This window comes from Streptomyces sp. CNT372 (genome assembly GCF_000377145.1).
Genome location: NZ_KB897776.1, coordinates 173015 through 288357 on the forward strand (window position 1 = coordinate 173015; position 115343 = coordinate 288357).

Consider the following 115343-nt stretch of genomic DNA (forward strand, 5'->3'; position numbering starts at 1 on the left):
GACCCTGCCGAGCGACGACAACGTCGACCCGTACACCTTCTGTGTGGAGCTCAAGGGCAGCCCCTGGTTCCTCCAGAAGGGCAAGATGATCGCCTACTACGGGCACATGGAGTTCAACGGGATCGGCCACGGGCGGCTGGACCGCCTGATGCGGACCTCCTTCCACTCGCCGCTGCACGCGAGCGACTGGGTGGTGGCGGAGGGCAGCGGCAAGATGCTGCTGGCGGACCGCGCCTTCGACGTGAACTCCTTCGACCTGGACGAGGGGAACCTGACCATCCGGTCCGGAAACCTCCTCGCCTACCAGCCCTCCCTGGCCCTGAAGCAGTCGATCGTGCCGGGCTTCCTGACCCTGATCGGGACGGGGAAGTTCGTCGCGGCCTCCAACGGCCCGGTGGTCTTCATGGAGCCGCCGCTCCGGGTGGACCCGCAGGCCCTGGTCGGCTGGGCGGACTGCCCCTCCCCGTGCCACCACTACGACCACGCGTACATGTCCGGCGTGATGGGCGGGATCCGGGCGCTGACCGGGATCGGCGGGGCGTCCGGGGAGGAGCACCAGTTCGAGTTCGTGGGCGCGGGCACGGTTCTGCTGCAGTCGAGCGAAGCGCTGATGGCGGACCGCCCGGTCGGGGCGGTAGGGGGAGAACCGGGCGTTCCGGGTGGCCACGGCGGGCACGGAGGCGCTGGTCAGCACGGGTCCTCACAGCGTCTTCCCGGCCAGCTCGGGGACCTCCAGCGACGCTTCGGACTGTGAGCGGTAGTCTGCGGAGTGTGACGTCGAACGTCTGCGCCCCTCGTGCGCCCCTTGTGCTCCCTCGGCGTGCGGGTGCCGGACGTCACACCCCCCAACTTCGTCCGCTTTTCAACTTCTTAGGATAGTATCTCTACATGGAGACCGAGACGGCCACTCGCTGGCTGACCGAGGACGAGCAGTGCACCTGGCGCACGCATCTGGAAGTCAACAAGCTGCTGATGCACCAGCTCGAGAAGGACCTCCAGCCGTTCGGACTGACCAACAACGACTACGAGATCCTGGTCAACCTGTCCGAGTCGACCGACCGGCGCATGCGGATGAGCGACCTCGCAGCGGCGACCCTCCAGTCCAAGAGCCGCCTCTCGCACCAGATCACCCGCATGGAGAACTCCGGCCTCGTCCGCCGTGAGCACTGCGAGTCGGACCGGCGCGGACTGTACGCGGTCCTCACCGACGAGGGCGTGGCGACGATGCAGAAGGTCGCACCCCACCATGTGGCCTCCGTGCGCAGGCACTTCATCGACCTGCTGGAGCCGGAGGCCCTCGCAGACCTGCGGGCCTCCCTGAAGCCGGTGGCCGAGCACCTGCGCGGATCGCGCGGCAAGCTCTGACGACGGCCGCTCCCCGCGCCCGCGGGGACGGCCCGATCGGCGCGGGCACGATCGCCGCGCGGACGGCACGGGGTGCGGACGGAGCGGGGTGCGCGGCCACCCTCGCGTTCGCGGTGAACCGCTCCCCGCACCGCGCGCGGGGACACGGCCGCAGGGGCCGGGGCCCTCACACCACTGACGGCCCCGGCCCCGGCTCCCGCGAGGCCTCCGCCTCGACCGGCAGGCGCAGTTCGAAGAGCGCGCCGCCCTCCGGCGCGCGGGACACCGTCAGGGTGCCCCCGTGGCGGCGGGCCACGTCCCGCGCGATGGCCAGGCCCAGGCCCGCGCCGCCCTCGTCGCGGCTGCGGGCGTCGTCGAGGCGGACGAAGCGCTCGAAGATGCGCTCCCGTTCCTCCACCGGCACGCCCTCGCCGTCGTCGCCCACGGCCAGCACCACCCAGCCGCGCTCCGCCCGCACCGAGGCCGTGACCGACGCGGCCGCGTGGCGCTGCGCGTTGTCGAGGAGGTTGCCCACCACCCGCCGCAGCTGGGACCGCGACCCGGCGACCTCCGCGCCGGCGGAGACCGTCACCGCGACGGGCACGCGGTCGCCCGGCCGCCCCGTCGTCGCCTCCCGCAGCAGCTCCCCGAGGTCCACCCGGCCGCGCCCGGGCCGCTCCCCCGCGTCGAGACGGGCCAGCAGCAGCAGGTCGGCGGCGAGCTGCTGGAGCCGTACGGTGTCCTCCACCGCGCCCGGCACGTCCAGGAGTCCGGGGTGCGCCGCGCCCACCTCCAGCTGGGTGCGCAGGGACGCGATCGGGCTGCGCAGCTCGTGGGAGGCGTCCGCGACGAACCGCCGCTGGCGCTCCACCGACGCCTCCAGGGCAGCCAGCGTCTCGTTCGTGGTGCGCGCCAGCCGGGCCACCTCGTCGCGGGAGTCCGGCTCCGGGACCCGGCGCGACAGGTCCTCCGAGGCCGTGATCGCCGCCATCTCGCTCCGGATGCCCTCCACGGGCCGCAGCGCCCGGCGGGTGACCAGCCAGGTCACCCCGGCGACCACCACCAGCAGCACCGGCAGCCCGATCAGCATGGCCTTGAGGACCGTGTTCACGGCGTCCTGCTCGGTGGTCAGCGGCGCGCCCGCGTACACCGTGTACGTCTGCTCCCGGCCCGAGGTCACCTCGACGGAGGCGAAGCGGTAGTCGGCCTCCTCGCCGTCCACGGTGGCCGAACCGGAGGTGAAGCGCGGCTCGTCCGTCGACACCTCGCCGCGCGCCGGATCGTCGTCATCGTCGTCATCGTCGTCGCCGGACGGGGAGGGCGCGGGGGCGGGCCGGACCGCGACCTCGGCGCTCGACGTGCCCGAGACCGCCTCCAGCCGCTCGGTGACGGCCACCACCCGGCCGTCCTCGGCGACGACCTGCACCGGGCGCTCCTCGTCGTCCGGCAGGTCCAGCCGGTCGGGGCGGACATCCGCCGCGAGCTGCGAGGCCACGTCCCGGGCGACCACCTCGGCGCGCAGGTCGGTCTGGTCGATCAGGTTGGTGCGCAGCGCCAGCAGTACCGCGGCACCGGCGGCGACCAGAGCCACCGCGACGACCAGGGTCGCCCCCAGCGCGGCCCGCGCGCGGACGGACCTCACGGCGCCGCCACCAGCCGGTACCCGGCCCCGCGCACGGTCTGGATGCGGCCCGCGCCGAGCTTGCGCCGCAGCGCGCTCACGTACACCTCGACGATGTTGGGGTCCCCCTCGTACGCGAAGTCCCAGACGTGCTCCAGGATCTCCGCCTTCGCGACGACCTCCCCGGCCCGGCGCGCGAGCTGCTCCAGGACGGCGAACTCCTTGGCCGTCAGGGTCACTTCGGCGTCCCCGCAGTGCACCCGCCGGGCGGCGGTGTCGACGCGCATGTCGCCGACGCCGACCACGGGCGAGGCCCCGGCCCGGCCCCTGCGGCGCAGCAGCGCCTTCACCCGGGCGACCAGGACGACGTACGAGAAGGGCTTGGTCAGGTAGTCGTCGGCACCGGTGTCCAGGCCCTCGGCCTCGTCGTACTCGCCGTCCTTCGCCGTGAGCATCAGGATCGGCACGTCGTGCCCGGCGGCGCGCAGCGCGGCGCAGACCCGGTACCCGTTCATGCCCGGGAGCATGATGTCGAGCACGACCAGGTCGTACACGCCCTCGCCCGCGCGGTGCAGGCCCTCCAGCCCGTCGTGGACCACGTCCACGGCGTATCCCTCGGCGGTCAGCCCCGCCGCGAGCGAGAGGGCGAGCCGCTTCTCGTCCTCCACGATCAGCAACCTCATGCGCCCAAGGGTCCCAAACGGGGGCTGAAGAACTCTTCAGACTGCTTCAGGCCCGCTTCAGCATGCCTTCGGGAGGGTGGGACCCGTAGCCGGCACCGGACAACGGGCGGCACACGCACGGACGGTCCGACTCGCTCGGACTGCACGACTGCACGACATGGCACGAGACGTGCACGACACGGGAGGAACCCTGATGAAGCGCAACCTGGTGATCGCGACGGTCACGGCGGCACTGCTGGTCGGCGGCGGCGCGTACACGGCCGCGGCCGTCACCGCCGACGACCCGGACGACCGCGCACCGGCGAGCACCGCCCCGGGCGCGGTGACCCCGGCCGACGGCGACCGGGACGACACCCGGGACGACCGTGACGACGAAGGGGACGACCAGGACGACCGGGCCGAGCGCGCCGCGCTGACATCCGCGAAGGTCGACGCCCGCGGCGCCGTGGAGGCCGCCCTCAAGGCCCACCCGGGCGCCACCGTCAGCTCCGTCGACTTCGACGCCGACCGCGAGGACGACCGCGAGGACGACCGCGACGACGACCGCCGCGGCCCGGCCCACTGGGAGGTCGACCTGCTGAACGCCAAGGGCCAGGAGATCGAGGTCACCGTCGACGCCGCCTCCGCCCGCACCACCACCCAGCAGGACCGCGACGACGACTGACAGAGGCCCGCACCCGGCGGGCGTCCCGGCCCCCGCGCGGGCCCCCGTCCGGTACGGGCACGAAGCGGCCCGCGGAGCCCGTGCACGGCTCCGCGGGCCGCCTACGCGTCGGCGTCCACAAACGCGTCCGCGGACCGGCGACCGCCCGCCCGTCAGGACTCCGTCAGCCCCGCGACCAGTTCGTCCGCCGCCCGGTAGGGATCGAGTTCGCCCGCCGTGATCCGGGCCGCCAGCGCGCCCAGGCGGCGGTCACCGCGCAGGTCGCCGATGCGTTCGCGCAGGGCGGTGACGGCGATCGTCTCGACCTCCTTCGCCGCGCGGCGGGTGCGCCGCTCGCCGATGACGCCCCCCTCCTCCATCCAGGCGCGGTGCTTCTCCAGCGCCTCCACGACCTCGTCCACGCCCTCGCCGCGCGCGGCGACCGTCTTGACGATCGGGGGGCGCCAGTCGCCGGGGCCGCGGGCCTCGCCGAGGCCGAGCATGTGGTTGAGCTCGCGGGCGGTGGCGTCGGCGCCGTCCCGGTCGGCCTTGTTGACCACGTACACGTCGCCGATCTCCAGGATGCCCGCCTTGGCGGCCTGGATGCCGTCGCCCATCCCGGGGGCGAGGAGGACCACCGAGGTGTCCGCCTGGGAGGCGATCTCCACCTCGGACTGGCCCACGCCCACGGTCTCCACCAGGACCACGTCGCAGCCGGCCGCGTCGAGGACGCGGACGGCCTGCGGCGCGGCCCAGGCGAGGCCGCCCAGGTGGCCCCGGGTGGCCATGGAGCGGATGTAGACGCCCGGGTCGGAGGCGTGGTCCGACATCCGGACGCGGTCGCCGAGGAGCGCCCCGCCCGAGAAGGGCGAGGACGGGTCGACGGCGAGGACGCCGACCCGCTTCCCGGCCCGCCGGTAGGCGCTGACCAGTGCCGAGGTGGAGGTGGACTTGCCGACGCCGGGCGAACCGGTCAGCCCCACCACGTACGCGTTGCCGGTCAGCGGGGCGAGCGCGGCCATGACCTCGCGCAGCTGCGGGGACGCCCCCTCGACGAGTGAGATCAGCCGGGCCACCGCCCGGGGCCTGCCCTCCCGGGCCTGGGCGACGAGCTGGGGGACGTCCACTGTCACTGCTGTGCTCCTGCTCCTCGGCTCGGCCGTGCTGGTCGGTACTACTTGGCCGGGACGCGGACGATCAGCGCGTCGCCCTGGCCGCCACCGCCGCACAGGGCCGCGGCGCCCGTGCCGCCGCCGCGCCGCTTCAGCTCCAGCGCCAGGTGGAGGACCACCCGGGCGCCGGACATGCCGATCGGGTGGCCGAGCGCGATGGCGCCGCCGTTGACGTTGACCTTCTCCGCGGTGACGCCCAGGTCCTTCATGGACTGGTGGGCGACCGCGGCGAAGGCCTCGTTGATCTCGATGAGGTCGAGGTCGGCGACCTGGAGGCCCTCCTTCTTCAGGGCGTGCGCGATCGCGTTCGCGGGCTGCGACTGGAGGGAGTTGTCCGGGCCGGCCACGTTGCCGTGGGCGCCGATCTCGGCGATCCAGTCCAGGCCCAGTTCCTCGGCCCTGGCCTTGCTCATCACGACCACCGCGGCCGCGCCGTCGGAGATCTGCGAGGACGTGCCGGCGGTGATGGTGCCGTCCTTGGCGAAGGCGGGGCGCAGCTTGCCGAGGGACTCGGCGGTGGTCTCCGCGCGGATGCCCTCGTCCTTGGCGAAGAGGATCGGGTCGCCCTTGCGCTGCGGGATCTCGACGGGGGTGATCTCCGCCTCGAAGAGGCCGTTCTTCTGCGCGGCGGCGGCCCGCTGGTGGGAGAGGGCGGCGATCTCGTCCTGCACGTCGCGCGGGATGCCGAGGCGGGTGTTGTGCTTCTCCGTGGACTCGCCCATGGCGATGTTCTCGAAGGAGTCGGTGAGGCCGTCGTGGGCCATGGCGTCCAGCATCTCGATCGCACCGTACTTGTAGCCCTCGCGGGACTTCGGCAGCAGGTGCGGCGCGTTGGTCATGGACTCCTGGCCGCCGGCGACGACCACGTCGAACTCGCCCGCGCGGATGAGCTGGTCGGCGAGGGCGATGGCGTCGAGGCCGGAGAGGCAGACCTTGTTGATCGTCAGCGCCGGGACGCTCATCGGGATGCCCGCCTTGACGGCCGCCTGGCGGGCCGGGATCTGGCCCGCGCCGGCCTGGAGGACCTGGCCCATGATCACGTACTGGACCTGGTCGCCGCCGATGCCCGCGCGGTCGAGGGCGGCCTTGATGGCGAAGCCGCCGAGGTCCGCGCCGGAGAAGGACTTGAGGGAGCCGAGCAGCCGGCCCATGGGTGTGCGGGCGCCCGCCACGATCACGGAGGTGGTACCGGTCGTTCCAGACATGTGCGCGATCCCCTTTCAGCCGGGGCTGAGGAGTGAACGAGGGTTTACTTCAATGTACTGAGCGGTACTGCCCCCGGTCACCGGCGAGCCGGTGTGATCGCGCGCACGTTGCGTAACCGCGCCGGGAGCGCTGCACTGAGGGAATGCTGACGCGAATCGACCACATCGGGATCGCCTGTTTCGACCTCGACAAAACCGTCGAGTTCTACCGGGCCACGTACGGCTTCGAGGTGTTCCACTCCGAGGTCAACGAGGAGCAGGGCGTGCGGGAGGCCATGCTCAAGATCAACGGGACCTCCGACGGCGGGGCCTCCTACCTCCAGCTCCTGGAGCCCACCCGCGAGGACTCCGCGGTCGGCAAATGGCTGGCCAAGAACGGCGAGGGCGTCCACCACATCGCCTTCGGCACGGCGGACGTGGACGGCGACGCGGAGGCGATCCGGGGCAAGGGCGTACGCGTGCTGTACGACGAGCCGCGCATCGGATCGATGGGCTCGCGCATCACCTTCCTGCACCCCAAGGACTGCCACGGCGTGCTGACCGAACTGGTCACCTCGGCAACGGAGCACTGACCGACCCTTTCCCGGCCCGGTAGAGTGGGCCGTTCCGGGCCGGGGCCGGGTTCGGGGCCGTGCCGCGTCCCCGTCGTCGATCTGTCACCATTCCCCCGGGGGGCCGTTCGCGGGTTGAGCGGTGCTCGTACGGAGACAGTTGCGACCAGGGGACGGATGGGACCGCGTAGTGCGGGGCTACGAACGCCAGGAGAGCCACCGAGCTGACGAAGACCACCTCTCGCGGTTCGAAGCCGAGATGGACCGGCTGAAGACCGAGCGGGAGAAGGCCGTCCAGCATGCCGACGACCTCGGCTACCAGGTCGAGGTGCTGCGCGCCAAGCTGCACGAGGCGCGCCGCAACCTCGCCTCCCGTCCCGCCTACGACAACGGCGACCTCGGCTACCAGGCCGAGCAGTTGCTGCGGAACGCCCAGATCCAGGCGGACCAGCTCCGCTCGGACGCCGAGCGGGAACTGCGCGAGGCCCGCGCCCAGACCCAGCGCATCCTCCAGGAGCACGCCGAGCACCAGGCCCGGCTCCAGGCCGAACTGCACGCCGAGGCGGTGCAGCGCCGCCAGCGCCTGGACCAGGAGCTGGCCGAGCGCCGGCAGACCGTCGAGTCGCACGTCAACGAGAACGTCGCCTGGGCCGAGCAGCTGCGCGCCCGGACCGAGGCGCAGGCCCAGCGGCTGGTGGAGCAGTCCCGCGCCGAGGCCGAACAGGCCCTGTCGGCGGCCCGGGCGGAGGCCGCCCGGATCGCGGAGGAGACCCGCAGGCGGCTCGGCGGCGAGGCGGAGACCGCCCGCGCCGAGGCCGAGGCCATCCTGGTGCGCGCCCGCCGGGACGCCGAGCGGCTGCTGAACGCGGCCTCCAGCCAGGCGCAGGAGGCGACCTCGCACGCGGAGCGGCTGCGCTCCTCGACGACGGCAGAGTCCGACCAGGCCCGCCAGCAGGCGGCCGAGCTGAGCCGCACCGCCGAGGCGCGGATGCAGGAGGCGGAGGAGAAGCTCCGCGAGGCGCGCGCCGAGGCCGAGAAGCTGGTCGCGGAGGCGAAGGAGTCGGCGGCCAGGCAGCTCTCGTCGGCCGAGTCCGTCAACGAGCAGCGCACCCGTACGGCCAAGGCCGAGATCGCGCGGCTGGTCGCGGAGGCCACCAAGGAGTCCGAGACCCTGAAGGCGGACGCCGAGCAGGCGCTCGCCGACGCCCGCGCCGAGGCGGAGAAGCTGGTCGAGGCCGCGACCGAGAAGGCGCGCGCCGCGGCGGCCGAGGACTCCGCCGCCCAGCTCGCCAAGGCCGCCCGCAGCGCCGAGGAGGTGCTGACCAAGGCCGCGGACGACGCCAAGGCGACCACCCGGGCCGCCGCCGAGGAGGCCGAGCGCATCCGGCGCGAGGCGGAGGCGGAGGCGGACCGGCTGCGCGGGGAGGCCGCCGAGCAGGCGGACGAGCTCAAGGGCGCGGCGAAGGACGACACCAAGGAGTACCGGGCCAAGACGGTCGAGCTCCAGGAGGAGGCGCGCCGGCTGCGCGGCGAGGCCGAGCAGCTGCGGGCCGAGGCGGTCGCCGAGGGCGAGCGCATCCGGGGCGAGGCGCGGCGCGAGGCGGTCCAGCAGATCGAGGAGGCGGCGAAGACCGCCGAGGAGCTGCTGACCAAGGCCCGCACGGACGCGGACGAGCTGCGCGCGAAGGCCGCCGGGGACAGCGAGAAGGTCCGCACCGAGGCCATCGAGCGGGCCACGACCCTGCGCAAGCAGGCCGAGGAGACCCTGGAGCGCACCCGCGCGGAGGCGGAGCGGCTGCGCACCGAGGCGGAGGAGCAGGCCGAGTCGGTCAACGCCGCCGCCGAGGCCGCCGCGGCCGAGCTGCGCGCCGAGGCCGAGCGGCAGGCGGCCGCCCGGCAGGCCGAGGCCGCGGAGGAGCTGTCCCGGCTGCACACCGAGGCCGAGACCCGGCTCGCCGGCGCCGAGGAGAGCCTGGCCAAGGCCCGCGGCGAGAGCGAGCGGATCCGCCGGGAGGCCGCGGAGGAGACCGAGCGGCTGCGCGCCGAGGCGGCGGAGCGGCTGCGGGCGCTGACCGAGCAGGCGGAGCAGGAGGCCGACCGGCTGCGCACCGAGGCGGCGGGCGACGCGTCCGCCGCCCGTGCGGAGGCGGAGGCCCTCGCGGTGCGGCTGCACAGCGAGGCGGCCGCCGAGGCGGAGCGGCTGAAGGCGGAGGCGCAGGACACCGCGGACCGGGTCCGGGCGGAGGCCGCCGCGGCCGCCGAGCGGGTCGGCGCGGAGGCGTCCGAGGCGCTGGCCGCCGCCCAGGAGGAGGCCGCGCGGCGCCGCCGGGCGGCCGAGGAGACCCTGGAGTCGGCCCGGGCCGAGGCGGGTGAGGAGCGCGAGCGCGCCCGCGAGCAGAGCGAGGAGCTGCTGGCCTCGGCCCGCAAGCGGGTCGAGGAGGCGCAGGCCGAGGCGCAGCGTCTGGTCGAGGAGGCGGACCGGCGCGCCACCGAGATGGTCACGGCCGCCGAGCAGACCGCGCAGCAGGTGCGGGATTCGGTCAACGGCCTCCAGGAGCAGGCCGAGGAGGAGATCGCCGGGCTGCGCAGCGCGGCCGAGCACGCGGCGGAGCGCACCCGCACCGAGGCGCAGGAGGAGGCGGACCGGGTCCGCGCCGACGCGTACGCGGAGCGGGAGCGGGCCGCGGAGGACGCGGCGCGGCTGCGGGAGCGGGCGCAGGAGGAGACCGAGGCGGCGAAGGCGCTCGCGGAGCGGACCACGGCCGAGGCGTTCACGGAGGCGGAGCGGCTGCGTTCCGACAGCGCGGAGTACGCGCAGCGGATGCGCACCGAGGCGTCCGACGCCCTGGCCTCCGCCGAGCAGGACGCCTCGCGCACCCGTGCCGAGGCCCGTGACGACGCCAACCGGATCCGTTCGGAGGCCGCCGCGCAGGCGGACCTGCTGGTCGGCGAGGCGACGCAGGAGAGCGAGCGGCTGCGGGCCGAGGCGGCCGAGCTGCGGTCGCTGGCGGACGCGGAGGCGACCCGGCTGCTCACCGAGGCCGAGCAGCTCAAGGTCGACGGCGAGGCCGAGGTCGAGGAGCTGCGCGCGGCCGTGCGGGCCGAGCGGGAGCAGGTGCTCGACGAGGCCCGCCAGGCGGCCGACAAGCGGCGGGCGGACGCGGCCGCCCAGGCCGACCGGCTCCTCACGGAGGCGAGCGGCGAGGCGGAGCGGCTGCGGGCGGAGGCCGCCGAGACGGTGGGCTCCGCCCAGCAGGCGGCGGAGCGCATCCGGGCCGAGGCGCAGCAGATCCGGACCGACTCCGAGCAGGAGGCGGAGCGGATCCGCGCCGAGGCGCGCGCGGAGGCCGACCGGGCGCTGGACGAGGCCCGCGAGGCGGCGGCGAAGCGCCGGGCGGACGCGGCCGAGCAGGCGGACCAGCTCGTGGCCAAGGCCCGGGAGGAGGCGCTGCGCGCCGCGACCGAGGCCGAGGAGCAGGCGGACACCATGGTCGGCGCGGCCCGCAAGGAGGCCGAGCGGCTGGTCGCCGAGGCCACCGTGGAGGGCAACTCGCTGGTGGAGAAGGCCCGTACGGACGCCGACGAGCTGCTGGTCGGGGCGCGCCGGGACGCGGCGGCCATACGGGAGCGGGGCGAGGAGCACCGGGCCCGGGTGGAGTCCGAGATCGAGGAGCTGCACGAGCGGGCGCGCCGGGAGACCGCGGAGCAGATGAAGTCCGCCGGGGAGCGGGTGGACCATCTGGTCAAGGCGGCCGAGGAGCAGCGGGCCGAGGCTCAGGCGAAGGCCAAGGAACTGGTCTCGGAGGCCACTTCGGAGGCGAGCAAGGTCAGGATCGCCGCCGTGAAGAAGGCCGAGGGCCTGCTGAAGGAGGCCGGCACCAAGAAGGCCGAACTGGTCCGCGAGGCGGAGCGGGTGAAGGCGGAGGCCGAGGAGGAGGCCGAGCGCATGATCGCCGAGGGCAAGCGGGAGCTGGAGGTGCTGGTGCGCAGGCGCGAGGACATCCAGGCGGAGATCTCGCGGGTCCAGGACGTGCTGGAGGCGCTGGAGTCCTTCGAGGCGCCGGGCGGCGGCAAGAGCGGCGGCGGCTCGGGCGCGGTCAAGGCGGGGGCCTCGGCCGGAGGAACTCGTTCGGGTGGCAAGTCCTCGGACGGCTAGACGACGGCCCGTCCGCACGGGCGCGACCCGTTCGAGTGGCAAGGCTTGCGACCGCCGGCCACTCAAAAGGCTGGACATTCTCCAGACCAAACCGGCATCCGCTCGATGACACGCCGGTTCGGCCCCTAGGATTCCTTCTTGGGGCTGTCCGGCGGGCCTTGGTCGGGTCCACGGCGCCTGGCACGGTGCGTCGCGGTCCTTCCGACCAGGACCCGCCGGACAGCCCCCAACACCTCACCGGTCCCATTCGACAGGAACCCCATGAGCGACACTTCCTCCCCCTTCGGCTTCGAGCTCGTGCGGCGTGGTTACGACCGCGGTCAGGTCGACGACCGCATCACCAAGCTCGTCGCCGACCGTGACAGCGCGCTCTCCCGGATCACCTCCCTGGAGAAGCGCATCGAGGAGCTCCACCTCGAAACGCAGAACGCCCAGGCCCAGGTCAACGACGCGGAGCCGTCGTACGCCGGCCTCGGCGCGCGGGTCGAGAAGATCCTCCGCCTCGCCGAGGAGGAGGCCAAGGACCTGCGCGAGGAGGCCCGTCGCGCGGCCGAGCAGCACCGCGAGCTGGCCGAGTCCGCCGCCCAGCAGGTCCGCAACGACGCCGAGTCGTTCGCCGCGGACCGCAAGGCGAAGGCGGAGGACGAGGGCGTCCGTATCGTCGAGAAGGCCAAGGGCGACGCCCAGACCCTGCGCACCGAGGCGCAGAAGGACGCGCAGTCCAAGCGCGAGGAGGCGGACGCCCTCTTCGAGGAGACCCGCGCCAAGGCAGCCCAGGCCGCCGCCGACTTCGAGACCAACCTGGCCAAGCGGCGTGAGCAGTCCGAGCGGGACCTTGCCTCGCGTCAGGCCAAGGCCGAGAAGCGCCTCGCGGAGATCGAGCACCGCGCCGAGCAGCTGCGCCTGGAGGCCGAGAAGCTGCGCACCGACGCCGAGCGCCGCGCCCGCCAGACGGTCGAGACGGCGCAGCGCCAGGCCGAGGACATCGTCGCGGACGCGAACGCCAAGGCCGACCGCATCCGCAGCGAATCGGAGCGCGAGCTCGCCGCGCTGACGAACCGCCGCGACTCGATCAACGCCCAGCTCACCAACGTCCGCGAGATGCTGGCCACGCTGACCGGTGCCGCCGTCGCCGCGGCTGGCACCCCGGCCGAGGACGAGCCGATCTCCCGCGGCGTCCCGGCGCAGCAGTCCCGCTGACCGCACAGACCGTCCGCACCGGTGCCCGGCGGCCCCTCAGGGGGTGCCGGGCACCGGTGCGTTGCGGGCATCCGCGCCGTGCCGGTGGGACTCGCGGCCGCCCCGGGATCGTTCCCTGTCCGTCGGCACAACCCGGTGGCGCGTGCCCGGGCGGCCCTCTAGCGTGAACGCATGATCGAGCTCGAGGGACTCACCAAGCACTTCGGCAGGAAGGTCGCCGTCGACCGTCTCTCCTTCACGGTGCGCCCGGGGGTGGTGACCGGCTTCCTCGGACCGAACGGCGCCGGCAAGTCGACGACCATGCGGATGATGCTGGATCTGGACAACCCGACCCGCGGCACCGTGCGTATCGACGGCAAGCACTACCGGGAGCTCCAGGAACCCCTGAAGCACATCGGCGCCCTGCTGGACGCGAAGGCGATGCACGGCGGGCGGACCGCGTACAACAACCTCCTCTGCCTCGCCCAGGCGAACCGCATCCCGGCCCGCCGGGTCGACGAGGTGCTGGACGTGGTGGGGCTGTCGGCGGTGGCGCGGAAGAAGTCCAAGGGCTTCTCCCTCGGCATGGGCCAGCGCCTCGGCATCGCCTCCGCCCTCCTCGGGGACCCCGAGATCCTGATGTTCGACGAGCCGGTCAACGGGCTGGACCCGGAGGGCATCCACTGGATCCGCAATCTGATGAAGACCCTCGCCGGCCAGGGGCGGACGATCTTCGTCTCCTCCCATCTGATGAGCGAAATGGCCCTCACCGCGGACCACTTGATCGTGATCGGCCAGGGCAGACTGCTCGCCGACACCTCGATGGCCGACTTCATCCACGAGAACTCCCGCAGCTACGTGCGGCTGCGCTCGCCCCAGCGCGAGCAGCTGCTCGACGCCCTGCACGGCGCCGGGCTGACCGCCGTGGAGGCGGACGGCGGGACCCTGGAGGTGGACGGCGCGACGGCGGAGGACCTGGGCGAGCTGGCCGCCCGGCACGGGCTCGTGCTGCACGAGCTGAGCGCGCAGCGCGCCTCGCTCGAAGAGGCGTTCATGCAGATGACCGCAGGTGCCGTGGAGTACCACGCGCACGCCGACGAGCACCGCAACGACCCCGCCGCCGCGCCCCCGGCCGCCGGCCCCGGCGCCCCTCAGTGGGCCCCGCGCAACGAGGGAGCCTGACCCATGGCATCGGTACCCGCCGTCCTGACGTCCGAGTGGACGAAGATCCGCACGGTCTCGTCGACGACCTGGACGCTGATCAGCGCCTTCGCCGTGACGGTCGCCATGAGCGCGGCCCTGTCCGCGGTGATGAACGCGACCTTCGACGATCTGTCGGAGGCGGAGCGGCTCACCTTCGACCCGACGTTCATCAGCTTCTCGGGGACGATCCTCGGCCAGTTGGCGATGGTGGTCTTCGGCGTCCTCGTCGTCGGCACCGAGTACAGCTCCGGCATGATCCGCACCTCCCTCGCCGCCGTCCCGCAGCGGGCGACCTTCCTCTTCAGCAAGATCACCGTCGCGGGGGTGCTGGCGCTGGTGGTCGGCATGGTCACCAGCTTTCTGACCTTCTTCGTCGGACAGGCCCTGCTCGGCGAGTACGGCACCACGATCGGCGCCGACAACGTGCTGCGGGCGGTCGTCGGCGGCGGCCTGTACATGGGGCTGATCGCCATCTTCTCGATGGGCGTCGCGGCGATGCTGCGCAGTTCGATGCTGTCGCTCGGCATCCTGATGCCGTTCTTCTTCCTGGTCTCGCAGATCCTGATCGCGGTGCCCGGCGCGAAGGACGTCGCCCGGTTCTTCCCGGACCAGGCGGGATCGAAGATCATGCAGGTCGTCCCCAACGCCCTGGACAGCGACGACACCCCGTACGGCCCGTGGGGCGGTCTGGGCATCATGCTGATCTGGGTGGCCGCCGCGCTGATCGGCGGCTACCTGGTGATGCGGAAGCGGGACGCCTGACCGCGAGGCGGACACCGTCCTCGACGCCGACCGCGACGGCCGGCCCGAGGTCGACGCCCCGCCCACCCCTGCCCAAAGCTTTGGCCTGAACCGGCGGTACCCGGATATCCTCCTCACTCATACGGGGGGCGCGTACGGCCCAGCACGGCCAGGGCCCCGACGACCCGACAGTCGATGGGGCTGGAGAATGATCGAGGCAGTCGGCCTGACGAAGCGCTACGGCGCCAAGACGGCCGTGTACAACCTTTCCTTCCAGGTGCGGCCCGGCGCCGTCACCGGGTTCCTCGGACCCAACGGCGCCGGCAAGTCGACCACGATGCGGATGATCCTGGGGCTCGACCGGCCCACGGACGGCCAGGTGACCATCGGCGGTCTGCCCTACCGGCAGCTTCCCAACGCCCCGCGCCAGGTCGGCGCCCTGCTGGACGCGAAGGCCGTCCACGGCGGGCGCAACGCCCGCAACCACCTGCTGTCCCTCGCGCAGCTCTCCGGCATCCCGGCCCGCCGGGTCGACGAGGTGCTCGGCGTCGTCGGTCTCCAGGACGTGGCCAAGCGGCGCTCCGGGGGCTTCTCGCTGGGTATGGGGCAGCGCCTGGGCATCGCCGCGGCCCTCCTCGGCGACCCGCAGGTGCTCCTCTTCGACGAGCCGGTCAACGGTCTCGACCCCGAGGGCATCCTCTGGGTCCGCAACCTGATGAAGCAGCTCGCCGCTGAGGGCCGGACCGTCTTCGTCTCCTCGCACCTGATGAGCGAGATGGCGCTGACCGCCGACCATCTGATCGTGATCGGCCGCGGGCAGCTGATGGCCGACATGAGCGTGCGGGACTTCATCGCCCACAACTCGGCGGGCTTCGCCCGGGTGCGCACCCCGGAGACCGAGCCGCAGCAGCGGGAGAAGCTGTCCGCGGCCCTCTCCGAGGCGGGCGGCCAGGTCATGCCCGAGCAGGACGGCGCCCTGCGCGTCACCGGGCTGGCGCTGCCGCGCATCAGCGATCTGGCGCACGAGGCGGGCGTCCGCCTCTGGGAGCTGTCGCCGCACCAGGCGTCCCTGGAGGAGGCGTACATGCGGCTGACGCAGGGCGCCGTGGACTACCGCTCGACGGAGGACCAGAAGGCGGGTCTGATGCAGCCGCTGCCGGCGGGCCATATGCCGCCGCAGCCGCAGGTCCCCGAGGTGCCGCAGCAGGGCTGGTACGCCCCGCCGCCGCCCGCGCCCGGCGAGAACCCGTACGCGGCCGTCGCCCCCGGCGCGCCCGCCGCGGCGCCCCAGCAGCCGCCCGCTGCCCCGCCGGCCGCTCCCCCGGCCGCAGCGCCCGCCCCCTCCGACGCCCCGACCGACCTGACCGACCTGACCAAGCCCGAGGACTCCCGATGACCACCCCCTACCAGCAGCCGGGTGCCCCGCTGGGCGCGTACACCTCCCCGATCCCGGTCCGCGACGCCCACCTCGGCGACGCCCTGGCCTCCGAGTGGACCAAGATCCGCTCGGTTCGCTCCACGGTGTGGACGCTGGGCGTGATGATCCTGCTGATGTTCGGCATCGGACTGGGCGTCGCGGCGCTCGTCGCGGCGGCCGGCGACTCCGCCGAGTTGGGCGAGGCGTCCGTCCTCGGGATGGGGTTCTTCGGCGTTCTGCCCGGCTCCATCTGCGTGGTGACCCTGGGCGTGCTGACCATCGCCTCCGAGTACGGCACCGGGATGATCCGCACGACCCTGACGGCCTGCCCGAGCCGGGCCCGGGTGCTCGCGGCGAAGGCGATCGTCTTCTTCCTGCTCGTCTTCGTGATCACCACCGTGGTGGCCGCGATCGTCGCCGGTATCCAGTACGGGATGGTCGAGGCGGCCGAGCCGACCGGCGACGAGTGGCTGCGCGCCACCGTGGGCGTGGGCCTGTTCGTCGCGGCGCTGGGCCTGGTGTCGCTGGGTGTGGGCGGCATGCTCCGTCACTCGGCGGGCGCGATCACGACCATGATCGGCGTGATCCTGATGCCGCTGGTCGCCGCGCTGTTCATGTTCAGCGAGACCCTCGCGGACGTCCAGGAGTTCCTGTTCGAGTACGCGATCCCCAGCCAGCTCATCGGCATCTACGGCGAGGCCGCGTCCGGCGGCTCCTCCGGGGCGGTCGGCTGGACCCCGGTCTGGATCATGTTCGGCCTGGCGGCGGTGTCGCTCGGCGGCGCCCTGACCGTCATCAACAGCCGGGACGTCTGACCGGGCCGGCCCGGCCGGTCAGTAGCGCGGCGCGTTGCGGGACCGCTGCACCTTCGTGGTGCGGCGGTCCTTCGCGTTCCAGCACGCCTTGTGCCAGTGGCGGCGGTCGTCCACACCGCCGTGCTCGGGCCAGGCCACGACGTGCGGGACGCCGGAGGCGATCTCCTGGTCGCAGCCCGGGCAGCGGTACGTCTTGCCCGCGGCGCTCGCCCCGGCCACATGGCGCACCGACCAGTCCTCGTCCTGCCAGGTCTCGCGGCGCCCGAACCCGCCGTACCGGTCGGCCGGCTCGGGTGCGCGGCCGGTCGGGTTGTCGCCGCCTCGGGGGCGGTTGCGGCGCGGGGACACGTCTCACCTCACGGTGCTGGCCTGACAGGTCCTTCAAGCGTAAGGGGCCCGGGCAGGGGCACCCGGCGTCCCGGGGCCGGTGGGCCCCGTGCCGGAAGCGGACCCGAGGCGCCCGGTTACCGGACAATCGCAACAATTTCCGTTCCGGCCGTGCCCTTGGCACTTGTCAGGCGTTGTTGCCGGTAGGGGGAGAGCCGCGTCGGCCGCAAGGAGGCAGAAGGCGATGCGTGTGGGCACGTTCGTACTGGGGGCCCAGTTCCCGGGCCAGGGACAGGGGGAGGCACTGCACCGCGCGGTGCGGTCCGCCGAGGTCGCCGAGGAGGCGGGCCTCGATTCGGTGTGGCTGGCGGAGCACCACTTCGTACCGTACGGGGTGTGCCCGTCGGCCGTGACCCTGGCGGCGATGCTGCTCGGGCGGACCCGCCGGATCCGGGTCGGCACGGCGGTCAGTGTGCTGCCGAGCACGCATCCGGTGGCGCTCGGCGAGCAGGCCGCCCTGCTGCACCTCACCTCCGGGGGGCGGTTCACCCTCGGGGTCGGCCGGGGCGGCCCCTGGGTCGATCTGGAGGTCTTCGGCGGCGGACTGGCCGCGTACGAGCGGGAGTTCCCCGAGTCACTGGACCTGCTGCTGCGGTGGCTGCGCGAGCCCCGGGTGGGCGCGGCCGGCGAGCGGTACGCCTTCCGCGAGGTGGAAGTGGTCCCGCGGCCGGACGAGTTGATCGGCGGAGAGCCGGGCGGACCGGAGGTGGTCGTCGCCTGCACGTCCCCGAGGAGTGTGAAACTCGCCGCAGAGCGCGGCCTGCCCATGCTGCTCGGGATGCACTGCGGGGACGAGGACAAGGCGGGCATGGCCGCCCTGTGGCGGCGCCACGCCCTCGACGCGGGGCGTCCGCCCGCGGAGGTCGCGGCGGCGGCCCACGTGTCGGCCGGGGTCCTCCAGATCGCCGACGGGGCGCCCGAGGCCCGGGAGACGCTGGTGAAGGCGATGCCCGGCTGGCTGCGGCAGGGACTGGACGCCCATGTCACCGTCGACGGGCGGCAGCGCGCGATGCGCGATCCCGTGGCGTACACCGAACTCCTCTGCTCCCTGCACCCTGTGGGCCCGCCGCGGGTGGCCGCCGACCGGCTGGCGGCGACCGCGGAGCGGACCGGCATCACCCGGTTCGCGCTGCTGGCCGAGGGCTCGGGCGATCTCGCGGCGACGGAGGAGAACATCCGGCGGGCGGGAGCCGAGCTGCTGCCGCTGCTGGCGTGAGGGCCGCCCCACGGCCGCGGGCCCGCCGGAGCCCGGCGCACCGCCGGGCGGGCGGGCACCACGTCCGGCGGGCAGGGCGCGTCGTGCGGGCGTACGGGCCGTGCGGGGCGCGCAGGTCGTGCGGGGGCGGTACCCGTGCTCCGTTCCTCGCGTCCTTCCCCGACCGGTCCCGTCGATCCGGCCGGGGTCGTCCTTTCAGCGGTGCGGGGTGCCACCGCCCCTGTGCCCGGGGGCAGCGTGTCCTGAGGCGTGCGCGGCTCGCGTGGCTCGGAGCGTCTCGCATGACCCGGGGCGGCAGCGGGTAGATCTCAGCAGTCGCGCAGTTCAGGAGACTGGTTCAGAAGCTGGCCCCTGATGGAGGTGAAGCGGGCGAGCCGCTCGTCCACCGCAGGGTCCAGAGGGAACACCGCGACGCGGTGGCAGTTCTGGAAAGCCAGACGCACACCGAAATGCCGCTGGAGCGCTCCGCGAATCGCATCACTCGCGAGCGCGCGCAGAAGCTGACCACGTGCCTGCTCGTCCGGCGGAGGCGTCTGGTTGTCGGCGAAGTCGCCGCCGTCCACCTTCAGCTGAGCCACCAGAGAACTGATCATCTCCCATGCGAAGGGCAGGGAGGTCCGGACGCAGTCGACGAAGGCAGCTTCGTCGACCTCGCCTCGCTCGGCCTGTTCCAACAGAGCCGGTGAGACGTCGAGCGACATGGGTTCTCCTCTCGCGGCCCCGGGCCAACGGGGCCTTACGGGCAGGGAAGGAGGAACCGGGCGTAACGACGGCGTCGGCAACGCGCAGGACGACGCTGAGTGCACGCACGGCAACCTCCTGCTTCCACCGTAAGTGCGCTGTCTTGAGGGCACCAGGAGATTGGGAGCACAACCGGCCAAATAAGAAGGGGGCTTCCGGGGCGAATCGCGCACGGTGGCGCCCGTCGAGTAGCGTTGCCGACCATGCGTCTCGTCATCGCCCGCTGCTCCGTGGACTACGCGGGCAGGCTCACCGCCCATCTGCCGTCCGCACCCCGATTGATCCTGGTCAAGGCCGACGGGAGTGTCTCCATCCATGCCGACGACAGGGCGTACAAACCCTTGAACTGGATGTCACCTCCCTGCACCTTGAAGGAGGGCGACGACAGCGTCTGGACCGTGGTGAACAAAGCGGGCGAGAAACTGATCATCACGATGGAGGAGATCCTCCACGACTCCTCGCACGAACTCGGCGTGGACCCCGGCCTCATCAAGGACGGCGTGGAAGCGCACCTCCAGGAGCTCCTGGCCGACAGGATCGAGACACTGGGCGAGGGCTTCAGCCTGATCCGGCGCGAATACCCCACCGCCATCGGCCCCGTGGACATCCTGTGCCGTGACGCGGACGGCGCGACCGTGGCCGTCGAGATCAAGCGGCGTGGCGAGATCGACGGCGTGGAGCAGCTCACCCGCTATCTGGACCTGCTCAACCGTGATCCGCTGCTGGCGCCGGTGAAGGGCGTCTTCGCGGCCCAGGAGATCAAGCCCCAGGCGCGCGTCCTCGCGACGGACCGGGGGATCGGGTGCCTGGTCCTGGACTACGACGCGCTGCGCGGCATCGAGGACGACAAGCTCCGCCTGTTCTGACGCGGCCTGTTCCGTCCCGGCCTGTTCCGACACCGCCGTTCCGTCCCGGCCCGCGGACGGGGACGGTCCGCTCCGGTCTCCCGGCTCCCGGAGCGGCGGGCGGGACACCGCTCCCGAGCGCACGGTGTGCCGCGGAGCCCCGTGTTCGGCCCGGCGCCTCGCGCCGCCGGACCGGCCGGCGTCACAGGACGGGCGTGGACGCGCTCTCCGTGCCGGACGCCGGTCCGCTCTCCGGGCCGGCCGGACCGCCGGCCGAGGTCTCGGTGCCGGGCGACTCCTCGGGCGGGGACTCGGACCCGGAGGGGGTCGGGTCCGGGCTCTGGGAGGACGAGGACGACGACGAGGGCGTCGGGCTCTTCGTCGGCTTCGGGGACGACTTCGTCGGCGTGGGCCTGGGCGGCCGGGTGGAGTCCGAGGGGCTACCGGGCCGGGACGAGCTCGTGGACGGCCGCGGGCCGGTGGACGTGACCGGGGACGCGGGGGCGGTGGCGGACGTGCCCGAGGGCCCGGGGGCGGACGGCGTGCCGGAGGGCTTCTTCCCGGCGGGCGTGCCGGACTCCACACCGGCGGCCGGGACCTGGGGATCGTCCCAGTCCTCCTCGAAGGAGTCGTCCTCGGTCTGCTGCCCGTTCCGGACGTTGTCGGTCGGTACGTCCTCCTGCCCGGAGGTCGCGCCGAGAGTGACCACCGTGCCGAGGACGGCGGCGAGCACCACGCCCGCGCCCGCGGCGACCAGGTTGCGCCGGGCCCCGCCGAGGACGGCGGGGCGCCGCACGGCGGCCGTCGGCTCCTTCGCCGCCGGCGACTCCCTGGCGGCCTCCGGCGAGGGCTCGGGCTCCGCGCCGGACCGGGGCAGCCGGGCCGTCACCGCGGCCGCCGAGAGCGACAGCGGCAGGGCGGCCGGGACACCCCGGGGCGGGGAGAGCGGGTCCTCGGTGCGCGGGAGCGCGGGCGTCAGGGTCTCGGGCCTGGGCGTGGGACCGGCGGAACGATCCTCCACGAGGGCCAGGGCACGCCGCCCCGACACCGTCCCGCTCTTGTCGGCGAGCGCGCCGCGCATGCCGATGGACGCCTCCAGCTCGGCCCGGGCCCGGTCGAGGTTGCCGGTGCAGAGCGCGAGAATGCCCAACTCGTGGTGGAAGTAAGCCTCTTCGGCGACCTCCCCGACGATGCGCGCGGCCTCGGAGCCGACCCGCAGGGCCCGCTCCCACGCGCCCCAGTGCAGACCGGCCGCGAAGGCGGGGGCGGCGCCGCGGGCGAGCAGGACGGCGGTACTGGGGTGTCCGGGCTCCGTGCCCGGCACCAGCGAGGTCAGCGAGGCGAGCAGCGCGTCCGCCTCGGCGACGGCGCGCTCGGGCGTGACCGACGGGTGGGCGGACCACCAGGCGTAGTGCTGGGCGGCCGTGTGGACGCAGGCGTCGGCGCCCTCGTCGTAGCCCTTCTCACGGAGCTGGGCCAGGACGCCGGCGGCGAGACGGTAGCGGGGGCCGGCGGGCGAGAGGAGGCCGCAGCTCATCAGCTCGCCGAGGGCGGCGTCGGCGTGGGTGTCGCCTATCAGCGCGGGCAGGTGCGCCTGGTGCGGGACCTCGCCGCCGAGGGCGACGGCGAACCGCAGGGTGCCCCGCGCCGACTCGCTCAGCCGGGAGGCTAGCAGCGGGGCGGGGGCGGCCCCCTCCCCCAGCGTCGGCAGGGGGACGTCACGGCCCCGGGCGGCGTCGAAGGGCGCGAACTCCTCGAAGGCCTCCGGGTCGCCGCGCAATTCGTCGCACTGCCGCAGCAGCGCGGCGGCCTGGACGAAGCGCAGGGGCAGGCCCTCGGACTCGAACCAGAGGTCCCCGGCCCAGTTGGTCTCCTCCTCGGTGAGCGCCCGGCCGACGCCCTTGTGGAGCAGGTCCAGCGCCGTGGCGCGGCCGAGTCCGCCGAGGAAGACCTCCTCCAGGGGCGAGTCCGGGGAGGGCGCGGCGATCTCGGGGGTGGCGGCGAGGAGGAAGGCGCACTCGGGCGCGGCGTCCAGGAACTCGTCGAGGGCGGCGCCGCCGAACTCGAGGTCGTCGAGGACCACGACCGCGCCGATGTCGCGGACGAAGCCGGCGAGGGCGTTGCGGTCGGGGCGCTGCTCGGGTGAGGCGTAGACGGCGGCGTACAGCTCGTGGAGAAGCTCCGCGGGGGTGCGGTGCAGGCCGTTGAGGCGGACGACGCCGTCGGGGGCGAGGCCCGCGCACTCCTCGGCGACGGCGTCCAGCAGCACCGAGCGGCCGGAGCCGGCGGGGCCGGTCAGCCGCACGGAGCGGCCCTGGCCGAGCAGGCGGACCAGGCGCTCGCGCTCCTCCTCCCGGTCGAGGAGCGGCAGCGGCGGGGCTGCGGGGCCCGGCGGGACGGGGGGCTGCGCGGCGCGGGTCCGGTCGGCGCGGTCGGCGGCGGTGCGCCGGGCGGGGCGGGGCGGCTGCTGCCCGGGCGGGCAGGGCTCGATCTCGCTGCCGTCGACGGGGTTGACCGTGAGGAGGAGGTCGCCGGTGACCACCTTGGCGGTGCGGACGGGCGCGGGCGCGGACTGCCCGGCCGGCATGACGGCGTCGCGTGGCGGCCGAGCCGGTCCGGCACCGTCGGCGAAGCTGTCGTTGTCCATGCTGAAAGCCCCCAGATGCGGTTGCCCGGCCTCGCTCCGCCAGGTGCGTCGCCCTGGGGCCGGAGCCATGTGCGGATGCCCTCCCGGCCTTTCCGCACGCTCGCCGCCGCTTCGGTCCGGTGCCCGCCCGGTGGGTCGTTCGAAAGGGTGGGCGATCGAACCCTAGACGCTGCGCGCCAGGAGCGGAACCGCCGGGTCCCCTCCCCGCCGGGGACGTCATGGTCTTGGGCGTTTGCACGCCTCGCACCCTTCGCACCCGCACGCCCGTCTCACCACCGGGACGGCTGCGCGCCCGAGGGGCGCAGCCGTCCCGGCGCCGGCACCGGTCGCGCCCCGGGCGGCGAAGGCCCGGCCGCGGGCCGCGGGCGGGCCCGGTCAGACCCGCGGAAGCGATTCCGCCGCGAGGCCGCCCTCGATCGCGAGGATGCGGTGGAGCCGGGTCGCGACCAGGAGGCGCTGCATCTGCGGCGGGACCCCGCGCAGCACCAGGCGGCGGCCGCACCGGCCGGCGCGTCGGTGGGCGCCCATGATGACGCCGAGCCCCGTCGCGTCCCAGGAGTCCAGATGCGTCAGGTCGAGCACCAGGTCGCCGGCTCCGTCGTCGACGGCCGAGTGCAGGACCGTACGGGCGTCCGCCGCGCTGCGGACGTCGAGGCGGCCCCCGACGACCAGCTCGGCGTGGTCGCCCCTGATGTGCATATGCGCTCCCCGAGAACTCTTGGATGCCCCGTAACCGTCACTTCTCCGTACTCGCAACAACTGACTGCCGCACGTGCGGCACAGTTGCTGTTCGTAAGCGAACCGATACCGAATTCACCCGCAGGGGCGACACCGAATCGGTCGATACGGTCAGTGCTTGTAGAAGCCCTGCCCGCTCTTGCGGCCGATGTCACCGGCGTCCACCATCCGGCGCATCAGCTCCGGCGGGGCGAACTTCTCGTCCTGCGACTCGGTGTAGATGTTGCTCGTGGCATGCAGCAGGATGTCCACGCCCGTGAGGTCGGCCGTCGCCAGCGGCCCCATCGCGTGGCCGAAGCCCAGCTTGCAGGCGATGTCGATGTCCTCGGCGGTGGCGACGCCCGATTCGTACAGCTTCGCGGCCTCGACGACGAGGGCCGAGATCAGCCGGGTGGTCACGAAGCCGGCCACGTCGCGGTTGACCACGATGCAGGTCTTGCCCACGGACTCGGCGAACTCCCGCGCGGTGGCGAGGGTTTCGTCGCTCGTCTTGTAGCCGCGCACCAGCTCGCAGAGCTGCATCATCGGGACCGGCGAGAAGAAGTGGGTGCCCACGACCCGCTCCGGGCGTTCCGTCACGGCCGCGATCTTGGTGATCGGGATGGCGGAGGTGTTCGAGGCGAGCACGGTGTCCTCGCGCACCACCTTGTCGAGGCTGCGGAAGATCTCGTGCTTGACCTCCAGCTTCTCGAACACCGCCTCCACCACGATGTCCGCGTCCGCGACCGCGTCCAGGTCCGTCGTGGTGGTGATGCGGCCCAACGCGGCCTCGGCGTCGGCGCCTTCGAGCTTGCCCTTGGCGACGAAGCGGTCGTACGAGCCCTTGATGCCGTCCAGCCCACGAGTCAGGGCCTCGTCGGTGACATCGCGCAGCACCACGTCCCAGCCGGCCTGGGCCGAGACCTGTGCGATACCGGACCCCATGAGTCCGGCCCCGATGACGGCGAGCTTCCTGGCCACTGCGGCACCCCTTAACACCTGTTTACATGTCGGCTCTCTGCCGGAGGTTAGCGTCCGTGAGGGCCGCTGTGACCGCCAAGAGACGCGCGTCACGTCCCACATGGCGGACATCACACCGGCGGCCCCGGAACCTTTCGTTCCGGGGCCTTCGCGGGGGCCTCCACCGTGACGGCGGGCACACGCGCCGCCCGGCGGGACGCCGCGTAACTAGGCTGGGCCCATGGTCAATCTGACGCGCATCTACACCCGTACCGGCGACCAGGGCACCACCGCCCTCGGCGACATGAGCCGCACCGCCAAGACCGATCTGCGCATCGCCGCGTACGCGGACGCCAACGAGGCGAACGCGGTGATCGGCACGGCGATCGCCCTGGGGCAGCTGGACGAGGAGGTCGTGAAGGTCCTCGTCCGGGTGCAGAACGACCTGTTCGACGTCGGCGCCGACCTCTCCACGCCGGTGGTCCCGGACCCGAAGTACCCGCCGCTGCGGGTGGAGCAGTCCTATGTGGACAAGCTGGAGGCCGACTGCGACCGCTTCCTCGCGGAGCTGGAGAAGCTGCGCAGCTTCATCCTCCCGGGCGGCACCCCGGGCGCGGCCCTGCTCCACCAGGCGTGCACGGTGGTCCGCCGGGCGGAGCGCTCCACCTGGGCGGCGCTGGAGGCGCACGGGGAGACGATGAACGCGCTGACCGCGACCTATCTGAACCGCCTCTCCGACCTGCTGTTCATCCTGGCGCGGACCGCGAACAAGGAGGTCGGCGACGTGCTCTGGGTGCCGGGCGGCGAGCGCTGAGGACCCGGGCGGGGCGCGGGGCCGACGCGGGCCCGGCCCCGTGTCGCCGCTCCCCCTCGTCAGGCTCCCGCGCCGGTCCCCGGTCCCCGACGCTCGACGCCGACCGGCTCGCGCTCCCGCCCGCCCCGCGCCCCGCCCCTCGAACCGCCCGCCGGGCCGTCCCCCGAACCGCCCGCCGGGTCCTTCTTCGGGAAGACGGTGTACGAGAGGGCGATCAGGCCGTGGATGCCGACCGCCCGCCAGGCGAAGCCGATCCAGCTCTGCAGCGAGCCGGTGCGCGACGGGTCGTCGACGTACCACATCGCCGCGAGCAGCAGCCCCGTCGCCACGGCCGCACCGATCACCGAGCCGAGCCAGACCTTCCCCTCGTGCCGGGCCCGGGCCATCCCGTACCGGGGCGGGCGCCGCAGCGGGACGCCGTCGAAGCGGTGGGCGGCGTGGCCGTCGAGCCACTTCACCGTGCGGTGGCCGTGGCCGGCCGTGTAGCCGATGTAGACGGCGGCCAGGCCGTGCTTCCAGCCCGGGTCGGCGCCGTTCTTCAGGTCGATCGCCGTGACGACCAGCAGCAGGATCTCCAGCAGCGGCTCGCACAGCAGGATCGCGGCGCCCGTACGCGGCATCCGGAGCAGGTACCGGACGGCGAGGCCCGCGGCCAGCAGCGCCCAGAAGGCGACCTCGCAGATGACGATCAGCGTGACGATCACGGCAGCTCTCCCTTCCTGCCCGTCCAGCCTCCCGCCCCGGCCCGGCGCTTTCGTCGTCGCGGAAGACGAACCCGGAGTGCATCCTTCGATGTAGTGGCGCCTCGGCCGCGACGAGGACGCCCCGGGCGGCCCGCGTTGTGTTTGATGGGGACGTGACCTTCCCCCGCCCCCACCGCGACGACGTCCTGATCGGTGCCGGCGGGCTGCTCTCCGGCCTGCTGCTGTGGTCCCTGAACCTCTACACCCAGGGGCCCCGGGGCTGGGTGCTGCACCCCGCGTGGCTCACCCTGCTGCCACTGGCGGCGATGTCCGTGCTGGAGGCGCTGCGCCGGACCCTGCCGCGGACGGTCCTGCTGCTGGGGACGGCCGTCGTGGTCGCGGACCAGTTCACCCGGGGCAATCTGGCGACCGTGGTGATGTTCGCGGACCTGGTCTACGCGGCCGCGGTGTACGGCCCCCCGGCCACCGCCCGGCGGCTTCCCGTGATCACCGGGGTGTTCACGATCGCGACCACCATCGGCTTCCTGGCCTGGCTCCGGCACCCCGCGGCGGTGCTGATCGGCGCGGTGACCGCGCTGCTGACCTTCTTCCCCGCGGCCAGCGGTCTGGTCGTCCGCAACCACCGCCAGGCCGCCGACGCCGCCCGGCTGCGCGCGGAGCAGACGGCGCTCCTCGCCGAGATGGACCGCGCCCAGGCGGTGGCGGCCGAGCGGGCGCGAATGGCCCGGGAGCTGCACGACATGGTGGCCAACCACCTGTCGGCCATCGCCATCCACTCCACCGCGGCCCTGTCCCTGGACGACGAGGCGACGACCCGGCAGGCGCTCGGGGTGATCCGGGAGAACAGCGTGGAGGGACTGGCGGAGATGCGCCGGCTCATCGGGCTGCTGCGCGACAGTGAGGGCCCCGGCCCGGAGCCCGCCGCGGCGCCAACCCTCGCGGGCCTGGAGGCCCTGGTGGCGCAGGCCCGGGTGAACGGCGCGCCGAGCGGGCTGGTCTTCGTCCTGGAGGACGCGCACGACCCGTCCCGGAAGCTGCCCGCCCCCGTGGAGCTGGCCGCGTACCGCATCGTGCAGGAGTCCCTGACGAACGCGGTCAAGCACGCGGGTCCGGGCACGGTGCGGGTGCGGGTACAGGGCACGGAGCGCGCTCTCACGGTCACCGTGACCAGCCCTGTCGCGGACAGCCACGGCCCCCGCGCGCCGGGCTCCGGGGCCGGCCTGGTGGGCATGCGGGAACGGGTCACCCTGCTCGACGGGACCTTCGGGGCGGGCCCGGTGCCCGCCCCCGGAGCGGACGCCGGCGCGGCCGCGGAAGCCGAGGACGGCAAGATCTGGAGCGTGCGGGCGGTCCTGCCCGTACGCGGGGACGACGAGGAGCCGACGGCGACATGACGGATTCGGCCGGGAGCGCGTCACGGCGCGTGCGGGTGCTGGTCGCGGAGGACCAGAGCGCGGTGCGGGCCGGGCTGGTGCTGATCCTGCGCAGCGCCCCGGACCTCGATGTGGTGGGCGAGGCGGCGGACGGCGAGGAGGCGGTGCGGCTCGCCCGTGAGCTGCGCCCGGACCTGGTGCTGATGGACGTCCAGATGCCGAAACTGGACGGGGTCTCGGCGACCGCCCGGGTGGTCTCGGAGGGGCTTGCCGACGTCCTGGTGCTGACCACCTTCGATCTCGACGAGTACGTCTTCGGGGCCCTGCGGGCGGGGGCGGCCGGTTTCCTGCTGAAGAACACCGAGGCCCGGGACCTGATCGAGGCGGTGCGCACGGTGGCCCGCGGCGAGGGCCTGATCGCGCCCGCGGTCACCCGCCGCCTGATCGCCGAGTTCGCGGCCCCCCGCGCCGCGCCCCGGGCGCCGGGCGGCGCGGACCCGGCGGTGCTGGAGCCGCTGACCCGGCGGGAGCGCGAGGTGCTCTCCTGTATCGGGCAGGGCCTGTCCAACGCGGAGATCGCGGAGCGGCTGTCGATGGCGGAGGGGACGGTGAAGACGCACGTCAGCCGTCTGCTCGGCAAGCTGGAGCTGCGCAGCCGGGTCCAAGCGGCGGTCCTGGCGCAGGAGTTGGGTATCTGATCCGGACGCCCACGGAACCTCCCCGACTTTGGTCTGGACCTATTGACGATTGGTCCAGACCTTCCTACTCTCACCGAGCACGCTGCGGTGAGCCACGCAGCGGTGTGGACCAACCCCGATCTGTCCGCACACGACTCGAGGAGTTTCCTTGAGCACTCCGGCGACTCGAACTCCCCACAGAGAAGGGAGGAGGCGTTTCGGTTCCCGCATGACGGCGGGCCTGTCCGCGCTGATCCTTCCTTTCGCCGCCATGGTCGGCCTCGCCTCACCGGCCGAGGCCGCCACGTCCGCCACCGCCACCTTCACCAAGACCTCCGACTGGGGGACCGGGTTCGGCGGCAACTGGACGGTGAAGAACACCGGCACGACCAGCATCAGTTCCTGGACCGTCGAGTGGGACTTCCCCGCCGGCACGTCCGTCACCTCCGCCTGGGACGCCACCGTCACCAACTCCGGCAACCGCTGGACCGCCAAGAACGTCGGCTGGAACGGCACCATCGCCCCCGGCGCGTCCGTCTCCTTCGGCTTCAACGGCAAGGGCCCGGGCTCCCCGAGCAACTGCCGGCTGAACGGCGGTTCCTGCGACGGCGGTTCGGTGCCCGGCGACAACCCGCCCAGCGCCCCCGGGGCCCTCACCACCTCGAACGTCACCAACACCTCGGTGCGCCTGAGCTGGGGTGCCGCCACCGACGACAACGGCGTCAAGAACTACGACGTCCTGCGCGACGGCACCAAGGTGGCCACGGTCACCGGCACCACGTACACCGACAACGGGCTGACGGCCGGTACGGACTACTCCTACGCCGTCCAGGCCCGTGACACCGCCGACCAGACCGGCCCGGTCGGCGCCTCCGTCTCGGTGCGCACCACCGGAGGCGGCGGCGAGCCGCCCGTCGGTGACAAGATCAAGATGGGCTACTTCACCAACTGGGGCGTCTACGGGCGCAACTACCACGTGAAGAACATCGACACCTCCGGGTCCGCCGCGAAGATCACGCACATCAACTACGCCTTCGGCAACGTCCAGGGCGGAAAGTGCACGATCGGAGACGCCTACGCCGACTACGACAAGGCGTACACCGCCGACCAGTCCGTCGACGGCAAGGCCGACACCTGGGACCAGCCGCTGCGCGGCAACTTCAACCAGCTCCGCAAGCTGAAGGCCAAGCACCCGCACATCAAGGTCCTGTGGTCCTTCGGCGGCTGGACCTGGTCCGGCGGCTTCCCCGACGCGGTCAAGAACCCCGCCGCGTTCGCCAAGTCCTGCCACGACCTCGTGGAGGACCCGCGCTGGGCCGACGTCTTCGACGGCATCGACCTGGACTGGGAGTACCCGAACGCCTGCGGCCTGAGCTGCGACACCACCAGCAGCCCGAACGCCTTCAGCACCATGATGAAGGCGATGCGCGCCGAGTTCGGCCCGAACGCCCTGGTCACGGCGGCCGTCACGGCCGACGCCTCGGCCGGCGGCAAGATCGACGCCGCCGACTACGGGCCGGCCACGCAGTACCTCGACTGGTACAACGTGATGACGTACGACTTCTTCGGCGCCTGGGCGAAGAACGGGCCGACCGCCCCGCACTCGCCGCTGACCGCCTACGCGGGCATCCCGCAGCAGGGCTTCAACTCGGCCGAGGCCATTGCCAAGTTCAAGGCGAAGGGCGTGCCCGCGAAGAAGCTGCTCCTCGGCATCGGCTTCTACGGCCGCGGCTGGACCGGCGTCACGCAGAAGGAGCCGGGCGGCACCGCCACCGGGCCCGCCACCGGTACGTACGAGCCGGGCATCGAGGACTACAAGGTCCTCAAGAACTCCTGCCCGGCCAACGGCACGATCGCCGGCACGGCCTACGCCCACTGCGGCAACAACTGGTGGAGCTACGACACCCCGGCGACCATCGGCTCCAAGATGGGCTGGGCGAACAACCAGGGGCTCGGCGGAGCCTTCTTCTGGGAGCTCAGCGGCGACACGTCCAACGGTGAGCTGGTGAGCGCGATCAACAGCGGACTCGGATAACCACCCGGTCCACACACGAGAGAAGCCCGGGAGGGGGCCACCCCTCCCGGGCTTCTCGCTGTGCTCCACAGAACTCAGTTACAGGCCGCATTTGCCCTGCCCCGGACTCCGTACCGGGAGAGGGGCGGAACGCAGGCCACATTGCCCCTCCCCCGGACTCCGTCAGGGGGACCCCCACCAGCGGGGCGGAACTCAGGCCACATTGACCCGCTGGCCGGGCGGGGCCGCCTCCAGCCAGGCCAGGAAGCCGGTCAGTGCGTCCTCGCTCATCGCGAGCTCCAGACGCGTGCCCCGGTGCAGACAGCCGAGGACCACGGAGTCCGAGAGGAGGGCCAGCTCCTCCTCGCTGTCCGGCACCCGCCGGGCCAGGACCTCGATCGCCCCGCGCTCCAGGGTGCGGCGGGGGCGCGGGGCGTACGAGAAGACACGGAACCACTCGACGCGGTCCCCGTTGTAGCGGGCCACCCCGTACACCCAGCCCTTGCTGGACGGGTCGCCCTCCTCGGGGACGTTCCAGCGCAGGCTGCAGTCGAAGGTGCCCCCCGACCGCTGGATCAGCCGCCTGCGCAGCCCGAAGACCAACAGCGCGACCACCACCAGCAGGACGACCAGGCCGCTCACGAAAAGAGCGAGGAACATCTCCACCGACCTCCTCGCCTCGTCCCGTACACGAATACCTGCACCCGCATCGCCTCAGCCGCGACTCGCTCCGGAGAAGCTCCGGACCGGGCCGCGGCTGAGGGAAAACCTGTCGGCGGTGCCGCCGAGGGCCGTTCTCCCGGACGTACCGGGAGGTCCGACCCTAGCCGACCGCCACCGCGCGAAGACGGACGTCGGCACGGCGCTCGGCCGCGCCGTCGGCGTCCGACTTGGCACGCTCCAGCGCACGCTCGGCGCGCTGGACGTCGATCTCGTCCGCCAGCTCGGCGATCTCCGCCAGCAGCGACAGCTTGTTGTCGGCGAAGGAGATGAAACCGCCGTGCACGGCCGCGACGACGGTTCCGCCCTCGCTCGTACGGATGGTCACCGGGCCCGACTCCAGCACACCCAGCAGCGGCTGGTGACCGGGCATGACGCCGATGTCGCCGGACGTGGTGCGCGCGACCACCAGGGTGGCCTCACCGGACCAGACACTGCGGTCCGCTGCGACCAGCTCGACGTGCAGCTCAGCAGCCAAGGTTGGCTCCTCGGGTCACCACCCGGCGGATCCGCCGGGTGTTGGGTCATAAGTCTAATAGGGGCCGGAACGCCGGAACGTCCCGGCCCACCCCCGGCCGTGCGGCCGGGGACCCGGGGCGGGGCCCCGGGGTACAGCGATGGCGTGACGAAGGGGGCGGGACGCGCCCGCCCCCTCAGCGAGTCACCGGACTCAGGAGACGCCGAGCTCCTTGGCGTTCTTCTTGAGGTCCTCGAGGCCACCGCACATGAAGAAGGCCTGCTCGGGGAAGTGGTCGTACTCACCGTCGCAGATCGCGTTGAACGCGGCGATCGACTCGTCCAGCGGCACGTCCGAACCGTCCACGCCGGTGAACTGCTTCGCCGCGTGGGTGTTCTGGGACAGGAAGCGCTCGACACGACGGGCACGGTGGACGACCAGCTTGTCCTCCTCGCCCAGCTCGTCGATACCGAGGATCGCGATGATGTCCTGGAGGTCCTTGTACTTCTGCAGGATCCCCTTGACGCGCATGGCCGCCTCGTAGTGGTCCTGCGCGATGTAGCGCGGGTCCAGGATGCGGGACGTCGAGTCCAGCGGGTCCACCGCGGGGTAGATGCCCTTCTCGGAGATCGGACGGGAGAGAACCGTCGTCGCGTCGAGGTGGGCGAAGGTGGTGGCCGGCGCCGGGTCGGTCAGGTCGTCCGCGGGGACGTAGATCGCCTGCATCGAGGTGATCGAGTGACCGCGCGTCGAGGTGATGCGCTCCTGCAGCAGACCCATCTCGTCCGCCAGGTTCGGCTGGTAACCCACCGCGGACGGCATACGGCCGAGCAGGGTGGACACCTCGGAACCGGCCTGGGTGAACCGGAAGATGTTGTCGATGAAGAAGAGCACGTCCTGCTTCTGCACATCGCGGAAGTACTCCGCCATGGTCAGACCGGCGAGGGCGACGCGCAGACGGGTGCCCGGGGGCTCGTCCATCTGACCGAAGACCAGCGCAGTCTTGTCGAGAACGCCGGACTCCTCCATCTCCGCGATGAGGTCGTTGCCCTCACGGGTGCGCTCGCCGACGCCCGCGAAGACGGAGACGCCCTCGTGGAGGTTGGCGACACGCATGATCATTTCCTGGATCAGCACGGTCTTGCCGACACCGGCACCACCGAACAGACCGATCTTTCCACCCTTGACGTACGGGGTGAGAAGGTCGACGACCTTCAGGCCGGTCTCGAACATCTCGGTCTTGGACTCGAGCTGGTCGAAGGCCGGGGCCTTGCGGTGGATCGGCCAGCGCTCACCGACGTTGGCGTTCTCCTCGGGCTGGTTCAGCACCTCACCGAGGGTGTTGAACACCTTGCCCTTGGTGAAGTCGCCGACCGGGACGGTGATGCCCGTGCCCGTGTCGGTCACCGGGGCCTGGCGGACCAGGCCGTCGGTGGGCTGCATCGAGATGGTGCGGACGATGCCGTCACCGAGGTGCTGCGCGACCTCCAGGGTCAGCGTCTTCCTGGCGCCCTCCTCGGCCGGGTCGGCGACCTCGACGTGCAGGGCGTTGTAGATGTCGGGCATCGCGTCGACGGGGAACTCCACGTCGACGACCGGGCCGATGACCCGGGCGACGCGGCCCGTGGCCGTGGCCGTCTCAACAGAGGCAGTCATTTTACTTGTCACTCCCCGCGGTCGCGTCGGCCAGGGCTGCGGAGCCACCGACGATCTCGCTGATTTCCTGGGTGATTTCGGCCTGGCGGGCCGCGTTGGCAAGACGGGAGAGCGAGGTGATCAGCTCGCCCGCGTTGTCGGTCGCCGACTTCATCGCCCGGCGGCGGGCCGCGTGCTCGGAGGCGGCGGCCTGCAGCAGGGCGTTGTAGATACGGCTCTCGACGTAGCGCGGCAGAAGGGCGTCGAGGACGTCCTCCGCCGACGGCTCGAACTCGAACAGCGGCAGGATCTCGCCCTTGCCACCGGTCTCGTCCTGGGCCTCGTCAAGGCTGAGCGGCAGCATCCGGTTGTCGACGGGGGTCTGCGTCATCATCGACACGAACTCCGTGAAGACGATGTGCAGCTCGTCGACACCGCCCTCCGCGGTGTCCTTCTGGACGGCCTCGATGAGCGGCGCGGCCACGTTCTTGGCGTGCGCGTACTCGGGGCTGTCCGTGAACCCGGTCCACGAGTCCGTGACCTTGCGCTCACGGAAGCCGTAGTAGGCGACACCCTTGCGGCCGACGACGTAGGTGTCGACCTCCTTGCCCTCGCCGCGCAGCCGCTCGGTGAGCCGCTCCGCCGCCTTGATGGCGTTGGCCGAGTAGCCGCCGGCCAGACCGCGGTCGCTCGTGACGAGCAGGACCGCGGCACGGGCCGGGGACTCCGCCTCCGTGGTCAGCGGGTGCTTGGTGTTCGATCCGGTCGCCACCGCCGTGACCGCGCGGGTGAGCTCGGTCGCGTACGGCGTGGAGGCCGCCACCTTGCGCTGCGCCTTGACGATGCGCGAGGCGGCGATCATCTCCATCGCCTTGGTGATCTTCTTCGTCGCGGTGACGGACCGGATGCGACGCTTGTAGACCCGGAGCTGGGCTCCCATGAGTCAGGTCCCTTCCGTCGTCACTTCGAGACGTTGACGGCGGCCGGGGCGTCCTCGCCGAGCAGCTTGCCGTCGTGGGTCTCGAACTGCTTCTTGAAGTCGGCGATCGAGTCCGCGACCTTGGTGAGGGTGTCGTCCGACATCTTGCCGCCCTCGCGGATCGACGCCATCAGACCGCTCTCGTCACGGTGCAGGTACTCCAGCAGCTCCTTCTCGAAGCGGCGGATGTCCTGGACGGGGACGTCGTCCATCTTGCCGGTGGTGCCGGCCCAGACGGAGACGACCTGGTCCTCGGTGGACATCGGCTGGTACTGGGGCTGCTTCAGCAGCTCGACCATGCGCTTACCGCGCTCCAGCGAGGCCTTCGAGGCCGCGTCCAGGTCGGAACCGAAGGCGGCGAACGCCTCCAGCTCACGGAACTGGGCGAGGTCGACACGGAGGCGGCCGGAGACCTGCTTCATGGCCTTGTGCTGGGCGGAGCCACCGACACGGGAGACCGAGATACCGACGTTCAGGGCCGGGCGCTGACCGGCGTTGAACAGGTCGGACTCCAGGAAGCACTGGCCGTCGGTGATGGAGATGACGTTGGTCGGGATGAACGCCGACACGTCGTTCGCCTTGGTCTCGACGATCGGCAGACCGGTCATCGAGCCGGCACCCATCTCGTCGGAGAGCTTGGCGCAGCGCTCCAGCAGACGCGAGTGCAGGTAGAAGACGTCACCCGGGTAGGCCTCGCGGCCCGGCGGGCGGCGCAGCAGCAGGGACACGGCGCGGTAGGCGTCGGCCTGCTTCGACAGGTCGTCGAAGATGATCAGGACGTGCTTGCCCTCGTACATCCACTGCTGGCCGATGGCCGAGCCGGTGTAGGGGGCGAGGTACTTGAAGCCGGCCGGGTCGGACGCCGGGGCGGCCACGATCGTCGTGTACTCCAGGGCGCCGGCCTCCTCCAGCGCGCCTCGGACGGACGCGATGGTGGAGCCCTTCTGGCCGATGGCGACGTAGATGCAGCGGACCTGCTTGTTCACGTCGCCCGAGCGCCAGTTGTCGCGCTGGTTGATGATCGTGTCGACGGCCAGCGCGGTCTTGCCGGTCTGGCGGTCGCCGATGATGAGCTGACGCTGACCGCGACCGATCGGCGTCATCGCGTCGACGGCCTTGTAGCCCGTCTCCATGGGCTCGTGCACCGACTTGCGCTGCATGACCGTGGGGGCCTGCAGCTCAAGGGCGCGGCGGCCCGAGGTCTCGATCTCGCCGAGGCCGTCGATCGGGTTGCCGAGCGGGTCGACCACGCGGCCGAGGTAGCCCTCGCCGACCGCGACGGACAGGACCTCGCCGGTGCGGGTGACCGACTGGCCCTCTTCGATGCCGCTGAACTCGCCGAGGACGATGGCACCGATCTCGCGCTCCTCGAGGTTGAGGGCGAGGCCGAGGGTGCCGTCCTCGAACTTCAGCAGCTCGTTCGCCATGGCGGAGGGAAGACCCTCCACCTTCGCGATACCGTCGCCGGCCAGGCTGACCGTGCCGACTTCCTCGCGCGAGGCCGCGTCCGGCTGGTACGACTGGACAAAGGTCTCCAGCGCATCCCGGATCTCCTCCGGCCGGATCGTGAGCTCCGCCATCTGGGTTCCCTGCTCTCCTTGTTGGGCCCGAAGTTTCTTTGGGGGTCTGGGGGCCGACCCCCAGGAATCTTCTGCAATCTCTGCACGGCCCAACCGGGCCGCTGGTGTTGCCGTGGTACTGCCTGTGCTGTTGTGCTGTCGACCGTCTCCGGCGACCGGGGTCAGCCGGCGATCCGGCGCTTGGCCTCGTCGATACGGTCCGCGACCGTGCCGTTGATGACCTCGTCACCGACGCGCACCGAGATGCCGCCGAGGACCTCGGGGTCCACCTCGAGGTTGAGGTGCATCTCACGGCCGTAGAGCCGTGCGAGACCCGCGCCGAGGCGCGTCCTCTGCGCTTCGGTGAGCGGCACCGCGGAGGTCACGACCGCGACCATCCGGTCCCGCCGCGCCGCGGCGAGCTTGGACAGGGCGTCGAGCCCCGCTTCCAGGCTACGTCCCCGCGGGTGCGTGACGAGAGTGGTGATCAGGCGCTCGGTGACCTTCTCGGCCTTGCCGCCGAGGAGCCGGCTGACCAGCTCGCCCTTGGCGGCCGCCGAGGCGGACCGGTCGGTCAGCGCCGAGCGCAGCTCGGTGCTGGTGGCGAGGATCCGGCCGAAGCGGAACAGCTCGTCCTCGACGTTGTCGAGACGGCCGGTCTTCTGCGCGGCGGTGAGCTCGGCGGTGGCCGCCAGCTCCTCCAGCGCGTCGACCAGGTCGCGCGACTGCGACCAGCGTGCGCGGACCATGCCCTTGACCAGGTCGACGGCCTGGCCGCCGATCTGCCCGTCGAGCACGCGCCCGGCCAGCTCGGCCTTGGCCTCGCCGGCCTGCGCCGGGTCGGTGAGGACCCGACGCAGCGACACCTCACGGTCGAGCAGCGCGGTGACGGCGGCCAGCTCGCCGGCGAGCTTCGCCGCGTCGGCCGACGTGGAGTCGGTCAGCGCGTCGAGAGACTCGTGCGCGGCGGCCAGCGCCTCGCGGCTGGCTCCGTTCATCGGGCGGCCTCGGCCTTCGCCTCGACCTCGTCGAGGAACCGGTCGATGGTGCGGCTCTGCCGGGCGTGGTCCTCGAGGGACTCGCCGACGAGCTTGCCGGCCAGGGCGGTGGCGAGCTTGCCCACGTCCTGACGCAGCGCGCTGGCCGCGGCCTTGCGGTCGGCCTCGATCTGGGCGTGGCCGGCCGCGATGATCTCCTCACGCTGCCGCTGGCCTTCCGCCTTCATCTCGGCGATGATCGCGGTGCCCTGCTCGGTCGCCTCCTGGCGCAGCCGCGCGGCCTCGTGCCGGGCCTCGGCGAGCTGGGCCTTGTACTGCTCCAGGACGCTCTCGGCCTCGGTCTTGGCCGCGTCGGCCTTCTCGATTCCGCCTTCGATGGCCTCGCGGCGCTCGTCCAGAACCTTGTTGATGTTCGGGAGGAGCTTCTTGGCGAGGAAGCCGAAGACGATGAGGAAGGCGAGCAGGCCGATGACAAGCTCAGGGATCGGCGGGACGAGGGGGTTCTCCCCCTCGCTCGCCGCGATGAGCAGCTGGCTCATGTGAGTGCCTTTCGTCTGGTCGGCTGGACTCGTGTGTGGATCAGTAGCCGTAGACGAACGGCATGACCAGACCGATCAGCGCGAGCGCCTCACAGAAGGCGAAGCCGAGGATCTGGTTGGCACGGATCAGGCCGGCGGCCTCGGGCTGACGGGCGAGCGCCTGGGTGCCGTTACCGAAGATGATGCCGACGCCGACGCCCGGGCCGATCGCGGCGAGGCCGTAACCGATGGAACCGAGGGAGCCTTCGACAGCAGCAAGGGACGCAGACATGCCAGTTCTTCCTTTTCTTTACGGACCCGGTGGGGGTTGGCCACCGGACGACTGTGGAGGTGGGAGGGCGGTGACTCAGTGGTGCTCGGCGAGAGCGCCCTGAATGTACGTGCAGGTCAGCAGGACGAACACATACGCCTGCAGGGCCTGGATGAACAGCTCGAAGGCCGTCATCACGATGACCATCAGGAACGAGACACCCGCGTAGGCGATGCCGATGCCGTTCAGCATGTACCAGCTGGCGATCGTGAACAGCAGCAGCAGGGTGTGCCCGGCGAACATGTTCGCGAAGAGTCGCACGGCGTGCGTGAACGGCCGGATCAGCAGGTTCGAGAAGAGCTCGATCAGCATGGCCAGCGGGAGGACCGCGCCCAGCGACTTGTCGTAGCCGGTGACGTTCTTCCAGAAGCCGACGAAGCCCTGCCGCTTGAAGGTCAGCGTCACCCATGTCACATAGACGAGCAGGGCCAGGACCAGCGGGTACGAGATGATCGAGGTGACCGGGAACTGGGCGACCGGGATGATCGACCAGAGGTTCATCATCCAGACGAAGAAGAAGAGCGAAACGACGAACGGGACGTACTTCTCGCCTTCCTTCTTGCCGATGGTCTCGTAGACGACACCGCGGCGGATGAAGTCGTAACCGGCCTCGGCGACCATCTGCAGCTTGCCGGGGACGACCTGCGGCCGGCGGAAGGCGGCCCAGAAGAAGCCGATGATGATGATCGAGCCGAGCAGCGCCAGCAGCATCGTCTTGTTGAAGTACACGTTGCTGTCGCCGTCACCCCACAGGGGCTGGAACATGAACGAGTGCAGGCCCGGGGACACATCTGCGAAGCCACACCCGTCGAAGAGGTGACAGTTGGTGTCGAAGGCGAGCACCTGCGTCGGGTCAGCACTCACCGCGGGCTCCTTCAGCGTGGCGCATAGGTACGGCAACCTCGTTGTGTCGGCGCGGCGCGCAGCCGCGATTCGGCACTGGACTGGTGTTACGGATGTGAGGGCGGCTGTCAGGCGTTGAGCCTCGCGTCGGAACAGGCGTCAGCTCGGATGCCCGCGCCCGCAGTGCCGCAGTTGGCACCGGACGATAGCAGGATCCCGAACGGGCACTTATACCGGCCCTACGTATCACGACGACTGCCCCTTGTCCCCGGGCTTGTCGCCCTTGGAGGATTCGGGATCGACGTAGAGGATCTTGGCCTTCATGTGCGAGCGGGTCTGTGCACCGATCCAGACGAGGGTCAGCGCGACCAAGGTGATCGCAAAAGCCTTGGGGTTGAACAGTGTGGTGTTCTTGAACATCGCGACGAAGACGAAGAGCAGCAGCAACTGCGCCGTGTAGAGCATCAGGCCCATGGCCTGGAACAGTTGCGGCAGGGACTTCGCGACGCGCTGGAGGACGTACAGCCCGATACCCATGAAGGCGATCACGACGATCGCCGCGACGATCGATCCCAGCGCACCCTTACCACCGGCAACGATGGCGCTGACCACGGCTGCCACTGCTCCTGCGGCTGCGGTGGGTACGGCAGCCTCAAGAAGAGTGCGTGCGTCGTTGGACGGCATGGCGGCATCTCCGCATACGGGGGTGGGGGCAGTGGTGTCGTCATGGACGAGCGTAGACCGGTGCCGAGTTGGGCCTCGGCGGCCAACAGACCGTCGCACTACGGTCCTTCGGCTCTGTCGCCGGTTCTCGTGAACGGTATCACAAACTATTTGATGAGGTCTTTACCCGCAGGTGTGCCAACTCTCACACATGAGAGGTACCGCGCGCGTGTGTGCGCGCTCACGACCTGGTTTCTCTGCTATACGGCAATCTCGGACAGCAAAGCGGGCCCCGACACCGCAGTGCCGAGGCCCACCGTTCACCGCATGTTCAGCAGCGGATGTTCTTGATGCCCGTGCCCTGGGTCCACAGCGTGCCGCCGTACCGGAAGGACTGCTTCTTGTTCGCCCCGACGGCGAACTCCGGATCCCGGCGGGCAGCCACCGTCACACTGAAGCAGGCCTTGCGGGCGCAGGTGTTCTCCACCTCGACCAGCCTGCTGAAACGCTTGCTGTAGAAGCGGACGACCTTGACGCACTTGGTCGGCGCCGCGGCGGTCTCCTGCGGGCCCTGCGGTGCGGCGATCGCGGACGGGGCCGCGAACACCATTGAGCCGAAAACGACGGCCGCGGCCGCCACTGCACCAGCTGCCTTGCGCATACTTCCCCCTGGTAAAGCGAAATCGGGGGCGACGGACGGTCATTTCACGTCGCCCTGGGTGATCAGACCGTATGACGCGCGCGCTCTTCGTGTCCATCCGATTCCGGTGTGCATGCAAACCTTGGCTCAATGGCTCAAGATCGCCCCGAGTTGACGGCCGGGGCCCACCGCCCCTCACTCGGCAACGCGTCAGCGCCCCACCCGGCGGTCCCCGAAGCGGGAGCGCCCGCCGATCGCCGTCGCGCCGTTGACGCCGCTCACGCCGACGCCGACCGGGATGCGTTCCTCCTCGTCCGCGGGCGCGTCCGGGGCGGAGGCGGGGTGCGGGGTGCCCCCCGCGGCCACCGTCGAGGCGCGGCGGCGACGGCGGTAGCGGGGCGGGACGAAGGACTCCGCCCAGCGCGGCGCCCTCGGGCGGAAGCGCGGCATCAGCAGCAGGACCAGCCCAACCGCGCTGAGGATCACGATCATCGGCACGATCCACGTCGAGTACGCGTGCACCGAGTAGAGCACCGCGCCGAAGGCGATCAGGCCGGACCAGAAGTACATGATCAGGACGGCCCGGCTGTGCGAGTGGCCGATCTCCAGCAGCCGGTGGTGCAGATGCCCGCGGTCGGCCGCGAACGGCGACTGCCCCTTCCAGGTGCGGCGTACGATCGCCAGGACCAGGTCCGCGATCGGGATCGCCACGATCGTCAGCGGAATGATGATCGGCATGTAGACCGGCACCATCGCGTGGACCGCGTCCCGCTCCGAGCCGACGCTGTTCGCGATCCGGTCCGGGTCGACCTGGCCCGTGATGGAGATCGCGCCGGCCGCCAGCACCAGCCCGATGAGCATCGAGCCCGAGTCCCCCATGAAGATCCGCGCGGGATGCATGTTGTGCGGCAGGAAGCCCAGGCACATGCCCACCAGGATCGACGCGAACAGCGACGCCGGGGCCGCAGCCTCGATGCCGTAGCCGACCCACATCCGGTACGCGTAGAGGAAGAACGCCGCCGAGGTGATGCACACCATGCCCGCGGCGAGGCCGTCGAGGCCGTCCACGAAGTTGACCGCGTTGATGGTGATGACCACCAGCGCCACGGTGAGCAGATTGCCCTGCCACGCGGTGAGGGAGACCGTGCCGACGCCCGGGACCGGGATCCACAGGATGGTCAGGCCCTGTGCGACCATCACGCCGGCCGCGATCATCTGCCCGCCGAGCTTGATCAGCGCGTCGATCTCGAACTTGTCGTCCAGGACGCCGATCAGCCAGATCAGCGCCGCTCCGGAGAGCAGCGCCCGGGGCTCGTTCGACAGCTCGAAGACGTCGTCGAGGTTGACGAGATGGTCCGCCACCAGCAGACCCGCGCAGAGGCCGCCGAACATGGCGATGCCGCCGAGCCGCGGGGTCGGTTCCCGGTGCACGTCACGCGCACGGATCGCCGGCATCGCGCCGGCTGCGATGGCGAACTTCCGCACCGGCCCGGTCAGCAGATAGGTCACCGCTGCCGTGACACAGAGCGTCAGCAGGTACTCGCGCACTGAATCTCCATGTGATGGGACGACGCGCCGATCCACACCTTAGGACATAAGACGGGTGTGAACGGCCGACGGTTGCACGGGCGGGCCCTCGCCTACCCGGACTTCACCGGTTCACTCCGGAAGCCACACGCGCCCCCGGGCGCCGCCCGCCCCGTGCGATCCCGCCCGCCCCCGGCGCTCGCGCCCGCCCGCGCTCAGCCGCCCGTCGGGTACGGCGGGAACGCCGCCGTCATCTCCGCCACCTGCTCGCGCACCCGCCCGTCCTCCCGGACCGCGGCCGCGAAGAGGCGGGCGATACGGCCCATCTCCGTCGGGCCCATCCCCTGGGTGGTGACCGCCGCCGTGCCGAGGCGGATGCCGCGGCCCTCCCCGTACGGCAGGGCGCAGGTGTCCACCACGATCCCCGCGGCCGCCAGCCGGCCCCGCGCGGTGCGGCCGTCGACGCCCAGCGGGGCCGGGTCGGCCCCCACGATGTGGGTGTCCGTGCCGCCCGTCAGCACCGCGAGGCCCTCCGCCGCCAGGCCCTCGGCCAGTTCCCGCGCGTTGGCGACCACCCGGTGCGCGTACGCCGCGAACCCGGGCGTCGCCGCCTCCCCGAAGGCCACCGCCTTGGCCGCGATGGTGTGCATCTGGGCGCCGCCCTGGGTGAAGGGGAAGACCGCCCGGTCGATCCGGTCCGCCAGGTCCGCGCCGCACAGGATCATCCCGCCGCGCGGGCCGCGCAGCACCTTGTGGGTGGTCGCGCAGACCACGTCCGCGTACGGGACGGGGCTGGGCGCCGCTCCCCCGGCGACCAGGCCGACGGGGTGGGCCGCGTCCGCGATGAGGTAGGCGCCGACCTCGTCGGCGACCTCCCGGAACGCGGGGTAGTCGGGGTGGCGGGGGTAGGAGATCGAACCGCAGACGATCGCCTTCGGCCGGCACTGGCGGGCCAGCTCCCGCAGGGCCCGGTAGTCGATGAGTCCGGTCTCCGCGTCGACTCCGTAGGCGACGAAGTCGAACCAGCGGCCCGAGAAGTTCGCGGGCGAGCCGTGCGTGAGGTGTCCGCCGTACGGGAGGCCCATCGCGAGGACGGTGTCGCCCGGCCGCAGCAGGGCCGCGTACGCGGCGAGGACCGCGGAGGAACCGGAGTGCGGCTGCACATTGGCGTGCTCGCAGCCGAACAGGGCCTTGGCCCGCTCGATCGCCAGGCGCTCGGCGGCGTCGGCGTACTCGCAGCCGCCGTGGTGGCGGGCGCCGGGGTAGCCCTCGGCGTACTTGTTCGCGAGCGGCGAGCCGAGGGCGGCGAGGACCGCGGGCGAGGTGAAGTTCTCGGCGGCGATCAGCTGGAGGCCCTCCGCCTGCCGCCGGGCCTCGCCGAGGAGGAGGTCGGCGGCCTGCGGGTCCTGGCGGCGCAGCGCCGCGAAGGAGGCGACCTCGAAGGACGGGGCCGGGAGGGACGGGCCGCCTTGGGCGGCCGGTGCGGGACGGACCTCGGGGGAAACGGACATGACGGCTCCGGGCCTCGGAGGGAGCTGCGGCACCTCCAATGTAGGACCGCGGCCCCCGGCGCGCGCTCTGTGCGCACGTGCTTTCCGCGCGGGGCGCGGTCGGGGGTGCTCCGGGCCCGCCCGGGGTCACGCGCCCGTGAGCCGACCGGTCCTCCCCCGGCCGCCCCCGCCGCGCACCCGGCCGCCGTCCAGCACCCGGCCGGTGCCACGACCGACCCCGGCCGCCCCCGCCGCGCACCCGGCCGCCGTCCAGCGCCCGGCCGGTACCACGACCGACCCCGGTCGCCCCGGTCAGCGCCTGCGCCCAGCCGGCGGCCCTTACCCGGACGAGCGCGCACACCGGTGCCCGGACCGGAGCTCCTGTCGGTGCCCGGAGCCGGTGCCCGCGCCCGGTCGGCGCCGCGCCGGAACCGGACACCGGTGCCGGAGCCCGCTTCGGCGTCCGGCCCCGCCGCGTACCCGGCCGTTCTCGATGCCCGGGCCGGCGCGGCCGGCGCCCGAGCGCCCGGCCGGCGCCCCGCCGGGGTTCCGGGCGGGGCGCGCCCCGGCCGGCGCGCGCCCCCCGCGCCGCGTCAGCGTTCCGCCGGCACGCCCGTCAGCGCCGTGACGACCGGGTCCAGCGCCTGGTGGATCTCGTCGCCGATGGAGCGGAAGAAGGTGATCGGCGCCCCGTACGGGTCGAAGACCTCGTCCGCGTCCGGGCTGGGCGCCAGCAGCCAGCCGCGCAGCGCGGCGGCCGCGCGGACCAGGGCGCGGGCGCGTTCCACCACGCCTTCCTCGCGCGGGTCGGGCAGGGTCGCCGGGTCTATGGCCCGCACCAGGCGGGTGAACTCCTTCAGGGTGAAGGTGCGCAGACCGGCCGAGTGCCCCATGGAGATCACCTGCGCCCGGTGGTCCCGGGTCGCGGTCAGGACCAGGTCCGCGCGGATGACGTGCTCGTCCAGCAGCTCCCGGCCCGTGAACCCGGTCGCGTCCGCGCCGAAGTCCGCGAGGACCAGCTCCGCGTTGGCCTCCATGGGCGCGCCCTCGTGGCCCCAGGTGCCGGCGCTCTCCACCACGAGCCCGCCGGCGAGGTGGTCCCCCAGGCGGGCGGTCAGGGCATGGCGGGTCAGCCGCTCGGTGATGGGCGAGCGGCAGACGTTGCCGGTGCTGACGTGGAGGATGCGGAAGCTCGGGGCCGGCCCGCCGGTGTCCGCTATGCCACGCTCCTCGGGGCCGGTCACCGTGCCGGCCCCAGAGGGTGTGCCGTCGTCACGGCGCCACCTCCAGGTCGGGTACGACCTTGCGCAGCTCGTCGGCGGAGAGGGCGCCCTGGCGCAGCAGCACCGGGACCGCGCCGGTGACGTCGACGATCGAGGAGGGCACGATGCCCGGGGTCGGGCCGCCGTCCAGGTAGACGGAGACGGAGTCGCCGAGCATCTCCTGGGCGGCGTCGCAGTCCTCGGGCGAGGGGTGCCCGGTGAGGTTGGCGCTGGAGACGGCCATCGGGCCGGTCTCGGTGAGCAGTTCGATGGCGACCGGGTGCAGCGGCATCCGGATGGCGACCGTGCCCCGGGTGTCGCCGAGGTCCCACTGGAGGGACGGCTGGTGGCGGGTGACGAGGGTCAGCGCCCCGGGCCAGAAGGCGTCGACGAGCTCCCACGCCTGCTCGGAGAAGTCGGTGACCAGACCGTGCAGGGTGTTCGGGGAGCCGATGAGGACGGGCGTGGGCATGTTCCGGCCGCGGCCCTTGGCGGCCAGCAGGTCGGCCACGGCCTCGGAGGTGAAGGCGTCCGCGCCGATGCCGTAGACGGTGTCGGTGGGCAGCACGACGAGCTCGCCGCGGCGGACGGCCGCCGCTGCCTCGCGCAGCCCGGTCGCACGGTCCGTGGTGTCGTTGCAGTCGTATCGCCGAGCCATCTAACGAGCCTCCTCGTGCTGCTGCCTGGTCATGGCATCGCCTTGCGCGTGCCTGGTCACGGCATCGCCTTGCGCGCGGTCGCGAAGCGCGGCCGCTTGTTGAGATCGGGGTGGTCGGCCGCGTCCGCCCAGCCGGACTCCTCGTTGAAGATCCACGGCACCTGTCCGCCCTGGGTGTCCGCGTGCTCGACGACCACCAGGCCGCCGGGCCGCAGCAGGCGGTGCGCGGTGCGCTCGATGCCGCGGATCGTGTCGAGGCCGTCCTCGCCGGAGAAGAGGGCCATCTGCGGGTCGTGGTCACGCGCCTCGGGCGCCACGTACTCCCACTCGGTGAGCGGGATGTACGGCGGGTTGGAGATCACCAGGTCGACCTGGCCGTCCAGCTCCGGGAGGGCGGTGAGCGCGTCGCCCTGGTGGACGGAGACCCGGGAGCCCTCGGCGTTGCGCCGGGTCCACTTCAGGGCGTCGTCGGACAGCTCCACCGCGTGCACCCGGGAGCGGGGCACCTCCTGCGCCATGGCCAGGGCGATGGCCCCCGAGCCGGTGCACAGGTCGACGATCAGCGGCTCGACGACGTCCATCGCGCGGACGGCCTCTATCGCCCAGCCGACGACCGACTCGGTCTCCGGGCGGGGTACGAACACCCCGGGGCCGACCTGGAGTTCCAGGTAGCGGAAGAAGGCGCGGCCGGTGATGTGCTGGAGCGGTTCCCGCGCCTCGCGGCGGGCGATCGCCTCCCAGTAGCGGGCGTCGAAGTCGCCGTCCCCGACCTGGTGCAGCTCTCCCCGCTTCACCCCGTGCACATAGGCGGCGAGTTCCTCCGCGTCGAAACGCGGCGAGGGCACGCCGGCGTCGGCCAGCCGCTGGGTGGCCTGCGCCACCTCGGCAAGCAGCAGACTGCGGGGGCCTGGAGGTCGCCCCCCAGAGGATGACTGCACGCTGGTCCTCCGGTGCGGTGGTGCGGGTGGATGGGGTACGGGAGCGGGCCGGGCAGCGCGGTCCTACTGCGCGGCGGCCAGCTTGGCGGCGGAGTCGGCGTCCACGCACGCCTGGATCACCGCGTCGAGGTCCCCGTCGAGGACCTGGTCCAGGTTGTACGACTTGAAGCCGACCCGGTGGTCCGAGATGCGGTTCTCCGGGAAGTTGTACGTCCGGATCTTCTCGGAGCGGTCGACCGTGCGGACCTGGCTGCGGCGGGCGTCCGCGGCCTCCTTCTCGGCCTCCTCCTGCGCGGCGGCCAGCAGCCGGGAGCGCAGGATGCGCATGGCCTGCTCCTTGTTCTGGAGCTGGCTCTTCTCGTTCTGGCAGGAGGCCACGATGCCGGTCGGCAGGTGGGTGATGCGCACGGCGGAGTCGGTGGTGTTGACGGACTGGCCGCCGGGGCCGGAGGACCGGTAGACGTCCACGCGCAGGTCGTTGGCGTGGATCTCGACGTCGATCTCCTCGGCCTCGGGCGTCACGAGGACACCGGCGGCGGAGGTGTGGATACGGCCCTGGGACTCGGTCGCGGGCACCCGCTGGACGCGGTGCACCCCGCCCTCGTACTTCAGGCGGGCCCAGACGCCCTGGCCGGGCTCGGTGGCGCCCTGGCCGCCCTTGGTCTTCACGGCGACCTGGACGTCCTTGTAGCCGCCCAGCTCGGACTCGGTGGCGTCGATGATCTCGGTCTTCCAGCCCACGCGCTCGGCGTAGCGCAGGTACATGCGCAGCAGGTCACCGGCGAACAGGGCGGACTCGTCGCCGCCCGCGCCCGCCTTGACCTCCAGGATCACGTCCTTGTCGTCGCTGGGGTCGCGGGGTACCAGCAGCAGCCGCAGCTTCTCGGTCAGTTCCTCGCGCTGCTTCTCCAGCACCTTGACCTCGGCGGCGAAGTCCGGGTCGTCGGCGGCGAGTTCACGCGCGGTCTCGATGTCCTCGCCGGCCTGCTTCCAGGAGCGGTACGTGCCGACGACGGGCGTCAGCTCGGCGTAGCGCTTGTTGAGCTTGCGAGCGTTCGCCTGGTCGGCGTGGACCGAAGGGTCGGCGAGCTTCTTCTCCAGATCGGCGTGCTCGCCGATCAGTTCCTCGACCGCTTCGAACATTGTCGGGCTCCTGGTCTGTGTGCGCGTGCTTCGGGCGCGGGCTGCGTGCGCGGGGTGGTGCGGACCGCGGCGTGCGCGGGGTACTGCTCGGAACGGACAAAGCGCCGGTCCCGGCCGCCCCTGACACGGGGCGGCCGGGGACCGGCGCAGTGGCTCGCTACTTCTTGGCGGAGCCGGCAGCCTTGCCGAAGCGGGCCTCGAAGCGGGCCACACGGCCACCGGTGTCGAGGATCTTCTGCTTGCCCGTGTAGAACGGGTGGCACTCGGAGCAGACCTCGGCACGGATGGTGCCGCCGTCGATCGTGCTGCGGGTGGTGAACGCCGCGCCGCAGGTGCAGCTCACCTGGGTCTCGACGTACTCGGGGTGGATGTCGCGCTTCAAGGTGTCTCCCATGGTTCCGGAGGGCGCCGGGTCGCACGCGCGGGATGCGGGTGCGTGAACCGGGGCCGACGTACCAGTCTGCCAGGACCGGCCGTATCTCCCAAAACCGGGGTGGTGGCCCGGATATTCCACGGCGGCGTCTGCTCCGCCGTGTCCCCGTCCGGTCACCCTTCGCGCACGCGCCCGCCCGTCGCCCGCGTCGCACGGGGCGGCGGCCCCCGCCGCGCGGGGCCTCAGCCTTCGCGGACCAGCTCGCCCGCGTCGCCCCGGTCGCCCGCGGAGTCCTTGAACGCGGAGGCAGGGATCGCCCGGTCCTGCTTGAGCGCCCGCCACACCTGCTCGGCGCCGGACTCGACGGGGACGACCCGGTTGGGGTCCCGGGGGTCGTAGCGGACCGGCAGGGTCGCCATGTCGACGTCGTCGGCGCCCAGTTTGCCCAGCCCCCGGGCGAAGCCGACGAGCTCGTTCACCGAGTCCAGTTCGGAGTCCGGGGTGATCGCCTTGGTGGCGGTGTCGGCCAGGTCCATCAGTTCGGTGGGGCTGGTCAGCACGCCGACGTTCTTCACCTGGTCGATGAAGGCCTTGATGAACGCCTGCTGGAGCTGGATGCGGCTCAGGTCGCTGCCGTCGCCGACGCTCTTGCGGGTGCGCACCAGGCCGAGGGACTCCTCGCCGTCGAGCCGGTGGGTGCCGGGCGCGAGGCGCAGGTGGCTGGCGGCGTCGTCGATGGGCTCGGTGGTGGTGATCTCCACGCCGCCGAGTTCGTCGACGAGCTTCTTGAAGCCGGTGAAGTCGACTTCCAGGTAGTGGTCCATGCGGATGCCGGACATCGCCTCGACGGTCTTGACCGCGCACGCCGGGCCGCCGGTCTCGTAGGCGGTGTTGAACATCGCCCGCTGCTGCCCGGCTGCCCTGGTGCCGTCGGCGCGGGTGCAGTCCGGGCGCTCCACGAGGGTGTCGCGCGGAATGGAGACCACGGAGGCCTTGGCGCGGCCCTGGTGGACGTGGACGACCATCGCGGTGTCGGAGCGGGCCGCGCCCTCGTCCTCGCCGTACTCGCCGTTGGCGCCGGCGCGGGAGTCGGAACCCAGGACCAGGATGTCCATGGAGCCGTTGTCGAGGTTCTTGGGGCGCTCGGTGCCGAGGGCCTGGTTGATGTCGACGCCGTCCAGGTTCCCGCTGACCTTGACGTAGGCGTATCCCAGGCCGGCGCCTGTGGTGAGGACCAGAGCGGCGGCGGACCAGGCGACGACGGTCCAGACCCGGCGCGAGGCGGCCGGCCGCTTGCGGCGCTTCCCGCCGCCGCGTATCCGGCCGCCGGAATCCTTGCTGCTGCTCTGCTCGGTCATGCTCTCCTCGGCTCTGCTGCGCTGCTGCTCGTCGGCCCTCCGGCCCTTCGGCTCTCCCGGTTTCCGCCAGGGGAGACGGCGGAGCGCCCATCAGGGTTGCACGTGCCCCTGAAAGCGCCCTGAGAACGCGGTGCGCCCGCCACGCGGTGCGCGGCGGGCGCACCGGGCCGGGCACCACGGTGCTCACCAGGGCTTTCGCCGGGAGACGGAACGCGCCGAGGGGCCCGCGAACGGGCCCCTCGGCTGTGGTGAAGCTCTCCCGGGCACCCCCGGGGGCGGCGGGTCAGTCGTTGCCGTTGCCGGCCGACGGCGTCGTCTTCTGGATCTGGAGCAGGAACTCGCCGTTCGACTTGGTCTGCTTGAGCTTGTCGAGCAGCAGCTCGATCGCCTGCTGCTGGTCGAGCGCGTGCAGCACACGGCGCAGCTTCCAGGTGATCGCCAGCTCGTCGCTGCCGAGCAGGATCTCCTCCTTGCGGGTGCCGGACGCGTCCACGTCCACCGCGGGGAAGATGCGCTTGTCGGCGAGCTTCCGGTCGAGCTTGAGCTCCATGTTGCCGGTGCCCTTGAACTCCTCGAAGATCACCTCGTCCATCCGCGAGCCGGTGTCGACCAGCGCGGTGGCCAGGATGGTCAGCGAGCCGCCGTCCTCGATGTTGCGCGCGGCGCCGAAGAAGCGCTTGGGCGGGTAGAGCGCGGTCGAGTCGACGCCACCGGACAGGATACGCCCGGAGGCCGGGGCCGCGAGGTTGTACGCGCGGCCGAGGCGGGTGATCGAGTCCAGCAGGACGACCACGTCGTGGCCCAGCTCCACGAGGCGCTTGGCGCGCTCGATGGCCAGCTCGGCGACGGTGGTGTGGTCCTCGGCGGGGCGGTCGAAGGTCGAGGAGATGACCTCGCCCTTGACCGACCGCTGCATGTCGGTGACCTCTTCCGGACGCTCGTCGACCAGGACGACCATCAGGTGGCACTCGGGGTTGTTGTGGGTGATCGCGTTGGCGATCGCCTGCATGATCATGGTCTTGCCGGTCTTCGGCGGGGCCACGATCAGACCGCGCTGGCCCTTGCCGATCGGCGACACCAGGTCGATGATCCGCGTGGTCACCACGCCCGGGTCGGTCTCCAGACGGAGCCGGTCCTGCGGGTAGAGCGGGGTCAGCTTGTTGAACTCGGGGCGGCCGCGGCCCGATTCGGGGGCCATGCCGTTCACCGAGTCGAGGCGGACGAGCGCGTTGAACTTCTCGCGGCGCTCCCCCTCCTTCGGCTGGCGCACCGCGCCGGTGACGTGGTCGCCCTTGCGCAGGCCGTTCTTGCGGACCTGGGCGAGGGAGACGTACACGTCGTTCGGGCCGGGCAGGTAGCCGGAGGTCCGGATGAACGCGTAGTTGTCGAGGATGTCGAGGATGCCCGCGACGGGGATCAGGACGTCGTCCTCGGAGACCTGCGGCTCGCCGCTCGCGAAGTCGTCGCGCCCGCGGCGCCCACGGCGGTCGCGGTAGCGCCCGCGCCGGCCACGGCGGCCGCTGCCGTCGTCGTCGAAGTCGTCCTGGGGGCCGCCCTGCTGGCCGCCCTGGCGCTGTTGCTGGCGCTGCCCGCCGCCCTGCTGGTCGTCGCCCTTGCCGCGGCGGTCGCGCTGGCGGTCACGGCGGTCGCCGCGCTGCTCGCCCCGGTCACCGCGGTCGCCGCGCTCACCGCGGCGGCCCTGGCGGCCCTCGCCGTCCTGTCCGCCGGCGGTGTCGCCCTTGGCGTCGGCCTGGGGCTCGGCCTTGGTCTCGGTGCGCACATCGGTCCGCACGTCGGCGCGGGCCTCGCCGCCCTCGGTACGGGTGTCCGGGCTGCCCGCCTGCGCGGTGGCGCGACGGCGGCGGCGCTCGCCGGCCGGCTGCTCGTCGCCCGCGGCGGTCTGGGAGCCGCCGGCCGGCTGGCCGGGGATCTCGATCTGCTGCTGGGTGACGGCCTTCTCGGCCGTGTCGCCCTTGTCGGCCTTCTCCGCGGCGGGCGCGGCGGCCTCGTCACCCGTACGGGCCTTCGAGGTGGCGCGGCGCTTCGGCTTGGCGGGGGCATCGGCGCCCGCGTCGGCGGCCTTGGCGGGGGCGCCGCCGGCCGCCTGGGCCTCCTTGATGACCTCGATCAGCTGGCTCTTGCGCATCCGCGCGGTGCCCTTGATGCCGAGGCCGGACGCGACCTGCTGCAGCTCGGCCAGGACCATGCCCTCGAGGCCGGTGCCGGAGCGGCGGCGCCGTGCGGTGGTGCCGGAGGCAGCACCTGCGGCGGGCGCGTCGGTGTCGACGGTGTTGTCGGCAGTAGCGCCCATCAGATCGGTGGTGTCGCTCACGAAGGGTCCTTCCCTGGAGCGGACGTCGGCCTTCTGGCTCGGCGACCGGTTGTGCTGTCCGGCAGCGGGTCCGGGGTACGGACCGTGTCGGAGCGATGGTCCCGCCGGTGCGGAACCAACGGCGGAGAGGTGTACATGCAAGACGTGCAAGTCCGGCGCGAGATCCCCCCGCTCGACCCGCTGGTGGCTGAGCGGGAGTGTCGTGCCGGTTCCGGAGCGTGCTCGAAACTGCTCAGGCGGGCTGCTCAGGCAGTGTGGGAGGCTCTCGGAAGGAGGGTGGTCCCGAAAGGGGACTCGCAGCACCGCGCCGCTTCGACGACGGTTGCAGACATGAGGTTAACACTACCGGCTCCAACAAACATTCCCCCTCTCACTGACCGGCAATCGTGTGTCACTGCGGGGCCAGCGGCAGAACGCTCGCTCCCGCGGCGTCGAAGGCGAGCCGGTTGGCGGCCCAGCCCTCCCCCGCCAGCGCGGCGACCTTGTCGGCCACCCCGTCCTCGGCCAGGGCCAGCACGGTGGGTCCGGCGCCGGAGATGACCGCCGGGACGCCGTCGGCGCGCAGCCGGGCCACCAGATCGGTGCTCTGCGGCATCGCCGGGGCCCGGTACTCCTGGTGGAGACGGTCCTCGGTGGCGGCGAGCAGCAGCTCGGGACGCCTGGTCAGCGCCTCGACGAGGAGCGCCGCGCGGCCCGCGTTGGCGGCCGCGTCGACGTGCGGGACGGTGCGCGGCAGCAGGCCGCGGGCGGTCTCGGTGAGCACCGGATTGGCCGGGACGAAGACCACGGGGACCACGGCCTGGGTGGGGTCCATCCGGATGGCGCGGGCGCCGCCCGCCTCGGTCCAGGCCAGGGTGAAGCCGCCGAGGAGGCAGGCGGCGACGTTGTCGGGGTGGCCCTCGATCTCGGTGGCGAGCTCCAGCAGGGCCGCGTCGTCCAGCCGGGTGTCCCCGCCTATGGTCACGGCCCGGGCGGCGACGATTCCGGCGCAGATGGCGGCGGAGGAGGAGCCGAGGCCCCGGCCGTGCGGGATGCGGTTGGCGCAGACGACCTCCAGGCCGCGCGGCTGCCCGCCGAGCACGTCGAACGCGGTGCGCAGGGAGCGCACGAGCAGATGGCTCTCGTCGCGCGGGAGGGTGTCGGCACCCTCGCCGGCGATGTCGATGTGCAGCCCGGAGTCCGCGACCCGGACGACGACGTCGTCGTACAGGCCGAGCGACAGTCCGAAGGCGTCGAAGCCCGGACCGAGGTTGGCGCTGGTGGCGGGAACGCGCACCCGGACGGCGGCGGCGCGGAACGCGGGACCGGCCATCGCTCGACGACTCTCCTTGTTTCGGTACGTCTCTGGATCTGAACCGCGCGTTGCTCTGGACCGCGCGGTGCTCCGATACGTGCGGGGTGTACGGGATTTCGGGGGGAACGCCCGGGCCTGGACGGCGACATCACCACGGCACATGCGCGGGGTACATGCGGTGGGACGGGCTCGGCCACAGCCTATCGAAGGAAGGTTCACCTGCGACACAGGGCGCACGGGAGGCGCACGATGCGTGTCGCCCGCCTGCCATGCCCCCGACCGGGCTGCCTTCATGGTTGCCCCGCACCGGGGCGGGGCAACCATGCTCGCGCAACCGTCTTTTGAGCCGGGTCCCGGAGCGTTCGTTCCGGGACCGCGCCGGGGCCCGGCCCGGGACCGTGGCGTGGGCGGAGGTACGGCTCAGGCGAGGCCGAGGCGCTCCGCCGCCGCTGCCGCGTCGACCGGGACGGTGACCGGCTGCGGCGCGCCCGCGACGGCCCAGTCCGGGTCCTTGAGGCCGTTGCCGGTCACGGTGCAGACGATCCGCTGCCCCGGGTCGACCTTGCCCTGCTCGGTGGCCTTCAGCAGACCCGCGACGGACGCGGCCGACGCGGGCTCCACGAAGACGCCCTCCTGGGAGGCCAACAGCCGGTAGGCGCGCAGGATCTCACGGTCCGTCACCTCGTCGATGAAGCCGCCCGACTCCTCACGCGCGGCCAGCGCCTGCGTCCAGGAGGCCGGGTTCCCGATCCGGATCGCGGTGGCGATCGTCGACGGGTCCTTGACGACCTCGCCCCGCACCAGCGGCGCGGAACCGGACGCCTGGAAGCCCCACATCCGGGGCGTCCGCGTGGAGACCCCGTCGGCCGCGAACTCCTTGTAGCCCTTCCAGTAGGCCGTGATGTTGCCCGCGTTGCCGACCGGGAGGACGTGGATGTCCGGGGCGTCGCCGAGGGCGTCCACGATCTCGAAGGAGGCGGTCTTCTGGCCCTCGATGCGGTACGGGTTCACCGAGTTGACCAGGGCGACCGGGTAGTTCTCGGAGAGGCCCCGGGCGAGGTCGAGGCAGTCGTCGAAGTTGCCGTCGACCTGGAGGATGCGCGAACCGTAGACGAGCGCCTGGCCCATCTTGCCCATCGCGATCTTGCCCTGCGGGACGAGGACGGCGCAGACCATCCCGGCGCGCACCGCGTAGGCGGCGGCGGAGGCGGAGGTGTTGCCGGTGGAGGCGCAGATGACGGCCTGGGCGCCCTCCTCCTTGGCCCGGGTGATGGCCATGGTCATACCGCGGTCCTTGAAGGACCCGGTGGGGTTCGCCCCCTCGACCTTGAGATGCACCTCGCAGCCGGTGCGCTCGGAGAGGACCTGGGCCGGGACGAGCGGCGTACCACCCTCACGGAGCGTGACGACGGGCGTCGTGTCCGTGACCGGAAGACGGTCCCGGTACTCCTCGATGATGCCGCGCCACTGGTGGGTTCCGTTGGTGGTCATTGGGTCCCTTACTCCCCTTCAACACGCATGATGCTGGCGACACCGCGCACGGTGTCGAGCTTGCGCAGCGCCTCGACGGTCCCGGAGAGGGCGGCGTCGGGCGCGCGGTGGGTGACGACGACGAGGGAGGCCTCGCCGTCCTTGCCCTGCTGCCTCACCGTGTCGATGGACACGCCGTGCTCGGCGAAGACCGTCGCGACCTGGGCGAGGACACCCGGCTTGTCGGCCACGTCGAGGCTGATGTGGTACCGCGTGACCACCTCGCCCATCGGGCTGACCGGCAGCTGGGTGTAGGCGGACTCGCCGGGCCCCGTTGCCCGGGCGAGCTTGTTGCGGCAGACGGCGACCAGGTCGCCGAGCACCGCGGACGCGGTCGGCGAACCGCCCGCGCCGGGTCCGTAGAACATCAGCCGGCCCGCGGCCTCCGCCTCGACGAAGACCGCGTTGTACGCCTCGCGCACCGAGGCAAGCGGGTGGCTGAGCGGGATCATCGCCGGGTGGACGCGGGCGGTCACCGATCGGCCGTCGGCGGCGCGCTCGCAGATCGCGAGCAGCTTGACCGTGCAGCCCATGCGCTTCGCGGAGGCCATGTCGGCGGCCGTGACCTCGGTCAGGCCCTCACGGTGCACGTCGTCCAGGCGGACACGGGTGTGGAAGGCGATCCCGGCGAGGATGGCGGCCTTGGCGGCGGCGTCGAAGCCCTCCACGTCGGCCGTGGGGTCGGCCTCCGCGTACCCGAGGGCGGTCGCCTCGTCCAGCGCCTCGGTGTAGCCGGCGCCGGTGCGCTCCATCTTGTCGAGAATGAAGTTGGTCGTGCCGTTGACGATGCCGAGGACCCGGTTGACCTTGTCGCCCGCGAGGGACTCGCGCAGCGGGCGGATCAGCGGGATGGCGCCGGCGACGGCGGCCTCGAAGTAGAGGTCGCGGCCGTGGTGCTCGGCCGCCGCGTAGAGGGTGGCCCCGTCCTCGGCGAGCAGCGCCTTGTTGGCGGAGACCACGGAGGCGCCGTGCTCGAAGGCGGTGGTGATCAGGGTGCGGGCGGGCTCGATACCGCCGATGACCTCGACGACGACGTCGATGTCGCCCCGTTTGACCAGGGCGGTCGCGTCGGTGGTGATCAGCTCGGCGGGGATGCCCTCACGGACCTTCTGGGGGCGGCGCACGGCGACCCCGGCGAGCTCCACCGGGGCGCCGATCCGCGCGGCGAGGTCGTCGGCGTGCGTCGTCATGATGCGCGCCACCTCTGAGCCGACCACTCCACAGCCCAGCAGCGCCACCTTCAGCGGACGCGTACGCATCATCCGACCTCGTTTCCTTCACTTCTACGGTTGGACCAGTCTCACCCACCGGACCGGAGTTTCTGTCCTCTGTCCGGCATACGAGACAAGTATCTCAGCTATCCGACATCGAGACGCAGGAGATCCTCCTCCGTCTCCCGCCGGACGATCACCCGCGCCGCGCCGTCGCGCACCGCGACCACCGGCGGACGCAGCGCGTGGTTGTAGTTGCTGGCCATGGAGCGGCAGTACGCACCGGTCGCGGGAACCGCGATCAGGTCGCCCGGCGCGATGTCGGCCGGCAGGAACGCGTCCCGCACCACGATGTCACCGCTCTCGCAGTGCTTGCCCACCACCCGGCTCAGCATGGGCTCGGCCTCGCTGGTGCGCGAGACGAGGGCGACGCTGTACTCGGCGTCGTACAGCGCGGTGCGGATGTTGTCCGACATCCCACCGTCGACGCTGACATAGGTCCGCAGACCCTCCAGCGGCTTGACCGTGCCCACCTCGTAGAGCGTGAACGCGGTCGGGCCGACGATCGCGCGGCCCGGCTCGACGGAGATCCGCGGGGTGCGCAGCCCGGCCGCCTCGCACTCCCGGCTCACGATCTCCCCGAGCGCCTTGGCGATCTCGTGCGGCTCGCGCGGGTCGTCGTCCGAGGTGTACGCGATGCCGAGGCCGCCGCCGAGGTCGATCTCGGGCAGCTCGACGCCGTGCTCGTCGCGGACCTGCGCGAGGAGCTGCACCACCCGGCGGGCGGAGACCTCGAAGCCGGCCATGTCGAAGATCTGCGAGCCGATGTGGGAGTGGACGCCGATGAGTTCCAGGCCGTCCAGGGTGAGTGCCCGGCGCACCGCCTCGGCCGCCTGCCCGCCCGCGAGCGCGATGCCGAACTTCTGGTCCTCGTGCGCGGTCGCGATGAACTCGTGGGTGTGCGCCTCGACCCCCACGGTCACCCGGATCTGCACCCGCTGCCGGCGCCCGAGGCTCTGCGCGACGTGCGCGACGCGGACGATCTCCTGGAAGGAGTCGAGCACGATCCGCCCGACGCCCGCCTCGACCGCGCGCCGGATCTCCTGCTCGGACTTGTTGTTGCCGTGGAAGGCGATGCGCTCGGCCGGCATACCGGCGTCCAGGGCGGTGGCCAGCTCACCGCCGGAGCAGACGTCGAGGTTGAGCCCCTCCTCGGCCAGCCAGCGCACCACGGCCCGGCTGAGGAACGCCTTCCCCGCGTAGAACACGTCCGCGTCCTTGCCGAAGGCGTCCGCCCAGGCGCGGCAGCGGGCCCGGAAGTCGGTCTCGTCGAGGAAGTACGCCGGGGTGCCGAACTCCTCGGCCAGCCGGGTCACTTGGATCCCGCCGACGGTCACGACGCCGTCGGCGTCCCGCGCGACGGTCCGCGACCAGACCTTCTCGTCGAGCGTGTTGAGGTCGGCCGGCGGGGCGGTGTAGTGGCCCTCGGGGAGGACGTCGGCGTGGCGGGGCCCGGCGGGGTGGGCGGATCGGCTCATCGTCTCTTCTCACATCTCACAGGTGTTCGGGTGCGCTGATGCCGAGCAGGGACAGGCCGCCGGCGAGCACCGTCCCGGCGGCCTCGGCGAGGGCGAGCCGGGAACGGTGGGCGGCCGAGGGTTTCTCGTCCCCGAGGGGCAGCACCGTGTGCTGGAAGGCCAGCAGGGCGTCCGCGGTGGCCTCCAGATGCCGCGCGATCCGGTCGGGCGCGTGCAGCCGGGCCGCCGCCTCGACCTGTGCGGGGTGGTCGGCGACGGCGGCGGTGAGGGCGGGGGCGTCCACGTACACCTCGGGCGCGGACTCGAAGCCGAGCGCGGCGGCGGCCCGGGTGAGGGCGCGGGTGCGGGCGTAGGCGTATCTCACCCGGAAGAGCGGATTGCGCTCGTGCTGCACGAGGAGCCCCTGCGTGCGGGGGCGGTCGTGCGCGGCGGCGGCGAGCAGCGCCCAGCGGGTGGCGTCGGTGCCGAGGGTGGTGGGGAGGGGGGCGGGGGTGGTGGGTGGAGGGGTGGGGGTGGGTGCCGGGCGGGCCCCGCGGCGGGGCCGGGCGACAAGGGTGGGCGGGGCGGCGGGGGCGGGGCGGGCTCCGGGGCGGGACCGGTCGACAGGCGTGGGCGGGGCGGCGGGGGCGGGCGCTTCGGCGGGCGTGGGCGCGAGGCCGGGCGGGGCCGCCTCACCGGGACGCCCTCCCGCTCGTCCCTCCCGCTCCCCCGCGGCCCCGAGGGCCACGAGGGCCTCGGCCCAGACCCGGGCCCGGACCTCGTCGGCGTGCGCGAAGGGACCACCGGGGGCGGCGGGCCGCCCGTACGCCTCCCCGTGCTCCCGGACCGTCGCGAGCAGGCGCTGCTGGGCGCAGCCCGCGAGGGTGAAGTTGAGGAAGCCGGGCCCGGTGACCTCGACACTCTCGATCACGCCGGCCCGGCCGGCGGCTTCGGCCGCGATCCGCTCGCGCAGAACCCCGGCGACGCGCACGGCCGGCTGCCCCGCCTCCCGGGCCAGCCGCAGCGCGATGTTGCTGGCCCAGTCGCCACGGCCTCCGGGGCGGGTGCGCTCGACCTTGACGTTCTCGGGCACGTTCACGCGCAGGGCACCGTCCTCGACCGCACGGCACACGGCGTGCCGGACGGTCCGGGAGAGCTCTGCGGGAGTCACGGGACCAGCGTATGGGAGGAGGGGGGTGGGCTCGCGAACCGGTTTCGCCATGTGGGCGGCGGGCCGCCGTGCCCACCGGGGCCGGGCTCAGCCCAGGGTGCGTCCGGCATGGTCGGCGGGCCCGGCGGCGGAGTCGTCGTCGCCCGGCTCGTCGGGGGCGGCCGGCTTCTGCGCCTCGTCCGTCGACGGCGGGGACGCGGCCCGACCCTCCGCCCGCTGCCGCCCCTCCCCCGCCGCGAGCCGGCGCACCACCCTGACGAGCTCGGCCGGCTCGAAGGGCTTGGCGAGGAAGGCGTCGACACCGGCGCCGACGCCGCTCTCCACCTCATGAGGGGTGCACGCACTGATGATCGCCAGCGGCAGGTGGCTCGTACGCGGATCGGACCGCAGCTGCGCGGCGGTCCGCAGCCCGTCGAGGCGGGGCATCACCACGTCGAGCGTGACGACGTCGGGCTGCACGCGGTGCACGGCGTCCAGACACTCGACACCATCGGCCGCGGTCACGACCTCGAAGCCCTCCAGCTCGAGGTTGACCCTGATCAGCTGCCGAATCACCCGGTTGTCATCGACAACGAGCACTCGGCGCGGCACGCCGGACACAACTCGAGAGTAGGTCGACCGACGGCCCCGCGTCCGGGATTTCCCGACTTCCGACCCGTGCGAGCGACACGGGAGTACGCCGGGGGGCGCGCGGGCGCGTTCCCCGTAACCCGAGCCTTGGCCCAAGCCCCCCGCCCCACGCGGCCGTTGACCCCGCCCGCCCCCTCGCCGGGCGGGGTCACACCCCGCACACACCCCTCTCCGGCCCGTGTCCGGGCCACCCGAAATACCTGTTCACGGACACCCTCCGAGAGCTGGTAGGGTTCTACCCGTCGCCACGCACCAGCGCGGCACACGCCCCCGTAGCTCAGGGGATAGAGCAACGGCCTCCGGAGCCGTGTGCGCAGGTTCGAATCCTGCCGGGGGCACCCTGTATGAGGTGCCCAAAGACCCCGTCACCAGCGGAAACGCTGAGAACGGGGTCTTCGCGTATGTGCAGGTGTATGCCGCCCGGAGCGGGCGTATGCCGGGGTCCGTGGACTATTCGTGGACTGGCGACGGGCGACAAACGCCCAGGTCAGCGGTCGTTCCTCACGCCGTGGCCCGAGCCTCCACGAGCGACCGCTGCACGTCGCCCACCAGGTCCCGGAGGCGTCCGGGCTGCACGCCCTCGTGCTCCATCCACTCGTCGAAGCGAGGACGCAGGTGTCGCACCATGCCCGTCCCGTGGCGACGGAGCACCGAGCGATTGATCGAGATCTCCTCCTGCACGTCTCTTCGGAGATCATCGGCCCAGCCCTGCGCCCGGTCTTCCCCGCTCAGAGGAGCCTTGAGAGCGGCCACCGCTTCGTCGGGGACTGCAAGCAAGTCCATAGCATCCCCCGGAGATCACAAGGTGCACTGCACCGGTTCCTGTCAGCCCTTGAACGGCGAAAGCCCCCGGACGACTCCGGGGGTCGAAGGCTAGCGCCGCACGGGATCACTCGTATTCGCGCAACAACTCCTCGATCTTGCGGTTGGCGATCCCCTGCCGGCCGTCGATGCACTTGGCGTAGCGGCTCAGCAGGACCTCCACGCTGTTGCCCGCACGCTCGGCGACCTCCGTCGGGTCCCCCCGGAGTTGAGCCAGGTCGACAGCGCCGAGTGCCGGAGGTCATACGGGCGAGCCGCGAGCGGTGAGGCGACCGCGGCCGGTGGGGGCGCCGGCGCACGGGCCTCCTGCCAGACGCGGTAGTACGTCGTGACGGCGACCGGCGCTGCAAGCTCCGTCCGTCCCAGCGCGCGATGGTGGCGCTGGTGTACCTGCGCGAACACACCACCCTGGCGAAGATCGCCGCCGGGTTCGGGTTCAGCGAGTCCACTGCCCACGCCTACAACAGCACGGTCGTCGACCTGCTCGCCGCACGTGCACCGGGTCTGCTGCGGATGTTCCGCAGGTCCCGCTGCAGCCCCAACCGCATGACGTCATTCGCCAAGGCCAGCCTCACACTGGAGCGGCAACGCTGAAGCGCAGTGCGATCAGTCAGGGCAGACGGTCCGAGGCAGTCCCTCGGGCAGCCCCCGGCGGTCCTCGTCGGTGAACTCGCGTGCCAGCACCTTGCACAGATGGCGCTTCCAGAGAGCGGGGTCGAGGCGCAGCAGATCGGTGTAGCCGGAACGGTCGGTGCGCAGCAGCGTTCTGCCGTCCCGCGAGGCAGCCAGGAAGAACTGGTCCTCGGCGAAGCCGTAGGAGTCCAGCCGGTCGGGCCGTGCGGCCTGCTGGAAGCGTACGGAGTCCCCGTTGGCCACGAACAGCTCGCTGCCGCGCCCGGTGAAACCGAACACGAACCCCTCCGACCAGGACGCCCCGCTGTCCCCCAGCGGCCCCAGCGGGCCGACCAGCCGCTCGGCGCGCCGTCCCGGATGTACGGACCACAGCTCCCACATGGCGCCCTTGGTCTTGGCGATCGCGTACCGGCCACCGGGATCGAGGCGGGCCACGTCGTTGTCCGGGCCGAGGCGGAAGCGCAGCCGTGCGTTCTCCGCCCCGGTGCGCAGATCGACGGCGTACATCGTGGAATCCCCCCGGACCATGATCTGCACGTGTCCGGGCTCGGGACGGGGCCCCACGGCGAACCCCGAGTCGGGCCTGCCGCCGTCGGTGGTCAGGGGCGGGTTCTGCGGGACGAGACCCAGCGCACGCGCGTCGACGGGCTTCGACAGCCGCCGCCCGTCCCGGGTGCTCCAGCGTTCGATCCAGCTGCCGGAGACGGTGATCAGCTCGTCGCTGCGCGGGAAGAACACCCTCAGCGGCTCCGCGATCGGGACGGTGCTCACCGGGGGCGTACGCGTGGTGATCTCCGTGATCCGGCGCAGCGAGGGCAGGGCCCGGACCACGACCCTGTTCCGGGCCACCACATCGGCGACCAGGGTCTCCGCCGGGTCCGTGGCCAGCCCGAGAAAGGCCTCCGAGAGGACCGCACGGTCGTCCACGGGGCGTTCCACCTGGGCTCTGGTCTCTCCGGTCTCCGCGTCGAGGAGCGCCAGCCGGTCCGGCCTTCCCAACAGGCCGGCCTCGGATTTGAGGTGGGCGATCAGGGTGTTTCCGCCCTCGATCAGAGTCGGGTGGGCCACCGCGATCCGCACCGCGGGGCCGTCGTCCGCGCTCAGGGCGTGCCCCCGCAGCGAGGTTGGATCCCAGTAGGTCACCTCGGGGTGCTCGGCGTCCCCGAGGAGGCGGGCGGTGATACCGGCCTGCCGGGCGCCGCCCGCGTCGCGCAGGGCACCGCCGTCCCGGCCTCGGTCGGCCAGCGACCACGAGGACCTGGTGCCCGCGGCGAAGCGCTGCCCCGTCTTGTCGACCGCGATGCCGCCGCAGTTGTAGGCATCGCTCGGGTGGGTGCTCAGCGCCTTTCCGTCGGCCACCCGAACGGTGCGGTAGACCGCGCGGTCCTGATCGCCGTCCTTGCGGCAGTGGACGAGCACACGGCCGTCCGCGGAGAGCGCGAGTGCCGGGAGGCTGAAGGCCCCCTCCGTCTGCGCCGCGTAGGTGTCGACTTCCTTGGCCAGGGTGCGTACGCCGCCCGTGCGGACGTCCACACGCAGGACCGAGCGCCGGCCGGACCCGCTTTCCGGTTTCGAGTGGGCGACCAGGACGTCCTGGTCCGGCCCGAACCACACGGCCTCGACGGCTGCCGTGGTGGGCACCTGCCGCGACGTCTTCGCCTCCAGATCCCACACCCGGAGCCGCTCGTCCACGACCATGGCCACCTGCCCGGCGTCGGGGGAGAAGTCGGCCCGGTGGATCTGGTCGCTGGTCCGTCTCTTGCCCCTCGCCGTCGCCCGGAGCACGGGGTCGTGAACGGCCTGCGCCCGCCCCAGCAGCCGCTCGGCCGTACCGGCCCCGCGCTCCACGTCGTGCCAGACGAAGGCGCCGTCGGTCGACAGGTAGCCGATCCGCCGGCCGTCCCGGCTGACCATGGGGTAGAAGGCCTGAGCCGAGAGGCGGAGCGCCACCTGCAAGGTCCTGCCCCCGTCCCGGCGGACGAACAGCGTGGCCCGGCCGAGTCGGCTGGTCGACAGGATGACGGTGCCGTCGTTGCTCGTCGCCACGGCGTCGATACCGCCCTGGACACCGCTCAGCGCCCAGTCGGCGTCCTTGAACCCGTCGTAGCGGCGCAGCAGGGCGTTGCGGGCCTCCTGGGTCGGCGACAGCTCGTAGGCCGCCATGGCCAGCAGGGCGGCCTGGCCCGGATCCTGCTCGGCGGTCTCCGCCGAGAGGCTGGCCAGCGCGCGCGACCGCGCCTCCGCGTCCCGGAGCTCACTGACCCGCGACTGGTAGACCAGGAAGGTGCCGAGCGCGGCGATCAGGGCCAGCACCACAGTGGCGGCGGCCCACCCCGCCCGCACCCGCCTGCGCCGCGCCCGCTGCCGACCGCGCGCCCGGGCCAGGAAGTCGCGCTCCGCCGGGCTGAGCTCATCCTCACGGCCCCTCAGCCAGTGACGCAGAGCCGCCAGTTGCTGTGCGTCGGGCAGCGGTGCCACGCCCCGCTCCCAGCGTTCGCGGTCATAGCCCAGTTCCGCCCGGCCGGCCAGGAACTCCCTGTCGTCGCGGACCTGCTCCCGCAGCGCGGGCCAGACTCCGATCAAGGTCTCGTGGGCCAGTTCGGCGGTCTCCTGCTCGTCCCTGCCGCCACGCAGGACCAGCAGCCGCCGCTCGGCCAACGCGCCCGCGAGCCGCCAGCCGGTCTCCCCGGCCTCCTCGCGGGGCAGCCTTCGGCGCAGTGGGGTCTCACTCCCGGGCAGCACCCTGACCAGGCCCCGGAGCAGGCGGGACGCCGCCTCCTGCTGATCCTCCCCGACGCACTCCGCCCAGGCCCGTTCGCAGTGCTCCTCCAGCGCGCCCGACACCCCGCGCGCCGCCTCGTACGTCTCCGTGCGCAACCGCCCGCCGAACCGGTCGTCCCACAGCTTCCTGAGGACGAAGCCGAGCAGTGGCAGGCTCTCCGGCCGGTCGCCGGTGTCCCTGAGGATGCGCTCGGCCAGTCCCGGTTCGTAGCCGACCGCCGGGGCCTTCCTCAGCGGTTCGTTGATGACCTGCCGCAACTGCTTCTCGGACATGGGCGCCAGCGGGAACGTCCGGCTCCGCTCGCCGTCGAGCAGCGGGCCGAGCCGCGGGTGACGCAGCACCGCGTCCAGCAGGTCGGACCGGAGTGTGATCAGCAGCCGCGTCCTGGTGTCCTGACCACCGGGTGGGAGGAGCAGTCGGACGATCTCCGCCACCTCGGCGTCCTCGCGGTCCAGCAGCGCCTCGGCCTGGTCCAGCACCACCAGGTACTCGCCGGACGCACCGCGAAGCCGGTCCAGCGTGTACACCAGGCCATGGCGCGCGAGCCACCGCTCCACCTGGTCCGGGCAGCCGTCCCGACCGGCGCCCGCGGCGGCGCAGAGGCCGAGGGCCAGTCCGGCCCGTAAGGAGCCGTCCGCCCCGGCGTTCACCACCACGACGTCGTCCGTCCCCTCCCGCCGCATCCGGGGCACCACACCGGCCAGCGCCAGCGAGGACTTCCCGCAGCCCGAGGGGCCGCAGAGGACGACGGCCGGCTTCTCGCTCCTCAGGGCCGCGACGACACCCTCGATGTCCTGGTCCCGGCCGAAGAAGATCTCCTCATGGCTCTCCTGGAAGGTCTCCAGGCCGAGGAAGGGATCCGTGGTCAGGGCCTCGGAGAGGCCCGGCAGCAGGCGCAGCACCGCCCCCACGCCGATGGCGAAGGCCTGCTGGGAGTCCTCCCGCCGGTTCTGGGCCGCGACGACGATGCCGACCACGGCGCCCTGCTCCTCGTCCCAGACGGCGCTGCCGCTGAAGCCCGGGGTGATGTGTGCGGTGTGCGGATCGGCGCGGGACAGCTGGATCCAGTCGCCCTCCGACCGGCCGCTGAGCCGGCCCCGGTGCCAGAGCACACCCGGTTCACCGACCGGGAACCCCACCGCGCGCACGGGCCGGCCCGAGAGGCGGTCCGGGTCGGCCACGGGTGCCGGGCGGGTGCCGGGCACCGGAGCGCCGAGCCGCAGGACAGCCACATCCCCGCGATGGCCGACTCCCTCGGGGATCCACTGCTCGACCACGGCCGGACGGCTTCCCTCCACACCGGCCAGCGGAAAGTCGACCTGCACCTGTGAACCCGCGGCAACCGCCGCACCGCGCGGTGCCCCCAGGGCGTCCGACACCACATGGGCGCAGCTCAGTATGTGGTCCGCGGTGACAAGGACGCCCGCACCGGCGAACCCCCCGCTCTCGTCGCGGATCCGGACGGCCGCCGCGTTCAGCGCGTCGTCGGCTGCCCGTAGTTTCTCCCCAGGCATCCCGGCCTCCCGGATCATCGGTCAGTCGATCGGATCACGCTACCGGCGGGGCGGTTCCGTCCGGATCCTCACGGTCGCTCTTGTGCCAGGTGAGACTGACGGAGAAGTTGGCCGCCGTCGCGGTGCTCGCGATGACCACGTCCGCCTCGGCCGAGAGCGACACACCGAACTCCAGGGTGATCTCGTCCGGGGCGTTGACCATTCCCCGGAACCTGCCCACGAAGGTCTCCGCCACCGGCCGCACGGTGTCCAGCATCTGGGCGAAGGTCCGCTCCGCCCGTGCCACCGGACGGCCACCCCGACCGACCCTGACAAGGGTCTCGTCCACCTCGCGGATCTGGACCCGGACCGCTTCCTCGGTGCCGTCCCCCAGCGGAACCTCCACCGTATGGACCAGGCGTTCGCCCACCACAACCTCCAGCGTCAGGAAGAGGCTGATCGTAACGGAGCAACATCCGCCCGAGCGAAGGGTGTTGACGTGAGTGTCGCGAACCGCTGTGCGCGAGTGCCGGGCTCCGAAGTCCGCGTCCCGCCGCAGTCCGTCCGGCCGATCACGGCCGTTGGTCACGCCGATGCGCCGGGGATTCCCGTATCCCCGACGGAGTCGCTCAGAGAGCGAGGACCAGTTTCCCGCGCACCCCACCCTCCTGACTCGTCCGGTGGGCCTCGGCGGCCTGGTGGAGCGGGAGGACGGACTGCACCTCGACATGGACGGCCTGGGAGTCGATGAGCGCGCCGATCCGGCGCAGGGCTTCGCCGTCGGGAGTGACGATGACGCGGCGGGCCGTGACGCCGGGACGGCGGTACGCCTCGTCCACCGGTTCCGGCAGGGTGATGAGGGTTCCGCCGGGGCGCAGCAGCTGCCATGAGGCGTGCTGTACGGGACCGCCGACGGTGTCCAGGACGATGTCGAAGGGTTCCCCGGCCGCCAGGTCCGCCGTCGCGCGGTCGACCGGCTCGTGGACGCCGAGCCCCCGCAGGAACGCCAGGTTGGGGGCGGATGCGGTGGCGGTGACGTGTGCCCCCAGGTGCCGGGCGAGCTGTACGGCGAAGTGGCCCACGCCGCCCGCGCCCGCGTGCACCAGCACGCGCAGACCGGAGGCGGCCCCCGCCGCCTCCAGCGCCTGCCATGCGGTCAGCGCGGCAAGGGGCACGGCGGCGGCCTCCGGGTACGAGAGGCGGGCCGGCTTGGGCGCCACGGCAGAAGCGGGCACGACGCACAGCTCCTGGTAAGCGCCTCCGTACGGCAGCGGCAGCATCCCGTACACCGCCTCCCCGACCGCGGGACCGCCCGGTACGGTGCTTCGCACCACGCCCGCGACGTCCCAGCCCATCCCCAACGGGAAGGGGCGGTCGTTGCGCACGGCTCCCTCGCGGTGCTTCCAGTCGACCGGGTTCACTCCGGCGGCCTTCACCTCCACCAGGATCTCTCCGGCCGCCGGAGCCGGTTCCGGACGTTCCGTCAGTTCCAGGACGCTCTCGTCGCCGTACCGGGAAAAGACCACTGCGCGCATCGAAGCCGCTCCTGTCGTGTCGAAGTCCTTGCGCCGTCCGCACCGTTGTGATGCGGGGCGGCCCGGTGCGGCCCGGTATGCCCGCACAGCCGCGGATCCCCGGGATCCGCACCGGGCCACCACTCTCGCCGCACGGTGCCCGCACAGCCATTACTCCGCGAGTACCAGCCGGCGACCGCGGCGGAAACGGACGGGCGCAGGGGGTACTGGCAGGGACAGGCTGTCGGGCGCCGCCCCGGCGCATACTGGCGCGCATGAACTCGGTCAGTGAGCTCGGCGCCTTCCTGAAGTCCCGGCGCGCCCGGGTGTCCCCCGGGGCAGCCGGTCTGCCCGCCACCGGCCGGCGCCGGGTCGCGGGGCTGCGGCGGGAGGAGGTGGCCGACCTCGCGGGCGTCAGCGTCGTGTACTACACGCGGCTCGAACAGGGCCGGGCCCGCCATCCGTCCGACGCCGTGCTCGACGCCCTGGCGCGGGTGCTGGGTCTTGACCCGACGGAGCGTGCGCACCTGCACGACCTCGCGCGGCTGACCGGCCGTCGGGGGGCTCCGCCGGCGGCCGGCTCCCCGCAGCGTTCCTGGGTGCAGGAGGGCTTCAAGGCTCCGCACGACAAGGGCGTGTCCGGCGACCCCGGCGCGTCCGAAGCGGTGCCGGGCGTGCCCGTACGGGAGGACTTCCGTCGTCTCCTCACCGCAGTGGGGGCCGTCCCCGCCTACCTGCTGGGGCCCGCGATGGACGTCCTGGCGGCCAACGACCTGGCCCGTGCTCTGCTGACCGGTCCCGGTGGCGCCCCGGGGCAGTGGAACCTCGCGCGCCATGTCTTCCTGGCCGCCTCTGCCCGTGACCTGTTCCCACGGTGGGACGACGTGTCGCGGCAGACCGTGGGGTTCCTGCGCCTCTCCGCGGGCCGCCGCCCCGAGGACGTGCGGCTGGGCCGGGTGGTCGCGGAGCTGAGCCACCGCAGTCCACGGTTCCGGGAGCTGTGGGCGGCGCAGGAGGTGCGTGAGAAGTCGCACGGCACCAAGAGCTTCCGGCATCCGCTGATCGGCGAACTCGACCTGACGTACGAGACCTTGACGCTGCCCGGCGCGGAGGGCCAGTCCCTGGTGGTCTTCACCGCCCCCGACCCGCGCGCGGACGACGCCCTCCGGCTCCTCGGCGGCTGGACCGCGCGGTCCGCCGACGGCCCGCCGGCCACCCGCCCGTCGACGGTCCCACCGTCGGACGTGCCTCTGGACGTGCCCGTTTACGTGCCTGTGGACGCGTCCTGAAGACGGGCGCGCCCAGGGCGGGGGCCACACGGGAGGTGTGCGCGCGGCCGGAGACCCGTTGGCGAGGGTGGCGGGCGGAGTTCGGAAGACCCGGCGGCGCGCGGTACCGGAGGTCAGGAGTGGTGCCGGAGGAACCGGACGATCGCCTGGTTCACTTCGTCCGGTTCCTGCTCCGCCGGGTAGTGGCCGGACTGTTCGGCGACGAGCGGGGTGACGTCGGTCGCGAGTGCGGCCAGTCCGTCCGCGACGGCTTCGCCCATCGCGTACCGGCCCCCGATCGCCAGGACGGGGGTGGCGATCGGCCGGCCGGAGAATGCCCGGACGTCGTCGACGTCCTGGGACCGGGTGCGGTAGTAGGCGAGCCCGCTCTCCAGGACGCTCGAAGTGCTGTACGCGTCGACGTAGGCGCGAACGGCGGCCGGATCGAGGCCGCTCGGCCCCGCGCTCTGCTCCAGGAAGGTGCCGTAGAAGGCCGCTTCCCTCCCGGGTACGAGTCGCTCCGCGAGGCCGGCTGCCCGGTTGAAGGGGCCGTGCCAGGTCGGGTAGTGGTCACGGCCGGCCTGCGGGATCTCGATGTCGACGCCGGGGAGGATCTCCTCCTCGACCACGAGCGCGGTGACCGAGTCCGGCGCGGCGGCGGCCATGAGGTATCCGACCGTCGCCCCCCAGTCGTGACCGACGACCGCGTACCGGGTGACGCCGTCCCGTGCCAGCCGGGCCCGGACCAGGCCGGCGAGGGCCTTCTTGCGGAAGTCCGTCACCTCGGGGGCGGGAACGGCACCGAGCCCGGGCAGCCTGACGGGGACCGCGGTGATGCCCGCCGCGTCGAGCGCGGGGACGAGGAAGCGCCAGTGCCCGGTTGTGACGGGCCAGCCGTGCAGAAGCACCGCGGTCGGGGTTCCGTTGTCGCTCATCGGCCCGTCGTGCTCGGCCTTCCGGCGCGCCGGGGCATCCCACCCCGGGTCGATCGATGGGGATTCTGAATCACGCACTCAAGAAGTCTAATCCGTGAGTCACGGTGGCGGAACTGATGGGGCTGGTGAATGACGGATCAGTCCGCGGGCCGGCCGCTCCGGCGGGCGGCCCGCGCTCTCGCCCGGTTGCCGCAGCCGACCGAGCACCACGCCTGGTCTCGCCTGCGAGCGAGGAAGAACATGCCGCAACTGGGCGCGTGACAGCACCGTAGCCTCGCCCGTTCCGGTCCGGCGGCCAGTACGAGCGCCTGCCGCGCCACCGCCGCGGTGACCGGGCCGCCGGCCTCCTGCTCCGCGAGCCGGCCGGCGGCGTCGACGTGGAAGGTCACCGGAGCGCGCGCGGCGAGAGCGTTGAGACGGGTGCGCACCGGGTCGGGCAGCGGGGCCTGCCGCGCCGCCGCGTCCAGCGCACGCCGCACCGGATCGCGGAGGTCGGTCAGCTGCCCCACGGGCAGCTGAGCGAGCTCCCGGTCGGCGGCCTGGGCCCGCCAGGGCGCGAGGAGGTCCGGATCGGCCAGCAGATCGACGTCGCCGCCCTCGGCCCCCGCGCCCCGCACGACGGTGTTGGCCAGGTCCAGTACCGGCAGCTCTCCGATCCACGGCATCGCGCGCAGGGTCTTGAGGGTCATGACTCCAACCTACCTTCATCACGGCTTCGGGCAGCCGAATCCGTGATAGCTTCTCGTCACGGAATTCAGGAACCGAATCCGTGACGAACCTACTGTCCTGAGAGGAACGCCCCCGTGAGCGCAACCATCGAGTACGTCCGCTTCGAGACCACCGACGTCGAGAAGCTGACCGCGCAGCGCGACCAGCTGATCTCCCTCCTGCGCGAGCGCTACGCGGCGGACTTCCTCGGAGCCCATCTCGCCCGCTCCGAGGACGGCTCCCTGCTCGACCTCCTGCTCTGGGCCTCACCCGAGGCGGCCCAGCGTGCTGCCCGCGAGATGCCGGGCGATCCCGCCGCAGCCGGGTTCTTCAGCCTGATCGGCGAGGTCCACGAGATGCGGCACGCCGAGGTGCTGCACAGCGTCCAGTAGTAGCCCCGGCCGCACCCGTAGCCGTGGCGCCCTGCTGCCGCCACCACCACGGCCACGGCCGCACCCGTGGAGGACGCCACAGGAACCCCTGGCCGTGCCCCCGCCGAGACCGCGGGGGCACGGCCAGGACCGGACCCGACGAGGGGAACTCGTGCCCACCGCCGACGAACTGATCGACGCACGCACCACGGACGAGCTGGCCTCCGTCCTGGCGGCCGCGGGAGGCGGACCGGCGGCCGCGGTCCGTGACTGCGGGGCCGCCCTGGCGGGTCTGGCCTTCAGCTCACGCGTCAGCGCCGTCAAGGAAGCCGTCCTCGCCGACCTGCCGGACGGCTATCCCGCCTTCGCCGCCGTCATCCGGGCGGCCCTGGACCAGTCCCGCTTCACCGGGTGGATGACCTTCCCCGTCAACGCGGCGGTCGCCGAACGCGCCCTGGCGGACGGGGTCTTCGAACCGGCGCTCGACCTGCTCGCGGAGCTCACTCCGCGGCTCACCGCGGAGATGGCCGTACGGCCCTTCCTCGACGCCGATCTCCCCCGGGCCCTGCGGACGGCCCTGGAATGGACCGGTCATCCGGATCCCCACGTACGCCGCCTCGCGAGCGAAGGCACGCGCCCGCGGCTGCCCTGGGCGCCGCGCCTGGCCGCTCTCGTCGCCGACCCCGGCCCCGCGCTCCCCGTCCTGGACGCCCTCTACCAGGACCCCTCCGAGTACGTCCGGCGGTCGGTCGCCAACCACCTCAACGACATCAGCCGTGATCACCCGGACACGGCCGCCGCCGTCGCGGCCCGCTGGCTCGCCGATCCCGCCCCCACGACACCGTCCCTGGTCCGCCACGGACTGCGTACGCTGGTCAAGGCCGGCCGGCCCGACGCCCTCGCGCTGCTGGGCTTCGATCCGGAGGCACGCGTCCAGGCCACCGGCCCCGACGTGCGGACACCGGAGGTCCGCCTCGGCGAGCACCTGGTGTTCGGTTACGAGGTGACCAACACCGGCCCCCGCGCCGTCCGCGTCGTCGTCGACTACGTCGTCCACCACCGCAAGGCGAACGGCACCCTCGCCCCCAAGGTCTTCAAACTGACCACCCGGGAACTCGCCCCGGAAGAGCGCTGGTCGGGGATCCGCCGCCATCCCCTCCGAGCGCTGAGCACCCGCCGCTACCACCCCGGCGTCCACCGGGTGCACCTCCAGATCAACGGAAGACCGTACGGGGCCGCCGACTTCGTCCTCCTCGTCCCGCGCGATCCGGCCCCCGCCACAGGGCCGGAGGCGGCCACGCGAGGGTGACACGCGAGCCCGGTGTGCCATCCGGCGTGGCGCCGGTCCCGGCTTCCGCCCGGCGGGGTCGGTTCCGGCTTCCGTCCGCGGGCACCGCGCGCAGGACGGGGCGCGGGTACGCGCCGGCCCCGGCACTGCGCCGACCGACGAGGCCGGAGCGGACCGGAGAGTCCCCTTCCGTGAGCATCACGAAGACCTCGGCCCGGCCGCCCCCGTGGTGAGCCGGTCGTCGAGGGCGTCGAGGCGTTCGACGAGGCCGGTGTGGCGGGCGGGGTCGAGGTGGGGGCGCATGCCGGCCAGGGGGGCGATGAGTTCGGCGGCGTCGGCCGCGCCGAGGGCGGCGTGCAGGGCGGCCTGGGCCGAGCGCGCCTCGGGCGCGAGGTGGGTGAGCGAGGTGAGCTGCCCGGCGAGGCGGCGCAGTTCGGCCGCGTGGGCGCGGGCCCAGCCGGCGTTGGCGCGTTCGGCCGCCCTGGCCTGGCGGGTGGCCGTGACGCGCTGCTCACCGGTGGTCCCCGTGGCGCCGGGGCGGCCGCGCAGGTACCGGCGTTCGGCGGCCTGGCGGCTGGCGACGCCCAGGGGGTGGGCGAGGTCGGCCCAGCTGGCACCCGCGGCGCGGGCCGTCTCGATCAGGCCGGTCTCCCATCCGGCCAGTTGCTCGCGCACCTGCCGCAGCAGCATCAGGGAGGCCAGCGCCTGCTCGGGGCCGGGGCCGGCGGCGTCGGGTGCCTCGCTCTGGGCGTCGCGCAGGGCGTCGTCGACGGCGGCGAGAGCCGCGGCGGCGGCGAGAAAGGACGCCGGGCTGTGGGCGTCGGTGCTGGTCGTGGGCGGCTGGTCGGCTGGGGTCACGGCACCTCCCTCGGGTTGTCATCGTCTGGACGACATCGCGTTTGTCATCCATCGGATGACATGTTACAACGGTTCCAGTGAAGCGCATTGGCAGCAACTGCCCGAACCTGCTGGAGGTGTTTTCACATGTTGATGCGCACCGACCCCTTCCGTGAGCTGGACCGTATGGCTCAGCAGCTGATGGGCCCGGGCACCTGGTCGAAGCCGTCGGCCATGCCGATGGACGCCTACCGCGAGGGTGACGAGTACGTGGTGGCCTTCGACGTCCCCGGCGTCGCCCCGGACGCGATCGACATCGACGTCGAGCGGAACATGCTCACCGTGAAGGCCGAGCGCCGGCCGGTCGCCAAGGCCGACGACGTGCAGATGGAACTGTCCGAGCGGCCGCTGGGTGTGTTCTCCCGCCAGATCGTGCTCGCCGACACCCTCGACACCGAGCACATCCGGGCGGACTACGAGGCGGGCGTGCTCACCCTGCGCATCCCGATCGCCGAGCGCGCCAAGCCCCGCAAGATCTCCGTCGGCGTCGGCTCCGGCCGCAAGGAGATCTCCGGCTGACACCGGCCGGCGATGGTGCGGAGGACGGGCGCCCGGTCTCCCCATCTCTTCCCGCCCTCCGCACCCCCGGGGACCGTCCGTGGACCCTTCATGGACCGCCGTGGACCGTTGGAAGACCGTCCGCGGACCGTCCGGAGATGAGCCGTGGACCGTCCGGGATCCGTCCGAGGACGGCCGGGGGCCGTCCGTGGACGGCCGAAGACCGTCTGGAGACGGAGGGGTTGCCGATGACCCTGCGACACGAGGCGTTCCTCGACCGCGTGACCGAGCGCGGCGAGTACGCGACGGCGGAGGAAGCCGAGCGCGCGGCCCGCGTGGTGCTCGCCCTGCTCGGTGCACACCTGGTCGGCGAGGTCCGCGCCCAGCTCGCGGCACGCCTGCCGGAGGGCTTCGCGCTGATCCTGCTCAACCCGCTGCAGAGCGCCGAGCCGCTGTCGCCGGAACGGTTCGTCCGCGCGACAGCCGCCTGGATCGAGGGCGCCACCGAGAAGACCGCGACCTGGGACGTCAGCGCGGTGCTGTCCACCGTCGCCGACACGGCGGGCGAAGACCTGACGGGACAGATCCTGCTCCAGCTTCCCGTGGGCTTCGACCTCCTCTTCGGCCGCCCCCAGACCACCTGACCACCAACGGGCGTGCCGCCGCAGGCACGACCGGGACTCCATGAAAGGCATACACCGCAGTGATCTCCGACGTGCGCTCACCGCTCGCAGACCAGCCGTACGGGGCGGCGTACGGGCAGATGCTGGAGAGGGTCCGCTACGAGGGCGCCTACCCCACCCGCGAGCGGGCCGAGGAAGCCGTCCGTCTGGTCCTCGCGGGGCTCGGGCGTCAGCTGACCGGCGACGAGCGCGTCGAGCTGGCCGCCTGCCTGCCCCCGGAGGCCGCACGCGTCCTCACCTCACAGGTCCCCGACGCCCGGCCGCTGACCGGCTGGGAGTTCGTCAAGGACCTCGCTGCCCGCACCGGCGCACCGCTGGCCACCACCCGCTGGGACACGGGCTCCGTCCTCGCCACCGTCAGCGCCCAGGCCGGCCGCGCCCTGATCACCCGCGTCCTCCGCCGGCTGCCCACCGGCTGGGCGCTGCTGTTCGGCCAGGCCGAACTCAACTCCGCCGCGGCGTAGACGGCGGGATACCGGCTCGGGGCGGGCGGCACGACGGTGCGGCGGTGCGGCAGCAGGGCGGTGCGGCAGCAGGGCGGTGCCGATGTCACTGTTTCGTAAGGTCACGGGCGGCCCCGCCCTACCAGCGGCGTTCTACGCTCGTCGTACCGTTCTCCGCCCGCCCGCCCCGTCCCGGGAGTCACCATGCGCGCCCGTCCCCTCGTTCCTGCCGTCGCCGTCACCGCCGCTCTGCTGGCGGCCGTCGCCGGATGCGGCACCGGAAGCTCCGACGGGGCCGCGGCGGAGACCACACCGCCGGCTGCGTCCCCGGCACCCACGGAGCAGCCCTCCGAGCCGGGGCCGTCCGCCGGCGGTGACGGCGAGACCGAGGCGGACGTGCCCGAGGCGCTGAAGTTCACCGCCACCACCGTCGACGGCGAGGCCTTCGACGGGAAGACGCTCGCCGGCAAGCCGACCGTCCTGTGGTTCTGGGCCCCGTGGTGCCCCAAGTGCAAGGCCCAGGCCGCCGAGACCGCGAAGGTCGCCGCCGCACACGCGGGTGAGGTCAACGTCGTCGGCGTCGCCGGGCTCGACACCAACGCCGCCATGAAGGACTTCGTCACCGACACCAAGACCGGCTCCTTCCCCCACCTGTCGGACGAGAACGGCGAGGTGTGGAAGAAGTTCGAGGTCACCGAGCAGAGCCGGTACGTCGTTCTCGACAAGAGCGGCACCACCGTCTACGAGGGCGTCCTCCCCGGCGGCGAGGGACTGGCCGAGAAGGTCGCCGGGCTCACCGGCTGAACCCCATGACCGACCTCCCCCTCGCTCTCGCGCTCACCGCGGGGATACTCGCCGCCGTCAACCCGTGCGGCTTCGCCCTCCTGCCCGCCTACCTCTCCCTGCTCGTCCTCGGCGACGACGCGCCCAGCCGCACCGTCGCCGTCGGACGTGCCCTGGCCGCGACGGCCGCGATCACCCTCGGCTTCGCCGCTCTCTTCGGGGTGTTCGGCCTGGCGATTCAGCCCGTCGCCGGCCAGGTCCAGCAGCACCTGCCCTGGTTCACCATCGTCTTCGGCATCCTCATCGCCGCAGCCGGCGGATGGCTGCTCGCCGGGCGCCGACTGCCCACCCCGGCACCGAAACTGCGCCGGGCCCCGAAGGTCACCCGCTCCCTGCCCTCGATGGCCCTGTTCGGCATGGCCTACGCGATCGCCTCCCTCGGCTGCACCATCGCCCCCTTCCTCGCCATCGTCGTCTCCGCCTTCCGCACCGGCTCCACCGCCGAGGGCATCGCCCTGTTCACCGCGTACGCCGCGGGCATGGGCCTGATCGTCGGCGCGGCCTCCCTGACCGTCGCCCTCACCCGCACCACCGCCGTCACCCGCATCCGCCGCCTCGGCGCGATCGCCCCGCGCGTCGGCGGCGGCCTGCTCCTCGCCGTGGGCGCCTACGTCGCGTACTACGGCTGGTACGAGATCCGCCTCCAGCGCGATCCCGCCACCACGGACCCCGTCATCGACGCGGCCGGCACGATCCAGCGGGCGATCGCCGACACCCTGGAGTCCGCCGGACCCGCGACGGTCGCGATCCTCTTCGCCGTCCTCCTCGCCGCCGCAGTGCTGGTCCGCGCACGTCGCTCGAAGCGAGGCGCGCCCGGGGACAACCACCGCGCCGGGCGCGGGCCTTCCACGTGAGGTCCGCGCCCGGCGCACGGGACTCCCGTGGGCCCGCCGCACCGCACTCCCCGTGAACCCGCCGCCCGGCACCGACAGTTCATTCACGCTTTCCGCATGCCGTGCGCACAGCGGGTCCCCAACCGTCAGGTGATCCTCTAGTGTTCGGACGACCACATCGGTGGCCCACCGCGAGACCCGCGACGCCACCGGGGGACGACTCGCAGGGGGCGATGCCGACGTGGCCGGGAACGAGATGGGCGTGTTCGGGGTCTCGGCGCAAGAGGAGGAGTTCTACCGGCACTTCCTGCGGAACCCCGCCACCCCGGCCGACGACGTGCATCTGCTGCTGGACGCCGACCCCGCCGACACCCGGAAGTGCCTCGACCGGCTCACCGAACTCGGGCTGCTCCATCCCCCCGGCCCCGACGGACTGGTGACGCCGGCGGACCCCGACAGCGCGCTCGCCCGGCTGGTGGACCGGCGGCTCAACGAGCTCCACGAGGAGCTGCGTCGGGTCACCCGGTCGCGGCACGTCGTCGACGGTCTACGCGCGGAGTTCGCCGCCCGGGCCGAGACCGCGGCCGGGATCGAACAGCTCGAAGGGCTGGCCGACATACGCAACCGGATCGACGACCTCGCCTTCTTCGCGCGGGACGAGATCCTGGCCGTCGAGACATACCCCCGCCTCTCCCCCGAGAACATCGCCCGGTCCCGGCCGCTGGACCTGCGCTGCCTGCGCCGGGGCGTGCGGATCCGGAACGTCGTGGTGCGCGGCGCCCTGGAGGACGGGCCGACCGCGGACTATCTCAGGGAGCTCACCGCACACGGGGCCGAGATCCGGGTGACGAGTGAGACGGCGGAGCGGATGATCGTGTACGACCGCAGCACCGCGCTGGTGCCCCTCGACCCGCGGAACACCGCGCGCGGCGCGCTGCTCGCGCACCGGAGCGGCCTGGTCACCAACATCATCGCGCTCTTCGAGAAGATCTGGGACACGGCCGAGGACCTGGCCGAGATCGACCGGCGGGGCGGGTGCGCGGCGGAGTCGGAGCTGACCGAACGCGAGCGCCGGGTCCTGGTGTTCATGTGCACGGGTGGCAAGGACGAGGCCGGGGCACGGGAGTTGGAGGTCTCGGTGCGCACCTACCGGCGCTATGTCGCCGAGCTGCTGGGGACCCTGGGGGCCAACAGCCGGGCGCAGGCGGCCCTGCTGGCCCGTGAGCGCGGCTGGATCTAGGGAGGGACAGCGAGGGAAGGGAGGAAGAGGGGAGCGGGGGCGGGAGCGGGTGGTCAGGCTTCTTCGGACCAGCCGCAGAGGGCCGTGTCGGCCAGCACCCTGGCTACCGCTCTGCGGACCGCCGCCCGGTCGGTGCGGCCGTCGGGGACGATCCGCAGGCAGACCCGGTCGGTGCTGACCTGAGGGGTGCAGGACCAGTGCGCCGGGAGCAGTCCCAGCAGCCGGATCACCGTCGTCTGGCCGGCCGGGGCGCTTCCGTCGTGGCGGACGGCGACCACGTCGACGTAGGTCATACCGGGCCCTTAGACCGGGCCGGTGCCAGGACGTGGAGCGCGGCGGCGGTCAGGGCCGTGATGCCCGTCGGCAGGGCGGTGCGCACCTCGGGGGCGAACTGCGGGGAGTGGTTGGACGGGACGGGCTCCCCCGCGGCGGCGGCCTCCCGCAGGCGGCGCGCCCCGGTGGCGCCGAGGAGCCAGTACGCCAGGGGGACGCCGTCCCGGCCGAAGTGGGCGATGTCCTCGACGGCGGTCAGGGGCGGGGCGGTCGTCACCCGGCCGGGCCCGAGGGCGGTTTCGTGGGCGCCGCGCACCGCGCCCGTGAGGGCGAAGTCGGGGATCAGGGCGGGCGAGCGGGAGGTCACGGTGAACTCCGGGTCCGCCGGGCAGCCGGAGGCCGCGCATTCGGCCCGCACGATCCGTTCCACGGCGGCGCGCACCCGGTCGAGGGCCGCGTCGTCGAAGGCCCTGAGGGACACGGCGAGTTCGGCCCGGTCCGGGATCACGTTGGCCCGTTCGCCGGCGTGGATCGCGCCGACGGTGAGGACGGTCTGCTCGGCCGGGGCGGTCTCGCGCGCCACCACGGACTGCAGGCGCACGACGGAGGACGCGGCGGTCAGCACCGGGTCGACGGTGAGGTGCGGGGTTCCGCCGTGGCCGCCGCGCCCGTGGATGACGACATCGAGGGTCGCGCCGGCGGGCATCAGGGGCCCGGGGCCGGGGTGGGCGACCGTCCCGGCGGGCAGCGGGGCCGTGTGCTGGGCGAGGACGGCGGCGGGGGAGCCGAACCGTTCGTACAGGCCGTCGGCGAGCATCGCCCGGGCGCCGTCCAGGGTCTCCTCGGCGGGCTGGCCGATGACGAGGACGGTGCCCCGCCAGGCGTCCCGGGCGGCGGCGAGGCGGGCGAGGGCGCCGGCCGCGGCGGCCAGGTGCAGGTCGTGGCCGCAGGCGTGCATCACGCCGGGGAGGGTGCTGGCGTAAGGGAGGCCGGTGCGTTCCGTGACGGGGAGAGCGTCGAGTTCGGCGCGCAGGGCGACGGTGGGGCCGGCACCGTTGCGCAGGACGCCGACGACGCCGTGGCCGCCGCCCACGCCGCGGGCCACCTCGCAGCCGTGGTGCTCCAGCCAGGTGGCGAGGAGGCCCGCGGTGCGGTGTTCGTCGCCGGAGAGCTCGGGGTGGAGATGCAGATCGAGGTAGAGCTCCAGGGCGGGGCGCAGCACCTCGGCGGGGAGGGAGAGGGACGCGGAAGGGTCAGGGGGGTCCGGGGCCGGGACGGACGCAGGGGCGGGAGCGGGGGCGGGGGTGTGCGGCACGGGGTCCTCCGTTTCGGGCGGGCGGACGGCGGTGACGGGGCCTGCGGGGGCCTCTCCGTGAGGGTGCGCCACGCGGCCCCCCAGGGGTGCGTCTGCCCGCTGTCACCGGGTGACAGCGGGATGACAGCGAACGGCGGGCCGATCTGACAGCGGACGCGGCTGGAATGGGGCAGCGCAAGGGAGCACCGCCGGAGGAGCCGGCGGGCCCCGGTGACCGAAGGAGAACACCATGGCCCCGAAGACCGAGCTCGCCACCCTCGCCGACGAGATCCTGGAGCTGGAGTCGGAGACCTTCGAGATCTCGGACTACTCGGACGCGGTGGAGGTCGTCCTCGCGGGCTCGACGTCCTCCTCCTCGACCTCCACCTGCTCCAGCACGACCAGCACCACTTCCTGCAGCGCCTGATCCGGCGCCGGGTCCGGCGCCGGGTCCGGATGCGCGTCCCCGTCGGGATGCGCGTCCGCATTCGGGTCCCGGTCCCGGTCCGGACTCGCGTCCGCATGCGGGTCCCGGTCCCGGTCCGGACTCGCGTCCGCATGCGGGTCCCGGTCCGGATCCGGACCCGGCGGTTGATCGGTTCGGCAGCCCCTCTTCCGGGTGGGATCCCACCGGGAGAGGGGCTGCCGCGCGTCCGCTCACGGGAAGGGGTGCGGGACGGCCCTGACCTCGTCCTCGCGCAGGTCGTCCGTGCGCCGCCCCGCCACCCGCGGCGCCGTGCGCAGCCGGGGCATCAGCAGGGCGCGCTGGCGCGTCCAGCCGAAGTCCAGGGGCAGCAGGCCGGGGACGGTGGTGCTGACGGTGTGGAGCCCCATCCGGCGCTGCTCGGGCGTGGTCTGGTCGACGGCGATCACGTCGAAGCCGGCGCCCACCAGTTCGTCCCGGATCAGCCGCAGGTCGTCCATCAGGTCGCCGGTGCGCGGTCGGCGGGGCGCCCAGTCGGCGAAGGTGTCGGCGAGCGGGCGGACGCCGTCCGGCTCCAGGTACTCGCGGGCGTGCCCGGCCATGGCGGGGAGCCCGTAGAGCTGGGCGTGGTCCTTGAGGTGCAGGACCTTCGTGAAGTCCCTTGCCATCGCCTCCAGTTCGTCCCGCCGGTCGGCGACCTGGTAGGGCAGGTGGGGGATGTAGGTGAGGACCTCGGAGAGGGCGGCCTCGACCGTGCCCTCCGGGTCGAACCCGGCCGCCGCGCTGAACGAGAGGGTGCCGAGGCCGCCGTCGCGCCGCACGGCGAGGGCGGTGACGACGGGGACGGCGAGGTCCATCCGGGTGTCGAAGGCGTGCACGTCGTAGCCGTGCAGCTCGGCCCGGTCGATCATGGAGCGGACGGCCGGGGCACGGCAGCCGGTGAGGTCGATCGCGGTGAGCCGGGCGCGGCCGTACCAGGCGAGCAGGAAGGCGTCCCGTTCGATCAGCTCCAGCAGCCCGAAGAGGATCGCCTCCTCCGGACTGCCGCCGGTGGCACAGCCGTTGGAGCATTCGAAGACGAAGTTGTCGGCGTCGACGCCCGCGCTGTAGTGGACGAGGCGGGCGGGGACGAGGACCGGGCGGTCCTGGCGCAGGGAGTGGCCCCACACCCAGGGGATGGGCCGGTCCGGGTCGAAGGGGCTGACCAGGTGGTCGCGGGCGTAGGTCTCGGGGGCGTAGAAGCCGCAGTCGGCGGGGTCCAGGGCGGGGACGCCGTCGGCGCGGAGGGCGTTGAGGGAGGCGGTGACGGGGGAGGTGCCGCGCCGGCGGTGGGTGCCCGCGTACCGTTCCAGGCCCTCCAGGTGGGCGAGGGTGCGGCTGGTGGCGTAGCTGTTGGCCTGGCCGCTCCAGGTGACGTCGTTGAGGCCGGCGTAGCCCCGGACGAAGTGGGTGCCGGCGACGGGGGCGGTGGTGGTGGACGCGGGGTTGATCCAGGTGTCGGAGCCGAGGGCACCGCAGACCGGGTTGGCGAGGGCGGTGGTCGGCAGCCGGTACGAGCCGAGGGCGCGCAGCCGGTAGCCGTCCGGGTCGGGCTTCGGGGCCGGGCCGAGGCGCATCCGGGCCGATTCGGCGGTGTCCGGGCGTTCGGTGACGCAGGACGGGCAGAGGGGTTCGGGGAGGAGCGGGAAGGTGGCGGTGGCCAGGGTGCCGAGGTCGACGCGGGTGACCTGGGGCAGTTCCCGGTCGGCCGGGGCGGCGGTGGACGGGGCGGGGCGGGTGCCGGGCAGCATCGCCCGGTAGGCGGCCCACACGGCGTCCAGGGCGTACGGGGTGAACACGGGCCAGGCGGTGGCGCCGTGGGGCTCGCCGCCGAGTTCCAGGGCCTCGCGTTCGGAGCGGCTGCGCAGGCGCTGCCAGCGCATGGCGAGGCACTGGCCGCAGGCGCCGCAGGCACGGAGCGCGCCGTCCGCCCGGCCCGCGTCGCCGGCGGCATCGCCGGAACCCCCGGGGTCGCCGGCGTCGCCCGCGTCGCCGCCCCAGGGTCCGAGGAGCACGGCCCGCGAGGTGAGGTGGACGGTGGCGGCGGGGCGGAGGTCCGCGTACGGGTCGGGGTGGCCGAAGCCGAGGGTGTCGGCCGCGCCGAGGGGCACCACCAGGGGCCGGGGCAGGTCGGCGGCCCCGGCACCACCCGCGAGGTGGGCCTCGTGGCGGGCCGTCAGCGCGTGCTGGAGGAGCACCCGGGCGGCCTCCAGCGGGGCGCCCCCGGGCGCGGGGGCGGCGGACGCCTCGCTCGTGGGCGCGGCCTGCGCGGAGACGTCAGGCGTGGACGCGGTCGGCGTGGGCGTCATGACTTGTCGCTCCAGCGGAAGGTCTTCAGCGCGATCGCGCCGAGGACGGCGGCGACGGCGGCGAGGACCCCGCACGCCACGGCGATGTCGGAGCCGGAACCGTTGCCGGTGAGGGCGGCGGAGACCCCGTTGTTCAGGTAGTAGAGCGGCAGCGCCTGCGCCAGGTTCTGCATCCAGCCGGGCATCGCGTCCAGCGGGAAGAAGGACCCGGAGAGGAACGCCATCGGGATCATCAGGCAGTTGGCGACGGCGGCGACGGCCTCGGGGGTCTTCGCGTAGGAGCCGACGATGACGCCGAGGGCGAGGAAGGCGGTGATGCCGAGGACCAGCACGGGCACCGCGAGGGGCCAGCTCCCGGAGAGGGTGAGGCCGAAGGGCGGCAGCAGGGCCACGCCGACGAAGAGGGCCGTCTGGACGAGGCCGATGGCGACGGCGAGGACGTAACGGGAGCCGAGGACGGACGGCAGGCGGACGGGGGTCATCCGGATGAGCCGCAGGATGTCGTCCCGGCGCCACTGCATCAGCACGAAGCCGACGCCGAAGACGGCCGCGTTGGCCACGCCCCAGGACAGGACGCCGGGGGCGATGTAGTTGATGTAGGGCTGCCCGCTCTGCTCCACGTCCTTGCCGGAGAAGATCAGCCCGAAGACGACGAGGAAGAGGAGGGGGAAGGCGAAGGTGAAGAAGAGGGTGGTCTTGTCGCGGGTGTAGGCCCTGCGGCCCGCCCGGGTCAACGCGGCGTATGCGCTCATGGGGTGGTTCTCCGTTGTCCGTTCCGGTCCGGTGCGATGTCCCCCGGCGCGGTCCGGGGTGTGGGCCCGCGAAGAGGCCCGGGCGAGTAAGGGCGAGGTCTGGGGCGGGGGTCAGGAGGTGTCCGGCGGATCAGGGCCGGGCACCTCCTAGGAGGGCTGGGTGCCGCTGCCGGTGAGCCGGAGGTAGACGTCCTCCAGGCTCGCCGTGCGGGTCTGGACGCCCTGGAGGCCGGTGATCTCGCCGAGGGCCGCGAGGACCGGGCCGGCGTCCAGGGTCTCCAGGACGACGGTCCCCGCCTCCTCGGTCACGGCCAGCACCCCGTCGATCGCGCGGGCGGCCTCGGCGCCGATGCGTCCGGCGGGCACGACCAGCCGGGTGGTGGTGCTGCCGGACGCGACCAGGCGGGCGGGAGTGTCCAGGGCCCGGATACGGCCGTCGACCACGATGGCGACCCGGTCGCAGAGGGCTTCGGCCTCGTCGAGGTGGTGGGTGGTGTAGACGATGGTGCGGCCCGCGCCCTTGAGGTCGCGCAGGACCTGCCACAGCGCGCGGCGGGCCTGCGGGTCCAGGGCGGCGGTCGGCTCGTCCAGGAAGATCAGCTCGGGCTCGTGGACCAGGGCGGAGGCGATGGCGAGCCGCTGGCGCTGGCCGCCGGAGAGGTCCTCGACGCGGATCGCGCGCTGTTCGGTCAGGCCGACCGAGGCGAGGGCGCGGTCGACGGCCTCCCGCCCGGCCCCGTACAGCGCGGCGACGGTCTCCAGGTGCTCGCGGGCGGTGAGCCGGACGAAGAAGGCCGAGGTCTGGGTCTGGACGCCGATTCGCGGCAGCAGCCGTACGTTGCGCGGCCAGGGGCTCTGCCCGAGGACGGCGACGGTGCCGGAGTCGGCCCGCCGCTGCCCCTCCATGATCTCGACGAGGGTGGTCTTGCCCGCCCCGTTGGGCCCGAGCAGGCCGAAGAACTCGCCGCGGGGCACGGTCAGCGAGATGCCGTCCACGGCCTGGACGGACCCGTACCGCTTGTGTACGGAGTCCAGGGCGATGGCGGCGCTCTGCCGCGCGTCCGGCGCCGTCGGCTCCGCGGCGGCCGCGTCCGGCGCGGCCGTGAGGTCCCGCGCCGCCGTGAGGTCCGGCGCGGTCGCGTCCGGGGCCATGGGGTCCGGGGCGGTGGGGGGCATGGGGCTCTCCTTGATCATGGGGCTAGACGGCCGTCAGCAGGTGGTGGACGAGGGCCGCGACGGCGGCGGCGAGCACGCCCAGGACGAGCAGCGTGCCCAGTCCGTAGGCGGTGTAGACGGTGCGGGCGCGTCGGGGGTAGCGGGCGGCGGCCGGATCTCGCCGCAGGGCGAGGCGGAGGTAGTCGCGGCTGGAGGCGGCGAGTTCGGTGGCGCCCGCGAGCTGGGCGGCGATCTTGTAGCCGTCGAGCGGCGGGAGGGGGACCAGCATGGCGAGGGCCTGGACGCTGCCGAGGAGGAGCAGTCCGGCAAGGGCGTCGCGGGTGGCGGTGTCCAGCGGCGCCCACCGCCACAGTGCGAAGAACGGCAGCAGGAACAGCAGGTTCATCACCGCACCGGCGAGGGCGGTGGCAATCCGGTGCCAACGGGTGCGCAGATAGAGGTAGTTGTCCACGGTGCAGTACATGATCACCACGGGGAGCCGCCACCGCAGGCCGATCCCGGCGACCCGGCCGCCGAAGTGGCGGGCGACCACGCCGTGCGCGAGTTCGTGCAGGGCGGTGCTCAGCCAGAGCAGGCTGGCCGCCGCCGTCAGCAGCACGGGGTTGCGGAACAGCTCCACCGTCGCGGTCACCAACTCCCCTGCGCTCAGGACGAGTACGACCTCCATGGCGAGGACGGCCGCCAGCAGCGGGACCGTCCACAGCGGGTGGAGCAGGAAGCCGGTGGCGCGGTGCAGCCGGGTCGCGGTGGCGTCGGCGTCCGCGACGAGGCGGAGGGTGCCGCGCAGCAGGGTGCGCGGCGGGGCGGGAGCGGGGGCGGGGGCGGGGGCCGGGGCGGGCGCGGGCGACCCCGCGAGCAGGCCCCGGGTGCCGAGCATCCCGAGGAGCTGCCGCCAGTTCTCCTCGGCCAGGCGGCGCCCGTAGCGGCTCGCGTACTCCTCGCCGATCCCGGCCAGGGTGCGGCTGCCGTCCATCCGGGAGATCAGGAAGGACTCCTTCTCGCCCACTTTGAAGGAGTGCCCCCCGGCCGTGTCCTTGATCAGGCGCACGGTCCCGGGGCCGTGCAGCAGGGCGTCGCTGACCAGGACGCCGTCCCGCAGGGCGGGCCGGTGGGCGGCGAACGCCTCCGCGCGGGCGTGCGGCACGCGGGAGGCGTCCGCGCGGGCCGCCTCAGCACGGGACGCGTCCGCGCGGGCGTCCCGGGCTCGGGGCGCGTCCGGTCCCGCCGTCACGGGGACTCCCGCAGACAGCGGCCGAGGACATGGGAGAGATACGCCTCGTCGCGGATGGTCACATGGAGCCGGTTGTTGGTCATATGCATGTACGGGGAGAGGAGCAGCGGGAGGGCGGCGGCCGGGTCGGTGACCCGCTCGTCCCGTTCGCCGTCCCAGGAGCGGAAGACCAGGTCCCCGTCTGCGGCCAGCTTCCGGGCCCGGTCCCGCAGTTCGGCGCAGTGTCCGGCCCAGCCGGCCAGGAACGCGGGCAGCCTGCCCGGCTCCCCGTCGGCGACGGCGGCCCGGACGGCGGCGAACCGGGCGGCCAGGCCGGGGGCCATGGCGGCGTAGTTGCGGTCGTACTCGTCGCTGCCGATGAAGCCCGTGCCGGGGAAGGCGCGGTGCCAGAACTCGTAGTAGCTGTCCAGGTAGTCGGCGAGTTCGGCGTCGCCGGGCAGGAAGGCCCCGGACATCACCATCATCAGCTGGGCCGAGGTGCCCAGCAGGACCGTGCGCAGATGCAGGTTCTTGGTGCGGAAGGCGTCCACGACCAGCTCGCTGGAGTGGCGGAAGTGCCACTCGGCCAGCTCGATCCCGGCCGGGCCGCCGTACTTGCCGTACTCCGGTTCGTACGGCTCGGCGCTGCGGGAGTTGTTGGGGCGCAGGTTCATCCGGCCCCGGTCGTCGAGGTAGGGGGCGCGTTCGGCGCCGGGGAACTCGATCTCGAAGAGGGTGTTGTAGAAGTCGTTCAGGAACCCGGCGTCCACCTCGTAGAGGGCGGGCCGCTCGCTGAGGAAGCGGTCGATCGCGGCCTCCGTGCGACGGCGCACCTCGGGTCCGGCGGCGGGCGAGGAGGGGCGGACGCGCAGGCGGACGTGCGGGCCCTCCAGCCAGTAGTTGATGAAGAACCAGTTGGCGAGCAGGCCCTCGGCCGCCAGTTCGTCCACCAGGGGGCGGACGCACTGGAGGAGCAGGGGGCGGGGGTTGGCGGCGTAGAAGACATGGGTGGCCTGCCAGGCCCCGGCCCCGGGGGCCGGGGGCTGCGCGGCGTGGGCCGGGGGCGCGCCGGGGGCCGGGGGCTGCTTGCCGGTGGGGGCGGTGGGGGCGGTCATCGGACGCCCTCCTCTCGGGTCTCGACGGCGAGCTCGGCGACGTGCCGGCCGCGGCCGGTGGTGACGTGCAGCTCGTCCTCGTCGGGCAGTGCCTCCCGTAGCACCACCCGGGCCGCGGGGCTTCTGACCAGGGCTTCGAACGCGGCCAGCGACAGCGGGCTGTCGAAGTCGAGGTACTGCGGCTTGGCCCCTGTCGCGCCTCGCGCGCCGCTGTCCGAGACGGTGGCGAACACCCGGTCGGGCAGGCCGTGGGCGCGGCGGAAGCGGTGCCAGCCGAGGAACCAGTCCGCGTCGGACCCGCCCGGCGCCCGGAGCGGCAGGGCTGTCGCGGGCGCGCTCCAGCTACGGCGGCTCAGCACCAGGCTCCCGTGGCGCACCCGGGGGCGGGAGGTCACCCCGTCCGCCGGCTCGCCCTCCGGGACACCGCCCCACACGTTCAGCGGGGCCATCGAGGTGGGCGAGAGGAGGAGCAGGGTGCGGGGCAGCTCGGGCAGGGCGAGCGGGACGAGATAGCCGAGGTACACGGGCACGACCTCGCGGCCGAGCCGGGCCGAGCGCAGCACGAGCCGGTCGGCCTCCTCGTCGTGCTCGACGAACAGATCGTCCAGCCCGATGCGGAACTCCGGCTCCAGGGTTCCCTGTTCACCGGGACAGACGATCTCGTACGGGGTGAGCCGGCCGTGCAGGTTGAGGTTGCTGGTCACCGGTCCGCCGGTGACCTCCGCGAGGACCGCCCCCGGCGGGCAGGCACCCGCCGAGGCGGCGAGCAGATCCTCGGCGAGGCCGTCGAAGCAGTGGGTGAACCGGCTGAACGGGAAGGACAGCCCGCCGTAGGACCGGTTGAGGACGAGGAGCGGGTCCCCGGGGCGGTCGGCGAGCTGGAGGTGGTGGCTCATCGGCGCGAAGCGCGGTGCGATGCCGTCCAGTTCGGCCGCGACCGCGTCCAGGGCGGGGGTGTCCAGGGTGATTTCGGCGGTGCCGGGCGGGGCCGCGTCCCACAGGGCCCGCATCCGGTCCACGAAGGCGAGACGGGCGGTGTCCAGGGCCTTGAGTTCGGGCTGTCCGAGCCAGTTCTCCTCGGGTACGTAGCGGCCTTCCTCGTCGAAGGCGGTGCGCCGGGCCGTGAACGACATGTACTGCTCGAAGAAGTCCTCGTGGAAGTCGTGCACCAGCTTGAGCAGGTCCTCGCAGCGCCCGCCGCGTCCGTGGCGGGCGAGGAAGAAGCCCTTGAGGATCAGCCGCTGGGGCAGGGTGAGGTCGAAGGCGGGCAGGACGCGCTCCACGGCGGCCAGCGGCGCGGCGGCGAGCCGGCCCCAGGTGCCTGCGTCCAGGGGGCCGGTGCGGCCGGCCGCCGCGTCCTCGTACAGCACGGTCTGCGGGACCCTGGCCTGCGCGGTGCCCAACTCCTGCTGGATTGCGCCCAGTTCGGCGCGGAGGGCGCCGAGGATCGCGGGCCGCTCCGCCGGGGCGGCGCGTGCGAAGCGGTCCACCTGGTCGACCGGCCCGTCCAGCCGGGCGGCCAGCGCGTCCGCCCAGGGCCGGGCGACGGAGCGCAGGGACGCCCGGAAGGCGCGCAGCGGGTCCGTGTCGTGGACCTCGGTCCGCAGGCAGGGCACCTGGATCATGCCGACGTCGAGCAGGGCCTCCAGGTAGCGGTCCACCTCCCCGGCGTCCGCGCCGTGCTCGGCCGCGAGCCAGGCGGCCAGCTCGCCGTGGCGCACGGTGCCCCGCTCCTCGAACAGGCCGAGCAGCCGCTCCAGGGCACCGCTGCGCCGCAGGAAGAACAGCCGGTCCTTGACGGCGTCGAAGGTGACGGCGGTGTCCTCGTCGCCCGCCGTGACCCAGCGCCGGACGTAGCGGACCCGGTCGTCGTCGCGGCCCCAGCCCGAGGCGAGGGAGACGGGCAGGTCGGCGCGGCGGGCGGGGTCGGCGAGGACGGCGTCGGCGAGGCGGCCGAGGGCGGCGACGTTGAGCCGGGCGTGGCCGGTCCACTCCTCGGCCACGCGCAGCGCCAGACCGTCGGCGGCCGGACGGTCCGAGGTCGTCGCGCGGCCCGGGGTGGCCGGACGGCCCGGTCCGTCGGCACCCGGCTCGTCGGCGCCCGGCTCGTCGGGGGCCAGGCCGTCGGGGGCCGTGTCGGCGATCGTGCCCAGGGCAACCCCCGTGAACGTGGAGAACGGGCTGGTCTTGCACACCGTCCGGTACAGATACGAGAGCAGCGAACGCTCGATCTTGCGCCGCTTCTTGTCCGGGACGGCCCCGGGCGCGGCCTCCGTCGCACGCACATAGGCGCCCAGCTGGGCGTCCAGCGCCGGCGAGGCGAGGAGCAGCCCCTTGCGCAGCCGCTCCTCCCCGGCCAGCCGGCAGAGCGCGGCCCGGCTGCGGCCGGTCTCCTCCGCGAGCAGGGCGACCCCCTCCTCGCGCCGCCGCTCCAGCCGGCGGTGGTCCTCCAGCCAGGCGGCCAGGGCCCGGCCGGCCGCCTCGTCCAGGTCCGTGACCAGGGCGAGTGCGCCGTCCGCGTCCCCGGGCAGCCGCCCGTTGAACACCTGCCGGCGCAGCGCGAGGAGCCGGCGGCGGACGCCGTCGCCCTCGGTCCGGCCGATCAGCGGGTGCAGCAGATCGCCGACGGCCTCGCCCGCCGCGCGCAGCCGTTCGGCCGCCGTGTCCACCTCGTCGGCCCAGCGGCGGCTCGCGGGGCAGCGCAGCTCCCGGACGCTCTCCACGGGCAGTCCGGCCACCCGGAGCACGAACGGCGCCCTCCCGGCCCCGGCCCCTGCCCCTGCCCCTGCCAATGTCGGTGTCGGTGTCGGTGTCGGTGTCATCGTGGCTCTCCCCCTCCTCCCGGGTCCCATCGGTCAGGCGATCTCGTGGCGGAAGTCGGCGGCGCCGGGCCGTTCATGGCCGATCAGCATGATCAGCAGCGGGGCCTCCCCCGTTTCGTCCAGGCCGAGTTCCTCGATGTAGGAGACGTTGTCGAAGCCCAGCGCCACCCCGCAGCCCAGCTCCAGAGCGGCGGAGGCGGTGTAGACGGCCTGGGACACGGCGCCGACGGTGGCGTTGACCAGGCGGTATCCCCGGTCGCCGACCACGTCCAGCACTGCGCGGGTGCGGACGGTGGGCACCAGGACGGCCCCGGCCTGCTCCAGGTTGTAGTTGGAGAGGAAGTAGTTCTTCTGGAGGAAGGCGCCGGGGCGTTCCTCCTTGAGCAGCCGCAGCCCGCGCGCCTCGGGGTCGTACTCGTAGGAGCCGGGGGCCAGGCCCTCGACGTGGTTGACGAAGGCGTACAGCTTGGCGAGCGGGACGCCGTCCTGCCCGGTGGCGCCCCAGCCGGTGCCGGTGTCGCCGCCGAGCCGTGCCCCGGCCGTCGCGGCGGCCAGACAGGCCGACAACTGGCCTCCGCTGACGGGCCGTTGCGCGTCGAAGCGGCCGAAGCTGCTGCGCCGGCGGCGCAACGCGGTGCGCACATCGGTGTCCAGCGGGCGGGCCGCGGGCAGCGGGACCGCGGGCCGGTCCGCGCGGGCGGGTGGCGCGGCGGCGGGGGCGAGCGCTCCGGGTGCGGGGCGGGCGGCGGCGTCCTCGGCGGTGGCGGTCTGCATCGCGCGCACGGCGTCGAAGGCGAGGACCGTACGGGACCGCTCGACGTCCCGGTGCCGTACGGCGGCCGGGACGGGCCGGGAGCGGTGGGGCGTGCCCTGCCAGCGCAGCGGGACCACGGCGAAGATCCCCTCCTCCTCGGTCCGTACGCCGAGCAGCCGGGCGAGGCGCTCCTCGTCGAACCACATGACGGGCTCGACGGCCAGGCCCCGGGCGCGCGCCCACATCCGCCAGGTCCCGACGACGGTGCCGATGTCCATGCTCACGGCGTGGAAGGAGAAGCTGTTGTACTTGAAGGCGTTCTGCCAGTACTTGACGCCGAGGACCAGGTACTGGCCGGTGTCCGCGCCCGGTGCCCCCGCCCCCAGTGCCTCGCGGACCTCGCCGGTGACGTCCCCGGTCAGCAGGCGCTGCATCGCGTGGTGGCGGGTCGCGTAGTAGTGCACCCCGGGCGGGACGGGGCCGCTCGGCCCGGACACCCAGTAGACGCTCACGGGGTAGAGACCGCCGCCGGAGGCCGTGCCCCGGGACCAGTTGGCGAGCGGGTAGAAGGGCAGGGCGCCGAGGTCGGTGTTGGCCTGTACGCCGAGCCGGCGGCCCGTCAGCCCGTAGGAGTCGCGCAGCATCCCGGAGAGCGCGGCGAGGTCGAAGCGACCGCCGCCGCCCGGCTCACCGGTGTCCGGCCCGGCGCCGAGGCCGCGGTCCAGGGTGGCGTCGGCGGGGTAGCCGGACGAGGGCAGCGGGAGGGCGTCCGTGCCCGGGTAGAACTTGGTCCTGCGGGGGCTGTCGGACCAGTTCGGGACGAAGTCGGCCGGGGGCATCGGGACCCGGCCGCGCTGCATGATGGCGGCGGCGTAGTCATGGGCGTACCCCATGGGAACTCCTCGGTGGCGGTCTCGGGCGGGGCGTCGGGGGCGGGCGTCGGAAACGGAACGGGGCCGGGGCCGGGGCCGGGGCCGGGGTCAGGGGAACGGATGGGGCGCGGGGTTGAAGTCGGCCGGCTCCAGGTCCCGTTCGCGCAGGCCCGCCTCGCGCAGCGCGGTCCGCAGCCGGGGCATACCGAGCGCGCGCTGCCGCGTCCAGCCGAAGTCGATGGGCAGCAGCCCGGGTACCAGGACGCTCACCGTGTGCAGCCCCAGCCGCCGCTGCTCCGGCATGGTCTGGTCGACCACGACCACGTCGAACCCGGCGTCCGCCACGGCCCCGACGCAGGCGCTCAGGTCGTCCCGGAGGTCGTCGGAGACGGGCAGCACGGGATGCCCCGGGCGGGGGGCGGAGGGGCCGGCGGGGGTGTAGCCGTCCGCGGCGGCGGTGTAGCGGTCGGCGAGGGAGTGCTTCGGGGGGCGGGGCTCGCCCGGTTCGCCGATCAGGAAGTGTGCGTGGTCGCCCATCTCCGGGATGCCGTACGCCAGGGGGTGGTCGTGCAGGGCGGCCACCTTGCCGAAGTCGGTCGCCATGGCCCGCAGCCGTGCCTCGTCGCGCTCGGTGCGGCCCTGGAGGTTGACGGCGTCGGTGGCGATCTCGCAGAGGGCGCCCGCGAGGGCCGCCTCCGGGTCGAGCCCGGCGCCCGCGCCGAAGCACATCCGTCCGAGGCCGCCGTCGGGCCGGACGGCGACGCCGGTGACCACGGGCACGGGGAAGGTGATCCGGGTGTCGAAGAACCGGGCCTCGTAGCCGTACATCTCCAGCCGGTCCACCATCTGGCGGGTGGCACGGCGGGTGCTGGTGCGCGGGTCGATCTCGGGCAGGGGCTGCCGCCCGTACCAGGCGAGCAGGAAGGCGTCCCGCTCGACGACCTCCATCAGGCCGAAGTAGGCGGCCTCGGCCAGGCTCCCGCCGGAGGCGCAGCCGTTGGAGGACTCCTGGACGAAGCGGTTCTCCAGGCCGGGCGCGTGGTAGTACGTCAGCACCTCGGGGACGAGGACGGGCGCGCGGTCGCGCAGGGACCAGCCCCACACCCAGGGGATCTCCCGGTCCGGGGTGAACGGCGTGACCCGGGGGTTGGCCCGGTGGAAGTCGGGCGAGTAGAGCCCGCACACGCGCGGGTCGAGGACGCGTTCGCCGCGGGCGGTCAGCCCGTCCAGGCTGTCGACGACCCCGGCCCGCCTGGCGCGGGCGCGCATCCCCGCGTACCGCTCCAGTCCCTCCAGCACGCCGATCCGCACGCTCTGCGCGAAGGTGTCGGCGTGGCCGCCCCAGAAGGTCTCGCGCAGGTACTCGCCGGAGCGCAGGGAGAAGCAGCCGATGGTCGCGGAGGTGGAGAGCGAGGTGACGTCGTGGACGACGGAGGGGCCCAGCGAGCCGCAGACGGGGTTGGCGTAGGGCTCGACGGGCAGCTCGTAGTCGGCCAGGTCCCGGACCCGGAAACTGCCGGGCCGGTGCTTGGGCGCGGGCCGCAGATCGAGGACGGCGGACGCGGCGGTGTCCTCGGCGATCTCGCCGCAGCGGGGGCACTCGGAGTCGGGGACGAGGGGGTAGTGGCGCACCTGGAGGGTGCCCAGGTCCACCAGGTGCACCGCGGGGAAGGCCCCCTCGGCGGGGCCCCGGCCGCTGAGCCGGGCGGCGATCAGCCCGGCGAGGGCGTCCGCGGCGAACGGGGTGACGTACGGGGACTCCCCCGCGGCCCGGGTGCCCGAACCGAGCTCCAGCGCCTCCCGCAACGGGACGGACCGCACGGCCTGCCAGCGGCGCTCCAGGCAGGTGGGGCACGGCTGTTCCGCGCCGCCCGCGGCCCCGGGAAAGGGGCCGACGACGGCCTGCCGGCCGTAGAAGCGGACGGGGACGGCGGATGTACGGGGGCGGGCCCCGGGCCCGGGCGGCTCCCCCGGGGCGGCCGGGCCGAAGGCGTCGCCCACCCCCAGCGGGGCCACGTCCAGGGCCGCGGGGACGCCGTGGGCGGCGAGGGCGGAGCCGATGCGGGCGGACAGGGCGTCGGCCGAGGAGGCCCACGCGCCCGGGGCGGGGGCCGTGTCAGCGACGGACATCGGCGCCGCCCTCGGCGTCGTGGCCGGCGCCCGCCCCGGCGGGGCCGCCCTCCGCATCGCCGTCACCGGCGGCGACCGCGCCCCTGGTGACCAGGACCCGGCTCGTGCTGACCCCGCAGGCAGCCAGGTCCGCAGGGGTCGTCGGGACATGGAGCACGTCCCGGCCCGCCGCCCGCAGCCGGTCCAGCAGCGCGTCGAAGGTGGTCGCCTCCGTGCGCACCGGGCACGCCGTCGCCTCCGTGACGGTGACGGTCCCCGCGGCCAGGTCCGGGACCAGGGGCAGGCCCGGGTCCATCGCGTACGACGGTTCCTCCGCCGCGAGTTGCGCCTGCCCGAGCAGGTCCCGCAGCGCGTCGCAGGCCGCGTCCCGGCGGGTCAGGCCCGCGCCGAGGGCCCAGCGGCCCGCGCCGCCCCTCTCCCGGGCCAGCACCGCGTAGGCGCCGGACCGCTCGCCCTCCCCCAGGTCCAGCAGCTCGGCCGAAGTCTCCAGATTGGCGGCGGACTTGGTGAGGAACACCAGCTCCGGGTCGCCGTCCGGGCCGCCCACCGGCCGGACCCGGGTCGCGCCCCGCAGCGCGCGCAGCAGGGCGTCGTGCGCCAGGGCGGAGAGCAGCCCGCGGCCCGCCGCCTCCTGCGGGTCGGCGCCCGCGCCGCTGCCGGCCCCGGTCGCCAGGTGCAGCCGGTCCCGGTTGAGCGCGCCGAGGGTGCGGACGGCGGCCGCCGGCACGGCCACCTGCTCCTTGGTCAGCAGGGAGGTCGCCGTCGCCCAGGCGGTGACGGCGTCCACCGCCGTTCCCGTGCCGCCGCCGGTGGTCAGCGCGTCGGGCGCCAGGCGGACGGCCGGCGTCGCTCCGTCCCCGCCCCCAAGACCGGCGGGGACGAGGGGGACGACGTGCTCGACGTACGCCTCCGCCGCCGCGTACAGCGCCCGCGTCCGGGCCCCGGCGAGATGGTGCACGTCGAAGGCGGCGATCGTCCGGCGCGGGCCGTCGCCGAAGGCTACCTCCACCCGGGCGACCTTCAGCGGGGTCTGGGTCAGCTCCTCGTCCCGGTACCGGGTGAAGACGCCGGTGTACGGGCGGACGAGGGCCGAGCTGATCCGGTTCAGGCCGTCGACCAGGTCCTCCGCCTCGCGGGCGGTCTCCACGGTCGGCGTCGCGGGCAGCGTGAGCGCGGCGGGCGGCGCCTGCCGGGAGTCGTCGGCGGCGGTCCGCGCGGCACAGCGGCGGCAGCGCGGGTGGGGCCGGACGGGTTCGGCGACGACGTCCAGCGAGGCGAGGTCCTGGAGGAGGACCTGCCCGTCGGTCTCGGCGGGCAGCGCGCCCGTCGCCAGGCGGAAGACCTCGTAGCCGAGCAGGTTCCCGGACATCGCGGCGACCGGCCCGGTGAGCGGGCCGGCTCCGGTCGCGCCGGGTACGGCCCCCGCCGCGACCTCGCTCCACAGTTGGGCGGCGGCCGCCGCGTCGGTGTTCGCGCCGAGCCGCAGCAGGGCGCAGGACCAGCAGCCGGTGGAACCGGCGGTGGCCAGCGGGCCGATGACGGACCGGTCGCCGAAGGTCCACGCGGGGATCAGGGTCCGCCCCTCCGGGACTCCCTCGGTCAGCAGCCGGTGCGTGTGCGCGGCGGCGCCCTCCCCGGTGAGGACCACCACGTCGTACGCGGCGAGCGCGTCCCAGCCGGCGTCGGCGGCGACCCGGTCGACGCGCACGGGGCAGCCGTCCCCGGTCGCCTCGGCGGCCTCCGCGCGCACCTCGTCGGAGTCGGCGGCGACGGCGACCCGGGCACAGCCGTTGCGCACCAGGGCCAGCGCGCACCAGCGGGCGGTCTCGTCGTCGCCGAGGACCGCGACCGCGGTGGCGCGGAAGCGGGCGAACCGCTCGGGCGCGCCCTCGGCGTAGTGGTCGGCATAGGCGATCTGGGCCGCGTATCTGCGGTGGACGGCCGCCTCCTCGCCGGTGGCCGGCACGGCGGTGGCGTCGGCCTCGGGGACGTCCCGGGCGAAGGTGCGGTGGTAGAGGGTGCGCACGAGTTCGGCGGCCATGGCCCGCTGGGCGGGGCCGAGACCCGCGCACAGCTCGGCGAGGGTGTGCTGCCCCGTCAGGTGCGGGACGAGGAGGGCGGCGAAGCGGTAGGCGGTGCGGCCCGTGAGGTGGAAGCCCCCGTCGGCGTTGTGGAAGAGGACCCCGCCGGGGGTCTCGGTGAACAGCACGTCCCGCCGGATCCGGGGCCGGGTCCCGGCGAGCGCCTGAAACGACCGGCCGGCCGCGCGGGCGTGGTCCGGAGCCGCGCCCGCGTCCGGCGCACGGCCCGTGCCGGCACCCGCGCCCTCGCCCCTGCCCGCGCCCGCGTCCGGGCCCCCGCCCGTGCCGGTGCCGTCGCCCGCCGCGGTGGGGGCGTCGTGGGCCGTTGCAGCCGTGTCGGCCATGTCGTCACACCTTCTCTGTCGGTCGGGTACGTTCGGCGATGCGTCGCGCGTATCTGCGCAGCAGGTCGTGCATCCGGTACGGGCCGGGCGGGCCCTCCTCCAGGAAGCCGGAGTCCGCCAGCCGTTCGAGGACCTCCTCGGCGTCCGCGCGGTCCGTGCCCAGCGCCGGGGCGCCGTCCTCGGCGCGGAACCCGGCGGCGGGGAGTGCGCCCGCCCGGACGAAGGCGTCGGCGAGCCGGGGGTCGAGCCGGTCCAGGGCGCTGCCGAACGCCCCGTCCACGGAGAGCCCCGGGGAGTCCGTGAGCGAGAGCCGGCCCAGCGGGTCCTCCGCGAGCCAGTCGGCGCAGTCGGCGAGCCGCAGCTCGGGCCGGGTCAGCAGTCGTGCGGCGGCGATCCGCAGGGCCAGCGGGAAGTGGCCGCACAGCTCCGCGATCCTCTCCGCCGCCTCCGGTTCGCGCGCCACGCGTTCGGTGCCGAGCGAGGCGAGCAGCAGCCGGTACGACTCCTCCGGACCGAGGACCGAGAGCCGGTGCACCCAGCCGCCGTGGGTGGCGATCAGCCCGGCGAGACCCATCCGGCTGGTGACGATCACGGCCCCGCCCGGCCCGACGGGCAGCAGCGGGCGCACCTGGTCCGCGTCCACCACGTCGTCGAGGACCAGCAGCGACCGCTCGCCCGGCGCCCGGTCCCGCAGGGCCGCCGCCACCTCGGCGGCGAGGTCCTCACCGGTCCGCGGCACACCGTCCTTGCCGGACGCGCGCACCAGGAACCGGCCGGCCGGGAAGCTGTCCCGGACCAGATGGGCGGCCTGGTGGGCGAGGGCGGACTTGCCGATGCCGGGTGCCCCGGACACCAGGACGGTCACCGCCTCGTCGCGCACCTCGGTGAGCCGGGCCGTCATCGCGGACAGCTCGTCCGCCCGGCCGGTGAAGGAGGGCACCACCGGCACGGCCGTCACCGGGGAGGGCGGCCGGGGCGCGGCGGGGGCGAGGGCGTCGGCGGGCCGGGCCGAAGGGGTGCGGTCGGTGGCGGCCGGCCCGAGGTCGTCGCCCCGCAGGATCGCCAGTTCCAGGCGGCGCAGCGCCGGGGAGGGGTCCACGCCCAGCTCGTCGAGCAGGTACTCCTTGACCCGCCGGTACTCGGCGAGCGCCTCCGCCTGCCGGCCGGTCCGGTACAGGGCCTCGATCAGCTGCTCGTGGAACCGCTCGTAGCCGGGGTGCGCCCGGGTGACGCTCCACAGTTCGACGAGCGCCTCCCCGCAGCGTCCCAGGGAGAGTTCGAGGTCGCAGACGCGCTCCACCGTGCGCAGCCGCTCCTCGGCGAGGCGGGGGACGGCGTCCCGGTGGAGGACGTCGGAGCGGACGTTGGCGAGCGGCGGGCCCTGCCACAGGGACAGGGCGTCCTTGAGGAGCCGCAGTTCCGCCTCCGGTTCCCGGATGGCTCCGGCCGCCTGCCGGACCTGCTCCCGGAAGCCGATCAGGTCGAGGGTGCGCGGCCCGGCGGTGATCCGGTAGCCGCCGGGCACCGCCTCGATGGGGACCCCGGTGACCGCGTGCTTGGCGAAGAGCCGGCGCAGACGCAGGACACAGGTCTGCAACGCGGCCTTGGCGGTGGCGGGTTGCTCCTCGCCCCAGATGGCCTGTTGGAGGTAGTCGGCGGACACCACCCCGTTCGCGTGGAGCAGCAGCGCGGCCAGCAGGTTGGTGGGCTTGGACGGTTGGAGGACGACGGTGTCGGGACCGTCCGCGATGCTCAGCGGCCCGAGAAGCTGAAACCGCACGATGCGGCCTAGTCCCAGCCGTTGACCAGCTTGCACACCGGCAGATCGCCGGCTGGGGCGGGCAGCCGGGCGGCGACGGCCTCCCAGCGGGCGCAGAGCTCGTCGGCGATCTGCTGCGGGACACCGTGCGGTGCCTGTGGCAGGCGGGGCAGTTGCGGCAGGTGGGAGGAGACGGTGGTGGCGGTCGCGCCGGTACGCGGGGCGGGGGCCGGGTCGGCCGCGGCGGTGCCGGCCGACAGGGCGAGGGCGGCGAGCGACAGCGTCAGCGCGGCGGCGGCGCGGACCCAGCGGGCGGACTGATTGGAACAGGAAGGGCCGTTCATCGTTCCCCCTGGTCGTCTGGGTGGACTTGCTCCACGTCGCTCGACGTGGCTCGTCGTGACTCGTCGTGGCCTGACGTATCTCGACGTGGTTTCGGCCGGGCGGACCGGCCGACTGGCCGGATCGGACCGACCGCTTCGACGATGCCAGGGGACGGCGGGGGACAGGCCGCCCGGCGGTGTCAGCATCCTGAACCGCCGTGTCAGCTTGGTGACACGGCGCCCATGGTCCGGACCTGGGAGGCGGCGGGGCGGGCCGCGGGTCCGCACCTGCGGCGCGGCGCGGCCGTTCCGGGGCCGGACGTGGCGGGACCCGGGAGTCGTATCCAGCTCCCGGGCCCCTGGGGATGCCACCCCGTTGCGCACGCCGGCGGCGTTGAAGAGGACGGATCAGGCGTCAGGCCGTCGTGTTCTGCCTTTGAACTACCGCACCACGCAGAGGTGCAGGCGAGAGTCGAACTCGCATCCGACGGCGTTCGTCCGTCCCCGGTCGATCCGGCGATCGGTGGCGATGCTGAAGCTTGAGCGAGAGTCTGAACGTGATCACGGCTGCCTCTGCCGGTTGGGCCACCCCGGCCCATGTGCCGGGGGAAGGACTCGAACCTTCACTGTCACCGTGGTGGTCAGGCTGAATCTCAGTTTCAGCTTGCGCCCATCGCACGGGCCGGTCCTCAATTCCGGCCCGCGCCTGTTGCGCACCCCCGCGCTCGCACGCGGGGGCATTCGTGGGGCGCCCCCGCAGGGGCGCCGGCGGCCTCGCGGCCTCGTGCCGCGCGGCCTCGTGGCCTCGTGGCCTCAGCCGAAGAGGTAGCCGAACACCGCGTCCCCGACGCGCCGGTCGGTGACCTCGGAGCCGTTGGCCTCCTCGCGGGCGAACTTGACCGCGTGCTGGAGCTTCTCGACCCGGTCCACCAGCTCGTTCACCTTGCGTGCCGCGAGGGCGCCGGAGAACTTCACGGTGGTCCAGTAGCCGATCGGCACGTCCTCGTAGTAGACCTCGACCTGCGCCGGGTGCTTCTCCGTGGCCTCCGCCTTGACGTGGTTGCGCGGGACCTTCTTGGTGCGGATGGTGCGCACCGGGTCCGTCTTCCACCAGTCGGTGGACGGGTCCAGCGTCCAGGTCTCGGCCGCGTCCAGGACCGGGAGCTTCTTCACGAAGGTGTGCAGGTCGGTGAGTTGCTTCTCCAGGAAGAGGAGGTAGCTCACGGGCGCGTCCGCCACGACGGTGCGGCCGTCGACCACGACGTCCGCGCGGGCCTCGCAGTTCGCCCAGTCCTTGGTCGCGGTCACGTCGAACAGCCTCGTCAGCGAGGCGGCCATCTCCCGCAGCACGTCCTCGGCCTTGACCTGGACACGGGTCGACTCGGGCGGCAGCTGCTCGCCCTCCTCGTCCTTCGGCTGGTACGTACGCGAGATCCCGGCCAGCAGCGCGGGCTTCTGCACCTTGTGGTGCGCCGCCGTGACGTCCTGGTACGACTTGCTCTTGACGCCCTTTTCGACGGCGATGATCTGATTGAGCTTCGCCACTTCTCCCCCTTCGAACACCCCCGAACCTAGCCCGGACAGAACCGGTTGTCCCGCGATTTACCGCCCGCCCCGCACGCGGGAGCCGGGCCCGGACTCCGGACCCGGCTCCCGCACCTGCTGCCAGGGGTGTCTAGCTGTTGGGGCGCTTGCCGTGGTTCGCGCGCCTCTTCTTGCGTGCCCTGCGCTTGTTGCCTCGCTTCGACATGAACGTCCTCCCTCGTGGATCAGGGCCCTCCTGGATCGGGGCCCCCGCGGATCGGGGCGTATCGGACACCGCCAGTCTAGGAGCGCGGGCCGGACCGTGCAGGGGGAGCCCCGCCCGGCCCGCACCGCGCAGCGGGAGCCCCCGGACCGCCCGCCCGATGGGCCCTCAGGCCGAACTTCGCCTGCGCGACGCCGTCTTCTTCGCCGTGGACTTGGCCGCGCTCTTCTTCGCGGTGGACTTGGCGGCCGTCTTCTTCGCGGCGGTCTTCTTCGCCGTGGACTTGGCCGCCGTCTTCTTCGCGGCGGTCTTCTTCGCGGTCTTCGCGGTGGACTTCTTGCCGCCCGCCGCCTTCGGCTCGGAGCGCCCCTTGATCGAGTGGACCTCCGCGACGTCCCCGCTCTCCCCGCGGGCCTCCTTCGCCGCCCGGACACTGCCCTCCAGGGCGGCCATCAGGTCGATGACCCTTCCGCCGCCGCGGTCCTCGGGGGACTCCTGCTCGGGGGCCGTCACCCCGCCCTCGACCTTCTTGGCGATCATCTCCTCGACCGCCTCGCGGTAGTCGTCGTGGAGGGAGCCGATGTCCACCTCCCCCAGGGTGTCCATCAGGGCGTCCGCCAGGTCCAGTTCGGCGTCCCGCACGGTGACGTCCGCCTGCGGGGCGACCCCTTCGGGCGCCCGGATCTCGTCAGGCCAGAGCAGTCCGTGCATGGCGATCACGTCGTCGACGACCCGCAGCATGCCCAGGCGCTCGCGGCCGCGCAGGGCGAACTTGGCGATGGCGACCTTGTTGCTCCGCTTCAGGGCCTCGCGCAGCAGGGTGTAGGGCTTCGCGGCGGGGACCCCGTTGGCGGAGAGGTAGTAGGCGGCATCGATCTGGAGGGGGTCGATCTCGTCCGCGGGCACGAAGGCGACGATCTCGATCGTCTTGGCGGTGGGCAGCGGCAGGGCGGCCAGGTCCTCGTCGGTGATCGGGATCATCGAGCCGTCCGCGTCCTCGTAGGCCTTGCCGATCTCGGCGGAGGACACCTCCTTCTCCTCCAGTTCGCACACCTTGCGGTAGCGGATCCGGCCGCCGTCGGCGGCATGGATCTGACGGAAGGAGACCGAGTGGCTCTCGGTCGCGTTCACGAGCTTGATCGGGATGCTGACCAGCCCGAAGGAGATCGCACCGTTCCATATCGATCGCACGCTTCATCCCTTCCATCCCGGAATCGTGGGATTCTCATCGTATGACGCCGATCACAGAGGTGGCGGGGCGACGGCTGGCGCTCACCAACCTGGAGAAGGTCATCCACCCGGCGACGGGCACGACCAAGGGCGAGATCGTGCACTACTACGCCGTCGTCGCGGACGCCCTGCTCCCCCATCTGCGTGACCGGCCGGTTTCCTTCCTGCGCTACCCGGACGGGCCCGACGGCCAGCTCTTCGTCACCAAGAACCCGCCACCCGGCACACCCGACTGGGTGCGCACCGCCCCCGTGCCGCACTCCGACGACCCGGGCGCCGTACAGGTGGTCCTCGACGACCTGGCCTCGCTGGTCTGGGCGGGCAACCTGGTCACCGAGCTGCACACGCCCCAGTGGCGGGCCGGGGAGCCGGGGATCGCCGACCGGATGGTGTTCGACCTGGACCCGGGACCGCCCGCCGGCGTCCCGGAGTGCTGCGAGGTCGCCCTGTGGCTGCGCGAGCGCCTCGCGGCGGACGGGCTGGCGGCGTACGCCAAGACCTCCGGCTCCAAGGGCCTGCATCTGCTGGTCCCGCTGGCGCCCACCCCGTCCAGGGAGGTCTCGGCGTACGCGAAGGCCCTGGCCGTGGAGGGCGAGGCGGCACTGCCGGGACTGATGCTGCACCGGATGGCCCGCGCGCTGCGGCCGGGCAAGGTCTTCGTGGACCACAGCCAGAACGCGGCGGCGAAGACGACGGCGGCCCCGTACACCCTGCGCGCCCGCCGGGAGCCGACCGTGTCGGCGCCGGTGACCTGGGAGGAGGTCGAGGAGCGGCGGGACCTGGTGTTCCGGCTCGGGGACCTGGCGCCCCGGCTGGAGCGGCACGGGGAGCTGATGGCCCCGCTGTGCGATCCCGGGCAGGGCGGGCGGCTGCCGTGAGCCTCCCGGAACCGCCGCTGCGGGTCGCGGCGGCGGAGACGGTGACACAGCTGCCGCGCGGGGCGGGGCTGGCGTACGAGCCGAAGTTCGACGGGCACCGGATGGTGGTGTTCGTGACCGGCGGGCGGGTGCTGCTCCAGGCACGTTCGGGACGGACGGTGACGGCCGCGTTCCCGGATCTCGCCGAGGCGGCGGGGCGGCTGCCGCAGGGGACGGTCCTGGACGGCGAGGTGGTGGTGTGGCGGGACGGGCGCACGGACTTCGCGGCCGTGCAGCGCCGGGCGGCGGCGACCCCGGGCAGGGCCCCGGCACTGGCCCGTGCGCTGCCCGCCTCGTACGCGGCGTTCGACCTCCTCGCCGAGGACGGCGAGGATCTGCGCCCGCTGCCGTACGCGCGGCGGCGGGAGCGGCTGGTGGGGCTGGTGGGGCCGCTGGACCCGCCGATCCAGCCGGTCCCGGTGACCCTGGACGCGGCGGAGGCGGCGGACTGGTTCGAGGCGCTGCCCGCGATCGGCGTCGAGGGGCTGGTGATCAAGCGGACGGACCAGCCGTACCGGGGCGGCGCCCGCGCCTGGCGCAAGCTGCGGCACACCAGCGGCCGGGACGCGGCCGTGGTGGGGTTCAGCGGCCCCGCGGCGCGGCCCGTCTCGCTGGTGCTGGTGCTGCCGGACGACGACACGCCGGTGGTGTCGAGCCCCCTCTCCCCCGCCCTGCGGGCGCAGGCGGCCGTGGCAGTTGCGGGCCGGGAGGCGGCCGGGGGCGGCACGGCCCCGGCGGTGGGGCTGGGCGAGGTGGCCTACCGGAGCCTGCGGCCGGGGCTGGTCGCGGAGGTGGACACGGTGACGACGCGGCACACGGTGGCGACGGTGCGGCGGCTGCGCCTGCCGGAGGAACTGGACCCGCCACCGGATCCCGCGGCTCCCGCGAATCCCCCCCGTTAATCAAGTTTGACTAGCTACTCGCGCGGGCAGTACAGTCCACGACATCGACTGATCAAACTTGATTAGTTAGCCAGGACCCCGGCAACCGTCAGGAGACCGCATGACCCTGCTGCCCGACACCGGCTACACCCCCACCGCCGAGGACCTGGCGTCCGTCGAGGAGTGGTTCGCCGCCTACGACACCGCGAGCGGAGCCCGCGACGTGCAGCGGATGGCCGATATGGCCGTCTTCCCGCTCAACCTGGTCAGCGACGACTCGGCCGGCGAGGCCGCCACCGCCCAGTGGGACCGTGAGCGGTTCGTGGCGACCATGACCGGAGTGATGGGCGACGGGAGCGAGGACATCACCTTCACCTCCACACGGACCCCGGTCTTCCTCTCCCCCGCCATGGCCGTGGTCTTCACGGACTCGGTGATGACGGCGGACGGTACCGAGCAGCGCCTCCGGTACGCGGACATCCTGGTGCGGCGCGGCGGCTCCTGGGCGTTCCAGACGATGATCCAGGGCGGCTGGGGCGACAACCTCCGCTGAGCCCGGGGGCGGCCGGCCCCGGCCGCGGCCCGGACGCGGGAGCGGGCCCGCCCCGGACGCGGCCGACCCCGGGCGCACGCTCCGCCGGGCCCGATCCCGCCGCGCCCCCGCGCACGGGGAGTCCCGCCCTTGCGCGGGGGCGCGGTCGCCTGGCTCGATGCGGATGGCCGGAGTGACGAAGGTCCCGCCCCGTGCGCGGGGGCGCGGGCCCGGCCGCTCGCGCCGGGGGCGCCTTCCCGGCCGCCCGGAGGGGCGCGCCCCCGGCGGCCGCCCCCGATTCCCCCGTGAGCGGGACATGGAACCACCCTGATCCGGCCGTTGTGCGGGCGGCACGCGGTGACACCGGCGGTGCCCGGAAGATCCCGTTACGACACGACCCGTCCGTGCCGCCGTCCGTGCTTCGCGCCCGATCTCCCCGCACTGCCGTCGCCCCGCCCGCCCCAGGAGCGGCAACGGCACCCCGGGACGATGGCCGGGCGCACACCGGGACGGCGGGATACCGGCCGCCCGGTCGGTGTGGTGGGGCACACTCTCCCCAGGCACAAGGACGCCACAAGAGTTCTTGGGATGGGGGCATTTGGTGTTCGCGGGGATCGACGAGGTCGACTGGGCGGCTCTGGAGCATGCCTACGGCCCGGCCGGCGGCGTGCCGGAGTTACTGCGTGGCCTGGCCTCCGCCGATCCGGCGGTGCGGGAGAACGCCCTCGACGGGCTGTACGGCACCGTGCACTGCCAGGGCGAGGTCTACGACTCCACCCTCGCCTGCATCCCGTACCTCATGGAACTCGTGGCCGACCCCCTGGTCGACGACCGCGGGCCGATCATCGAGCTGCTGACCAGCATCGGCGGCATCGATCTGGACGGCGACGACGAACTCGACCCGGAGAGCGAGGAGTTCGAGGGAGCGGCCAACTACGCCATGGCGGCCTCCGCGGTCACGGCGGGCGCCGAGGTCTTCCTGGAGCTGGCCGGCGACCACGACCGGGAGGTGCGGCTCGTGGTGCCCCTCGCCCTGGCGAGCCTGCACGGCGACCCGGTCCGGGTGCTGCGCCTGCTCCGGGACCGGCTGGAGGCGGAGGCCGACGACGAGGTGCGCCTCGCCTGCATAGAGGCCGGCGGGCGGATCGGGCTGCGCCACCGCGACCTCCTCCCCGAGGTCGTCGAATGGCTGTCCGCCGTCACCTCCTCCGGCTGCGGCGCCGGTCTGCGGCTCGGCGCCCTCGCCCAGATCGCGCGCAGTTCCCCGGCGTCCCTGCCGGCCGACGTCGTCCCCTGGGTGACGGGCGTCCTGCGGGAGATGCGGGCGGCGCCGGTGGTCCCGGCCTCGTCCGTCGACACCCTGCCGGGCCTGCCCCCGGCCGGCGGCCGGGACGCCGGCCCCCTCGGCTCCGACCAGGTCGCCCCCTGGACGGCAGGACTGCTGCGGACCCTGCACGCGGGGCTCGGCGACCGGGTGGACGACCGGATCGGCCTGCTGGCCGACCAGTTGTGCAGCCCCGACCCGGGGCAGCGGATCGACGCCGTCCGGATGAGCGACGGCCTGCTGCGGACCTGGCGCGGTTCCTACGACGAGCTGGTGGCGCTGCTCGGCGAGCAGCTCACCGACCGCGACCCCCGGCTCCGGGAGACCGCCGCCGCCGTGCTGGGCAGCCTGTTCCAGCTCGCCGCGCCCGCGACCGACGCCCTGCTGGAGTGCGTCGAGGCCGACCCCCGCGCCTGGGTGCGCACCCAGTGCGGCGGCCCCGCGCGGCTCGCCACACCCGTGATGGCCCTGATGCGGGCGGGCGACGCCCGGGTGGTGCCGGTCCTGGCCCGCATCCTGGGGCGCGGTGACGCGCCGGGCGATCTGGCCCGCTCCCTGGACCGGCTCGGCACGGCCGCCGCGCCGCTCGCCCCGGCCCTGTGCGACCGGCTCGCCCGCGTCGATCTGGACGAGCGGCTGTACGACGAGGCCGGGCCGCTGCTGCGGGGGGTCTCGGTGCTGGGCGCGGCCGAGGCGGTGCCCGCCGTGCTGCGGGTGCTGCGCGGGGCCCCGGCGTACGGGCGGGACCTGGTCGCCGACCGGGTGCTGCGGGCCCTGACCGCCTTCGGCCCGGTGGCGGCCGAGGCGGCGGACGAGCTGCGGGGGCTGCTCGGCGGCCCCGGGCGCGGCACGGGGGCGGGGCTGCCCGCCTCGGTCAGCGCCCGGGCGGCCGGTGCGCTGTGGGCCGTCGGCCGGGACGCGGGCCCCGCCCTCCCGGTGCTGTGCGAGGTGCTGGCCGGGCGGGACGAGGGCGCGCGGCGCACGGCCGCGACGGTCGCGGGCACCCTGGGTCCGGCCGGTGCCGCCACCGCGCCCCTGCTCACCTCGCTGCTGCGCTCGCCGGAGCCGTGGACCCGGGTGGAGTCGGCCGCCGCGCTGTGGCGGGTGACCGGCGACCCGGGCCGGTCCTGGCCGGTGCTGCGCCGGGCCTGGGACGAGCTGCCGCACGCCCGGCCCCGGGTGGCCGCCGCGCTGGCGGAGCTGTCTCCGCGCGGCGCGGAGGGCGCGGACGCCCTGGTCGACCGGGAGCTGCTGTCACCGCGCCGGCACAACGCACTGGACGGGACCGCGGACACGCATGACATCTTTGCCGACGAGAGACTGCTGGCGCTGTGCCGCCAGGCGGTCACGGGCACTCCGTGACCGTGCGGCCCGGACACCGTCCGGGCCCGCCGGCGGCACGGCAGCACGACGGAGGACTCAGAACATGATCATCTTCGGCACCAAGGGCTATCTGTACCAACTGGCCATCCTCACCCTGGTGTGCGGGCACTGCGGCAACCCCTCGGCCCACACCCTGCGCAAGCGCGTCACGAAGTTCACCCTGTTCTTCGTGCCGTTGTTCCCGTTCTCGACCAAGTACGCCACGCAGTGCACGTTCTGCGGGGCCGAGCAGCAGATCACCAAGGAGCAGGCCGAGCAGCTGCAGGCGCAGTCGGCCGGGGGCGGGGCGCCGGGGTCCGGCCAGGGGCAGGCGCCGGCCCAGCCGTACGGACAGCGGGACCCCCACCGGCACTGAGCCGGACCTCACGGGAGCGCGGGCCCAGGAGCCGAGAAAACGTCTCTTCCGTGTGCGGCGGCCTTCGGAGGGACCCGGCCGCCACCCAGGGACGCACTATGTCATAAACGGACAAACGCCCATACGGCTTGCTACGTTGCACGGCATGACCGCACCGCCGGCGGACGCTCCTCCGCCCGAGCAGCGCCCCGCCAAGCGGCGGGGCGTCGAACTGGCGCTCCTCGCGGGCGCCGTCCTCGTCTCCGTGCAGGGGTACGCCGCCGTCGGTCTCGCCCGCCACGGCGCCCTGCCCCCGGACCTGACCGGCTACGCGGCGGGCCTCGGCGCCGTCGCCCTCCTCGCCCACCTCGCGGTCCGCCTGCGCGCCCCCTACGCCGACCCGCTGCTGCTGCCGGTCGCCGTCCTGCTCAACGGCGTCGGACTGGTGCTGATCCACCGACTGGACCAGGAGACGCCCGGTCATCACGCGGCTCCCACCCAACTGGTCTGGTCCGCGCTCGGGGTGGCCCTGTTCATCGCCACCGTCGTCGCCCTGTACGACCACCGGGTCCTCCAGCGGTACGCGCGCGCCTGCGGGACCACCGCGCTGGTGCTGCTGAGCCTGCCGATCCTCTTCCCGGCCGTGAACGGCGCCCGCATCTGGATCCGGATCGGCGAACTGTCCATCCAGCCCGGCGAGTTCGCCAAGGTCCTGCTCGCGGTCTTCTTCGCCGCGCACCTGGCCGCCCACCGCGAGGCGCTCACCACCACCGGGCCGAAGCTGCTCGGGCTGCGGCTCCCGGCGGGCCGGGTGCTCGGACCGGTGATCGCGGTCTGGCTGCTGAGCGTCCTCGTCCTCGTCCTCGAACGCGACCTCGGCACCTCCCTCCTCTTCTTCGGCCTCTTCGTCGTCCTGCTGTACGTGGCCACCGGCCGGATCACCTGGATCGCGGCCGGGCTGCTGCTCGCCGCCGCGGGCGCGTACGCGGTCGGCTCGCTGGAACCGCACGTCCACGGCCGGGTACAGGACTGGCTCGACCCCTTCGCCGGGATCGCCGCCGGTCAAGGCGCGGGCCAGCTCGCCCAGTCCCTCTTCGCCTTCGGCACCGGCGGGCTGCTCGGCACCGGACTCGGCCTCGGCCACTCCGTCCTCATCGGCTTCGCCGCCAAGTCCGACTTCATCCTGGCAACCGTGGGCGAGGAACTGGGGCTCGTCGGTCTCACCGCGCTGCTGCTGCTCTACGCCCTCTTCGTCGGCCGGGGCTTCCGGGCGGCGGTCGGGGTGGGCGACGCCTTCGGGACACTCCTCGCGGTGGGCCTCTCCGCCATCGTCGCCCTCCAGGTGTTCGTCATCGCCGGCGGGGTCACCGGCCTGATCCCGCTGACCGGCATGGCGATGCCCTTCCTCGCGCAGGGCGGCTCCTCGGTGGTGACCAACTGGGTCATCGTCGCCCTGCTGATCCGGCTCAGCCACGCGGCCCGCGCCCCCCGGCCGCTGCCCGTCGAGCATGACACGGCGGCGGCCGAACCGGCGGTCCTGCGGTGATCCGCTGCACCCGGCACGCGGCCGTCCTGTGCGGGCTGATGTTCCTCGCCCTGCTGGTCAACGCCACCCGCGTACAGATCGTGCAGGCACCCGAACTGGAGGCCAACCCGGCCAACCGCCGTGCCGACATCGTCCGCTGGGCCGACCCGCGCGGGGACATCCTGGTGGACGGCGAACCGGTCACCGGCTCCCGCGACACCGGCCGCGCCCTGCGCTGGGAGCGCACCTACGCGGACGGCCCGCTGTACGCGCCGGTGACCGGCTATGCCTCCCAGACCTACGGCACCTCGCTGCTGGAGAGCATCGAGGACGGCGTCCTCGCCGGCACCGAGCCCGCCCTCTCCCCGTTCCCCCTCTGGCACGACCTCAGCCGGGGCCGGCCCGCCGCCGGGCAGGTCGCCACCACGATCCGGGCCGCCGCGCAGCAGGCCGCGTACGAGGGGCTGCGCGGGCGGCGGGGCGCGGTGGCCGCGGTCGAACCGGCGACCGGCCGCATCCTGGCGCTGGTCAGCAGCCCCTCCTACGACCCCGGCGCCTTCGCCGGCCTCGGCGGGGGCTCGGCGGACAACTGGACGCGGCTGAACGGCGCCCCGGCACAGCCCATGCTCAACCGGGCCATCCGGCAGACCTATCCGCCCGGTTCCGCGTTCAAGATCGTGACCGCGGCGGCAGCCCTGGACGCGGGCGTCGTCGACGACGCGGACGCCCCGACGGGGACCCCCGACCCGTACGTCCTGCCCGGCACCAGCACCACCCTGCCGAACGCGGCCGAGGGCTGCGAGAACGCCTCCCTCGCCTACGCGATCCAGTGGTCGTGCAACACGGTCCTGGCCCGGCTCGGCGCCCGGGTCGGCCTGCGGGGCATGGTGGAGGCGGCGACCGGCTTCGGCTTCAACGACGCGGGGCTGCGCATCCCGGCGGCCGTCTCACGGTCCAACTTCGACACCGACATGTCCCCCGACCAGCTCGCGCTCTCCTCGATCGGCCAGTTCAACACCACGGCCACCCCCCTCCAGATGGCGATGGTCTCCTCGGCGGTCGCGGCGGGCGGGAGCCTGCGCCGCCCCTACCTGGTGGAGAAGACGACCCGCGCGGACGGAGACCCGATCGCGCACCACGGGCCCCAGGCGTACCGGCAGGCGATGAACCCGGCGACGGCGCTGGAACTGCGGCGGCTGATGGTGCGCGCGGTCGAGAAGGGCACGGGCCGCCGGGCCGCGATCCCCGGCGCGGTGGTCGGCGGCAAGACCGGCACGGCCCAGCACGGAGTGGGCAACGCGGGCACGCCGTACGCGTGGTTCATCTCCTGGGCGCAGGCGGAGGACGCGGCCCAGCCGGCGGTCGCGGTGGCGGTCGTGGTCGAGGACGCGGCGGCCGACCGCGCGGAGATCAGCGGCGGGGGTAGCGCGGCGCCGATCGCACGCGCGGTGATGGCGGCGGTGCTGGAGGCGGACTGAGCCGCGCGGGGCGGGCGGGCCGGGGCGGGGCGGCGTCGTTGCCGGGCCGGGGCGGGCTCCGGTGGAGGTGCCATGGCGGACCCGGGCCGGGCGGGGCGGCGTCGTTGCCGGGCCGGGGCGGGCTCCGGTGGAGGTGCCGCGGCGGACCCGGGCCGGGCGGGGCGGCGTCGTTGCCGGACGGCCGGGGCGGGCTCCGGTGGAGGTGCCATGGCGGACCCGGGCCGGGCGGGGCGGGTTGTTGCCGGACGGCCGGCGCGGACGGGGCGGCGTCGTTGCCGGGCCGGGGCGGGCGGGCCGGGCCGGGCTGGAACACTGGGCGGGTGGACGTGGCAGAGGCCCTGGAGGCCGTCGACCGGCTGGATCCGGGGCTGAGCGCCTTCGCCGAGGTGTGGCGGGAGCGGGCCCTCGCGGCGGAGCCCTCGGGGCCGTTCGCCGGCGTGCCCCTCGCGGTCAAGGGCGCGGCCGGGCTCCGCGCGTACGCCGCGCGGCGGCTCTCGGCCGCGGGCGCGGTCGCGGTGGGCGCCACCGCGGTACCCGGACCCGGCACGTACTGGCAGACCTGGGGCATCGGCGCGCACGGCCCGACGCGCAACCCCTGGCGGGCGGACCGCACCCCCGGCGGTTCCTCGGCCGGGGCGGGTGTCGCCGTGGCCACCGGGATGGCCCGGGTCGCGACCGGCGGCGACGGCGCGGGGTCGGTGCGTATCCCGGCCGCGTGGTGCGGGGTGTTCGGCCTGAAGACCACCCGTGGACGGCTGCCCTCCCCGGACCGCACCGGGCTGGCCGCGGCGGGCCTGCTGGCCCGCACGGCGGCCGAGGCCCGCCCGTATCTGCTGCACGTCCTGGACGCGGATCCGGAGCCCGCGCCCGCCCTGCCGCTGCGGGCCGCCTACTCGGCCGGTCTGGGGTTCGCGGACACCGACCCGGAGGTGGCCGCCGTCGCCGCGGCGGCCGTGGCCCGGCTGGAGTCGGCGGGCGTCGTCCGCACCGTCGGAGACGGCCCCGTCCTGCGCGACCCCGCCCCCGCCTGGCTCGCCGTCCGGGCCGGCCGCCCGGACGACGCCCACCCCGTGCGCACCGCCAACGACCGGGCCCTCGACGCCCTGTTCGCCGACGCCGACGTGCTGCTGACCCCGACCACCCCCAACCGCCCGCACGGCCACGAGGGCCCCGGCCGGGACACCTACTCCACCGCGCTCACCTGGGCGTTCAACCTCAGCGGCCACCCCGCGGCCACCCTTCCGGCCGGCTTCACGGCCGACGGCTGCCCGGTCGGGCTGCAACTGGTCGCCGCCCGCGGGTCGGACGTCTCACTGGTCGAAATGTCGGTGGCGGCGCAGACCGCCCTGACTACTGTGCGGCCATGACCGCATTCGAGCTCGCCCAGGTGAACGTGGCCCGACTCAAACACCCTTTGGAATCCCCCCAGTTGAAGGACTTCGTCGACAACCTCGACCCCGTGAACGCGGTCGCGGACGCGGCGGACGGATTCGTGTGGCGCATGCAGGACGCGACGGGCAACGCGTCCGCCCTGCGCGCCTTCGAGGGCGACGCGGTGATGGTCAACATGTCCGTGTGGCGCGACCCGGACGCCCTGACCGCGTTCATGTACCAGGGCACTCACCGCGAACTCCTGGCCCGGCGGAACGAGTTCTTCGAGCGGATCAAGGAGGTCATGACCGCCCTGTGGTGGGTGCCGGCCGGTCACCGTCCGACGGTCGCGGAGGCGGAGCAGCGGCTGCTGCACCTGCGGGCGCACGGGCCGACGGAGTACGCGTTCACGCTGCGCACCTCGTTCCCGCCGCCGGTGGCGCGCGAGGCGGTCTGAGCCGGGGCGGGAGCGGGAGGGCGCGCCCGACCCCGGCAGAGCGGGCCCGAGGGGCGGCCGCCCGTGCTGGACGGTGCGTCAACAACCGGTGCGCGGGGTATTGACGCACCTGCTGACGGGGAGTCTCATAAGCCCAGAACGGTGGTCGCGCCCCGCCGCGGCCACCAAACCCCCTTCCCGAGAAGCCCGTTCGCGAGGTGCTCCGCCCATGACGACCGTCAGCGACCGCGACATCCGTGTGCTCCGCGACGCCCTCGGCCCCCTGCGCGACCGCGAGCAGGTCGCCGCGCGCCTGCTCGAATCCTCCGCGAAGCACTCCTTCGACCCCGACACCGAACTCGACTGGGACGCGCCCGCCGAGGACGGCAAGTGGTTCTGGCCCCCTGAGCTCGTCTCCCTCTACGACACCCCGCTCTGGCGCCGGATGTCCGAGGAGCAGCGGATGGACCTGGCCCGGCACGAGGCGGCGGCGCTCGCCTCGCTGGGCATCTGGTTCGAGATCATCCTGATGCAGCTGCTGGTGCGGCACATCTACGACAAGTCGATCACCAGCAACCACGTCCGGTACGCGCTCACCGAGATCGCGGACGAGTGCCGCCACTCGATGATGTTCGCCCGCATGATCCAGACGGGCGGCGCCCCCGCGTATCCCGTGCCGCGGCTCTACCACAACCTGGCGCGGGTACTGAAGACCGTGTCCACGACCCCGGGTTCCTTCGCGGCGACCCTCCTCGGCGAGGAGATCCTCGACTGGATGCAGCGCCTCACCTTCCCGGACGAGCGGGTGCAGACCCTGGTGCGCGGGGTGACCCGTATCCATGTGGTGGAGGAGGCCCGCCATGTGCGCTACGCCCGGGAGGAGCTGCGCCGGCAGATGGTGACCGCCCCGCGCTGGGAGCAGGAGCTGACCCGGCTGAGCTGCGGCGAGGCGGCCCGGGTGTTCAGCGTCTGCTTCGTGAACCCGCAGGTGTACGACCAGGTGGGCCTCGACCGGCGGGAGGCGGTCGCCCAGGTGAAGGCGAGCGGCCACCGTCGCGAGGTCATGCAGACCGGCGCCCGCCGCCTCACCGACTTCCTGGACGACATCGGTGTGCTGCGCGGCCCGGGACGGCGGCTGTGGAAGAGTTCCGGACTTCTGGCGTGAGATCCGGCCGGGCCGGGTGAGGGCGGCGGTTACGCTGCGGGGCATGACCAGTTCCGCACCGGCCGGCCCCGCGTACCGACGGCTCAGCGTCGAGGAGCGCCGCACGCAGCTCCTCGCGGCCGCGCTCGGCCTGTTCGCGCACCGGCCACCGGAGGAGGTCTCCCTCGACGACGTGGCCGAGGCGGCGGGGGTGTCCCGGCCACTGGTCTACCGCTACTTCCCGGGCGGGAAGCAGCAGTTGTACGAGGCGGCCCTGCGGTCGGCCGCGGACCGGCTGGAGAGCTGCTTCGCCGAACCGCCCGAGGGCCCGCCGACCGACCGGGTGGCGCGGGTGCTCGACCGCTATCTGCGGTTCGTGGACGAGCACGACGCGGGGTTCAGCGCCCTGATGCGCGGCGGGAGCGTCGCGGAGACCTCGCGGACCACGGCGATCGTGGACGAGGTCCGGCGGGCGGCCGCCGAGCAGATCCTGCTGCACCTGGGGGCCTCGCGGCCCGGGCCGCGCCTGGGGATGATGGTCCGCACCTGGATCGCGGCCGTCGAGGCGGCGTCCCTGATCTGGATCGACGAGGACAAGGCCCCGCCGGCCGAGGAGCTGCGGGACTGGCTGGTCGACCATCTGATCGGCCTGCTCACGGTGACCGCGGCCTCCGACGAGGAGACCGCGGCGGCCGTCGCGGGCGTGCTCGCCGAGGAGACGCCGGACGGCCGGATCGCGGGCCTCGCCCACCGTCTGGCCCCGGTCGTGGGCGGCGCGGCCCACCTGCTGTGACGCCGTCGGGGACACTGTCGGGGTGAGAAGCGAGAACACCCCCTTCCAGGGCGGCCCGCTGGACGGGCGCGTCCTGCCGGTCCTGACGGGCATCACGGGCCATCCGCCCAAGTGGTACAAGGTCCCCGTCCCCGGCGACGACGGCACCCCGCCCACCGTCCACGTCTACCGCCGCGAGCCCTCCGGCTACACGCGCCGCCTGGGCCTGCGTCGCGGCTGGATCTATGTGTACGCGCCTCAGGGCGTGGAGCGCCGCGACATCCGGTGGCCGTGGTCGAAGCCGCGGACGACGCCGTAGGCGTCGCGGCCCGGGCACGCGGGCGGGAGCGGGGCGGGCGCGGGCCACGCGGGCGGGGCGTCGCGCCGTCGGCGACGTGAGAGGGCGCATGCCGCCGCGGACGACGCCGTAGGCGTCGCGGCCGGGGCGTCGCGGGTGCGGGCACGCGGGCGGGGCGTCGCGCCGTCGGCGACGTGAAGGGTGCACGCCCTCACGCACCCGCCGGGCGGACGGCCCGGGCACCGTGCCGGCCGGCGGGGGCGGCGCCACCCCCGCCGGCCGCCTCCTCCGACGGCCCCGGCCTGCGGCCGACCCCGGTTCGTCGTCCCCGACACCCCCGTCGTCCCCGACACCCCCGTCGTCCCCGACGTCCCCGACGTCCACCCGTCGGGGTCCGGAGGGGGCCGGAGGCCCCGGGGCGGCGTACCGGCTGACGCCCGGTGGGCTTGCCGTCCACCCCGGCCCGGCCTGCCGCCCGAACGTGCGAAAGGGACCAGGGTTCGGGCGGCTCGGGGCAAGGGGCCGCGCCGGGGGTGCGGGGAAGGTGCCCGGAAAGGTGACCTCCTTGGGCCGGGGTGCGCAGCAGCGGTCGCGGAGCGGGGGCGCGGGCCGCAGCCTCTGGACGGGCCGGGAACGCCCGGTCCACGACGCGGAGGTGATGGTGTGTCAGGCAGCGTGCTCGGCAAGGTGTGCGCGGCGGCGCTGGCCGCCGTGACGGTCGTCGTCCTGGCGCCCCCCGCGGGTGCGGTGGACGCGGCCGGGGAGCCGCCACCGGGCGGGGCGGTCGGGCGGGTGCTGGGCGACCTCGCCGACAACGTGGCCGAGGCGCTCGCGGGGACGGGCCCGGTGACGGACCCTGGCGCACTCGCCGGGGCCCCCGGGACCGCCGCCGGGATCGTCGCCCGGGTGCGGCAGCTGTACCGGGAGGCGGCCGACGCCGAGCGGACGGTCGCGGAGACGACGCGCGCGCTCGCCGCCCGGCGGGCCGGGAACGCGCGCCTCGCACGCGACCTGGCCGAGGCGCGAAAGGCCCTGCGGGAGAGCCGCGCGGCTGCCGGGCGGATCGCCGGGGAGCAGTACCGCAACGGCGGCTCGGAACTCTCCGCCCCGCTGCGGCTCCTGCTCGCCGACGACCCCCGGCGGGCCCTGGAGCAGAGCTATCTCATCGAACGCGCCTCTGCCGCCCGGCGCGCCGCCCTCACCGGCCTGGAGGCGGCCGAGCGCCGGGCCCGGGCCCTGGCCGCCGAATCGCGCACGGCACTCGACGCGGAACTGGCCCTGGTGGCACGTCAGCAGAAGGCGAAGGCGACCGCGGTCGCCCGGCTCCGCTCGGCGGAGGCGCTGCTCGCCGCGCTCCCGCCGGACGAGCTGGCCGGCCTGTCCGGCGAGCCGTCCCCGCCCGCGTCCTCGTCCACCGCTCCGGACCCGGCCGCGTCGGACGTAGCGGACGCGGACGTACCGGACCCGGCCTCGTCGGACCGACCGGACGCGGCCGCTTCGGACGCCGCCCCGGGGCCGGAGGGCTCCGAGCCGGGCGACCCCGCGCCCGGCGCGGGCTACGCCGGGGTGACCGAGGCCAGGTAGGCGCTCGTCTTCTCCGGGTCGTAGAAGAAGTTCTCGAAGTCGGCCGGGTCGTTGAAGCCGTTGGCGAAGCGGTCGGCCACCGGCTGGAGCCGGCCCGCCGCGCCGATCAGGTTCAGGACGTGCTCCGGCGGGACGCCCAGCATCGCGTTCGTCCACTTGGTGACGTGCTGCGCCGTCTCCCAGTAGCGGTCGAAGGCCGCCCGCATCCACGCCTCGTCGAACGGCTTGTCGCCGTGCTCCGTGATCGAGGCCAGGTAGGAGGCGGCGCACTTGGAGGCGGAGTTGGAGCCCTGGCCGGTGATCGGGTCGTTCGCCACGACGACGTCCGCGACGCCGAGGACCAGGCCGCCGCCGGGCAGCCGGCCGACGGGGTTGCGCACGGTCGGGGCGTACCGCCCGGCGAGGGTCCCGCCCGCGTCCGTCAGCTCGACCTTCGTCGCGCGGGCGTACTCCCACGGCGTGAAGCGCTCCATCAGCTCCAGCGTCAGGGCCAGGTGCTCGGACGGGTCCTTGACGCCCCGGAAGACGTCGAGCGGTCCGCCCGGTATGCCCTCCCAGAAGAGGATGTCGGCGCGGCCGGAGGTGGTCAGGGTCGGCATCACGAACAGTTCGCCGACGCCCGGGACCAGGTTGCAGCGCACCGCGTCGTAGTCCGGGTGCTCGGGGCGCGGGCCCATGCCGTGGACGTAGGCGACGGCGAGCGCGCGCTGCGGCTCCGTGTAGGGGGAGCGGGAGGCGTCCCGGCCGAACATGGACACCAGTTCGCCCTTGCCGGCCGAGACCAGCACCAGGTCGTAGGTGCGGGAGAAGTAGTCCAGGTCGGAGACGGCGGCGCCGTGGATGACGAGCTGGCCGCCGCGCTGGGCGAAGGTCTCCATCCAGCCGGCCATCTTGACGCGCTGGTCCACGGACTGCGCGTAGCCGTCCAGCCGGCCCACCCAGTCGATGGCGCGGGAGCTGTCGGGCGCGGCGACCGAGACGCCGAGGCCCTCGATCCTCGGGGCCTGCGGCTCCCAGAAGTTGATGCCGAGGTCGCGCTCGTGCTGGAGCGCGGTGTCGAACATGCACTGCGTGGACATGACCCGACCGGCCCGGATCTCGTCGGCCGTGCGGTTGGACATCAGGGTGACCTCGTAGCCCTGCGACTGCAGGCCGAGGGCGAGCTGGAGACCGGACTGTCCGGCTCCGACGACGAGTATCTTCCGCATGGCGGGACTCCGTTGGGGTTCGGGAGACTGGGGAGACTGCGCAGAGGTGGGCCGCGCGAGGAGAGAGCCGGGACGCCGTTCGGGCGCCTTCCGGTGTCCGGGCGGACGCTGAGGGACGCTACTCGGGCGTGGCGTCCAGGGCGTGGCCGACGAGAGCGAGCAGCGACTCGATGACCGTGACCCGGTTGCGCGCGTCCATGATCACCACAGGGACGTGCGGGGGCACCGTCAGGGCCTCCCTGACGTCCTCGGCCTCGTACGCCGGTGTCCCCTCGAAGTGGTTGACGGCCACGATGTACGGGAGCCCGCAGCTCTCGAAGTAGTCCAGCGCGGGGAAGCAGTCCGGCAGCCGCCGGGTGTCCGCCATGACGACGGCCCCGATCGCGCCGCGCACCAGGTCGTCCCACATGAACCAGAAGCGCTGCTGGCCGGGGGTCCCGAAGACGTACAGCACGAGGTCGTCGTCGAGGGTGATCCGGCCGAAGTCCATGGCCACCGTGGTGGTCAGCTTGTCCGGGGTGGCGCTGAGGTCGTCGGTGTCCTCGCTGGCTCTGGTCATCAGCGCCTCGGTCTGGAGCGGGGTGATCTCCGAGACCGCGCCGACGAAGGTGGTCTTGCCGACGCCGAAGCCGCCCGCCACCACGATCTTCGTCGCGGTGGGGGCCCGGGTGGTGTCCAACTGCCAGGGCTGGACATCCTCCTGGGGCACCGGGGTGTCCCCGGTCGTGTCCGTCCCGGGCCCGTCCGTCCCGGGTACGTCCGTCCCGGGCGCGGATATCGGTCCGCCGTCCGGGGCGGTGGCCGCTCCGGGGGCCGTGGGTGCGCCGGGCGCCTCCTCGGCGGGTCGGGTGAGCAGTGTGTCAGAGGCGGCGGAGTCCACTCAGCACCCTTTCGAGCAGTGCGCGGTCGGGCTGGCCGGTGCCGTGCCCGGTCCCGTACACACGGATCTTTCCCTGGTCGGCCAGGTCGCTGAGCAGCACCCGGACGACACCCAGCGGCATCTTCAGCAGCGCCGAGATCTCGGCGACGGTACGCATACGACGGCACAGCTCGACGATGGCCCGCAGTTCGGGCATGACCCGCGAGGCGAGGCTCCCGCCGGGCAGCTCACGGCGCTCGGGCGGGGCGTCGAGGGCCGCGACGAAGGTCTCCACCAGCAGGACGTGCCCGAAGCGGGTCCGCCCGCCGGTCAGCGAGTACGGCCGCACCCGGGCGGGCCGCCGGTCGCCGCGGACCGGGAGCTTGGGGGACGAGGCGGCAGCGGTCATCGGGTGCTCTCCATCGATTTGCGCAGCTCACTGCGGACTTCGGGGGTGAGTACATGCCCGGCGCGGCCGACGAACAGGGCCATGTGGTACGCGACGACGCTCATGTCGCAGTCGGGCGTGGCGTGCACGCCGAGCAGGGAGCCGTCGCTGATCGACATGACCAGGACGCTGCTCCGCTCCATGGCGATCATGGTCTGCTTGACTCCGCCGCCGTCCATCAGCCCGGCTGCGCCGATGGTCAGGCTGCCGATGCCGGAGACGATGGTGGCGAGGTCGGCGCCCGCGCCGCGGGGGCCCGCGGGGCGTTCGCCCGGTTCGGGGCGGGTCGCACCCGACCCGGTCTCCTCGGGGTCGGAGGAGAGCAGCAGCAGCCCGTCGGACGAGACGACGGCGACCGCCCGGACTCCCGGCACCTCCTCCACCAGATTGCCCAACAACCACTGCAGATTGCGGGCCTCGCTGCTCAGCCCGAACGTGCCGGTCGCAGTCACCTGCGTGCCTCCTCGACTGTGTCCCCCGCTTCTGTCCCGGTCTTCCGCTCCGTGCGGGCGCGCTGGTCGTTCCGGTCCGCCGCGGGGGCGCCCGCGGCGGTCTCCTCGGGTGCCGTGCCCTCGGGGGCGGCGGCGAGTTCGGCCTCGGCGTCGCGACGGCCGTCGCGGGCACCCTGCTGGAAGCCGCCGAGGCGGCGGCGGAGTGCCTCGGCGTCCACCGAGCCGGTCCGCTCGGTGGGCGCGGCGGGTTCCACCAGGCGCGGGGTGCGCTTGGGCAGCCCCTTGTCGGTGACCCGGTCCCAACCGGGCCCGCCGGTGGGGGTGGTGGGGGTGGGACCCGTAGGGTCGGACGACGTGTGGGCCGCGGACATGTGGTCGGCGCCTGTGTCGTCGCCACCCGTGTGGTCGTCGGACGCGGTGGTGCCGAACGACACGTGGTCGGACGACACGTGGTCGGACGACATGTGGTCGAACGACACGTGGTCGGACGACATGTGGTCGAACGACACGTGGTCGAACGACACGTGGGCCGACTCCGTGTGGCCGGCCGACGTGGTGCCCGCGGCCACGTCGGCGTCCTCGGGGCCGGGCTGGCGGGGCAGGCGCATGGTGACCGTCGCCTGGTCGATCCCGTCGGACTCGTCCGTCTCGTCGGGGCGCTCATGGGAGTCGCCCTCGGCGGCGGCGGCGCGCACGGCCCGTTCGGCGGCCTCCACGAACGGGTCGGTCACCAGCAGACGCTCGTCGACGTCGACGTACGCGTCGGCGCCTGCGGCCGCGGCCTCCCCGGTGTCCGCGCGGGTGGCGGCGTCCGCCCGGTCCCGGTCCTCCCGGTCCTCCCGGCCAGCGTCGGCCGCTGTCTCCGCCTCCGGCCCGGACCCGCCCTCGGT

General features: G+C 73.5%; 103 protein-coding genes, 1 tRNA gene and 2 pseudogenes (2 of these 106 running past the window's edge). 41 read left to right on the plus strand and 65 right to left on the minus strand.

Annotated elements, in window-relative coordinates:
• Together C593_RS0100660 and C593_RS0100665 are read left to right on the plus strand one after the other, a co-directional pair.
• Positions 1 to 754: the 3' portion of an AIM24 family protein gene (locus tag C593_RS0100660; protein WP_018845374.1), read on the plus strand. 29 nt of this gene lie to the left of the window's left edge; only the last 754 of its 783 coding nucleotides appear in the window; its start codon lies off the left edge, out of view; it ends in the stop codon at positions 752 to 754.
• A 134-nt stretch (positions 755 to 888) separates the two neighbouring features.
• Positions 889 to 1365 carry a MarR family transcriptional regulator gene (locus C593_RS0100665; protein ID WP_018845375.1) on the plus strand — a complete coding sequence of 159 codons (477 nt, stop codon included), beginning with the start codon at positions 889 to 891 and terminating at the stop codon, positions 1363 to 1365.
• Between the two features lie 166 nt (positions 1366 to 1531).
• Here C593_RS0100665 and C593_RS0100670 read toward each other — a convergent pair whose 3' ends face one another.
• Positions 1532 to 2986, minus strand: a complete 1455-nt coding sequence (locus C593_RS0100670; RefSeq protein WP_018845376.1) for a sensor histidine kinase — start codon at positions 2984 to 2986, stop codon at positions 1532 to 1534.
• Complete coding sequence (locus C593_RS0100675) at positions 2983 to 3648, minus strand: response regulator transcription factor (protein ID WP_026277228.1); 666 nt, start codon at positions 3646 to 3648, stop codon at positions 2983 to 2985. Before C593_RS0100675 ends, C593_RS0100670 begins: the two co-directional genes overlap by 4 nt.
• Positions 3649 to 3841: 193 nt before the next feature.
• Between C593_RS0100675 and C593_RS32845 the strand changes: the two genes are divergently transcribed.
• Entirely contained in the window at positions 3842 to 4312 is a 471-nt protein-coding gene (locus tag C593_RS32845; RefSeq protein WP_018845378.1) for a PepSY domain-containing protein, read from the plus strand.
• A 152-nt stretch (positions 4313 to 4464) separates the two neighbouring features.
• Here C593_RS32845 and meaB read toward each other — a convergent pair whose 3' ends face one another.
• Complete coding sequence (meaB, locus tag C593_RS0100685) at positions 4465 to 5418, minus strand: methylmalonyl Co-A mutase-associated GTPase MeaB (RefSeq protein ID WP_018845379.1); 954 nt, start codon at positions 5416 to 5418, stop codon at positions 4465 to 4467.
• Positions 5419 to 5465: 47 nt separating this feature from the next.
• A complete protein-coding gene (locus tag C593_RS0100690; protein ID WP_078521073.1) occupies positions 5466 to 6668 on the minus strand; it encodes an acetyl-CoA C-acetyltransferase in 1203 nt (400 codons plus the stop codon).
• 143 nt (positions 6669 to 6811) lie between these two features.
• Between C593_RS0100690 and mce the strand changes: the two genes are divergently transcribed.
• From mce to C593_RS0100725, 7 genes are all read left to right on the plus strand, one after another.
• Positions 6812 to 7240, plus strand: a complete 429-nt coding sequence (gene mce / locus C593_RS0100695; RefSeq protein WP_018845381.1) for a methylmalonyl-CoA epimerase — start codon at positions 6812 to 6814, stop codon at positions 7238 to 7240.
• 169 nt (positions 7241 to 7409) lie between these two features.
• A complete protein-coding gene (gene scy / locus C593_RS0100700; protein WP_018845382.1) occupies positions 7410 to 11375 on the plus strand; it encodes a polarized growth protein Scy in 3966 nt (1321 codons plus the stop codon).
• Between the two features lie 261 nt (positions 11376 to 11636).
• Positions 11637 to 12575 (plus strand): cellulose-binding protein, encoded by a 939-nt coding sequence (locus tag C593_RS0100705; protein WP_018845383.1) that lies wholly within the window; start codon positions 11637 to 11639, stop codon positions 12573 to 12575.
• Positions 12576 to 12746: 171 nt separating this feature from the next.
• The gene (locus C593_RS0100710; protein ID WP_018845384.1) at positions 12747 to 13736 is read left to right on the plus strand and encodes an ATP-binding cassette domain-containing protein; all 990 of its coding nucleotides are present in this window, start codon (positions 12747 to 12749) and stop codon (positions 13734 to 13736) included.
• A 3-nt stretch (positions 13737 to 13739) separates the two neighbouring features.
• Positions 13740 to 14519 carry an ABC transporter permease gene (locus C593_RS0100715; RefSeq protein WP_018845385.1) on the plus strand — a complete coding sequence of 260 codons (780 nt, stop codon included), beginning with the start codon at positions 13740 to 13742 and terminating at the stop codon, positions 14517 to 14519.
• Positions 14520 to 14706: 187 nt separating this feature from the next.
• Positions 14707 to 15894: an ATP-binding cassette domain-containing protein gene (locus tag C593_RS0100720; RefSeq protein WP_018845386.1), complete on the plus strand. Its 1188-nt coding sequence runs from the start codon at positions 14707 to 14709 to the stop codon at positions 15892 to 15894.
• The gene (locus C593_RS0100725) at positions 15891 to 16730 is read left to right on the plus strand and encodes an ABC transporter permease (RefSeq protein WP_018845387.1); all 840 of its coding nucleotides are present in this window, start codon (positions 15891 to 15893) and stop codon (positions 16728 to 16730) included. The genes C593_RS0100720 and C593_RS0100725 overlap by 4 nt, the downstream gene beginning before the upstream one ends.
• An 18-nt stretch (positions 16731 to 16748) precedes the next feature.
• On the opposite strand, the gene C593_RS0100730 is transcribed toward C593_RS0100725, so the two are convergent.
• Positions 16749 to 17078, minus strand: a complete 330-nt coding sequence (locus tag C593_RS0100730; protein WP_018845388.1) for a hypothetical protein — start codon at positions 17076 to 17078, stop codon at positions 16749 to 16751.
• Positions 17079 to 17301: 223 nt separating this feature from the next.
• Between C593_RS0100730 and C593_RS0100735 the strand changes: the two genes are divergently transcribed.
• Positions 17302 to 18333 carry an LLM class flavin-dependent oxidoreductase gene (locus C593_RS0100735; protein WP_018845389.1) on the plus strand — a complete coding sequence of 344 codons (1032 nt, stop codon included), beginning with the start codon at positions 17302 to 17304 and terminating at the stop codon, positions 18331 to 18333.
• Positions 18334 to 18641: 308 nt separating this feature from the next.
• Here the strand turns inward: C593_RS0100735 and C593_RS0100740 are convergent, their stop codons facing one another.
• On the minus strand, positions 18642 to 19034 hold the full coding sequence (locus C593_RS0100740) for an SCO5389 family protein (protein WP_018845390.1): 393 nt from the start codon (positions 19032 to 19034) through the stop codon (positions 18642 to 18644).
• 243 nt (positions 19035 to 19277) lie between these two features.
• On the opposite strand from C593_RS0100740, the gene nucS reads away from it, so the two are divergent.
• Positions 19278 to 19940 carry an endonuclease NucS gene (gene nucS / locus C593_RS0100745; RefSeq protein WP_018845391.1) on the plus strand — a complete coding sequence of 221 codons (663 nt, stop codon included), beginning with the start codon at positions 19278 to 19280 and terminating at the stop codon, positions 19938 to 19940.
• Between the two features lie 181 nt (positions 19941 to 20121).
• On the opposite strand, the gene C593_RS0100750 is transcribed toward nucS, so the two are convergent.
• From C593_RS0100750 to C593_RS0100760, 3 genes are all read right to left on the minus strand, one after another.
• Positions 20122 to 22566 (minus strand): hypothetical protein, encoded by a 2445-nt coding sequence (locus tag C593_RS0100750; protein WP_018845392.1) that lies wholly within the window; start codon positions 22564 to 22566, stop codon positions 20122 to 20124.
• 375 nt (positions 22567 to 22941) lie between these two features.
• Positions 22942 to 23265: an STAS domain-containing protein gene (locus C593_RS0100755; protein ID WP_018845393.1), complete on the minus strand. Its 324-nt coding sequence runs from the start codon at positions 23263 to 23265 to the stop codon at positions 22942 to 22944.
• Between the two features lie 150 nt (positions 23266 to 23415).
• Positions 23416 to 24264: a 3-hydroxyacyl-CoA dehydrogenase family protein gene (locus C593_RS0100760; protein WP_018845394.1), complete on the minus strand. Its 849-nt coding sequence runs from the start codon at positions 24262 to 24264 to the stop codon at positions 23416 to 23418.
• Between the two features lie 220 nt (positions 24265 to 24484).
• Here C593_RS0100760 and C593_RS0100765 point away from each other — a divergent pair, with 220 nt between their 5' ends.
• On the plus strand, positions 24485 to 25057 hold the full coding sequence (locus C593_RS0100765; RefSeq protein WP_018845395.1) for a cob(I)yrinic acid a,c-diamide adenosyltransferase: 573 nt from the start codon (positions 24485 to 24487) through the stop codon (positions 25055 to 25057).
• 59 nt (positions 25058 to 25116) lie between these two features.
• Here the strand turns inward: C593_RS0100765 and C593_RS0100770 are convergent, their stop codons facing one another.
• Positions 25117 to 25761, minus strand: coding sequence for a hypothetical protein (locus C593_RS0100770; protein WP_018845396.1), 645 nt, complete (start codon positions 25759 to 25761; stop codon positions 25117 to 25119).
• A 152-nt stretch (positions 25762 to 25913) separates the two neighbouring features.
• On the opposite strand from C593_RS0100770, the gene C593_RS0100775 reads away from it, so the two are divergent.
• The 3 genes from C593_RS0100775 to C593_RS0100785 all read left to right on the plus strand — a co-directional run bounded on the left by C593_RS0100775 (position 25914) and on the right by C593_RS0100785 (position 29846).
• Complete coding sequence (locus tag C593_RS0100775; protein ID WP_018845397.1) at positions 25914 to 27155, plus strand: histidine kinase; 1242 nt, start codon at positions 25914 to 25916, stop codon at positions 27153 to 27155.
• The gene (locus C593_RS0100780; protein WP_026277229.1) at positions 27152 to 27832 is read left to right on the plus strand and encodes a response regulator transcription factor; all 681 of its coding nucleotides are present in this window, start codon (positions 27152 to 27154) and stop codon (positions 27830 to 27832) included. The genes C593_RS0100775 and C593_RS0100780 overlap by 4 nt, the downstream gene beginning before the upstream one ends.
• Before the next feature lie 208 nt (positions 27833 to 28040).
• The gene (locus C593_RS0100785) at positions 28041 to 29846 is read left to right on the plus strand and encodes a glycoside hydrolase family 18 chitinase (RefSeq protein ID WP_018845399.1); all 1806 of its coding nucleotides are present in this window, start codon (positions 28041 to 28043) and stop codon (positions 29844 to 29846) included.
• 192 nt (positions 29847 to 30038) lie between these two features.
• Here the strand turns inward: C593_RS0100785 and C593_RS0100790 are convergent, their stop codons facing one another.
• From C593_RS0100790 to C593_RS28550, 26 genes are all read right to left on the minus strand, one after another.
• Entirely contained in the window at positions 30039 to 30485 is a 447-nt protein-coding gene (locus C593_RS0100790) for a DUF2550 domain-containing protein (protein ID WP_026277230.1), read from the minus strand.
• A gap of 163 nt (positions 30486 to 30648) precedes the next feature.
• Positions 30649 to 31023 carry a F0F1 ATP synthase subunit epsilon gene (locus tag C593_RS0100795; protein ID WP_018845401.1) on the minus strand — a complete coding sequence of 125 codons (375 nt, stop codon included), beginning with the start codon at positions 31021 to 31023 and terminating at the stop codon, positions 30649 to 30651.
• Positions 31024 to 31215: 192 nt separating this feature from the next.
• Positions 31216 to 32658 carry a F0F1 ATP synthase subunit beta gene (gene atpD / locus C593_RS0100800; RefSeq protein ID WP_018845402.1) on the minus strand — a complete coding sequence of 481 codons (1443 nt, stop codon included), beginning with the start codon at positions 32656 to 32658 and terminating at the stop codon, positions 31216 to 31218.
• A 1-nt stretch (position 32659) separates the two neighbouring features.
• Entirely contained in the window at positions 32660 to 33577 is a 918-nt protein-coding gene (locus tag C593_RS0100805; protein WP_018845403.1) for a F0F1 ATP synthase subunit gamma, read from the minus strand.
• A gap of 20 nt (positions 33578 to 33597) precedes the next feature.
• A complete protein-coding gene (atpA, locus tag C593_RS0100810) occupies positions 33598 to 35196 on the minus strand; it encodes a F0F1 ATP synthase subunit alpha (RefSeq protein WP_018845404.1) in 1599 nt (532 codons plus the stop codon).
• A 161-nt stretch (positions 35197 to 35357) separates the two neighbouring features.
• Positions 35358 to 36173 (minus strand): F0F1 ATP synthase subunit delta, encoded by an 816-nt coding sequence (locus C593_RS0100815; RefSeq protein WP_018845405.1) that lies wholly within the window; start codon positions 36171 to 36173, stop codon positions 35358 to 35360.
• A complete protein-coding gene (locus C593_RS0100820) occupies positions 36170 to 36712 on the minus strand; it encodes a F0F1 ATP synthase subunit B (RefSeq protein WP_018845406.1) in 543 nt (180 codons plus the stop codon). The genes C593_RS0100815 and C593_RS0100820 overlap by 4 nt, the downstream gene beginning before the upstream one ends.
• Positions 36713 to 36752: 40 nt before the next feature.
• Entirely contained in the window at positions 36753 to 36983 is a 231-nt protein-coding gene (gene atpE / locus C593_RS0100825) for an ATP synthase F0 subunit C (RefSeq protein WP_018845407.1), read from the minus strand.
• 75 nt (positions 36984 to 37058) lie between these two features.
• Positions 37059 to 37886 (minus strand): F0F1 ATP synthase subunit A, encoded by an 828-nt coding sequence (gene atpB, locus C593_RS0100830; RefSeq protein WP_026277231.1) that lies wholly within the window; start codon positions 37884 to 37886, stop codon positions 37059 to 37061.
• Between the two features lie 225 nt (positions 37887 to 38111).
• A complete protein-coding gene (locus tag C593_RS0100835) occupies positions 38112 to 38549 on the minus strand; it encodes a Cg1360 family ATP-synthase-associated protein (protein WP_026277232.1) in 438 nt (145 codons plus the stop codon).
• A 310-nt stretch (positions 38550 to 38859) separates the two neighbouring features.
• Positions 38860 to 39138, minus strand: a complete 279-nt coding sequence (locus C593_RS0100840; RefSeq protein WP_486591061.1) for a hypothetical protein — start codon at positions 39136 to 39138, stop codon at positions 38860 to 38862.
• A 240-nt stretch (positions 39139 to 39378) separates the two neighbouring features.
• Positions 39379 to 40716, minus strand: a complete 1338-nt coding sequence (locus C593_RS0100845) for an MraY family glycosyltransferase (RefSeq protein WP_018845411.1) — start codon at positions 40714 to 40716, stop codon at positions 39379 to 39381.
• 194 nt (positions 40717 to 40910) lie between these two features.
• A complete protein-coding gene (locus tag C593_RS0100850; RefSeq protein ID WP_018845412.1) occupies positions 40911 to 42206 on the minus strand; it encodes a serine hydroxymethyltransferase in 1296 nt (431 codons plus the stop codon).
• A gap of 572 nt (positions 42207 to 42778) precedes the next feature.
• Positions 42779 to 43429 carry a low molecular weight phosphatase family protein gene (locus C593_RS0100855; RefSeq protein ID WP_018845413.1) on the minus strand — a complete coding sequence of 217 codons (651 nt, stop codon included), beginning with the start codon at positions 43427 to 43429 and terminating at the stop codon, positions 42779 to 42781.
• 28 nt (positions 43430 to 43457) lie between these two features.
• Positions 43458 to 44105 carry an L-threonylcarbamoyladenylate synthase gene (locus C593_RS0100860; protein ID WP_018845414.1) on the minus strand — a complete coding sequence of 216 codons (648 nt, stop codon included), beginning with the start codon at positions 44103 to 44105 and terminating at the stop codon, positions 43458 to 43460.
• A 56-nt stretch (positions 44106 to 44161) separates the two neighbouring features.
• Positions 44162 to 45043 carry a peptide chain release factor N(5)-glutamine methyltransferase gene (prmC, locus tag C593_RS0100865; protein WP_051093566.1) on the minus strand — a complete coding sequence of 294 codons (882 nt, stop codon included), beginning with the start codon at positions 45041 to 45043 and terminating at the stop codon, positions 44162 to 44164.
• Between the two features lie 63 nt (positions 45044 to 45106).
• Positions 45107 to 46186 carry a peptide chain release factor 1 gene (gene prfA, locus C593_RS0100870; protein ID WP_018845416.1) on the minus strand — a complete coding sequence of 360 codons (1080 nt, stop codon included), beginning with the start codon at positions 46184 to 46186 and terminating at the stop codon, positions 45107 to 45109.
• Positions 46187 to 46343: 157 nt separating this feature from the next.
• Positions 46344 to 46568 carry a 50S ribosomal protein L31 gene (gene rpmE, locus C593_RS0100875; RefSeq protein WP_026277234.1) on the minus strand — a complete coding sequence of 75 codons (225 nt, stop codon included), beginning with the start codon at positions 46566 to 46568 and terminating at the stop codon, positions 46344 to 46346.
• A gap of 233 nt (positions 46569 to 46801) precedes the next feature.
• Positions 46802 to 47917, minus strand: coding sequence for an LCP family glycopolymer transferase (locus tag C593_RS0100880; RefSeq protein ID WP_018845418.1), 1116 nt, complete (start codon positions 47915 to 47917; stop codon positions 46802 to 46804).
• Between the two features lie 283 nt (positions 47918 to 48200).
• Positions 48201 to 50249, minus strand: coding sequence for a transcription termination factor Rho (gene rho / locus C593_RS0100885; RefSeq protein ID WP_018845419.1), 2049 nt, complete (start codon positions 50247 to 50249; stop codon positions 48201 to 48203).
• A 391-nt stretch (positions 50250 to 50640) separates the two neighbouring features.
• Positions 50641 to 51561, minus strand: a complete 921-nt coding sequence (gene thrB / locus C593_RS0100890; RefSeq protein ID WP_018845420.1) for a homoserine kinase — start codon at positions 51559 to 51561, stop codon at positions 50641 to 50643.
• A 402-nt stretch (positions 51562 to 51963) separates the two neighbouring features.
• Positions 51964 to 53034 carry a threonine synthase gene (gene thrC, locus C593_RS0100895; protein ID WP_018845421.1) on the minus strand — a complete coding sequence of 357 codons (1071 nt, stop codon included), beginning with the start codon at positions 53032 to 53034 and terminating at the stop codon, positions 51964 to 51966.
• A gap of 8 nt (positions 53035 to 53042) precedes the next feature.
• Complete coding sequence (locus C593_RS0100900; RefSeq protein WP_018845422.1) at positions 53043 to 54335, minus strand: homoserine dehydrogenase; 1293 nt, start codon at positions 54333 to 54335, stop codon at positions 53043 to 53045.
• Between the two features lie 95 nt (positions 54336 to 54430).
• Positions 54431 to 55822, minus strand: coding sequence for a diaminopimelate decarboxylase (lysA, locus tag C593_RS0100905; RefSeq protein WP_018845423.1), 1392 nt, complete (start codon positions 55820 to 55822; stop codon positions 54431 to 54433).
• Between the two features lie 16 nt (positions 55823 to 55838).
• The gene (nrtL, locus tag C593_RS0100910) at positions 55839 to 56972 is read right to left on the minus strand and encodes an ArgS-related anticodon-binding protein NrtL (RefSeq protein WP_026277235.1); all 1134 of its coding nucleotides are present in this window, start codon (positions 56970 to 56972) and stop codon (positions 55839 to 55841) included.
• A gap of 87 nt (positions 56973 to 57059) precedes the next feature.
• The gene (locus C593_RS28550; RefSeq protein WP_051093567.1) at positions 57060 to 57572 is read right to left on the minus strand and encodes a response regulator; all 513 of its coding nucleotides are present in this window, start codon (positions 57570 to 57572) and stop codon (positions 57060 to 57062) included.
• Between the two features lie 296 nt (positions 57573 to 57868).
• On the opposite strand from C593_RS28550, the gene C593_RS0100920 reads away from it, so the two are divergent.
• Positions 57869 to 57940 (plus strand) — tRNA-Arg (locus C593_RS0100920).
• A 163-nt stretch (positions 57941 to 58103) separates the two neighbouring features.
• Here C593_RS0100920 and C593_RS0100925 read toward each other — a convergent pair.
• Together C593_RS0100925 and C593_RS33205 are read right to left on the minus strand one after the other, a co-directional pair.
• Complete coding sequence (locus tag C593_RS0100925; RefSeq protein ID WP_018845426.1) at positions 58104 to 58385, minus strand: hypothetical protein; 282 nt, start codon at positions 58383 to 58385, stop codon at positions 58104 to 58106.
• Between the two features lie 106 nt (positions 58386 to 58491).
• A pseudogene (locus C593_RS33205) lies at positions 58492 to 58757 on the minus strand (tyrosine-type recombinase/integrase); the annotation flags it as partial.
• Between C593_RS33205 and C593_RS31175 the strand changes: the two are divergent.
• A pseudogene (locus C593_RS31175) lies at positions 58731 to 58946 on the plus strand (helix-turn-helix domain-containing protein); the annotation flags it as partial. The pseudogenes C593_RS33205 and C593_RS31175 sit on opposite strands and share 27 nt — an antisense overlap.
• A gap of 84 nt (positions 58947 to 59030) precedes the next feature.
• Here the strand turns inward: C593_RS31175 and C593_RS0100940 are convergent.
• From C593_RS0100940 to C593_RS0100950, 3 genes are all read right to left on the minus strand, one after another.
• Positions 59031 to 63353 carry a S1 family peptidase gene (locus tag C593_RS0100940; RefSeq protein WP_026277236.1) on the minus strand — a complete coding sequence of 1441 codons (4323 nt, stop codon included), beginning with the start codon at positions 63351 to 63353 and terminating at the stop codon, positions 59031 to 59033.
• Between the two features lie 34 nt (positions 63354 to 63387).
• On the minus strand, positions 63388 to 63762 hold the full coding sequence (locus tag C593_RS0100945) for a CU044_2847 family protein (protein WP_018845429.1): 375 nt from the start codon (positions 63760 to 63762) through the stop codon (positions 63388 to 63390).
• Positions 63763 to 63961: 199 nt separating this feature from the next.
• On the minus strand, positions 63962 to 64867 hold the full coding sequence (locus C593_RS0100950) for an NADP-dependent oxidoreductase (RefSeq protein WP_018845430.1): 906 nt from the start codon (positions 64865 to 64867) through the stop codon (positions 63962 to 63964).
• A gap of 254 nt (positions 64868 to 65121) precedes the next feature.
• On the opposite strand from C593_RS0100950, the gene C593_RS28560 reads away from it, so the two are divergent.
• Positions 65122 to 66135 (plus strand): MmyB family transcriptional regulator, encoded by a 1014-nt coding sequence (locus C593_RS28560; RefSeq protein ID WP_018845431.1) that lies wholly within the window; start codon positions 65122 to 65124, stop codon positions 66133 to 66135.
• Positions 66136 to 66248: 113 nt separating this feature from the next.
• Here the strand turns inward: C593_RS28560 and C593_RS0100960 are convergent, their stop codons facing one another.
• Together C593_RS0100960 and C593_RS0100965 are read right to left on the minus strand one after the other, a co-directional pair.
• Positions 66249 to 67049, minus strand: a complete 801-nt coding sequence (locus C593_RS0100960) for an alpha/beta fold hydrolase (protein WP_018845432.1) — start codon at positions 67047 to 67049, stop codon at positions 66249 to 66251.
• Positions 67050 to 67186: 137 nt separating this feature from the next.
• Positions 67187 to 67738 (minus strand): ABATE domain-containing protein, encoded by a 552-nt coding sequence (locus tag C593_RS0100965; protein ID WP_018845433.1) that lies wholly within the window; start codon positions 67736 to 67738, stop codon positions 67187 to 67189.
• 114 nt (positions 67739 to 67852) lie between these two features.
• Between C593_RS0100965 and C593_RS0100970 the strand changes: the two genes are divergently transcribed.
• Entirely contained in the window at positions 67853 to 68149 is a 297-nt protein-coding gene (locus C593_RS0100970) for a hypothetical protein (RefSeq protein ID WP_018845434.1), read from the plus strand.
• Between the two features lie 151 nt (positions 68150 to 68300).
• Positions 68301 to 69437: a hypothetical protein gene (locus C593_RS0100975; RefSeq protein WP_018845435.1), complete on the plus strand. Its 1137-nt coding sequence runs from the start codon at positions 68301 to 68303 to the stop codon at positions 69435 to 69437.
• Between the two features lie 177 nt (positions 69438 to 69614).
• Here C593_RS0100975 and C593_RS0100980 read toward each other — a convergent pair whose 3' ends face one another.
• Positions 69615 to 70274: a hypothetical protein gene (locus tag C593_RS0100980; protein WP_018845436.1), complete on the minus strand. Its 660-nt coding sequence runs from the start codon at positions 70272 to 70274 to the stop codon at positions 69615 to 69617.
• A 126-nt stretch (positions 70275 to 70400) separates the two neighbouring features.
• On the opposite strand from C593_RS0100980, the gene C593_RS0100985 reads away from it, so the two are divergent.
• From C593_RS0100985 to C593_RS0101010, 6 genes are all read left to right on the plus strand, one after another.
• Positions 70401 to 70832: an Hsp20/alpha crystallin family protein gene (locus C593_RS0100985; RefSeq protein WP_018845437.1), complete on the plus strand. Its 432-nt coding sequence runs from the start codon at positions 70401 to 70403 to the stop codon at positions 70830 to 70832.
• Between the two features lie 227 nt (positions 70833 to 71059).
• Positions 71060 to 71455, plus strand: coding sequence for a DUF2267 domain-containing protein (locus C593_RS0100990; RefSeq protein WP_018845438.1), 396 nt, complete (start codon positions 71060 to 71062; stop codon positions 71453 to 71455).
• A 59-nt stretch (positions 71456 to 71514) separates the two neighbouring features.
• On the plus strand, positions 71515 to 71958 hold the full coding sequence (locus C593_RS0100995; protein ID WP_018845439.1) for a DUF2267 domain-containing protein: 444 nt from the start codon (positions 71515 to 71517) through the stop codon (positions 71956 to 71958).
• A 183-nt stretch (positions 71959 to 72141) separates the two neighbouring features.
• On the plus strand, positions 72142 to 72741 hold the full coding sequence (locus C593_RS0101000) for a redoxin domain-containing protein (protein WP_018845440.1): 600 nt from the start codon (positions 72142 to 72144) through the stop codon (positions 72739 to 72741).
• 5 nt (positions 72742 to 72746) lie between these two features.
• Positions 72747 to 73634: a cytochrome c biogenesis CcdA family protein gene (locus C593_RS0101005; protein ID WP_018845441.1), complete on the plus strand. Its 888-nt coding sequence runs from the start codon at positions 72747 to 72749 to the stop codon at positions 73632 to 73634.
• A 220-nt stretch (positions 73635 to 73854) separates the two neighbouring features.
• Positions 73855 to 74853, plus strand: a complete 999-nt coding sequence (locus tag C593_RS0101010; RefSeq protein ID WP_486591062.1) for a helix-turn-helix transcriptional regulator — start codon at positions 73855 to 73857, stop codon at positions 74851 to 74853.
• Between the two features lie 53 nt (positions 74854 to 74906).
• Here the strand turns inward: C593_RS0101010 and C593_RS0101015 are convergent, their stop codons facing one another.
• Complete coding sequence (locus C593_RS0101015; protein ID WP_018845443.1) at positions 74907 to 75146, minus strand: hypothetical protein; 240 nt, start codon at positions 75144 to 75146, stop codon at positions 74907 to 74909.
• The gene (locus tag C593_RS0101020; RefSeq protein ID WP_018845444.1) at positions 75143 to 76441 is read right to left on the minus strand and encodes an amidohydrolase; all 1299 of its coding nucleotides are present in this window, start codon (positions 76439 to 76441) and stop codon (positions 75143 to 75145) included. Before C593_RS0101020 ends, C593_RS0101015 begins: the two co-directional genes overlap by 4 nt.
• 229 nt (positions 76442 to 76670) lie before the next feature.
• On the opposite strand from C593_RS0101020, the gene C593_RS0101025 reads away from it, so the two are divergent.
• On the plus strand, positions 76671 to 76847 hold the full coding sequence (locus tag C593_RS0101025) for a thiazolylpeptide-type bacteriocin (protein ID WP_018515646.1): 177 nt from the start codon (positions 76671 to 76673) through the stop codon (positions 76845 to 76847).
• A 230-nt stretch (positions 76848 to 77077) separates the two neighbouring features.
• On the opposite strand, the gene C593_RS0101030 is transcribed toward C593_RS0101025, so the two are convergent.
• The 14 genes from C593_RS0101030 to ku all read right to left on the minus strand — a co-directional run bounded on the left by C593_RS0101030 (position 77078) and on the right by ku (position 97468).
• Entirely contained in the window at positions 77078 to 79192 is a 2115-nt protein-coding gene (locus tag C593_RS0101030; protein ID WP_018845445.1) for a TOMM precursor leader peptide-binding protein, read from the minus strand.
• A complete protein-coding gene (locus C593_RS0101035) occupies positions 79189 to 79944 on the minus strand; it encodes an ABC transporter permease (RefSeq protein WP_018845446.1) in 756 nt (251 codons plus the stop codon). The genes C593_RS0101030 and C593_RS0101035 overlap by 4 nt, the downstream gene beginning before the upstream one ends.
• Before the next feature lie 147 nt (positions 79945 to 80091).
• Complete coding sequence (locus tag C593_RS0101040) at positions 80092 to 81120, minus strand: ABC transporter ATP-binding protein (protein WP_018845447.1); 1029 nt, start codon at positions 81118 to 81120, stop codon at positions 80092 to 80094.
• 22 nt (positions 81121 to 81142) lie between these two features.
• Positions 81143 to 82264, minus strand: a complete 1122-nt coding sequence (locus tag C593_RS0101045) for a site-2 protease family protein (protein WP_026277240.1) — start codon at positions 82262 to 82264, stop codon at positions 81143 to 81145.
• Between the two features lie 83 nt (positions 82265 to 82347).
• Positions 82348 to 83445, minus strand: a complete 1098-nt coding sequence (locus C593_RS0101050) for a lantibiotic dehydratase C-terminal domain-containing protein (RefSeq protein WP_018845449.1) — start codon at positions 83443 to 83445, stop codon at positions 82348 to 82350.
• The gene (locus C593_RS0101055; RefSeq protein ID WP_078521082.1) at positions 83442 to 86267 is read right to left on the minus strand and encodes a lantibiotic dehydratase; all 2826 of its coding nucleotides are present in this window, start codon (positions 86265 to 86267) and stop codon (positions 83442 to 83444) included. Before C593_RS0101055 ends, C593_RS0101050 begins: the two co-directional genes overlap by 4 nt.
• 33 nt (positions 86268 to 86300) lie before the next feature.
• Complete coding sequence (locus C593_RS0101060; protein WP_018845451.1) at positions 86301 to 87914, minus strand: SagB family peptide dehydrogenase; 1614 nt, start codon at positions 87912 to 87914, stop codon at positions 86301 to 86303.
• A gap of 87 nt (positions 87915 to 88001) precedes the next feature.
• Entirely contained in the window at positions 88002 to 90023 is a 2022-nt protein-coding gene (locus tag C593_RS0101065) for a TOMM precursor leader peptide-binding protein (RefSeq protein ID WP_037744476.1), read from the minus strand.
• A complete protein-coding gene (locus C593_RS0101070) occupies positions 90010 to 92448 on the minus strand; it encodes a TOMM precursor leader peptide-binding protein (RefSeq protein WP_018845453.1) in 2439 nt (812 codons plus the stop codon). Before C593_RS0101070 ends, C593_RS0101065 begins: the two co-directional genes overlap by 14 nt.
• Positions 92449 to 92452: 4 nt before the next feature.
• Positions 92453 to 94228 carry an AfsR/SARP family transcriptional regulator gene (locus tag C593_RS0101075; RefSeq protein WP_018845454.1) on the minus strand — a complete coding sequence of 592 codons (1776 nt, stop codon included), beginning with the start codon at positions 94226 to 94228 and terminating at the stop codon, positions 92453 to 92455.
• A gap of 8 nt (positions 94229 to 94236) precedes the next feature.
• A complete protein-coding gene (locus C593_RS0101080; protein ID WP_018845455.1) occupies positions 94237 to 94551 on the minus strand; it encodes a hypothetical protein in 315 nt (104 codons plus the stop codon).
• A 792-nt stretch (positions 94552 to 95343) separates the two neighbouring features.
• Positions 95344 to 96075, minus strand: coding sequence for a DUF7873 family protein (locus C593_RS0101085; protein ID WP_018845456.1), 732 nt, complete (start codon positions 96073 to 96075; stop codon positions 95344 to 95346).
• A 130-nt stretch (positions 96076 to 96205) separates the two neighbouring features.
• A complete protein-coding gene (locus C593_RS33530) occupies positions 96206 to 96280 on the minus strand; it encodes a 50S ribosomal protein bL37 (RefSeq protein WP_391140459.1) in 75 nt (24 codons plus the stop codon).
• A gap of 165 nt (positions 96281 to 96445) precedes the next feature.
• The gene (gene ku, locus C593_RS0101090; protein ID WP_018845457.1) at positions 96446 to 97468 is read right to left on the minus strand and encodes a non-homologous end joining protein Ku; all 1023 of its coding nucleotides are present in this window, start codon (positions 97466 to 97468) and stop codon (positions 96446 to 96448) included.
• Positions 97469 to 97509: 41 nt separating this feature from the next.
• On the opposite strand from ku, the gene ligD reads away from it, so the two are divergent.
• The 13 genes from ligD (at position 97510) to C593_RS28565 (ending at position 111486) form a co-directional block, all read left to right on the plus strand.
• Entirely contained in the window at positions 97510 to 98385 is an 876-nt protein-coding gene (gene ligD / locus C593_RS0101095; protein ID WP_018845458.1) for a non-homologous end-joining DNA ligase, read from the plus strand.
• Positions 98382 to 99326, plus strand: coding sequence for an ATP-dependent DNA ligase (locus C593_RS0101100; RefSeq protein ID WP_018845459.1), 945 nt, complete (start codon positions 98382 to 98384; stop codon positions 99324 to 99326). Before ligD ends, C593_RS0101100 begins: the two co-directional genes overlap by 4 nt.
• Positions 99327 to 99426: 100 nt before the next feature.
• Entirely contained in the window at positions 99427 to 99858 is a 432-nt protein-coding gene (locus C593_RS0101105; RefSeq protein ID WP_018845460.1) for a hypothetical protein, read from the plus strand.
• A gap of 580 nt (positions 99859 to 100438) precedes the next feature.
• Positions 100439 to 102523: a hypothetical protein gene (locus C593_RS0101110; protein ID WP_018845461.1), complete on the plus strand. Its 2085-nt coding sequence runs from the start codon at positions 100439 to 100441 to the stop codon at positions 102521 to 102523.
• 64 nt (positions 102524 to 102587) lie between these two features.
• Positions 102588 to 102899 (plus strand): zinc-ribbon domain-containing protein, encoded by a 312-nt coding sequence (locus tag C593_RS0101115; protein ID WP_018845462.1) that lies wholly within the window; start codon positions 102588 to 102590, stop codon positions 102897 to 102899.
• A gap of 145 nt (positions 102900 to 103044) precedes the next feature.
• Positions 103045 to 104424, plus strand: coding sequence for an FtsW/RodA/SpoVE family cell cycle protein (locus C593_RS0101120; RefSeq protein ID WP_018845463.1), 1380 nt, complete (start codon positions 103045 to 103047; stop codon positions 104422 to 104424).
• A complete protein-coding gene (locus C593_RS0101125; protein WP_018845464.1) occupies positions 104421 to 105881 on the plus strand; it encodes a penicillin-binding transpeptidase domain-containing protein in 1461 nt (486 codons plus the stop codon). The genes C593_RS0101120 and C593_RS0101125 overlap by 4 nt, the downstream gene beginning before the upstream one ends.
• Before the next feature lie 320 nt (positions 105882 to 106201).
• Positions 106202 to 107248: an amidase gene (locus tag C593_RS0101130; protein WP_018845465.1), complete on the plus strand. Its 1047-nt coding sequence runs from the start codon at positions 106202 to 106204 to the stop codon at positions 107246 to 107248.
• Positions 107245 to 107709, plus strand: a complete 465-nt coding sequence (locus C593_RS0101135) for a DUF3291 domain-containing protein (protein ID WP_026277243.1) — start codon at positions 107245 to 107247, stop codon at positions 107707 to 107709. Before C593_RS0101130 ends, C593_RS0101135 begins: the two co-directional genes overlap by 4 nt.
• A 208-nt stretch (positions 107710 to 107917) precedes the next feature.
• Entirely contained in the window at positions 107918 to 108853 is a 936-nt protein-coding gene (locus tag C593_RS0101140; RefSeq protein ID WP_018845467.1) for an AurF N-oxygenase family protein, read from the plus strand.
• A 43-nt stretch (positions 108854 to 108896) separates the two neighbouring features.
• Positions 108897 to 109625 (plus strand): TetR/AcrR family transcriptional regulator, encoded by a 729-nt coding sequence (locus tag C593_RS0101145; RefSeq protein ID WP_018845468.1) that lies wholly within the window; start codon positions 108897 to 108899, stop codon positions 109623 to 109625.
• A gap of 22 nt (positions 109626 to 109647) precedes the next feature.
• Positions 109648 to 109923 (plus strand): hypothetical protein, encoded by a 276-nt coding sequence (locus tag C593_RS0101150; RefSeq protein WP_018845469.1) that lies wholly within the window; start codon positions 109648 to 109650, stop codon positions 109921 to 109923.
• A gap of 642 nt (positions 109924 to 110565) precedes the next feature.
• A complete protein-coding gene (locus tag C593_RS28565) occupies positions 110566 to 111486 on the plus strand; it encodes a hypothetical protein (protein WP_018845470.1) in 921 nt (306 codons plus the stop codon).
• Here C593_RS28565 and C593_RS0101160 read toward each other — a convergent pair.
• From C593_RS0101160 to C593_RS0101180, 5 genes are all read right to left on the minus strand, one after another.
• Positions 111459 to 112694: a styrene monooxygenase/indole monooxygenase family protein gene (locus C593_RS0101160; RefSeq protein WP_018845471.1), complete on the minus strand. Its 1236-nt coding sequence runs from the start codon at positions 112692 to 112694 to the stop codon at positions 111459 to 111461. The two genes, C593_RS28565 and C593_RS0101160, sit on opposite strands and share 28 nt — an antisense overlap.
• 118 nt (positions 112695 to 112812) lie before the next feature.
• On the minus strand, positions 112813 to 113403 hold the full coding sequence (locus tag C593_RS0101165) for a GTP-binding protein (protein WP_026277244.1): 591 nt from the start codon (positions 113401 to 113403) through the stop codon (positions 112813 to 112815).
• 151 nt (positions 113404 to 113554) lie between these two features.
• Complete coding sequence (locus C593_RS0101170) at positions 113555 to 113962, minus strand: DUF742 domain-containing protein (protein ID WP_018845473.1); 408 nt, start codon at positions 113960 to 113962, stop codon at positions 113555 to 113557.
• Positions 113959 to 114453 carry a roadblock/LC7 domain-containing protein gene (locus tag C593_RS0101175; protein WP_018845474.1) on the minus strand — a complete coding sequence of 165 codons (495 nt, stop codon included), beginning with the start codon at positions 114451 to 114453 and terminating at the stop codon, positions 113959 to 113961. Before C593_RS0101175 ends, C593_RS0101170 begins: the two co-directional genes overlap by 4 nt.
• Positions 114450 to 115343, minus strand: partial view of a nitrate- and nitrite sensing domain-containing protein gene (locus C593_RS0101180; RefSeq protein WP_018845475.1) — the final stretch only. It continues 2391 nt past the right edge of the window; 894 of the gene's 3285 nt are visible here — the last part of the coding sequence; its start codon lies beyond the right edge, outside the window — the gene reads right to left on this strand; its stop codon occupies positions 114450 to 114452. The genes C593_RS0101175 and C593_RS0101180 overlap by 4 nt, the downstream gene beginning before the upstream one ends.

Coding starts and splice junctions, on each gene's coding strand:
- C593_RS0100665 (WP_018845375.1), top strand. CDS start 889: ATGGAGACCGAGACGGCCACTCGCTGGCTGACCGAGGACGAGCAGTGC.
- C593_RS0100675 (WP_026277228.1), bottom strand. CDS start 3,648: ATGAGGTTGCTGATCGTGGAGGACGAGAAGCGGCTCGCCCTCTCGCTC.
- C593_RS32845 (WP_018845378.1), top strand. CDS start 3,842: ATGAAGCGCAACCTGGTGATCGCGACGGTCACGGCGGCACTGCTGGTC.
- C593_RS0100690 (WP_078521073.1), bottom strand. CDS start 6,668: ATGTCTGGAACGACCGGTACCACCTCCGTGATCGTGGCGGGCGCCCGC.
- mce (WP_018845381.1), top strand. CDS start 6,812: ATGCTGACGCGAATCGACCACATCGGGATCGCCTGTTTCGACCTCGAC.
- C593_RS0100705 (WP_018845383.1), top strand. CDS start 11,637: ATGAGCGACACTTCCTCCCCCTTCGGCTTCGAGCTCGTGCGGCGTGGT.
- C593_RS0100710 (WP_018845384.1), top strand. CDS start 12,747: ATGATCGAGCTCGAGGGACTCACCAAGCACTTCGGCAGGAAGGTCGCC.
- C593_RS0100715 (WP_018845385.1), top strand. CDS start 13,740: ATGGCATCGGTACCCGCCGTCCTGACGTCCGAGTGGACGAAGATCCGC.
- C593_RS0100720 (WP_018845386.1), top strand. CDS start 14,707: ATGATCGAGGCAGTCGGCCTGACGAAGCGCTACGGCGCCAAGACGGCC.
- C593_RS0100725 (WP_018845387.1), top strand. CDS start 15,891: ATGACCACCCCCTACCAGCAGCCGGGTGCCCCGCTGGGCGCGTACACC.
- C593_RS0100735 (WP_018845389.1), top strand. CDS start 17,302: ATGCGTGTGGGCACGTTCGTACTGGGGGCCCAGTTCCCGGGCCAGGGA.
- C593_RS0100740 (WP_018845390.1), bottom strand. CDS start 19,034: ATGTCGCTCGACGTCTCACCGGCTCTGTTGGAACAGGCCGAGCGAGGC.
- nucS (WP_018845391.1), top strand. CDS start 19,278: ATGCGTCTCGTCATCGCCCGCTGCTCCGTGGACTACGCGGGCAGGCTC.
- C593_RS0100750 (WP_018845392.1), bottom strand. CDS start 22,566: ATGGACAACGACAGCTTCGCCGACGGTGCCGGACCGGCTCGGCCGCCA.
- C593_RS0100755 (WP_018845393.1), bottom strand. CDS start 23,265: ATGCACATCAGGGGCGACCACGCCGAGCTGGTCGTCGGGGGCCGCCTC.
- C593_RS0100765 (WP_018845395.1), top strand. CDS start 24,485: ATGGTCAATCTGACGCGCATCTACACCCGTACCGGCGACCAGGGCACC.
- C593_RS0100780 (WP_026277229.1), top strand. CDS start 27,152: ATGACGGATTCGGCCGGGAGCGCGTCACGGCGCGTGCGGGTGCTGGTC.
- C593_RS0100785 (WP_018845399.1), top strand. CDS start 28,041: ATGACGGCGGGCCTGTCCGCGCTGATCCTTCCTTTCGCCGCCATGGTC.
- C593_RS0100790 (WP_026277230.1), bottom strand. CDS start 30,485: ATGTTCCTCGCTCTTTTCGTGAGCGGCCTGGTCGTCCTGCTGGTGGTG.
- atpD (WP_018845402.1), bottom strand. CDS start 32,658: ATGACTGCCTCTGTTGAGACGGCCACGGCCACGGGCCGCGTCGCCCGG.
- C593_RS0100805 (WP_018845403.1), bottom strand. CDS start 33,577: ATGGGAGCCCAGCTCCGGGTCTACAAGCGTCGCATCCGGTCCGTCACC.
- atpA (WP_018845404.1), bottom strand. CDS start 35,196: ATGGCGGAGCTCACGATCCGGCCGGAGGAGATCCGGGATGCGCTGGAG.
- C593_RS0100815 (WP_018845405.1), bottom strand. CDS start 36,173: ATGAACGGAGCCAGCCGCGAGGCGCTGGCCGCCGCGCACGAGTCTCTC.
- C593_RS0100820 (WP_018845406.1), bottom strand. CDS start 36,712: ATGAGCCAGCTGCTCATCGCGGCGAGCGAGGGGGAGAACCCCCTCGTC.
- atpE (WP_018845407.1), bottom strand. CDS start 36,983: ATGTCTGCGTCCCTTGCTGCTGTCGAAGGCTCCCTCGGTTCCATCGGT.
- C593_RS0100835 (WP_026277232.1), bottom strand. CDS start 38,549: ATGCCGTCCAACGACGCACGCACTCTTCTTGAGGCTGCCGTACCCACC.
- C593_RS0100840 (WP_486591061.1), bottom strand. CDS start 39,138: ATGGTGTTCGCGGCCCCGTCCGCGATCGCCGCACCGCAGGGCCCGCAG.
- C593_RS0100850 (WP_018845412.1), bottom strand. CDS start 42,206: ATGTCCGTTTCCCCCGAGGTCCGTCCCGCACCGGCCGCCCAAGGCGGC.
- C593_RS0100860 (WP_018845414.1), bottom strand. CDS start 44,105: ATGGCTCGGCGATACGACTGCAACGACACCACGGACCGTGCGACCGGG.
- prfA (WP_018845416.1), bottom strand. CDS start 46,186: ATGTTCGAAGCGGTCGAGGAACTGATCGGCGAGCACGCCGATCTGGAG.
- C593_RS0100880 (WP_018845418.1), bottom strand. CDS start 47,917: ATGACCGAGCAGAGCAGCAGCAAGGATTCCGGCGGCCGGATACGCGGC.
- thrB (WP_018845420.1), bottom strand. CDS start 51,561: ATGGCCGGTCCCGCGTTCCGCGCCGCCGCCGTCCGGGTGCGCGTTCCC.
- thrC (WP_018845421.1), bottom strand. CDS start 53,034: ATGACCACCAACGGAACCCACCAGTGGCGCGGCATCATCGAGGAGTAC.
- C593_RS0100900 (WP_018845422.1), bottom strand. CDS start 54,335: ATGATGCGTACGCGTCCGCTGAAGGTGGCGCTGCTGGGCTGTGGAGTG.
- lysA (WP_018845423.1), bottom strand. CDS start 55,822: ATGAGCCGATCCGCCCACCCCGCCGGGCCCCGCCACGCCGACGTCCTC.
- C593_RS0100925 (WP_018845426.1), bottom strand. CDS start 58,385: ATGGACTTGCTTGCAGTCCCCGACGAAGCGGTGGCCGCTCTCAAGGCT.
- C593_RS0100940 (WP_026277236.1), bottom strand. CDS start 63,353: ATGCCTGGGGAGAAACTACGGGCAGCCGACGACGCGCTGAACGCGGCG.
- C593_RS0100950 (WP_018845430.1), bottom strand. CDS start 64,867: ATGCGCGCAGTGGTCTTTTCCCGGTACGGCGACGAGAGCGTCCTGGAA.
- C593_RS28560 (WP_018845431.1), top strand. CDS start 65,122: ATGAACTCGGTCAGTGAGCTCGGCGCCTTCCTGAAGTCCCGGCGCGCC.
- C593_RS0100960 (WP_018845432.1), bottom strand. CDS start 67,049: ATGAGCGACAACGGAACCCCGACCGCGGTGCTTCTGCACGGCTGGCCC.
- C593_RS0100965 (WP_018845433.1), bottom strand. CDS start 67,738: ATGACCCTCAAGACCCTGCGCGCGATGCCGTGGATCGGAGAGCTGCCG.
- C593_RS0100985 (WP_018845437.1), top strand. CDS start 70,401: ATGTTGATGCGCACCGACCCCTTCCGTGAGCTGGACCGTATGGCTCAG.
- C593_RS0100990 (WP_018845438.1), top strand. CDS start 71,060: ATGACCCTGCGACACGAGGCGTTCCTCGACCGCGTGACCGAGCGCGGC.
- C593_RS0101000 (WP_018845440.1), top strand. CDS start 72,142: ATGCGCGCCCGTCCCCTCGTTCCTGCCGTCGCCGTCACCGCCGCTCTG.
- C593_RS0101005 (WP_018845441.1), top strand. CDS start 72,747: ATGACCGACCTCCCCCTCGCTCTCGCGCTCACCGCGGGGATACTCGCC.
- C593_RS0101015 (WP_018845443.1), bottom strand. CDS start 75,146: ATGACCTACGTCGACGTGGTCGCCGTCCGCCACGACGGAAGCGCCCCG.
- C593_RS0101025 (WP_018515646.1), top strand. CDS start 76,671: ATGGCCCCGAAGACCGAGCTCGCCACCCTCGCCGACGAGATCCTGGAG.
- C593_RS0101030 (WP_018845445.1), bottom strand. CDS start 79,192: ATGACGCCCACGCCGACCGCGTCCACGCCTGACGTCTCCGCGCAGGCC.
- C593_RS0101035 (WP_018845446.1), bottom strand. CDS start 79,944: ATGAGCGCATACGCCGCGTTGACCCGGGCGGGCCGCAGGGCCTACACC.
- C593_RS0101040 (WP_018845447.1), bottom strand. CDS start 81,120: ATGCCCCCCACCGCCCCGGACCCCATGGCCCCGGACGCGACCGCGCCG.
- C593_RS0101050 (WP_018845449.1), bottom strand. CDS start 83,445: ATGACCGCCCCCACCGCCCCCACCGGCAAGCAGCCCCCGGCCCCCGGC.
- C593_RS0101055 (WP_078521082.1), bottom strand. CDS start 86,267: ATGACACCGACACCGACACCGACACCGACATTGGCAGGGGCAGGGGCA.
- C593_RS0101060 (WP_018845451.1), bottom strand. CDS start 87,914: ATGGGGTACGCCCATGACTACGCCGCCGCCATCATGCAGCGCGGCCGG.
- C593_RS0101065 (WP_037744476.1), bottom strand. CDS start 90,023: ATGTCCGTCGCTGACACGGCCCCCGCCCCGGGCGCGTGGGCCTCCTCG.
- C593_RS0101070 (WP_018845453.1), bottom strand. CDS start 92,448: ATGGCCGACACGGCTGCAACGGCCCACGACGCCCCCACCGCGGCGGGC.
- C593_RS0101080 (WP_018845455.1), bottom strand. CDS start 94,551: ATGAACGGCCCTTCCTGTTCCAATCAGTCCGCCCGCTGGGTCCGCGCC.
- ligD (WP_018845458.1), top strand. CDS start 97,510: ATGACGCCGATCACAGAGGTGGCGGGGCGACGGCTGGCGCTCACCAAC.
- C593_RS0101105 (WP_018845460.1), top strand. CDS start 99,427: ATGACCCTGCTGCCCGACACCGGCTACACCCCCACCGCCGAGGACCTG.
- C593_RS0101115 (WP_018845462.1), top strand. CDS start 102,588: ATGATCATCTTCGGCACCAAGGGCTATCTGTACCAACTGGCCATCCTC.
- C593_RS0101120 (WP_018845463.1), top strand. CDS start 103,045: ATGACCGCACCGCCGGCGGACGCTCCTCCGCCCGAGCAGCGCCCCGCC.
- C593_RS0101135 (WP_026277243.1), top strand. CDS start 107,245: ATGACCGCATTCGAGCTCGCCCAGGTGAACGTGGCCCGACTCAAACAC.
- C593_RS0101140 (WP_018845467.1), top strand. CDS start 107,918: ATGACGACCGTCAGCGACCGCGACATCCGTGTGCTCCGCGACGCCCTC.
- C593_RS0101145 (WP_018845468.1), top strand. CDS start 108,897: ATGACCAGTTCCGCACCGGCCGGCCCCGCGTACCGACGGCTCAGCGTC.
- C593_RS0101160 (WP_018845471.1), bottom strand. CDS start 112,694: ATGCGGAAGATACTCGTCGTCGGAGCCGGACAGTCCGGTCTCCAGCTC.
- C593_RS0101170 (WP_018845473.1), bottom strand. CDS start 113,962: ATGACCGCTGCCGCCTCGTCCCCCAAGCTCCCGGTCCGCGGCGACCGG.